Origin of the sequence: Actinoallomurus sp. CA-142502, from assembly GCF_050936355.1 — a bacterium.
Lineage (GTDB): Bacteria > Actinomycetota > Actinomycetes > Streptosporangiales > Streptosporangiaceae > Actinoallomurus > Actinoallomurus iriomotensis.
The window spans coordinates 3,313,565-3,425,300 of sequence record NZ_JBNJMY010000001.1 but is presented as its reverse complement, the minus strand read 5'-3'; the positions used below and the strand labels follow the sequence as shown (position 1 = coordinate 3,425,300).

General features: G+C 71.0%; 106 protein-coding genes and 1 pseudogene (2 of these 107 cut by a window edge). 44 read left to right on the top strand and 63 right to left on the bottom strand.

Annotation, left to right across the window (positions count from 1 at the left end):
- Window positions 1-402, top strand: the 3' portion of a protein-coding gene (locus ACQEV1_RS16625; RefSeq protein WP_285617572.1) for an HAD family hydrolase. Its footprint begins 195 nt before the window's first position; 402 of the gene's 597 nt are visible here — the last part of the coding sequence; its start codon lies off the left edge, out of view; the stop codon is at window positions 400-402.
- Between the two features lie 15 nt (window positions 403-417).
- Window positions 418-930 (top strand): hypothetical protein, encoded by a 513-nt coding sequence (locus ACQEV1_RS16620; protein WP_433394636.1) that lies wholly within the window; start codon window positions 418-420, stop codon window positions 928-930.
- Here ACQEV1_RS16620 and ACQEV1_RS16615 read toward each other — a convergent pair.
- Window positions 843-1,262: a TIGR03668 family PPOX class F420-dependent oxidoreductase gene (locus tag ACQEV1_RS16615; RefSeq protein ID WP_433394635.1), complete on the bottom strand. Its 420-nt coding sequence runs from the start codon at window positions 1,260-1,262 to the stop codon at window positions 843-845. The genes ACQEV1_RS16620 and ACQEV1_RS16615 overlap by 88 nt on opposite strands.
- 187 nt (window positions 1,263-1,449) lie before the next feature.
- Between ACQEV1_RS16615 and ACQEV1_RS16610 the strand changes: the two genes are divergently transcribed.
- Complete coding sequence (locus ACQEV1_RS16610; protein ID WP_433394634.1) at window positions 1,450-2,766, top strand: ABC transporter substrate-binding protein; 1,317 nt, start codon at window positions 1,450-1,452, stop codon at window positions 2,764-2,766.
- A gap of 122 nt (window positions 2,767-2,888) precedes the next feature.
- On the opposite strand, the gene ACQEV1_RS16605 is transcribed toward ACQEV1_RS16610, so the two are convergent.
- The gene (locus ACQEV1_RS16605; protein ID WP_433394633.1) at window positions 2,889-4,085 is read right to left on the bottom strand and encodes an RNA-guided endonuclease InsQ/TnpB family protein; all 1,197 of its coding nucleotides are present in this window, start codon (window positions 4,083-4,085) and stop codon (window positions 2,889-2,891) included.
- Between the two features lie 175 nt (window positions 4,086-4,260).
- Between ACQEV1_RS16605 and ACQEV1_RS16600 the strand changes: the two genes are divergently transcribed.
- The 5 genes from ACQEV1_RS16600 to ACQEV1_RS16580 are packed head-to-tail and all read left to right on the top strand — an operon-like array spanning window position 4,261 to window position 9,888.
- Complete coding sequence (locus ACQEV1_RS16600) at window positions 4,261-5,226, top strand: carbohydrate ABC transporter permease (RefSeq protein ID WP_285617575.1); 966 nt, start codon at window positions 4,261-4,263, stop codon at window positions 5,224-5,226.
- Window positions 5,223-6,098 carry a carbohydrate ABC transporter permease gene (locus tag ACQEV1_RS16595; RefSeq protein ID WP_285580878.1) on the top strand — a complete coding sequence of 292 codons (876 nt, stop codon included), beginning with the start codon at window positions 5,223-5,225 and terminating at the stop codon, window positions 6,096-6,098. Before ACQEV1_RS16600 ends, ACQEV1_RS16595 begins: the two co-directional genes overlap by 4 nt.
- On the top strand, window positions 6,095-7,507 hold the full coding sequence (locus ACQEV1_RS16590; RefSeq protein ID WP_285617576.1) for a GH1 family beta-glucosidase: 1,413 nt from the start codon (window positions 6,095-6,097) through the stop codon (window positions 7,505-7,507). The genes ACQEV1_RS16595 and ACQEV1_RS16590 overlap by 4 nt, the downstream gene beginning before the upstream one ends.
- 4 nt (window positions 7,508-7,511) lie before the next feature.
- Entirely contained in the window at window positions 7,512-8,537 is a 1,026-nt protein-coding gene (locus tag ACQEV1_RS16585) for a LacI family DNA-binding transcriptional regulator (RefSeq protein WP_285580881.1), read from the top strand.
- 4 nt (window positions 8,538-8,541) lie between these two features.
- The gene (locus ACQEV1_RS16580) at window positions 8,542-9,888 is read left to right on the top strand and encodes a protein kinase domain-containing protein (RefSeq protein ID WP_285617577.1); all 1,347 of its coding nucleotides are present in this window, start codon (window positions 8,542-8,544) and stop codon (window positions 9,886-9,888) included.
- A 7-nt stretch (window positions 9,889-9,895) separates the two neighbouring features.
- On the opposite strand, the gene ACQEV1_RS16575 is transcribed toward ACQEV1_RS16580, so the two are convergent.
- Complete coding sequence (locus ACQEV1_RS16575) at window positions 9,896-10,423, bottom strand: NUDIX domain-containing protein (protein ID WP_285617578.1); 528 nt, start codon at window positions 10,421-10,423, stop codon at window positions 9,896-9,898.
- 116 nt (window positions 10,424-10,539) lie between these two features.
- Between ACQEV1_RS16575 and ACQEV1_RS16570 the strand changes: the two genes are divergently transcribed.
- Both ACQEV1_RS16570 and ACQEV1_RS16565 read left to right on the top strand, forming a co-directional pair.
- Window positions 10,540-11,397 carry a GNAT family N-acetyltransferase gene (locus ACQEV1_RS16570; RefSeq protein ID WP_285617579.1) on the top strand — a complete coding sequence of 286 codons (858 nt, stop codon included), beginning with the start codon at window positions 10,540-10,542 and terminating at the stop codon, window positions 11,395-11,397.
- 104 nt (window positions 11,398-11,501) lie between these two features.
- Window positions 11,502-12,176 carry a TetR/AcrR family transcriptional regulator gene (locus tag ACQEV1_RS16565; RefSeq protein ID WP_432705521.1) on the top strand — a complete coding sequence of 225 codons (675 nt, stop codon included), beginning with the start codon at window positions 11,502-11,504 and terminating at the stop codon, window positions 12,174-12,176.
- Between the two features lie 30 nt (window positions 12,177-12,206).
- Here ACQEV1_RS16565 and ACQEV1_RS16560 read toward each other — a convergent pair whose 3' ends face one another.
- Window positions 12,207-14,336: an MMPL family transporter gene (locus ACQEV1_RS16560; protein ID WP_433394632.1), complete on the bottom strand. Its 2,130-nt coding sequence runs from the start codon at window positions 14,334-14,336 to the stop codon at window positions 12,207-12,209.
- A gap of 114 nt (window positions 14,337-14,450) precedes the next feature.
- Window positions 14,451-14,756 (bottom strand): Dabb family protein, encoded by a 306-nt coding sequence (locus tag ACQEV1_RS16555; RefSeq protein WP_285617581.1) that lies wholly within the window; start codon window positions 14,754-14,756, stop codon window positions 14,451-14,453.
- Between the two features lie 341 nt (window positions 14,757-15,097).
- Between ACQEV1_RS16555 and ACQEV1_RS16550 the strand changes: the two genes are divergently transcribed.
- Entirely contained in the window at window positions 15,098-15,769 is a 672-nt protein-coding gene (locus tag ACQEV1_RS16550; RefSeq protein ID WP_285617582.1) for an endonuclease V, read from the top strand.
- Here ACQEV1_RS16550 and ACQEV1_RS16545 read toward each other — a convergent pair.
- On the bottom strand, window positions 15,756-17,390 hold the full coding sequence (locus ACQEV1_RS16545; protein ID WP_285617583.1) for a penicillin-binding transpeptidase domain-containing protein: 1,635 nt from the start codon (window positions 17,388-17,390) through the stop codon (window positions 15,756-15,758). The genes ACQEV1_RS16550 and ACQEV1_RS16545 overlap by 14 nt on opposite strands.
- Before the next feature lie 124 nt (window positions 17,391-17,514).
- On the opposite strand from ACQEV1_RS16545, the gene ACQEV1_RS16540 reads away from it, so the two are divergent.
- Window positions 17,515-18,279 (top strand): glucose 1-dehydrogenase, encoded by a 765-nt coding sequence (locus ACQEV1_RS16540; protein ID WP_285580892.1) that lies wholly within the window; start codon window positions 17,515-17,517, stop codon window positions 18,277-18,279.
- A gap of 46 nt (window positions 18,280-18,325) precedes the next feature.
- Here the strand turns inward: ACQEV1_RS16540 and ACQEV1_RS16535 are convergent, their stop codons facing one another.
- Genes ACQEV1_RS16535 through ACQEV1_RS16525 form a run of 3 tightly spaced genes read right to left on the bottom strand, consistent with a single transcriptional unit; the run spans window position 18,326 to window position 21,294 of the window.
- On the bottom strand, window positions 18,326-19,048 hold the full coding sequence (locus ACQEV1_RS16535) for an HAD family hydrolase (protein WP_285617585.1): 723 nt from the start codon (window positions 19,046-19,048) through the stop codon (window positions 18,326-18,328).
- 3 nt (window positions 19,049-19,051) lie between these two features.
- Window positions 19,052-19,864 (bottom strand): MBL fold metallo-hydrolase, encoded by an 813-nt coding sequence (locus ACQEV1_RS16530; protein WP_285617586.1) that lies wholly within the window; start codon window positions 19,862-19,864, stop codon window positions 19,052-19,054.
- Window positions 19,861-21,294 (bottom strand): MFS transporter, encoded by a 1,434-nt coding sequence (locus ACQEV1_RS16525; RefSeq protein ID WP_433394631.1) that lies wholly within the window; start codon window positions 21,292-21,294, stop codon window positions 19,861-19,863. Before ACQEV1_RS16525 ends, ACQEV1_RS16530 begins: the two co-directional genes overlap by 4 nt.
- A gap of 109 nt (window positions 21,295-21,403) precedes the next feature.
- On the opposite strand from ACQEV1_RS16525, the gene ACQEV1_RS16520 reads away from it, so the two are divergent.
- Complete coding sequence (locus tag ACQEV1_RS16520; protein ID WP_285617588.1) at window positions 21,404-22,183, top strand: DeoR/GlpR family DNA-binding transcription regulator; 780 nt, start codon at window positions 21,404-21,406, stop codon at window positions 22,181-22,183.
- 126 nt (window positions 22,184-22,309) lie between these two features.
- Window positions 22,310-22,843 (top strand): PadR family transcriptional regulator, encoded by a 534-nt coding sequence (locus ACQEV1_RS16515; protein ID WP_285580904.1) that lies wholly within the window; start codon window positions 22,310-22,312, stop codon window positions 22,841-22,843.
- A gap of 6 nt (window positions 22,844-22,849) precedes the next feature.
- Here the strand turns inward: ACQEV1_RS16515 and ACQEV1_RS16510 are convergent, their stop codons facing one another.
- Window positions 22,850-23,083, bottom strand: a complete 234-nt coding sequence (locus ACQEV1_RS16510; protein ID WP_433394630.1) for a hypothetical protein — start codon at window positions 23,081-23,083, stop codon at window positions 22,850-22,852.
- Window positions 23,084-23,345: 262 nt separating this feature from the next.
- On the opposite strand from ACQEV1_RS16510, the gene ACQEV1_RS16505 reads away from it, so the two are divergent.
- Window positions 23,346-24,761, top strand: coding sequence for a helix-turn-helix domain-containing protein (locus ACQEV1_RS16505; RefSeq protein WP_285617590.1), 1,416 nt, complete (start codon window positions 23,346-23,348; stop codon window positions 24,759-24,761).
- A 5-nt stretch (window positions 24,762-24,766) separates the two neighbouring features.
- Here the strand turns inward: ACQEV1_RS16505 and ACQEV1_RS16500 are convergent, their stop codons facing one another.
- A complete protein-coding gene (locus ACQEV1_RS16500; RefSeq protein WP_285617591.1) occupies window positions 24,767-24,985 on the bottom strand; it encodes a DUF397 domain-containing protein in 219 nt (72 codons plus the stop codon).
- A gap of 160 nt (window positions 24,986-25,145) precedes the next feature.
- Here ACQEV1_RS16500 and ACQEV1_RS16495 point away from each other — a divergent pair, with 160 nt between their 5' ends.
- Window positions 25,146-25,796, top strand: a complete 651-nt coding sequence (locus ACQEV1_RS16495) for an enoyl-CoA hydratase/isomerase family protein (RefSeq protein ID WP_433394629.1) — start codon at window positions 25,146-25,148, stop codon at window positions 25,794-25,796.
- Between the two features lie 181 nt (window positions 25,797-25,977).
- On the opposite strand, the gene ACQEV1_RS16490 is transcribed toward ACQEV1_RS16495, so the two are convergent.
- Window positions 25,978-26,787, bottom strand: coding sequence for a phosphotransferase (locus ACQEV1_RS16490; RefSeq protein WP_433394628.1), 810 nt, complete (start codon window positions 26,785-26,787; stop codon window positions 25,978-25,980).
- Between the two features lie 272 nt (window positions 26,788-27,059).
- Between ACQEV1_RS16490 and ACQEV1_RS16485 the strand changes: the two genes are divergently transcribed.
- Together ACQEV1_RS16485 and ACQEV1_RS16480 are read left to right on the top strand one after the other, a co-directional pair.
- Window positions 27,060-29,462 carry an MFS transporter gene (locus ACQEV1_RS16485; protein WP_433394627.1) on the top strand — a complete coding sequence of 801 codons (2,403 nt, stop codon included), beginning with the start codon at window positions 27,060-27,062 and terminating at the stop codon, window positions 29,460-29,462.
- A 20-nt stretch (window positions 29,463-29,482) separates the two neighbouring features.
- The gene (locus tag ACQEV1_RS16480) at window positions 29,483-30,316 is read left to right on the top strand and encodes a YceI family protein (RefSeq protein WP_285617597.1); all 834 of its coding nucleotides are present in this window, start codon (window positions 29,483-29,485) and stop codon (window positions 30,314-30,316) included.
- Window positions 30,317-30,320: 4 nt separating this feature from the next.
- On the opposite strand, the gene ACQEV1_RS16475 is transcribed toward ACQEV1_RS16480, so the two are convergent.
- Together ACQEV1_RS16475 and ACQEV1_RS16470 are read right to left on the bottom strand one after the other, a co-directional pair.
- Window positions 30,321-30,932 carry a hypothetical protein gene (locus ACQEV1_RS16475; RefSeq protein WP_285580917.1) on the bottom strand — a complete coding sequence of 204 codons (612 nt, stop codon included), beginning with the start codon at window positions 30,930-30,932 and terminating at the stop codon, window positions 30,321-30,323.
- 172 nt (window positions 30,933-31,104) lie between these two features.
- On the bottom strand, window positions 31,105-33,453 hold the full coding sequence (locus tag ACQEV1_RS16470; protein ID WP_433394626.1) for a transketolase-like TK C-terminal-containing protein: 2,349 nt from the start codon (window positions 33,451-33,453) through the stop codon (window positions 31,105-31,107).
- 324 nt (window positions 33,454-33,777) lie between these two features.
- On the opposite strand from ACQEV1_RS16470, the gene ACQEV1_RS16465 reads away from it, so the two are divergent.
- The 3 genes from ACQEV1_RS16465 to ACQEV1_RS16455 are packed head-to-tail and all read left to right on the top strand — an operon-like array spanning window position 33,778 to window position 35,258.
- Complete coding sequence (locus tag ACQEV1_RS16465; RefSeq protein WP_433394625.1) at window positions 33,778-34,602, top strand: HipA family kinase; 825 nt, start codon at window positions 33,778-33,780, stop codon at window positions 34,600-34,602.
- Window positions 34,599-34,973, top strand: coding sequence for a DUF3037 domain-containing protein (locus tag ACQEV1_RS16460; protein WP_433394624.1), 375 nt, complete (start codon window positions 34,599-34,601; stop codon window positions 34,971-34,973). Before ACQEV1_RS16465 ends, ACQEV1_RS16460 begins: the two co-directional genes overlap by 4 nt.
- Before the next feature lie 12 nt (window positions 34,974-34,985).
- Window positions 34,986-35,258 carry a hypothetical protein gene (locus tag ACQEV1_RS16455; protein WP_433394623.1) on the top strand — a complete coding sequence of 91 codons (273 nt, stop codon included), beginning with the start codon at window positions 34,986-34,988 and terminating at the stop codon, window positions 35,256-35,258.
- Here the strand turns inward: ACQEV1_RS16455 and ACQEV1_RS16450 are convergent.
- From ACQEV1_RS16450 to dxr, 16 genes are all read right to left on the bottom strand, one after another.
- Window positions 35,255-35,845 carry a hypothetical protein gene (locus ACQEV1_RS16450; RefSeq protein WP_433394622.1) on the bottom strand — a complete coding sequence of 197 codons (591 nt, stop codon included), beginning with the start codon at window positions 35,843-35,845 and terminating at the stop codon, window positions 35,255-35,257. The two genes, ACQEV1_RS16455 and ACQEV1_RS16450, sit on opposite strands and share 4 nt — an antisense overlap.
- Window positions 35,846-36,148: 303 nt before the next feature.
- On the bottom strand, window positions 36,149-36,793 hold the full coding sequence (locus ACQEV1_RS16445; RefSeq protein ID WP_433394621.1) for an ATP-dependent Clp protease proteolytic subunit: 645 nt from the start codon (window positions 36,791-36,793) through the stop codon (window positions 36,149-36,151).
- Window positions 36,790-37,398, bottom strand: coding sequence for an ATP-dependent Clp protease proteolytic subunit (locus ACQEV1_RS16440; protein ID WP_433405915.1), 609 nt, complete (start codon window positions 37,396-37,398; stop codon window positions 36,790-36,792). Before ACQEV1_RS16440 ends, ACQEV1_RS16445 begins: the two co-directional genes overlap by 4 nt.
- A gap of 193 nt (window positions 37,399-37,591) precedes the next feature.
- Window positions 37,592-38,413, bottom strand: a complete 822-nt coding sequence (locus ACQEV1_RS16435) for an enoyl-CoA hydratase/isomerase family protein (protein WP_285580933.1) — start codon at window positions 38,411-38,413, stop codon at window positions 37,592-37,594.
- Between the two features lie 74 nt (window positions 38,414-38,487).
- On the bottom strand, window positions 38,488-39,003 hold the full coding sequence (locus tag ACQEV1_RS16430; protein ID WP_285580935.1) for a GNAT family N-acetyltransferase: 516 nt from the start codon (window positions 39,001-39,003) through the stop codon (window positions 38,488-38,490).
- Window positions 39,000-39,620 (bottom strand): pentapeptide repeat-containing protein, encoded by a 621-nt coding sequence (locus ACQEV1_RS16425; RefSeq protein WP_285617615.1) that lies wholly within the window; start codon window positions 39,618-39,620, stop codon window positions 39,000-39,002. Before ACQEV1_RS16425 ends, ACQEV1_RS16430 begins: the two co-directional genes overlap by 4 nt.
- A gap of 31 nt (window positions 39,621-39,651) precedes the next feature.
- The gene (locus ACQEV1_RS16420) at window positions 39,652-40,032 is read right to left on the bottom strand and encodes a response regulator (protein ID WP_285617617.1); all 381 of its coding nucleotides are present in this window, start codon (window positions 40,030-40,032) and stop codon (window positions 39,652-39,654) included.
- Between the two features lie 119 nt (window positions 40,033-40,151).
- Complete coding sequence (locus ACQEV1_RS16415; protein WP_433394620.1) at window positions 40,152-41,966, bottom strand: sigma-54-dependent Fis family transcriptional regulator; 1,815 nt, start codon at window positions 41,964-41,966, stop codon at window positions 40,152-40,154.
- 146 nt (window positions 41,967-42,112) lie between these two features.
- Window positions 42,113-42,430 (bottom strand): hypothetical protein, encoded by a 318-nt coding sequence (locus ACQEV1_RS16410; RefSeq protein ID WP_285617621.1) that lies wholly within the window; start codon window positions 42,428-42,430, stop codon window positions 42,113-42,115.
- Window positions 42,431-42,467: 37 nt separating this feature from the next.
- Complete coding sequence (locus tag ACQEV1_RS16405) at window positions 42,468-46,193, bottom strand: RHS repeat-associated core domain-containing protein (protein WP_433394619.1); 3,726 nt, start codon at window positions 46,191-46,193, stop codon at window positions 42,468-42,470.
- A gap of 85 nt (window positions 46,194-46,278) precedes the next feature.
- Complete coding sequence (locus ACQEV1_RS16400; RefSeq protein WP_285581014.1) at window positions 46,279-47,121, bottom strand: GNAT family N-acetyltransferase; 843 nt, start codon at window positions 47,119-47,121, stop codon at window positions 46,279-46,281.
- 231 nt (window positions 47,122-47,352) lie between these two features.
- A complete protein-coding gene (locus ACQEV1_RS16395; RefSeq protein ID WP_285617624.1) occupies window positions 47,353-48,954 on the bottom strand; it encodes an alpha/beta hydrolase in 1,602 nt (533 codons plus the stop codon).
- A gap of 184 nt (window positions 48,955-49,138) precedes the next feature.
- Window positions 49,139-50,701, bottom strand: coding sequence for an alpha/beta hydrolase (locus ACQEV1_RS16390; RefSeq protein ID WP_433394618.1), 1,563 nt, complete (start codon window positions 50,699-50,701; stop codon window positions 49,139-49,141).
- Window positions 50,702-50,901: 200 nt separating this feature from the next.
- Window positions 50,902-52,059, bottom strand: coding sequence for a flavodoxin-dependent (E)-4-hydroxy-3-methylbut-2-enyl-diphosphate synthase (gene ispG / locus ACQEV1_RS16385; RefSeq protein WP_285580951.1), 1,158 nt, complete (start codon window positions 52,057-52,059; stop codon window positions 50,902-50,904).
- Between the two features lie 124 nt (window positions 52,060-52,183).
- Window positions 52,184-53,371: a M50 family metallopeptidase gene (locus tag ACQEV1_RS16380; RefSeq protein ID WP_433394617.1), complete on the bottom strand. Its 1,188-nt coding sequence runs from the start codon at window positions 53,369-53,371 to the stop codon at window positions 52,184-52,186.
- On the bottom strand, window positions 53,368-54,555 hold the full coding sequence (gene dxr, locus ACQEV1_RS16375) for a 1-deoxy-D-xylulose-5-phosphate reductoisomerase (protein WP_285618878.1): 1,188 nt from the start codon (window positions 54,553-54,555) through the stop codon (window positions 53,368-53,370). Before dxr ends, ACQEV1_RS16380 begins: the two co-directional genes overlap by 4 nt.
- A gap of 166 nt (window positions 54,556-54,721) precedes the next feature.
- Between dxr and ACQEV1_RS16370 the strand changes: the two genes are divergently transcribed.
- Window positions 54,722-55,705 carry a trypsin-like serine peptidase gene (locus tag ACQEV1_RS16370; protein ID WP_285617628.1) on the top strand — a complete coding sequence of 328 codons (984 nt, stop codon included), beginning with the start codon at window positions 54,722-54,724 and terminating at the stop codon, window positions 55,703-55,705.
- Between the two features lie 109 nt (window positions 55,706-55,814).
- Complete coding sequence (locus ACQEV1_RS16365; RefSeq protein ID WP_285617629.1) at window positions 55,815-56,339, top strand: GNAT family N-acetyltransferase; 525 nt, start codon at window positions 55,815-55,817, stop codon at window positions 56,337-56,339.
- A gap of 4 nt (window positions 56,340-56,343) precedes the next feature.
- Here the strand turns inward: ACQEV1_RS16365 and ACQEV1_RS16360 are convergent, their stop codons facing one another.
- Both ACQEV1_RS16360 and ACQEV1_RS16355 read right to left on the bottom strand, forming a co-directional pair.
- Window positions 56,344-58,356 (bottom strand): WD40 repeat domain-containing serine/threonine protein kinase, encoded by a 2,013-nt coding sequence (locus ACQEV1_RS16360; RefSeq protein WP_433394616.1) that lies wholly within the window; start codon window positions 58,354-58,356, stop codon window positions 56,344-56,346.
- Window positions 58,357-58,464: 108 nt separating this feature from the next.
- Window positions 58,465-60,582 carry an MMPL family transporter gene (locus ACQEV1_RS16355; protein ID WP_433394615.1) on the bottom strand — a complete coding sequence of 706 codons (2,118 nt, stop codon included), beginning with the start codon at window positions 60,580-60,582 and terminating at the stop codon, window positions 58,465-58,467.
- Window positions 60,583-60,691: 109 nt separating this feature from the next.
- Here ACQEV1_RS16355 and ACQEV1_RS16350 point away from each other — a divergent pair, with 109 nt between their 5' ends.
- On the top strand, window positions 60,692-61,408 hold the full coding sequence (locus ACQEV1_RS16350; RefSeq protein WP_285617634.1) for a TetR/AcrR family transcriptional regulator: 717 nt from the start codon (window positions 60,692-60,694) through the stop codon (window positions 61,406-61,408).
- A gap of 213 nt (window positions 61,409-61,621) precedes the next feature.
- Window positions 61,622-61,882 (top strand): hypothetical protein, encoded by a 261-nt coding sequence (locus tag ACQEV1_RS16345; RefSeq protein ID WP_285580966.1) that lies wholly within the window; start codon window positions 61,622-61,624, stop codon window positions 61,880-61,882.
- Window positions 61,883-61,984: 102 nt separating this feature from the next.
- On the opposite strand, the gene ACQEV1_RS16340 is transcribed toward ACQEV1_RS16345, so the two are convergent.
- The 5 genes from ACQEV1_RS16340 to ACQEV1_RS16320 form a co-directional block, all read right to left on the bottom strand.
- Window positions 61,985-63,166, bottom strand: coding sequence for an ABC transporter substrate-binding protein (locus ACQEV1_RS16340; RefSeq protein ID WP_285580967.1), 1,182 nt, complete (start codon window positions 63,164-63,166; stop codon window positions 61,985-61,987).
- A gap of 300 nt (window positions 63,167-63,466) precedes the next feature.
- Window positions 63,467-63,799, bottom strand: a complete 333-nt coding sequence (locus ACQEV1_RS16335; RefSeq protein ID WP_285617638.1) for a hypothetical protein — start codon at window positions 63,797-63,799, stop codon at window positions 63,467-63,469.
- A 555-nt stretch (window positions 63,800-64,354) separates the two neighbouring features.
- Entirely contained in the window at window positions 64,355-65,845 is a 1,491-nt protein-coding gene (locus tag ACQEV1_RS16330) for a CoA-acylating methylmalonate-semialdehyde dehydrogenase (protein WP_433394614.1), read from the bottom strand.
- Between the two features lie 64 nt (window positions 65,846-65,909).
- Window positions 65,910-67,172, bottom strand: coding sequence for an aspartate aminotransferase family protein (locus tag ACQEV1_RS16325; RefSeq protein ID WP_433394613.1), 1,263 nt, complete (start codon window positions 67,170-67,172; stop codon window positions 65,910-65,912).
- A 100-nt stretch (window positions 67,173-67,272) separates the two neighbouring features.
- Window positions 67,273-67,548: a 4a-hydroxytetrahydrobiopterin dehydratase gene (locus ACQEV1_RS16320; RefSeq protein ID WP_285617643.1), complete on the bottom strand. Its 276-nt coding sequence runs from the start codon at window positions 67,546-67,548 to the stop codon at window positions 67,273-67,275.
- Between the two features lie 38 nt (window positions 67,549-67,586).
- Between ACQEV1_RS16320 and ACQEV1_RS16315 the strand changes: the two genes are divergently transcribed.
- Together ACQEV1_RS16315 and ACQEV1_RS16310 are read left to right on the top strand one after the other, a co-directional pair.
- Window positions 67,587-69,224, top strand: a complete 1,638-nt coding sequence (locus tag ACQEV1_RS16315; RefSeq protein WP_433394612.1) for a PucR family transcriptional regulator — start codon at window positions 67,587-67,589, stop codon at window positions 69,222-69,224.
- Entirely contained in the window at window positions 69,221-70,315 is a 1,095-nt protein-coding gene (locus ACQEV1_RS16310; RefSeq protein ID WP_433394611.1) for a P1 family peptidase, read from the top strand. The genes ACQEV1_RS16315 and ACQEV1_RS16310 overlap by 4 nt, the downstream gene beginning before the upstream one ends.
- Window positions 70,316-70,326: 11 nt before the next feature.
- Here ACQEV1_RS16310 and ACQEV1_RS16305 read toward each other — a convergent pair whose 3' ends face one another.
- The gene (locus tag ACQEV1_RS16305; protein ID WP_433394610.1) at window positions 70,327-71,046 is read right to left on the bottom strand and encodes a dienelactone hydrolase family protein; all 720 of its coding nucleotides are present in this window, start codon (window positions 71,044-71,046) and stop codon (window positions 70,327-70,329) included.
- A 21-nt stretch (window positions 71,047-71,067) separates the two neighbouring features.
- Window positions 71,068-72,276: a glycosyltransferase 87 family protein gene (locus ACQEV1_RS16300; RefSeq protein ID WP_285617648.1), complete on the bottom strand. Its 1,209-nt coding sequence runs from the start codon at window positions 72,274-72,276 to the stop codon at window positions 71,068-71,070.
- A gap of 438 nt (window positions 72,277-72,714) precedes the next feature.
- On the opposite strand from ACQEV1_RS16300, the gene ACQEV1_RS16295 reads away from it, so the two are divergent.
- A complete protein-coding gene (locus ACQEV1_RS16295) occupies window positions 72,715-73,746 on the top strand; it encodes a S1 family peptidase (RefSeq protein WP_285568980.1) in 1,032 nt (343 codons plus the stop codon).
- A gap of 99 nt (window positions 73,747-73,845) precedes the next feature.
- On the opposite strand, the gene ACQEV1_RS16290 is transcribed toward ACQEV1_RS16295, so the two are convergent.
- The 4 genes from ACQEV1_RS16290 to ACQEV1_RS16275 all read right to left on the bottom strand — a co-directional run bounded on the left by ACQEV1_RS16290 (window position 73,846) and on the right by ACQEV1_RS16275 (window position 77,826).
- On the bottom strand, window positions 73,846-75,273 hold the full coding sequence (locus tag ACQEV1_RS16290) for an MFS transporter (RefSeq protein ID WP_433394609.1): 1,428 nt from the start codon (window positions 75,271-75,273) through the stop codon (window positions 73,846-73,848).
- A 185-nt stretch (window positions 75,274-75,458) separates the two neighbouring features.
- Entirely contained in the window at window positions 75,459-75,782 is a 324-nt protein-coding gene (locus ACQEV1_RS16285) for a YciI family protein (RefSeq protein WP_433394608.1), read from the bottom strand.
- Between the two features lie 260 nt (window positions 75,783-76,042).
- A complete protein-coding gene (locus ACQEV1_RS16280; RefSeq protein ID WP_433394607.1) occupies window positions 76,043-76,639 on the bottom strand; it encodes a dihydrofolate reductase family protein in 597 nt (198 codons plus the stop codon).
- Window positions 76,640-76,836: 197 nt separating this feature from the next.
- The gene (locus ACQEV1_RS16275; RefSeq protein ID WP_433394606.1) at window positions 76,837-77,826 is read right to left on the bottom strand and encodes a quinone oxidoreductase family protein; all 990 of its coding nucleotides are present in this window, start codon (window positions 77,824-77,826) and stop codon (window positions 76,837-76,839) included.
- 85 nt (window positions 77,827-77,911) lie between these two features.
- Between ACQEV1_RS16275 and ACQEV1_RS16270 the strand changes: the two genes are divergently transcribed.
- The 3 genes from ACQEV1_RS16270 to ACQEV1_RS16260 all read left to right on the top strand — a co-directional run bounded on the left by ACQEV1_RS16270 (window position 77,912) and on the right by ACQEV1_RS16260 (window position 79,394).
- Entirely contained in the window at window positions 77,912-78,301 is a 390-nt protein-coding gene (locus ACQEV1_RS16270; RefSeq protein ID WP_433394605.1) for an ArsR/SmtB family transcription factor, read from the top strand.
- On the top strand, window positions 78,298-78,798 hold the full coding sequence (locus ACQEV1_RS16265; protein ID WP_285617659.1) for a DinB family protein: 501 nt from the start codon (window positions 78,298-78,300) through the stop codon (window positions 78,796-78,798). The genes ACQEV1_RS16270 and ACQEV1_RS16265 overlap by 4 nt, the downstream gene beginning before the upstream one ends.
- 68 nt (window positions 78,799-78,866) lie before the next feature.
- Window positions 78,867-79,394 carry a PH domain-containing protein gene (locus ACQEV1_RS16260; RefSeq protein ID WP_285568991.1) on the top strand — a complete coding sequence of 176 codons (528 nt, stop codon included), beginning with the start codon at window positions 78,867-78,869 and terminating at the stop codon, window positions 79,392-79,394.
- Window positions 79,395-79,481: 87 nt separating this feature from the next.
- Here the strand turns inward: ACQEV1_RS16260 and ACQEV1_RS16255 are convergent, their stop codons facing one another.
- The 6 genes from ACQEV1_RS16255 to ACQEV1_RS16230 form a co-directional block, all read right to left on the bottom strand.
- Window positions 79,482-80,876, bottom strand: coding sequence for an NAD(P)/FAD-dependent oxidoreductase (locus ACQEV1_RS16255; RefSeq protein ID WP_433394604.1), 1,395 nt, complete (start codon window positions 80,874-80,876; stop codon window positions 79,482-79,484).
- On the bottom strand, window positions 80,876-81,706 hold the full coding sequence (locus ACQEV1_RS16250; protein WP_285617662.1) for an ABC transporter permease: 831 nt from the start codon (window positions 81,704-81,706) through the stop codon (window positions 80,876-80,878). The genes ACQEV1_RS16255 and ACQEV1_RS16250 overlap by 1 nt, the downstream gene beginning before the upstream one ends.
- On the bottom strand, window positions 81,703-82,557 hold the full coding sequence (locus ACQEV1_RS16245) for an ABC transporter permease (protein WP_285617664.1): 855 nt from the start codon (window positions 82,555-82,557) through the stop codon (window positions 81,703-81,705). The genes ACQEV1_RS16250 and ACQEV1_RS16245 overlap by 4 nt, the downstream gene beginning before the upstream one ends.
- A gap of 3 nt (window positions 82,558-82,560) precedes the next feature.
- Window positions 82,561-83,778: a polyamine ABC transporter substrate-binding protein gene (locus tag ACQEV1_RS16240; RefSeq protein WP_433394603.1), complete on the bottom strand. Its 1,218-nt coding sequence runs from the start codon at window positions 83,776-83,778 to the stop codon at window positions 82,561-82,563.
- Window position 83,779: 1 nt separating this feature from the next.
- Window positions 83,780-84,907 (bottom strand): ABC transporter ATP-binding protein, encoded by a 1,128-nt coding sequence (locus ACQEV1_RS16235; RefSeq protein ID WP_285617668.1) that lies wholly within the window; start codon window positions 84,905-84,907, stop codon window positions 83,780-83,782.
- 64 nt (window positions 84,908-84,971) lie between these two features.
- Window positions 84,972-86,438, bottom strand: coding sequence for a gamma-aminobutyraldehyde dehydrogenase (locus tag ACQEV1_RS16230; RefSeq protein ID WP_433394602.1), 1,467 nt, complete (start codon window positions 86,436-86,438; stop codon window positions 84,972-84,974).
- Between the two features lie 111 nt (window positions 86,439-86,549).
- Between ACQEV1_RS16230 and ACQEV1_RS16225 the strand changes: the two genes are divergently transcribed.
- The 3 genes from ACQEV1_RS16225 to ACQEV1_RS16215 are packed head-to-tail and all read left to right on the top strand — an operon-like array spanning window position 86,550 to window position 89,100.
- A complete protein-coding gene (locus ACQEV1_RS16225) occupies window positions 86,550-87,050 on the top strand; it encodes an Lrp/AsnC family transcriptional regulator (protein ID WP_285569007.1) in 501 nt (166 codons plus the stop codon).
- Window positions 87,051-87,076: 26 nt separating this feature from the next.
- Complete coding sequence (locus tag ACQEV1_RS16220; RefSeq protein WP_433394601.1) at window positions 87,077-88,432, top strand: aspartate aminotransferase family protein; 1,356 nt, start codon at window positions 87,077-87,079, stop codon at window positions 88,430-88,432.
- Complete coding sequence (locus ACQEV1_RS16215) at window positions 88,417-89,100, top strand: pyridoxamine 5'-phosphate oxidase family protein (RefSeq protein ID WP_432705523.1); 684 nt, start codon at window positions 88,417-88,419, stop codon at window positions 89,098-89,100. Before ACQEV1_RS16220 ends, ACQEV1_RS16215 begins: the two co-directional genes overlap by 16 nt.
- Window positions 89,101-89,113: 13 nt before the next feature.
- Here the strand turns inward: ACQEV1_RS16215 and ACQEV1_RS16210 are convergent, their stop codons facing one another.
- On the bottom strand, window positions 89,114-89,701 hold the full coding sequence (locus ACQEV1_RS16210; RefSeq protein WP_433394600.1) for a TetR/AcrR family transcriptional regulator: 588 nt from the start codon (window positions 89,699-89,701) through the stop codon (window positions 89,114-89,116).
- A gap of 75 nt (window positions 89,702-89,776) precedes the next feature.
- Between ACQEV1_RS16210 and ACQEV1_RS16205 the strand changes: the two genes are divergently transcribed.
- Complete coding sequence (locus ACQEV1_RS16205; RefSeq protein ID WP_433394599.1) at window positions 89,777-90,529, top strand: SDR family oxidoreductase; 753 nt, start codon at window positions 89,777-89,779, stop codon at window positions 90,527-90,529.
- Complete coding sequence (locus tag ACQEV1_RS16200; RefSeq protein ID WP_433394598.1) at window positions 90,529-91,719, top strand: Cmx/CmrA family chloramphenicol efflux MFS transporter; 1,191 nt, start codon at window positions 90,529-90,531, stop codon at window positions 91,717-91,719. The genes ACQEV1_RS16205 and ACQEV1_RS16200 overlap by 1 nt, the downstream gene beginning before the upstream one ends.
- Before the next feature lie 15 nt (window positions 91,720-91,734).
- Here the strand turns inward: ACQEV1_RS16200 and ACQEV1_RS16195 are convergent, their stop codons facing one another.
- Both ACQEV1_RS16195 and ACQEV1_RS16190 read right to left on the bottom strand, forming a co-directional pair.
- Window positions 91,735-93,204: a DUF2079 domain-containing protein gene (locus ACQEV1_RS16195; RefSeq protein ID WP_433394597.1), complete on the bottom strand. Its 1,470-nt coding sequence runs from the start codon at window positions 93,202-93,204 to the stop codon at window positions 91,735-91,737.
- Window positions 93,204-93,629 (bottom strand): annotated as a pseudogene (locus tag ACQEV1_RS16190) (HIT family protein); the annotation flags it as partial. The pseudogene ACQEV1_RS16190 and the gene ACQEV1_RS16195, both read right to left, overlap by 1 nt.
- A gap of 43 nt (window positions 93,630-93,672) precedes the next feature.
- On the opposite strand from ACQEV1_RS16190, the gene ACQEV1_RS16185 reads away from it, so the two are divergent.
- Together ACQEV1_RS16185 and ACQEV1_RS16180 are read left to right on the top strand one after the other, a co-directional pair.
- Complete coding sequence (locus ACQEV1_RS16185; protein ID WP_433394596.1) at window positions 93,673-94,377, top strand: ATP-binding cassette domain-containing protein; 705 nt, start codon at window positions 93,673-93,675, stop codon at window positions 94,375-94,377.
- Window positions 94,374-95,132, top strand: a complete 759-nt coding sequence (locus ACQEV1_RS16180; protein WP_433394595.1) for a hypothetical protein — start codon at window positions 94,374-94,376, stop codon at window positions 95,130-95,132. Before ACQEV1_RS16185 ends, ACQEV1_RS16180 begins: the two co-directional genes overlap by 4 nt.
- Window positions 95,133-95,344: 212 nt before the next feature.
- On the opposite strand, the gene ACQEV1_RS16175 is transcribed toward ACQEV1_RS16180, so the two are convergent.
- Window positions 95,345-95,851, bottom strand: coding sequence for a DivIVA domain-containing protein (locus ACQEV1_RS16175; protein ID WP_285569029.1), 507 nt, complete (start codon window positions 95,849-95,851; stop codon window positions 95,345-95,347).
- Window positions 95,852-96,481: 630 nt separating this feature from the next.
- On the bottom strand, window positions 96,482-97,606 hold the full coding sequence (gene rlmN / locus ACQEV1_RS16170; protein WP_433394594.1) for a 23S rRNA (adenine(2503)-C(2))-methyltransferase RlmN: 1,125 nt from the start codon (window positions 97,604-97,606) through the stop codon (window positions 96,482-96,484).
- 752 nt (window positions 97,607-98,358) lie between these two features.
- Between rlmN and ACQEV1_RS16165 the strand changes: the two genes are divergently transcribed.
- Window positions 98,359-99,552 carry a suppressor of fused domain protein gene (locus tag ACQEV1_RS16165; protein ID WP_285569034.1) on the top strand — a complete coding sequence of 398 codons (1,194 nt, stop codon included), beginning with the start codon at window positions 98,359-98,361 and terminating at the stop codon, window positions 99,550-99,552.
- Window positions 99,553-99,624: 72 nt separating this feature from the next.
- Here the strand turns inward: ACQEV1_RS16165 and ACQEV1_RS16160 are convergent, their stop codons facing one another.
- Genes ACQEV1_RS16160 through rpsB form a run of 5 tightly spaced genes read right to left on the bottom strand, consistent with a single transcriptional unit; the run spans window position 99,625 to window position 103,757 of the window.
- Window positions 99,625-100,485: a phosphatidate cytidylyltransferase gene (locus ACQEV1_RS16160; RefSeq protein ID WP_433394593.1), complete on the bottom strand. Its 861-nt coding sequence runs from the start codon at window positions 100,483-100,485 to the stop codon at window positions 99,625-99,627.
- Window positions 100,486-100,505: 20 nt separating this feature from the next.
- Window positions 100,506-101,063 carry a ribosome recycling factor gene (gene frr, locus ACQEV1_RS16155; RefSeq protein ID WP_285569039.1) on the bottom strand — a complete coding sequence of 186 codons (558 nt, stop codon included), beginning with the start codon at window positions 101,061-101,063 and terminating at the stop codon, window positions 100,506-100,508.
- Window positions 101,064-101,079: 16 nt separating this feature from the next.
- A complete protein-coding gene (gene pyrH / locus ACQEV1_RS16150) occupies window positions 101,080-101,847 on the bottom strand; it encodes a UMP kinase (RefSeq protein ID WP_285617684.1) in 768 nt (255 codons plus the stop codon).
- A 41-nt stretch (window positions 101,848-101,888) separates the two neighbouring features.
- Window positions 101,889-102,725, bottom strand: coding sequence for a translation elongation factor Ts (tsf, locus tag ACQEV1_RS16145; RefSeq protein ID WP_285569045.1), 837 nt, complete (start codon window positions 102,723-102,725; stop codon window positions 101,889-101,891).
- A 39-nt stretch (window positions 102,726-102,764) separates the two neighbouring features.
- Complete coding sequence (gene rpsB / locus ACQEV1_RS16140) at window positions 102,765-103,757, bottom strand: 30S ribosomal protein S2 (RefSeq protein WP_433394592.1); 993 nt, start codon at window positions 103,755-103,757, stop codon at window positions 102,765-102,767.
- Window positions 103,758-104,016: 259 nt separating this feature from the next.
- Between rpsB and ACQEV1_RS16135 the strand changes: the two genes are divergently transcribed.
- The 5 genes from ACQEV1_RS16135 (at window position 104,017) to dprA (ending at window position 107,954) form a co-directional block, all read left to right on the top strand.
- Entirely contained in the window at window positions 104,017-104,547 is a 531-nt protein-coding gene (locus ACQEV1_RS16135) for a murein hydrolase activator EnvC family protein (RefSeq protein WP_285617687.1), read from the top strand.
- Window positions 104,548-104,587: 40 nt separating this feature from the next.
- Entirely contained in the window at window positions 104,588-104,947 is a 360-nt protein-coding gene (locus ACQEV1_RS16130) for a YraN family protein (protein WP_285569052.1), read from the top strand.
- On the top strand, window positions 104,948-106,507 hold the full coding sequence (locus ACQEV1_RS16125) for a YifB family Mg chelatase-like AAA ATPase (RefSeq protein ID WP_433394591.1): 1,560 nt from the start codon (window positions 104,948-104,950) through the stop codon (window positions 106,505-106,507).
- 79 nt (window positions 106,508-106,586) lie between these two features.
- Window positions 106,587-106,727 (top strand): hypothetical protein, encoded by a 141-nt coding sequence (locus tag ACQEV1_RS16120; RefSeq protein WP_433394590.1) that lies wholly within the window; start codon window positions 106,587-106,589, stop codon window positions 106,725-106,727.
- 81 nt (window positions 106,728-106,808) lie between these two features.
- Window positions 106,809-107,954, top strand: a complete 1,146-nt coding sequence (gene dprA / locus ACQEV1_RS16115) for a DNA-processing protein DprA (protein ID WP_285617690.1) — start codon at window positions 106,809-106,811, stop codon at window positions 107,952-107,954.
- 10 nt (window positions 107,955-107,964) lie between these two features.
- Here the strand turns inward: dprA and ACQEV1_RS16110 are convergent, their stop codons facing one another.
- From ACQEV1_RS16110 to rplS, 4 genes are all read right to left on the bottom strand, one after another.
- Window positions 107,965-108,276 (bottom strand): DUF2469 domain-containing protein, encoded by a 312-nt coding sequence (locus ACQEV1_RS16110; RefSeq protein ID WP_285569062.1) that lies wholly within the window; start codon window positions 108,274-108,276, stop codon window positions 107,965-107,967.
- A 27-nt stretch (window positions 108,277-108,303) separates the two neighbouring features.
- The gene (locus ACQEV1_RS16105; RefSeq protein WP_433394589.1) at window positions 108,304-109,092 is read right to left on the bottom strand and encodes a ribonuclease HII; all 789 of its coding nucleotides are present in this window, start codon (window positions 109,090-109,092) and stop codon (window positions 108,304-108,306) included.
- Between the two features lie 1,206 nt (window positions 109,093-110,298).
- A complete protein-coding gene (gene lepB, locus ACQEV1_RS16100; protein ID WP_285617693.1) occupies window positions 110,299-111,276 on the bottom strand; it encodes a signal peptidase I in 978 nt (325 codons plus the stop codon).
- 366 nt (window positions 111,277-111,642) lie between these two features.
- On the bottom strand, window positions 111,643-111,736 hold the final stretch of the coding sequence (rplS, locus tag ACQEV1_RS16095; RefSeq protein WP_285569071.1) for a 50S ribosomal protein L19. It continues 257 nt past the right edge of the window; only the last 94 of its 351 coding nucleotides appear in the window; the start codon falls outside the window, past its right edge; its stop codon occupies window positions 111,643-111,645.

The window sequence follows — 111,736 nt, the reverse complement described above, 5'->3', positions numbered from 1 at the left end:
GTGCGGTTCACCGACACGACGGTCCGCGCGCTGGTCGAGGCCGACATGAAGAGCTGGACCAACGTCGACGCGGTCATGGTGGGCCTCGTCGCCGAACTGGCCGCTCGCGGCCGTACGCTCGGCCTGCTCTCCAACATCGTCGCCGACCTCGTGCCGATCTTCGAGGCGAGGCACGGCGACTGGCTCCGGCACTTCACGACGCTGGCCTACTCCTGTGAGCTCGGGGTGGCCAAGCCCGACCGGCGGGCGTACGAGCTCGTCGCCGAGCGGCTCGGCGTCGCGCCACACGAGTGCCTGTTCATCGACGACAACGAGACCAACGTGCTCGCCGCCCGTGAACTCGGCATGCGGGCCGAGGTCTTCCGCGCCCCCGACCAGGTCCGCGCCCTGGTCGCCGACTGACGAGAAGATCCCCCGATGAGCACGGCGCCGGCGATCGCGACCGCGGTGACGTTCGTCTGGCTGGGCATGGTGCTGGCCATCTCGTTCCTGGAGGCCCCGCTGAAGTTCCGCGCCCCGGACGTGACGCTCCGGGTCGGGCTGGGCATCGGGCGGATCGTGTTCCGGGCGCTCAACGCGGTCGAGGCCGTGCTCGCCGTGGTCCTCGTGGTCGCCCTCGCCGTGGACCGGCCGGACACGGCCGGGCCGGCGACGCTCATCGTCGCCGTCGTCGTGCTGCTCGTCCAGCTGGTGGCCGTCCGGCCCCGGCTGACCCGCCGCTCCGACGCCGTCCTGTCCGGCGCGGACGCGCCCCGTTCGCACGCGCACCACGTCTACATCGCCCTGGAGTCGCTCAAGGTGCTCGCCCTGCTGACCGGCGGGATCCTTCTGCTCGCCGGTTCTCAGCCCTGGGACGACCAGCCGGTCCAGCGCTCGACGGTGAGGGCGATGACCGGGCCCTCCGGCGGGTTCGCCCGGTACTGCCCGTAGCGCTCGCGCAGCAGGGCGATCGGGTGGGCCATCGCATCCGGTTCGGTGAGGATCTCGGCGGTCGCGTCGGCGCGCACCCACCACAGGCGTGTCCAGTCGTCCTCGTAGTGGTCCGCCAGGACGGCCGCCCGCGGATTGGCGCGGAGGTTGCGCAGGCGTTTCAGGTCGCGGGTGCGCTTCGGCTTGGCGTCGACGGCGGTGTAGATCCGGTCGCCTTCGACGGCGAACGCGGCCACGACCAGGTGCGGGCGTCCGGTGGCGTCCGCCGTGGCCAGGCGCATGACGGGTGCCGACGCCAGCCGGGCGCGGGCGGTGTCCTCGGTCAGCCTCATGCTCGGGAGCCTGTCATGTGGCCGGAGCGTCAGCGACGTGTGGCGGCCGTGTAACGAACCGGTTTCGAACTCTTGACACTCCCCTCCCCTCCCCGCTTCGCTGCGTGGGAGCGCTCCCACGACGCCGGGCCCGCGGAGCCCGGCGCATTCGAACCCGGCTAACGAGACGACCTGAGAGGGGTTCGTCATGAGGGTCATCAGGCATCGCGGGCGGTTCGCCCTGGCGGTGGTGCTGTCGGCCGCGCTCGCGGCGGCGACGGCGTGCGCGGGGGACGACGGCAAGAGCAGCGACGGCAACGAGAAGATCACTCTCACCGTCGACGACTTCGGCACGTTCGGCTACCAGGACCTGTACAAGCAGTACGAGGCCCAGCACCCCAACATCAAGATCAACGAGCGGAATGTCCCCAAGCTCGACGACTACACCCCGCGGCTCCAGCAGTGGATCGCCGCGGGCGCCGGTGCCGGCGACGTGGTCGCGATCGAAGAGGGCATCATGGTCAAGTTCAAGGCCCAGCCGGACAAGTTCGTCGACCTGAAGAAGTACGGCGCGGGCTCGCTGCAGAACAACTTCATCCCGTGGAAGTGGCAGGGCGGGATGAGCCCGGACGGCTCCAAGCTCATCGGGCTGGGCACCGACGTCGGCAGCATGGCCCTGTGCTACCGCCGTGACCTGTTCAAGAAGGCCAGCCTGCCGAGCGACCGTGACGCGGTGACCAAGCAGTGGACCACCTGGGACGACTTCATCAACGTCGGCAAGAAGTTCACCGCCGCGATCGGCGGGGGCACCAAGTTCATCGACTCCCCCGAGACGTACTACAACACCATCCTCATGCAGGAGGCCGGCAAGGGCTCCAACCAGACGTACTTCGACCAGGGCAACAAGTTCGTCATGGAGTCCAACCCGGCCGTGAAGGCCGCGTTCGACGAGACCGTGAAGATGTCGCAGGCCGGGCTCGCCAACGGCGTGCAGTTCCTGTCGGACCCGTGGAGCCAGGCGCTGAAGAAGGACGCGTTCGCCACCGCTCCGTGCCCGGCCTGGATGCTCGGCCTGATCAAGCAGTACGGCGGTGACGGCCAGAGCGGCAAGTGGGACGTGGCCGGCGTGCCGGGCGGAGGCGGCAGCTGGGGCGGTTCCTGGCTCGCGGTGCCCACCCAGAGCAAGCACCCGAAGGAGGCCGCCGACCTGGTGAAGTTCCTGACCAGCGCGCAGGGCCAGGTCGCGGCGTTCAAAGCGGCCAACAACCTGCCGTCCTCACCGCAGGCGCTGAACGACTCCGCGGTCAAGGCGTTCGACAACCCGTACTTCAACAACGCACCGGTCGGCCAGATCTACGCACCGGCCGCGATGAACCTCAAGCCGGTGTACCTCGGCGCCGACAACCAGGAGGTACGCCAGGCCGTCGAGGCCGACCTGCGCGCGATCGCGCAGGGCAAGCTCTCGCCGGGTTCCGGCTGGTCCAAGGCGGTCTCCGACGCCAAGAAGGCCGCCGGAACGGGGTGAGACCGGGCGGCGGCGCCGGGCTCCCCAGGGACACCTGCCGGCGCCGCCGCCCGCGCCCCGCGACGGCCCACGGAAAGGACCTCTCGGTGACTCCTCCGTTCCCTGAGGGGAGCGGCTTCTCGCTAAGCCGCTTGCGCAGCGTCGCGAAGGGCAAGCCCTGCCCTCAAGATGTTGATCGCCGCGTTGACGTCGGCGTGCGCTTCATGCCCGCACGCCGTACATCGGAACACGGCCTGGGTGACGCGGTTCTCCTTCGCGCAGTGCCCGCATTCGGCGCACGTGCGGGAGGTGTAGGCGGGGTTCACCGCGATCAGCTCTCGACCGGCGCTTTCAGCCTGGTGCGACAGGATCGTCAGGAACACCCCCCAACCCGCATCCAGGATCGAACGGTTCAGCCCGGACTTGGCAGCGGCGCCGTTGGGCAGGTGGCCGCCGTCGCCGTCCGGTCGAGGTGCTGCCCGCTTGGTCATGTTGGTGACCTTGAGCGCTTCGTGGACGATCACGTCATAGTCGCGGACCAGCCTCAGCGCGGCCTTGTGTGCACTGTCGAGGCGTTGCCGCCGCACCTTCGCGTGCAAGGCGGCGACACGAGCGACGGCCTTACGCCGCCGCCGACCGCCTCGTTTCTTGCGGGCGAGGTCACGCTGTGCCGCCGCGAGACGGCCGGCGGTCACGGCGAGGTGACGCGGGTTGGCCAGACGTTGACCGTCACTGGTCGTCACCAGCGACGCGACTCCCAGGTCGATCCCGGCGACCGCACCCGTCACTGGCAGCGTCCCGGCGGGCACGTCGTCACACGAGAGCACGACGAACCAGCGGGCGCCTTCTCGCTTCACGCTGATCGTCTTGACGGTGCCCAGCACACGCCGGTGCCGGTGGACCCGCACATGCCCGACGCCCTGCAACCGCACGTACGTCGCGGTCGGGTGGTGGGGCTGGGAGTCCCACCGGCACCCGTCGCCGTCCTTGGGCCACTCGACGGTGTCGAACCAGCCCCGTCCCTTGAAACGGGGGAACCCCGGCGTACGGCCTGCTTTGAGGCGGTCGAAGAACGCACGAAACGCCTTGTCCAACCTGCGGAGCGTGGCCTGCTGAGAGGAAAACGACCACCGGCCCTGACCATCGGGGTCACCGGCGCGGATGTGCTTCAACTCCGCAGACTGATCGCCGTACCGCACCCTCACCCCGGCTCTGCGGTAGGCCGTACGACGGTGTTCGAGAGCCGCGTTGTACAACTCCCGATGGTCATCCAGACACCGCGTCAGCGCAGCGACCTGCTTACCGGTGGGGCGCAGAAGGAACTTGAACGACCTACGCACACCCACCCCCCACGTTCGGTAACCAGAACACCACGCTATCGACCGGCACCGACAAACTCGGAAGGAAATCTGTGATGCGCAGACCTGACAGGTCAGGCCGCACTCGGGCCTCGGCGGCCCGCCCGCTCCCGATCCCCCCGTCACCTAAAGGCGACGGTCCCCTCGGGAGATTCTGATGGCTCTCGACGTGCGGCCCACCGCACCGGCCGGCGCCGCGGTCGCGCCGCCGGGACGGCGCCGCCTGCGGACCCGGCTCTCCCGGCTGGACGTGTCGCTCTCGCCGTACCTGTACATCTCGCCGTTCTACCTGCTGTTCCTGGTGTTCGGGCTGTTCCCGCTCGGCTACACGTTCTGGGTCTCGCTGAACCACTGGGAGATGATCGGCGACCACGAGTTCATCGGCCTGCGCAACTACACGCGGCTGCTGACCGACGACCAGTTCTGGAACGCGGTCGGCAACACGTTCGGGATGTTCGTGATCGCGACGGTGCCGCAGCTGCTGCTCGCCCTGCTGCTGGCGAACGCGCTGAACCGCAAGATGCGGGCGCCCACGCTGTTCCGCATGGGCGTGCTGCTGCCGCTCGTCACCTCGGTCGCGGCGGTCGCCATCGTCTTCACCCAGATGTTCGGCCGCGACTACGGCATGGCCAACTGGGTCCTGCACTTCTTCGGCGTGCACAAGGTCGACTGGCAGGCGAACAAGTGGTCCTCCTGGCTGGCCGTCTCGACCATGGTCGACTGGCGCTGGACCGGCTACAACTCACTGATCTTCCTGGCCGGCATGCAGGCGATCCCGCACTCCCTGTACGAGGCGGCGGCGATCGACGGGGCGTCACGCATGCGGCAGTTCTGGAAGATCACCGTGCCGCTGCTGCGGCCGACGATCGTGTTCGTCACCATCATCTCCACCATCGGGGGCCTGCAACTGTTCACCGAGCCGCTGCTGTTCAACAACGGCTACATGAACGGCGGCTCGCTGCGGCAGTCGCAGACCGTGGCGATGTACATGTTCGAGAACGCCTTCAATCGCTTCCAGTACGGCTACGGCTCGGCGGTCGCCTGGATGCTGTTCCTGATGATCCTGATCTTCTCCCTGTTCAACTTCCTGATCATCCGCCGGCTCGCGGGAGGCGAGAAATGAAGGCCTACATCCGAGGCCGCACGCGGGCCGCCGTGGCGGGCTCGGCGCGTCTCTGGCAGGCGAGCCCGCTCACGTACGCGGTGCTGATCTTCGCCATCGTGCTGTCGGCGTTCCCGCTGTACTGGATGTTCGTCGTCGCCACCCGGACCAACGACGTGGTCGGCGCGGTGCCGCCCCCGTTCATCGCCGGGCAGCACCTCGGCGACAACATGCGCCGGCTGTTCGACAACGAGCAGGCGCACTTCGCCAAGGCGCTGCTCAACTCCGCGATCGCCTCGGCCGTGGTGGCGCTGTCGACGGTGTTCTTCTCCTCGCTGGCCGGCTTCGCCTTCGCCAAGCTGCGCTTCCGCGGGCGCAACGCGCTGCTGCTCGTCATCGTCGCCACGATGATGGTGCCGGTGCAGATGGGGATCATCCCGCTCTACATGGTGATGGTGCACCTGCACTGGACCGGCAAGCTCCAGGCGGTCATCGTGCCGTTCCTGGTGACCGGTTTCGGCGTCTTCATGATGCGCCAGTACGCCTCGCAGGCCGTGCCGGACGAACTCATCGAGGCCGCGCGCGTCGACGGCGCCTCGACGTTCCGGATCTTCTGGAGCGTCGTGCTGCCCGCGCTGCGCCCGGCCGCGTCCGTGCTCGCCCTGTTCACGTTCATGCAGACCTGGAACGAGTTCATCTGGCCGCGCGCGGTGCTCAACCCCGACAACCCGACCGTGCAGTACTCCCTCGCGCTGCTCAACAGCGCCTACTTCAACGACTACACGCTGATGTTCACCGGGACCGTCGTCGCGACGATCCCGCTGGCCATCGTCTTCGTCGTCTTCGGCCGCCAGATCATCGGCGGGATCATGGAAGGTGCAGTCAAAGCATGACAACTCAGCCATCGCAGGCGGAGACGATGCTCGGATTCCCGGCGGACTTCGTGTGGGGCGCGGCGACCGCGGCGTACCAGATCGAGGGTGCCGCCGCCGAGGACGGCCGCGGGCCCTCGATCTGGGACACCTTCGCGCACACCCCTGGCAACGTGCTCGGCGGCGACACCGGCGACGTCGCGGTCGACCACTACCACCGGTTCGCCGAGGACGTCGCGCTGATGTCCTCGCTGGGACTGACCGCGTACCGCTTCTCGATCTCCTGGCCCCGCGTGCAGCCCGGCGGCTCCGGCGCGGCCAACCGAAAGGGCCTCGACTTCTACCGGCGTCTCGTCGACGCCCTGCTCGAGGCCGGCATCCAGCCGTGGCCGACGCTGTACCACTGGGACCTGCCGCAGCCGCTGGAGGACGCGGGCGGCTGGCCGGCCCGCGAGACCGCGTACCGGTTCGCCGAGTACGCCACGCTCGTGTGCGACGCCATCGGCGACCGGGTCGCGAACTGGACGACGGTCAACGAGCCCTGGTGCGCGGCCTTCCTCGGCTACGCCTCCGGGGACCACGCGCCGGGCCGCCGCGACCCCGAGGCGTCCGTACGCGCGGCGCACCACCTGCTGCTGGGCCACGGGCTCGCGGCGCAGGCGCTGCGGGGCGACGGCAGGCGGGTCGGCGCCGCGGTGAACCTGTACGCGGTCTCCCCGGCGAGCGACGCGCCGGAGGACGTGGACGCCGCGCGCCGCATCGATGGGCTGCAGAACCGGTTCTTCCTCGACGGCCTGCTGCTCGGCCGCTATCCGGAGGACGTGCTCGCCGACGTCGCGCCGCACGACCTGGGGGTGCGGGAGGGCGACATGGCGATCGTCGGCGGGCCGATCGACCAGCTCGGCATCAACTACTACAACCGCTTCTTCGTGACCGGCCGCGAGGGCGCGGCACCGGCGATCACCTCGCCGTTCGCGCAGGCGTCGCCGTGGCCGGGCAGCGAGCACGTCGGTTTCGTCCAGGTCGGACGGCCGGTGACCGCGATGGGCTGGGAGATCGACGAGTCGGGCCTGGCCGAGGTTCTGACGCGTGTGGGCACCGAGTACCCGTCCGTCCCGCTGTACGTCACCGAGAACGGCGCCGCCTTCGACGACGTCGTCTCGGCGGAGGGGGTGGAGGACCCCGACCGGGTCGCCTACCTGGAGGCGCACCTGCGCGCGTGCCACTCGGTGATCAGCGCCGGTGTGCCGTTGCGCGGCTATTTCGCCTGGTCGCTGATGGACAACTTCGAGTGGGGCTGGGGGTACGCCAAGCGGTTCGGCCTGGTGTACGTCGACTTCGCCACGCAGGCGCGCATCCCCAAGAGCAGCGCCCGCTGGTACGCCTCCGTGATCGAACGAGGCGGCATCGGCCTGTCACCGGCAGAATGAAGGCGTGAAAGAACGTACGCGGGGCCGGCCGACTCTCGAGGCGGTCGCGGCCCGGGCCGGTGTCGGCCGCGGCACCGTCTCGCGCGTCGTCAACGGGTCGCCCAAGGTCAGCCCGGAGGCGCGCGAGGCGGTGCTGCGGGCCATCGAGGAGCTGGGGTACGTCCCCAACCGGGCGGCCCGCACGCTGGTCACCCGCCGCACCGACACCGTCGCGCTGTTCGTGTCCGAGTCGGAGGAACGCGTCTTCGGCGAGCCGTACTTCGCCGGGATCATCCGCGGGATCAGCGCCGGCCTCGCCGGCACCGGTCTGCAGCTCCTGCTGGCCATCGCTCAGTCGGCCGACGACCACCGCCGGTTCGAGCGGTATCTGACCGGCCAGCACGTCGACGGCGTGCTGATGGTGTCGCTGCACGGCGGCGATCCGCTCCCCCGGCATCTGGAGGACAGCGGCGTGCCGACCGTCCTCGGCGGCGCGCCGGTCGGCGTCGAGCCGGTGAGCTGCGTCGACGCCGACAACCGCGGAGGCGCCCGGCTGGCGGTCGAGCATCTGCTCGGGCTCGGCCGCCGGCGGATCGCCACCATCAGCGGACCGCAGGACATGCGCGTGGGCGTCGACCGCCTCGACGGCTACCACGACGTCCTGTCGGCGGCCGGGCTGCCCTCGCTGGTGGCCGGCGGCGACTTCAGCGAGGAGTCCGGCGAGCGCGCGATGCGCGATCTGCTCGCCCGCGCGCCGGACCTGGACGCCGTCTTCGCCGCGTCGGACCCGATGGCGGTCGGCGCGATGCGGGTGCTCAAGGAGCAGGGACGGCGGATTCCCGGCGACGTCGCGCTGGTCGGGTTCGACGACTCGGCCACCGCGCGGCACACCGACCCGCCCCTGACCACGGTGCATCAGCCTCTGGAGGCGATGGGCCGGGAGATGGCCCGGCTGCTGGTCGCGCGCATCCGCGGGGAGCCGGTCGGAAATTCGATGGTCATTTTGGACACGCATCTCGTCACACGAGCGTCCTCGTGTACGCCACACTGATCGTATGGACTCGCTCCTCGCCGGCAGATACCGACTGCGCCGCCGGATCGGCACCGGTGGCATGGCGTCCGTCTGGCTCGCCCGCGACGAGGTGCTGATCCGTCCGGTCGCGGTCAAGCTGATCGACGAGGAGCTGGCACGCGACCCGGAGTTCCGCGAGCGCTTCCGCGAAGAGGCGCGCGCGGCCGCCGCCCTCTCGCACCCGAACATCGTGACCGTGCACGACTACGGGGAGTCCGACGGCACCCCGTACATCGTGATGGAGCTGCTCACCGGCGGCACGCTCGACGCGTGCTTCCCGGTGCCCGACGTCGAGCGGGTGATAGGGGAGATCGCGTCCGCCCTGGCCGCCGCGCACGCCGCCCGGATCGTCCACCGCGACATCAAGCCGACCAACGTCTTCCTGACCTCCACCGGGGTCAAGGTGCTCGACTTCGGCATCGCCGACGACGAGCGCATGGGCACCCCGGCGTACCTCCCGCCGGAACACGACCTGTCGCCGTCGGCGGACGTGTACGCCCTGGGTGTGGTCTGGTTCGAGGCGGTGAAGGGCCGCCGCCCCGAGGCCGGGGAGACCCTCGGCGGGCTGCAGGCACGCTGTGTCGCCGCGGCGGCGTCGGACCGGCCGTCGGCCGCCGAGATCGCCACCGCGCTGGGCGTGGAGACCGGCGGCGAGGAGCCGCCGGCCGCCGAGCGGGCCGCGGCGTACGAGGCGGCCAGCGCCTACCGCGCCCTGGCCCCCGCCGAGCCGGCACCGGGCCGGCACACGGGCACGCGCACGCTCACCACGGTCCGGCGGCCCGCCGGCGGCGAGGGCGCGCACGGCCGGCTGCTCCTGGTCGCGAGCGGCACCACCGTCGCGGCCGTCGCCGCGGTCGGCCTGCTGCTGGGCGGTTCGGCGTTCCGCCCGGTCGCGGCGCCGGGCCACGCGCCAGCCGACTCTCCGTCGCCGGCCACATTCAACGCCTCACCGGAGCACACCGTGACGGGCGCCCCGCCGCCGTCGCCGAAGCCCGCCCAGCGGCGGACCGGCCATCCGGCCACGCCGGGCGCGACCGCCTCGGCCACGTCACCGGTGCCGGGCACGACCCCGCCCGGCGCGATCGACGCGCTGACCCGGATGCGCCGCACCGTCGACGAGGGCCTGGCGGCCAGCGAGGTACGCGCGGATGTGGCGGTCGACCTTGACAACCTCATCGGCAATCTGCAGGCGGAGATCGCCGCGGGCACGCACGTCGACGTGGACCAGCGGGTGACCGAGCTCCGGCGGAAGATCGTCCAGCGCGTCCGCGAGGGCGGTCTGGCGCAGACCCGCGCGGACGCGCTGACCCGTACGCTGACCGCCCTGTGACGCGTCCTCACCGGCCTCGCAACAGGAGCCGGGTGTAGGCGGCCAGGGTGAGCGCGTCGACGATCTCCTCGGCCCGCAGCATCCGTTCGAACTCGGCCCGGGAGAACCACTGCTGCCGCATGCCCTGCTCCTCCGGGTCGCGGTCGGTCTCCCCCACGGTCAGGCCGGTGGCCAGGAACAGGTCGCAGCGCTGGCTCGTGAACCCCGGCGCGATCGCGAACGAGCCGAGCCGCTCGACCGTCGCCGCGCGGAGTCCGGTCTCCTGGGCCAGCTCGGCCCGCGCCAGCTCCTCCGTCGTGGTCTGCCGGTCATCGGGCCAGGTGCCCTGTGGAAACTCCCACGAGCGGCGCGACAGCGCGTACCGGAACTGCTCGACGAGGTGGAACCCGTCGTTCTCCATGGGGATGACGAGCGCCGCCGTCGGCTTGTCCACCACCCCGTAGATGCCCGGCGAACCGTCCGGATGACGGATGTCGTCCTCGCGTACGGACATCCAGCGGTTCCGGTAGACCTCTCGTGTCGCGATCTGAATCATGCGCCAACGATGCCATGGCGGCCGTCCGGCCCGCGCGGACGCCGTTTCTCGCGACACAAAGTGGATCATGTTCGCGAGTTCCCGGCGAAAATACGGGTGAAACGCAACTATGAAGTATGGACTGGGCAACAACGTCGGATGTCGCGCGTTTTGACGCGATCGCCGGCGGCTTCCTGAGATCACGGCCGGTCGAGAACACCGTCCTGGTCACGGTCCTGGAGGCACTCCGCGCCCGGGGCGCGGCGGCGTACGGGGACACTCCCGCCGTGCTCGGTTCCTGGCTGCCCGCCGCGGGGTGCGTCTCCGGCGCCTTCGTCCACACCCCGCCCTTCCCGATGCTGCTCAGCCTGATGCCGCGGCAGGGGGTCCGCGAGCTGGTGCAGGCGCTGAAGACCGAGGGGCGGCCGCTGCCCGGGGTGACGGCGCGGCGCGAGATCGCCGAGGACTTCGCCACGCGCTGGCGCGCGGCGACGGGCACGGACTCCACGGTCTGGGAACGCCGGCGGCTCTACCGGCTGGACCGGGTGCGACCGGTCCCGGTGCCCGGCCGCTCCCGGCCGGCCGTGCCCGCCGACCGCGACCTGCTGCTCGGCTGGTACCACTCCGCCGAGCGGGAGATACGCGAGCGTCCCGGTGACCACGGCGCGGCCGTCGACGACCGGATCGGGTACGGCGGTCTCGCACTGTGGGAGAAGGACGGCGTCCCGGTCGCCCTCGCGGGACGTACCCGGATGGTCGCGGGCATGGTGCGGATCGCGCCCATCTACACCCCGCCCGAACACCGGGGCCACGGTTACGGCGCGGCCGCGGCCGCCGCCGTGAGCCGGGCCGCCGTCGACGCCGGGGCGAAAGAGGTCGTGGTCTTCGCCGACCTCGCCAACCCGGCCGGCGTCGCCGTCCACCAGCGTGTCGGCTACCAGCCCCTGGACGACTACCTCGTCATCTCCTTCGGCTCCGGTCGCCGGCCCCGTTGACGCCACCTCGTCGTGCCGGAAACCGGCGGTTGGACGTCCGACGTCCACTATTCGATGATCGTTCAAACGAGCAAGCGGTTGGGCGCGCGCGTCATAATGTCAGCGTGGTGAGCACGAGTAAGGACAACGGGCCGCACCGGGGTGGCTCAGGGGCCTCGGGCGGTGGCCGGCGCCGGGGCAGGAGTTCGTCCGTACTCGCGTCGGAGCGCCGTGAGCACCTGGTGCGACTCGCCGCCGAGCTGTTCGCCGAGAAGGGCTACCAGGCCACGACGGTCCGCAACATCGCCGACGAGGCGGGGATCCTCTCGGGCAGTCTCTACCACCACTTCGACTCCAAGGAGTCGATCGTGGACGAGATCCTGTCCTCCTTCTTCGACGAGCTGAACGCCGACAACAAGGCGGTCCTCGAACGCGGCGGCGACCCGCGTACGGTCCTGACCGAGCTCGTCCGCAACTGCTTCCGCACGCTGGTGCCCCACCGCGCGGCCGTCATGGTCATGCAGAACGACTGGAACTACCTGCGCCAGTTCGACCGGTTCGACTACCTCGCGCGCGCCGAGGAGGAGACCGAGCGGCTGTGGGTCGGCCAGATCAAGCGCGGCCAGGAGACGGGCCTGTTCCGCGACGACATCGACGCGCGGCTGACCTACCGGATGATCCGCGACACGATCTGGGTGGCGGTCCGCTGGTTCCAGCCGGCCGGCCCGCTCGACGCCGAAGGTGTCGCCGACCACTACGTCGCGGTGCTGTTCGACGGCATCTCGACCGGCCCGCGCTGAGGTCCTCCCCGGCGCGGGCCGAAACCTTCGCTACGACCGCACCGGGACTCTCGGCGTCCGCGCCGGCGGGCCGGGTTCGACGGCCGGCAGGATCCGGGCCAGCCAGCCCGGCAGCCACCAGTTCACCTTGCCGAGCAGCTCCATCACCGCCGGCACCAGCACCATCCGCACGACCGTCGCGTCGATCAGCACGGCCACGCCCAGGCCGAGGCCGACCTGCTTGACCGCGATGTCGCCGACCAGCAGCACCGACAGGAAGACGCAGACCATGATGGCGGCCGCCGCGGTGATCACGCGGGCGGTGCGGGCCAGGCCGCGGGTCACCGCGGTCCTCGTCCCGGCGCCGAGGTCGTACTCCTCGCGGACCCTGGAGATCAGGAACACCTCGTAGTCGGTGGACAGACCGAACAGGATCGGGAACATGAACAGCGGCACCCACGGCGTCACCGGCGTGGCCGCCGGGAAGCCGAGCTGGTGGCCGAGCCATCCCCACTGCACGACCGCGGTGAGCACGCCGTACGCGGCCACGATGGACAGGAGGTTCATCACCGCGGCCTTCACCGCGATGGCGACCGAGCGCACGAGCACGAGCAGCAGGAGCAGGGACAGTCCCACGACCACGACGATCAGCCAGGGCAGGCGCGCGCTCACGGAGTCGGAGAAGTCGATCGTGCCGGCGTTGGGTCCCCCGACCAGCACGCCGCCCCCGGCCCGGGGCACGACGGTGTCGCGCAGCCGGTGGACCACGTCCGGTGTGGCCGCGTCCTGGAGCCCGGTCCGCGGGTAGGCGACGAACATGGCGGCGGCGCCGTCGTCACTGGTCCGCACCGGGGTCACGGACGCGATGCCCGGCGTGTGCCCGGCCGCCGTGGCGACCGCGTTCGCCGCGGCCGGCGAGCGCGAGACGAGCACCAGAGGCGCATCGTACCCGGGGCCGAAGCCCGAGGCGAGGATGTGGTGCGCGGTGTACGCGCTGGTGTCGTGCGGGCGGCTGCCGGCGTCGCTGAAGCTCAGCCGCATCGACAGCGCCGGGACGGCGAGCAGGAGCAGCAGCAGCGTGGCCGCGGTGCCGGCGATGACCGGGCGCCGCTGGATGACCCCGGCCCAGCGCTCGGAGAGCGGGCGGCGTCCGCCCCGCCGGGCCAGTACGGGCACCCGGAACCGGTCGATCCGCCGTCCGGCGAAGCCGAGCAGCGCGGGCAGCAGCGTCACCGCGGCGATCAAGGTCATCAGGACGGTGAGCGAGGCCGCCACGGCCACCGCGCTCAGCAGCCGCTGGCCCATGACGAGCAGCCCCAGGAGCGCGACCACCACCGTCGTGCCGGCGAACACGACCGACCGGCCCGCCGTCGCGATGGCCGTGGCGGTCGCCTCCTCCGGCTCGGCGCCGTCATCCAAAGCCTCGCGGTAGCGCGTGACGATGAACAGCGCGTAGTCCACGCCGACGCCGAGGCCGATCAGCCCGGCCACGATCGGGCTGAACGACGGAGCGGGCAGCACGTGACCGAGCAGTGAGATGCCGGCCAGACCGGTGCCGATGCCGAAGACCGCGGTGACGATCGGCAGTCCCATCGCGAGCAGCGAGCCGAACGCGATGAGCAGCACGACCACCGCCGCGAGCAGGCCGATGCCCTCGGTGGGGCCGCCTCCCGGGGTCTCGGCGTCGGCGACCGCGTCCCCGCCGAGGGCGAGCGTCAGCCCGTCGCCCGAGGCGTCGCGCGCCTGGGCGATCATCGTGGTCACGCCGGCCGTGGGCATCTCCGCGGAGGCCCGGTCGAGCTGGATCGGGGCGAACGCGGTACGGCCGTCCGGCGAGACCTGGGAGGTCACGCGGTACGGCGAGCTCACCGAGGTGACGTGCGGGCCGTGGGACAGCTCGCCGATGACCCGTTCGACGCGGGGCCGTACGGCGGCGACGCCCTGGTCGGCGTGGATCGCGAGCGTCAGCGTGTCGCCGTTCTGCCGCGGGAAGTGATCCTTGATCAGGTCCTGGGCCCGCGCGGACTCGGTGCCGCCACCGCCGAACACGTTGTCGGCCGGGGCCGAGTAACCGAACCCGACCGTCATCACCACCGCGGCGCCGACGATCCAGAGCAACAGGACCCGGCGCCGGCGGCGATGACACAGCCGGGCCAGCCGGACGAGCGGGCCGTCATGCACGGGAGTCTCCTCTTCTTTGTGCCGGCTTTCAGACTCCCGTTACCGGCACCCCCGAAGCGTCATGCCCGCGATGACACCTCGGACCGGCGCGTACTCCGCGAGGAGTACGGCCGCCTACGGCTCGAGTACGTACTGGACCGCGTGGCGTTCGGCGGTGATCGGGTTGATGAACTCGTCGATGATCGCGCGGTGCCGGGGATCGTCGCGGTAGGCGAGGTAGGCGTCCCGGTCGGCGAAGTCGGCGACGACCGCGAAGTCGAAGTTCCCGGCGTTGACGCCGGCGTCGTGGCCGAAGGCGTAGGCCTCCAGCTCGGGGATCAGGCCGGGCAGCTCCGCGAGCCGATCCTCGACGGTCTTCCTCTGCTCCGCGGTCGCGTCGTCGCGCCACCGGAACACCACGACATGCCGAAATCCGGACACGGGTCCTCCTTAACTACGGAATGTTTCCGCGCACGACCTTACGGAAGGCGTCCGGCGGCCGAAGGGGCGGCCCGGTCGCACCGGAGCCGCCCCTTCGTTACCGAATCGTCAGGTCCAGGACACTCCGTCCATGACGCCTTCCTCTCCCCAGATCTTCACTGTGACCCCGCCCCCTGATGCGATGATCTCCTGAAACCGAGGTTAGAAGCTCATGGCCCAACTTGAAATACGTTATTTGACCTATTTTGACCCAAACACGACGCGCATTTACCATTTCACAGACGGTCACAGGTAACAGATGCCCGGATATCCGTCATGCCGGATGCGAGTAGCGTGCCCTCGTGAAGGTAGCGGATCTGCACCCCTGGCCCACCGACGCCGACGAGGCGGTGGCGATCCAGGATCGGCTTCGGCCCCTGGCCGACCTGAGCTCGGCCGGTCCGCGGGTCGTGCGGACGGTGGCGGGGCTCGACGTCGCGTACGCCGACGACCGGCTGGCGGCGGCCGCGGTCGTGCTGGACGCCGAGACCCTGGAGGTCGTCGAGGAGACGACCGCCCTTGACCGGCCCGGCTTCCCCTACGTCCCCGGGCTGTTCGCCTTCCGCGAGCTGCCGGCGCTGGTCGGCGCGCTGCGCGCGCTGAGCGTCACCCCCGACCTGCTGGTCTGCGACGGCCACGGGCTGGCGCATCCCAAGCGGTTCGGGCTGGCCTGCCACCTCGGGGTGCTGACCGGGCTGCCCTCGATCGGCGTCGGCAAGACCCGGCTCGTCGGCGAGTACGACGAGCCCGGCGCCGAACGCGGCGCCTGGAGCCCGGTCAGCGACGGCGGGCAGGTGGTCGCGCGGGCCCTGCGCACCCAGACGGGGGTGAAGCCCGTGTTCGTGTCCGTCGGCCACCGCGCCGACCTCGACACGGCGTGCGCGCTGACGTTGCGGCTGGCGCCGCGCTACCGCCTGCCGGAGACGACACGCCGGGCCGACCACCTGTCGCGGGAGACGCTCAGAGCCCGTTGAGGAAGCGCCGTGCGATCGGCGCGGCGGTCTTGGAGCCGAACCCGCCGTCCTCGACGATCACGGCGAACGCCACGTCATCGTGGAAGCCCATGAACCACGCGTGGGTCGGCGGCTCCTTGCCGTTCTTCCCCGAGGCGTACTCGGCCGTGCCCGTCTTGCCCGCCGTGCCGGCCGGCAGACCGGCGTCCTTGGCGGTGCCCGTCGTCACGACCGCACGCATCATGGTGGCCAGCTCCGAGCGCAGCCGAGAGTCGAGCCGGCCCGCCTTGGCCTTCTGCGGGATCTGCGGGTCGGACACGAACACCGGCGGATGCCAGGTGCCGCCCGCGACGCCGGCGGACACCTCCGCCATGCTGAGGGCGTTGGCCAGGTCGCGTCCCTGCCCGAACCCGGCGACGGCCATCTCCGAGGTGCTCGTCGGCGACGGGAAGCTGCCCGCCGTGACGTGCATGCCGGGGTCGATCTTCTGGTTGAAGCCGAAGAGACTCGCGGCACTCGACAGCCGGGACGGGTTGAGGCGCTTCTGCGTCTGGAGCGCGAAGGCGGTGTTGCACGACTGGGCGAGCGCCTCGGTGAAGGTCATGCTGCCGGACTCCTCGCCCTCGGAGTTGTGGATGATCTGGCCCCCGACGTTCGCCGTCTTGGGGCACTCCACCGTGTCCGAGGGACTGAGCCCGCTGCGCAGCAGCGCGTACGCCGTGACCACCTTGAACGTCGAACCGGGCGGATAGGTGCCCTGCAACGCGCGGTCGAAGCCGCCGGGGTAGTTCGCGACGGCGAGGATCTGCCCGTTCGACGGGCGGATCGCGACCAGGGACGTCGGCTTGCTCTGCCCCTGCAGGGCCGCCGCGGCGGCGCGCTGGACATGCTGGTCCAGGGTCGTCTTCACGTCGCGGCCGGCCTTGCCGGCGAAGCCGCCGACCTGCTTCACCGGGTGGTTCGACGCGTCGGCGACGATGACCGAGGCCGTGGGCGTGCCGGCGAGGCGCTTGTCGAAGCGCTGCTGGATGCCCGACCGGCCGACGACGTCGCCCTTGCGGTAGGACGTGCCGAGCTTCTTGGCCTGCTTGTCGGTCAGCGGCGCCGTGGTGCCGACGATCTGCTGCACAGAGCCCGAGACGTCGGTGCCGTCGATCGGGCTGCCGTCGGCCGCGACCACCCGGGCGCGCCTGGGCCACCGGTAGCTGATCGTCAGGTGCTGCCCGCTGTGCAGGTCCGGGTGGATGCTCTCCGGCGTCCAGGCGACCTTCCACTCCCGGTGGTCCGTCGTCAGCCGCAGCCGTCCCTGGTAGTGCCAGGTGCCCATCGGAAGGGTGAGGTCGGCGGCGAAGGAGACCGTCGCGTGGCCGCCCTGCCTGGTCTCGGCGCCGGGCGTCGCCCGTACCTTCGTGACGCCCAGCCCCTTGTTCAGCGTCTGGTACTGCTGGTCGAGGTCGAGCGGCGGCGTCAGTGTCTCTCCGCGCATCGCGGCGGTGTCGCCGCGCCCCCACGCGGACAGGAAGGCGCGCGCCGTCGCCGTCGGACTTCCCTTGGTTCTGAGCAACAGATAGGCGCCGCCCGCGAGACCGAGGACGACCACCGTCCCGGCCGCGACGGACGCCCACAGGATTTTGTGTCGCACGAGTTCGTGACACTCCCCCGGATGTCTGGTCTGATCGGTCATCGTAGTGTCTGGTGCCGCGAAGCCGGGTCGCCCGGCGTCCGGATCCAACCTCTATCGGACGTTTGACCAGATGAGAGGTGCCATGGGCAGGCTTGACGGCAAAGTGGCGCTCATCACGGGCGGCGCGCGGGGTATGGGCGAGGCGCATGTCCGGCGTTTCGTCGCCGAGGGCGCCCGCGTGGTCTTCGGTGACGTGCTGGAGACCGAGGGCGGACGGCTCGCCGAAGAACTCGGCGACGCGACGCGGTTCGTCCGGATGGACGTCACCCGGCCGGACGACTGGCAGGCCGCCGTCGACACCGCGCTGGCCGACTTCGGCGGGCTCGGCGTGCTGGTGAACAACGCCGGGATCCTCCGCTACGGCCGGATCGAGGACATGTCCCTCGACCAGTTCACCCGGATCATCGAGGTCAACCTGGTCGGGCAGTGGCTCGGGGTGAAGTCGGTCATCGGCGCGATGAGGACCGCGGGCGGCGGCTCGATCGTCAACGTCTCCTCCACCGAGGGTTTCGTCGGCGCCACCGGCCTGGCCGCCTACAGCGCCAGCAAGTTCGGCGTACGGGGTCTGACGAAGGCGGCCGCGCGTGAGCTCGGGGAGTACGGCATCCGCGTCAACTCCATCCACCCCGGCGCCATCCTCACGCCGATGGTCACCGACGACGCGGCCCTGGTGTCGGCCAAGGCGGAGAGCGCCGACGCGTTCCTGCGCGCGCTGCCGCTCGGGCGGATGGGCACGCCGGAGGAGATCCCCGCGCTCGTGGTCTTCCTCGCCTCGGACGAGGCGACGTACTGCACGGGCAGTGAGTTCGTGGTCGACGGCGGAATGCTCACGGGAGCCGGTTACTGACCTGGTCGGCCCCTCCGGCGCCGGCCGCCACGCCACCACCGGCCCGCTACGGCGCGGCGGCGCCGTGGCCGGGAACCGGAGACGGGAGGATGGCGGTGAGAGAGGCACGGAGGTCGGCCAGGTCGTCGAGGACGGCGTCGGGGCCGGCGGCGGTGAGGTCGGCGCGGGACGTGATGCCGGTGGCGACCGCGACGACGCGGGCGTCGTTGGCACGGGCCGCCTCGATGTCCAGAACCGAGTCGCCGACCAGGACGGTCGGGGTGGCGGTGCCAGGGCCGTAGCGAGCCTCGGCGCGGGACCGGGCGGCCGGGACCAGGCTGGGGCGGTGCTCGTCGTCGGTGCCGGTCGCGGCGACCCGCAGGTCCAGCGGGGGCGCCAGGCCGAACGCCGCCAGCTTGAGCCGCGTGGTGGCGGCCTGGTTGCCGGTGAGCACCGACTGGACGACGCCGGGCGTCCGGTCCAGGGCCGCCACCACCGCACGGACGCCGGGCAGCAGCCGCCCCCGCGACGCAAGCCGCGAACGTTCCGCCGCCACCCGCTCCACCTCGAGGCGCAGCGCCTCGGGCAGCAGCCGCTCCGCGGTGGCCGCGTCCGCGCCGTACTCCCGCAGGATCGCCCGCAGGATCTGGCGGATCGTGCGCCCCGGCACCACGTGCACCGGCCGCGGTGGCACGCCCAGCAGCTCCCCGCAGAGCGTGAACCACACCTCCCGGTCGAACGCGCCGGCGTCGAGCAGGGTCTGGTCGATGTCCCAGAGCACGAGCGCCATCGGCTACCGCGCCGCCCCGGCCGCGTGGACCGGCACGACCAGCCCGGCGCGGGCCTCCGTCACCGGTACCGTGCCGGCCGCCGCCCGGGCCGCCTCGAACGACTCGGCGTCGTCGTACCCGAGCAGGTGGCTGACGACCAGCCGGCCCACCCCGGCCGCGACGGCCAGCTCGCCGGTGAGCGCGGCGGTCAGATGACCGTGCTCGGCCAGCATGGCCGGGTCGGCGTCCAGGTAGGTGGCCTCGCAGACGAACACGTCGGCGCCGGTCGCGGCGGCCAGCACGCCGTCGCACCAGCCGGTGTCGGACGAGAACGCCAGCGTTCGGTCGCCCAGCGCGAAGCGCAGCGACGCGCTCGGCACCGCGTGCCGGGCCCGGAACGCGGTCAGCGTGATGCCGTCCGCGACCGCCACCTCGGTGCGGCCGTCGCGCTCCAGCGGCCGGATGTCGAACGCGGTGGCGAGCGGGCGGCCGACCACCGGATCGGTCGGCACCGCCACCCATTCGTCCAGCGCGGCCAGCGTGCCGGTGCTGTCCTCCGGTACCCACAACGGGATCCGGGCCGGCGGCGTCTTCGTCAGCAGCCGGGTGAAGGCCAGCGGCACCACGTCGAACATGTGGTCCTGGTGCAGGTGGGTGAGCACGATCCCGTCGAGCCGGTGCTCCAGGCCGCGCGACACCAGCTCGGTGACGATGCCCGGCCCGCAGTCGACGAGGACCGTCGAGCCGGCGTGCCGCACCAGGTAGCCGGAGCAGGCCGAGTCCGCGTCCGGTCGGCCGGCCCGGAAGCCGAGCACCGTCAGTGTCGTGTCGTTCACCGATCCTCCTCGGTCGTGGATACCACCAGGTCGGGACCTGCGGCGGCGGGCGCGGTGCCGCCGGAAACGCGGCGGGCCCCAGCGGTCTGTTCCAGGCTGCGGTTCTTGGTCTCCGGCGCCAGCAGCACGGTGATCACCAGGCCGAGCAGCCCGGCCGCGACGAACAGCCACAGGGCGCCGCTCACGCCCCACGCCGCCACCATGTCGGGGAAGACGAGCACGCCGAGGATCGCGCCGAGCCGGCTCACCGCGGTGCCCAGGCCGGTGCCGGCGGCGCGCAGCTCGGTCGGGAAGAGCTCGGTGCAGTAGACCATGTCCAGCGTTCCCGGACCCATGTTGGAGAACAGGATCGCCATCGCGAACAGCACCACGATCAGCGCCAACGCCGGCGCGTGGACGAGCGCCAGCACCACCAGCACCGCCGTCTCGCCGGCGAACGCCGTGATCAGCACCGGCCGCCGGCCCCACGAGTCGACGAACGCGAGCGCGATCGCCGCGCCCACCACGCCGAGCAGGGCGATGATGGCCGATCCGAGGTACGCGGCCAGCTGGGTCGACCCGCCGAGCCCGGTCAGGATCGTCGGGCTGTACATCTGAATCCCGTAGTACGCCACGTCGTGCGCGAACCAGAACACGCAGACGAAGATCGTGGCGCCGACCAGCCCGCGGGCGAACAGCCGTCGCCACGAGGCGCTGCCGGCAGCGGTGGGGCGGTCGGGCTCGGCCTGCGGCTCCGGGAGCACCACGTCCTCCGGCGCGACCGCCGTGCCGCTGCCGGACACCACCTTCGCGATGACCCGCCGCGCCTCGTCGTGCCGGCCCTGCGCGATGAGGTAGCGCGGCGACTCCGGGATGCTGGTCCTGAACGCCAGCGTGACCAGCGCGAGCACCGCGCCGACGAGCAGCATCCAACGCCACGCGGTGGGGCCGATGGGCAGGAACGCCACGCCCACCAGATAGGCGGCCAGCGCGCCGACGTTCCACATCAGGCTGAGCGCCACGACCAGCCGGCCGCGGTCGCGCGCGGCGCCGAACTCGGCGGTCAGCGACGACGAGATCGGGTAGTCCGCGCCGAGACACAGCCCGAGCAGGAAGCGGGCGGCGATCAGTTCCCACACGTTCTGCGACAGCGCGGCCAGCGCGGCGAACACCACGAAGCCGATCAGGTCGAGCAGGTACATCTTCTTGCGGCCGAGCCGGTCGGCGATCCGGCCGAAGACCAGCGCGCCGACGAACATCCCGACGATGGCCGAGCAGCTGGTGACGCCGGACGTGAACGGGGTGAACGTCCACGACTTCTTCAGCACCGGCAGCGCGACGGCGATCACCGTCAGGTCGAAGCCGTCGAGGAACATTCCGATCGACGACAGCAGGGTGAGCTTGCGGCGGAACCCCGAGAGGTCCGCCAGGTCAAGAGTGGTGGCCGCCATCGCCCGGTCTCCGTCCGGTAGGCCATCAGGTGGACGCGACTGTGATTTATCAGTCTGGAACGAGAAATTACCATCAGCAAAGTTAAAATCAAGGTGGTAATTTCATCGCATGAGAAGCCGCAAGGACCCGGCGTCCCGCCAGCAGGACCTGGCCGAGCACATCCTGCGGGTCGGCACGGCTACCGCGCAGGAGCTGGCCGAACGCTTCGGCGTCAGCCTCGTCACCGCCCACCGCGACCTCGACGAGCTGGCCAAGCGCGGGCTGGTGCGCAAGTTCCACGGTGGGGTGACCGCCCAGCCGTCCAGCGTCTTCGAGAGCAACGTGACCTACCGGCGCCAGCTGGCCGTCGCGGAGAAGCGGGCCATCGCGCGCGCCGCGGTGGAGCTGATCGAGCCCGGCATGTCCGTCCTGCTCGATGACTCCACCACGACGCTGGTGCTGGCCGAGCTGGCCGCCGACATCGACCCGCTCACCGTCATCACGAACTTCGCGCCGATCATTCAGCTGATGATGGGCCGCAAGAACATCCGGCTGATCGCGCTGGGCGGCGAGTACAACGAGGCGCACGACGCGTTCCTCGGCTCACCGTGCACCGCGTCGGCCCGGGCACTCCACTCCGATCTCGGCTTCTACTCGTTCGCCGGGGTCTCCGACGGCGGCGTCCACCACCAGGAGCAGGAGATCGTGGTGACCAAGCGGGCGCTGCTGTCCGTCGCCACCCACCGCGTCCTGCTCGTCGACCACGCCAAGCTCGGCCGCACCGCCTTGCACCGCGTCGCCGACCTCGCGGACTTCGCCCACGCCATCACCGACTCCGGCGCCCCGCCCGACGCCCTCGCCGCCCTCACCGACCACGACGTCCCCACCACGGTCGCCGGCGCGAGCTGACCGGGTCACCGACCCGCGGGGCGGGGCGCCCTCACCGATCAGGCGGTCAACGGTCGGATTCGATGGTCGGACGGCCTTTCACAGCGCGGACATGGGCCAAGATAGGCGTCGACGGAGAGGAGCCCCGTGGCCGACCATCGGATGACCGCGACGTCGTATCTCGTGCTCGGGCTGCTGTCCGACGGCCCCGCGACGAGCTACGACCTCAAGCGCAAGGTCGCCGTGAGCATCGGCAACTTCTGGGAGTTCGCGCACTCCCAGCTCTATGACGAGCCGCTGCGCCTGGCCGACGCCGGGCTGGTCGACGTGGAGGCCGAGACGGGCGGCCGGCGCCGCCGCACCTACCGCATCACCGCCGCCGGCCGGGCCGCGCTGGCCGACTGGCTCGCCGAGGCCACCCCCGACCGGACCGACGTGCGCGACCCCGGCCTGCTCAAGCTCTTCTTCGCCCGGCATGCCCGGCCCCGCGACATCCGCCACCTCGCGATCGACCAGCGGCGTTCCCACCGCGAGCGCGCCGACGAGTACGAGCGGATCCACCGGGCGTTCGGCGGCGCCATCGACCGGTGGCAGCTCAAGTCGCTGGAGCTCGGCATCCGTTACGAGCGCACGGTCGAGGGCTTCTGGGCCGAGCTGCTCGAGGACCTGCCGGAGGCCTGAGCGGGCTCAGCCGCCTCGGTCCGGCGGGCTCGCGGCGACCGCGACCTCGTACGTCTCGGGCGGCCAGGCGCCGGGCTGGGCGCAGGTGCACAGGCCGTGGACGGTGATCGCCTGCGCGCGGACCACGGTGTACTCCGCCGGGCTCCGCGCCGGGCGCACCCGATTGCAGGTCAGGCACAGCAAAGCCTTCTCCCCCCTGCCCGCGACCCGCCACCGGGAGTGCCCCTCTCCCTGAGGCATCCCGGCGGCGGGCGCTGGCGCGGCGCGCCGGACCCGTCCCCTCAAACGGCTCCGGGCGGACCGCCGTCGTGCGGCTGCGTCCGGGCGAAAGTCGTCACCCGCCGTGCCGCGGTACGCACACTAGGCGACCGCGGGTTGCAAACACGTTGCACTCGCTCGATAGCAGTATGTGACAAATAGCAGGTGAAGGTTTTACGTATCGGGTTGCAACCTGAGCCGTCGACTTGGATGCTCGTAGGACCACCGCCCCCTGGAGACGCCCTTGACGCGGAGCAGCAAGGCACGCGATCCGATCGCCGACGGTGATCGACACGCCCCTGGCGACGCCCCTCGGCCCGTGGTCACCGACTCGTGGCGGCGTTCGCTGGCCGCGGGCGTCGACCCCGGTCTGGCGTCGGCTCCCCTGGTGTTCGACGCCGACACGATCACCGGCGTACGGCGGTCCCACCCGCTCGACCGGCACCTGACCATGCTGCGCGAGGCCCTGCGCGGGATGGCCGACGCGTCCGCCCACCTGATGGTGATCACCGACGCCGACGGCCACGTGCTGTGGAGCGAGGGGCCGCGCGCCGTACGCCGCCGGGCCGACGGCATCGGCCTGGCCGAGGGCTTCCGCTGGGCCGAGGAGGCGGTCGGCACCAACGGCATCGGCACGGCGCTGAGCATCGGCGGGCCGGTGTGCATCCAGGCCACCGAGCACCTCGCCCAGGTCCTGCACACCTGGTCGTGCGCTGCCGCGCCGATCACCGACCCCGACACCGGGCAGGTGATCGGCTGCGTCGACATCAGCGGCACGAAGAGCAGCCTGCACCCGGCGGTCGTCGCACTCGCCCAGGCGGCGGCGCGGCTGACCGAGGCGCAGCTCACGGTGGAGATGCACCGCCGCGACGAACGCCTGCTCGCCCGGCACCTCCACCGCCTGCGCGGCGACAGCCGGGTGCTGGTGACGACGACCGGGCGGGTGCTGGCGGCCGATCCCGACCGCTGGCGCGACCGGCGGATCATCGTCCCGGAGGCGGGACGGCGGGTGACGCTGCCCGACGGCCGCACCGCGGTCGCCGAGGACCTCGGCTCGGCGTTCCTGCTCCGCACGGTCGAGGGCGGCCGGCCCTCGCTCAAGCTACGGCTGCTCGGCGACCAGCAGCCGTGCGCCGTCCTCGACGGCCGGCGCATCCCCCTGTCGCTGCGCCACGCCGAGCTCCTCGCGCTGATGGCCCTGCACCCGCGCGGCCTGACCTGCGAGCAGTCCTCGTTCCATCTCTACGGCGACGAGGGCAATCCGGTGACGGTACGCGCGGAGATCCACCGGCTGCGCGGTCAGCTCGGCGACGTGGTGCGGGCCAAGCCGTACCGCCTCGACTGCGACGTGGAGGCCGACTTCCTCAACGTGCGGCGGCTGCTCGGCTCGGGCAACGTCGCCGGCGCCGTACGTCTCTACGCCGGGCCGTTACTGCCGCGCTCGGAGTCGGCGGCGATCAAGATCGAGCGGGACGACCTCGGCACCCAGCTGCGCCGGCAGTTGCTGCACCGCGGCGACCCGGACGACCTGTGGGCCTACACCCAGACTGGCGACGACGACCTGGAGATCCTCGGCCGGCTCGCCGCCGCGCTGCCACCCGGGGATCCCCGCCGGGTGGCGGCGCAGCTACGCGAACACCGTGCGCTCTCCGACGGCTAGGTGCCCTAGGACCTGCTCTGGGGCTCCTCGACCATGTCGTCGAACTCGCCGTCCTTGACCCCGAGGATGAAGGCCTCCCATTCGTTCGGGGTGTAGTAGAGCGCGTCGCCGTCAGGCTTGCTGGAGTCGCGCATGACGACCATGCGGTCGGCGTGCTTGTGCTTGATCGGCACGTCCTTGCCGTCGACGAACGAGATCTCGACGGCCCCGGATTCCTCGGTCATGCGGGCCTCTTCTGTTGCGGGGAAGTCGGACGCCGGCGTCATGACGCAGGTCGCCCAGGCCAAGGCTATAGTCCGCGCGCTCTCGCGGCGGGGAGAACGGAATGCCGACGCGATCCTCTACAGTTACCGACGGGTAATAACGATTGCGAGAGAGGCCACGATGATCGATCTGCGGCGCGAGGGCGACGTACACGTCCTGCGGTTCGACGACGGTGAGAACCGCTTCAGCCCCGACTTCCTGGACGCGCTGTCCGCGGCCCTCGACGAACTGACCGCCGCACCGGCGCCCAAGGCGCTCGTGACGACCGGCACCGGCAAGTTCTACTCCAACGGCCTCGACCTGGACTGGCTGAGCGCGGACGCCGATCGGTGGGGGCCGTACCTCGAACGCGTGCACGGCCTGTTCGCCCGGATGCTGACGCTGCCGATGCCGACGGTCGCGGCGGTCAACGGACACGCGTTCGCCGCCGGGGCGATGCTGTCCCTGGCCCACGACTACCGGGTGATGCGCGCCGACCGGGGATGGTTCTGCCTGCCGGAGGTGGACCTCGGGCTGCCGTTCACGCCGGGCATGAGCGCGCTGATCCAGGCGCGGCTGCCGAAGCTCACCGCGCACGAGGCCATGGTCACCGGCCGGCGGTACGCCGGGAAGGACGCCGTCGCCGCGGGCATCGCCCACCGGGCGGTGGCCGAGGCGGAGGTCGCCGCGACCGCACTCGCCCTCGCCGCACCACTGGCGGCCAAGGACGGCGCCACGGTCGCCCGGATCCGCACCGACTTGTACCGGCCGGTGCTCGATGTGCTGACGTGAGCTTTACATAGGATTTCAGGTAGGTATAGTAGGCATTGCGGCCGGCGTCCCAGCGGCAGCCATCGCTTCGCCGGCCCGGCACACCGTCTCGACAGGTCCTCTGCGCGTCCGGACCGAGACGGGCGGAGGACCGGTCCCGGGTGGCAGCGGGACCGGTCTTCGGCTTTCACGCCCCGAGTCTTCACGCGCCGAGAAGGGCCAGCAGGCGCCCGGCCTGGCGTGCCGCCGTGCCGGGCGGGTTGCGCGGGCGCTCGGGATCCTCCGACAGCACGGACCCGAACCAGTACAGCGCCAGCAGCCGCCGGCACTCGCGGAGCCGCGCCGTCTCGGCGGGCGTCAGCTCGAACCGGGACAGGAACGCCGGCGCGTCGAGACCGTCGCCCACCCACACGCTGATGTGCTCGACCACCTCGGCCAGTTCGTAGGCGCGGTCGCTCAGCCCGGAGTACTCGAAGTCCACGATCCGGACCTGGGCGCCGTCCCACAGGTAGTTGGCCAGGTTGCCGTCCCCGAGCCCGAAAACGGGCGTGAACTCCGCGGAGAAGACCTCGTCCAGCCGGGGCCGGCCGGCCCAGTCGGTGACCGCGCCGAAGGCCCGCGCGACCAGCGGGTCCCCGTCCGGCGAGGGTCGCCGCGCGCACCAGACACGCAGCCGGCGCAGGACGACCAGGGGGTGGAGCAGCCGGAACGGCAGAGCGCGCAGGACCGGCCCGGGGATCGCCGTCTGGACCCCGGCGACCGCCTCGGCGAGCCCACCGACCTGGGCGCCGGTCAGCCGGCCGGCGAGCGGCACCCCTTCCAGGCGCGTCATCGTCACGCTCGGCGGGTCCGCCTCCAGGTCGGCGCGTACGGGCAGGGGCGCCAGGTCCGGCGCGTGCTCGGCGAGCAGGGTCAGCGCGCGCCACTCGCGCCGGTGTTCGCCCTGGGCCCACCGGCGGTACCGCTTGACCACCGTGGCCGAGCCGACCTCGACCGCGTGTGTGTTCGCCATCAGCCGCTCCGCTCCGCCGGTCCTGTCCCGGAGCCGTACGCCCTGGTCAGCGCCGGGGTCTTTTGCGCCGTCTTCGGTCTTTATCCCATCACACCGTTGATGTACCCTCAGTGACGGAACCAGTACATTATGTTATTCGGGGCGACAGGGGGTGGCGCGGCTCATGGCGCACGCGCCGCCCGGCCCCACGATCTCCGATCGATGGCAGTCCTGCCGACACACCGCTCGCCCAGGCGCTGATTCCCCAACTTTGGAGACGTCTCCTCATGTCGATGACCGCACCGGTCTCCGGCCCTCCTGTCCCCCGGCGCTGGATCGCGCTGGTCTTCATCGCCCTCGCCCAGCTCATGGTCGTCCTCGACGCCACCATCGTGAACATCGCCCTGCCCTCCGCCCAGCACGCCCTGGGCATCTCCGACGCCGACCGGCAGTGGATGATCACCGCCTACACGCTCGCGTTCGGCGGCCTGTTGCTGTTCGGCGGGCGGGTCGGCGACCTCATCGGCCGTAAGTACGCCTTCCTGATCGGGCTCGTCGGGTTCGCGGCCGCCTCGGCGGTCGGCGGCGCCGCGACCGGTGAGGGCATGCTCCTGGCCGCGCGCGCCCTGCAGGGGGCGTTCGGTGCGCTGCTCGCCCCGTCCGCGCTGTCCCTGCTCGCCGTCACCTTCACCACCCCGGCCGAGCGGGCCAAGGCGTTCGGCATCTACGGCGCGATCGCCGGCGGGGGCGCCGCCGTGGGCCTGATCGCCGGCGGCCTGCTCACCGAGTACCTCGACTGGCGCTGGGCGCTGTACGTCAACGTGCCGGTCGCCGTGGTCGGGCTGGCCGGCGGCGCCGTCTTCGTCCGCGACCCGGTCGCCGGCCGGTCCCGCGCCCGCCTCGACCTGCCCGGCGTCGTGCTCGTCACCGCCGGCCTGGTCGCGCTGGTGTACGGCTTCACCCGAGCCGAGTCCGAGGGATGGGGCGAGCGCGGCGTGGTCGGCCTGCTCGTCGGCGCGGGCGTCCTGCTGGTGGCGTTCGCCGTCGTCGAGGCCCTGACGCGTACGCCGCTGCTGCCGATGCGGGTGATCCTCGACCGCAACCGGGGCGGCGCCTACCTCTCGGTCGGGCTGTCGGTGATCGGCATGTTCGGCCTGTTCCTGTTCCTGACGTACTACCTCCAGACCGTCAAGCGCTACTCCCCCGTCGAGACCGGCCTGGCGTTCCTGCCGATGACGGCCGGCATGGTCACGGGCTCGACGCAGATCTCCGCGCGGCTGATGAACCAGGTGCCGGCGCGCCTGCTCATGGTGCCCGGCCTCCTCGTCGCGGCGTGCGGCGTCGTGCTGCTCACCCGGCTGAGGGTCGACAGCGCCTACGCCACCTCGGTGCTGCCCGCCCAGTTACTCCTGGGCGTCGGGCTGGGCGCGGCGCTGATGCCGGCGATGAACCTCGCCACCGCGGGCGTCGACGCGCACGACGCCGGCGTCGCCTCGGCGATGGTCAACACCTCACAGCAGGTCGGCGGCTCGCTCGGCACCGCGCTGCTGAACACCATCGGCGCCACCGCCACCACCTCCTACATCGCGGCCCACGCGCAGGGCCCGCCCTCGCCCGCGCTCGCGGCCGCGGGGCTCGTCCACGGCTTCACCGTCGCGCTCTGGTGGGCGGTGGGCGTCATCTGCCTCGCCGCCGTCGTCGTCTCCGTGCTGGTCGACAGCCGGGGCGAGCGGCGCGCCGCCCGCGTCGTGGCCGAGCCCGGCATACGCGAGCCCGGTGTGCGCGAAGCCGTCGTGACCGCCGAGACGCCGCCGCCGGCCAGGCAGCTGGCCTCCGTCGGAGCACGCGGCGAGCCGGTGGACGACGGGCCGCTCGCCGCGCGGACGTCACCGGTGTACGCGCCGATGGCGTCGGCCGGCCCGGGCTCGTTCGGCACTCCGGTGCACGGCCGGGTGCGCGGCGGCGACGGCGCGCCGGTCTGCGGTGCCGCGCTGACCCTGATCGACCTGGGCGGCCGCCAGGTCGACCGGGCCACCACCGGCGTCGACGGCGTCTACGCGCTGCGGGCGCCCGGCGTCGGCCCGTACATGCTGATCACCGCGGCCGACGGGCACCAGCCGCAGGCCGCCACCGTCGCGGTCGCCCACGAGCCGCTCCACTACGACGTGACGCTCTCGGGCACCTCCGGCCTGGCGGGCGTGGTGCGCAGCGCCGCGACCGGCGCACGCGTCGACGGCGCGATCGTGGTGGTGACCGACGCCCACGGCGAGGTGATCGCCTCGGCCCGGACGGACGCGGCCGGGGAGTTCGAGTTCGACGACCTCGTCTCCGGCACTTTCGTCGTGGCGGTGACCGCGAACGGTCACCGGCCGGGCGCGCTGCCGGTCGCCGTCGACGGCCAGGGCACCACGCACTGCGAGGTCGAGCTGCCGGCCGGCGCCCGCGTGCACGGCACCGTACGCGCCGGGTCGGACAACCTGCTGCTCTCCGACGCCCGGGTCACGCTGGTCGACGCCGCCGGCAACGTCGTCGCGACCGCCACCACCGGTCCCGACGGGGCGTACGCCTTCGAGGACCTCGACCCCGGCACGTACACCGTGATCGCCAGCGGCTACCCGCCGGTGGCCGCCGCCGTGATGATCGGCGAGACGGCGCCCGAGCCGTTCGGCCTCACCCTCAGCCACCCGGACGAGTGACCCACCGAGGAGAGACATCGATGTCAGCGGACCACCGCGGCGTACGCGCACGGATCCGTACCAGGGACGGCTGGGCCGTGCCGCACGCGGTCGTGACCGTCGCCGACATGACGGGCCAGCAGGTCTCCCGCGCCCAGGCCGACCCCGAGGGCGTGGTGTGCACCGGGCCGCTGCCCACCGGGCGCTACACCGCGATCGTCACGGCCATCGGGTACGCGCCCGCGGCCTCCACCGCCAAGGTGGGGCCCGCGGGCGCGGCCGAGCTCGGCACCGTGGTGCTGGACCGCCAGACCGGCGCCGCCGAGCTGCCCCTCCCCGGGCCGTGGACGATCGATCCGGCGCACTCGAGCATCATGGTCACCGTCCGGCACCTGGGCCTGTCGAGCATCCACGGGCGGTTCGGGGAGTTCGGCGGGCGCATCGACGTGGCCGAGCCGGTCGAGCGGTCCCGGGTGAGCGCCGAGATCAAGGCCGCCACCATCGACACCGCGAACGCCACGCGGGACGGGCACCTGCGCGGTCCCGACTTCCTCGACGTGGAGCGCTTCCCGGTGATCAGCTACCTGGGCGCCCGCGTCGTGCCGGCCGGCGGCGAACACTGGACCGTCCACGGCGCGCTGTCCCTGAAGGACGTCCGGCGTCCGGTGGAGCTGGACCTGTCCTACCTCGGCACCGGCCCCGATCCGTGGGGCGGCGTCCGCGCGGCGTTCCGCGCGACGACCGAGCTGCGGCGTGAGGACTTCTCGATGGTCTACAACCAGATCCTGTCGGCGGGCATCGGCGCGATCGGCACCACGCTGCGCGTGGCCATCGACATCCAGGCCGTCCGCGGCGAACGGCTGCCCACCGGCTGATCCGTCAGCGCGGCGGCGAGAACGACGGCCCGCCGACGTGGCCGGGACGCGTGCGCTCGGCCAGGCCGGCGGCCATGCCGTCGAGGTCGAGCCCCCGCCTCACCAGGTCACGGCTCAGCGTGTCCATGATGGTCAGGGTGACGTGCAGGAAGACGTCGGGCGCGAGCCGGCGCACCTCGTCCTCGTACACGCGGTGGGCCTCGGGGTTGCCGGTGAGCGCGGCGAGCACGCCCGAACGCACGCGCTGGCTCATCGTGCGCCAGACCTGCTCGCGCTCGGGGATGGCGCCGCTGCGCCAGGGCCCGTTGTAGTCGAGCGAGCGGATCAGTTCGTCGGCCGGCTCGCCGCCGCGCAGGTCCCACAGGACGGCCCAGAAGGCGATGAGCCAGTTCATCCCGGTGAGCACGCGCAACGGGTCGGTGTCCATCGCCCCGAACAGCTCCGCCTGCGGCCGGTCGCCCTCACGGAACGCGAGGGCCTCGATGCGGACGATGTCGTCCATCTCGAGCAGGTCGGGGGGCGGCCGACGGAGGACGGTCGACCGCCGGGAGGCCGTGTCCCGCAACTCGACCCCGTCCCCCTCAGGAAGGGTCGACCACGTATACGGCCCGGACATGATCACAATCGTAAAGACGAGCGGCGTACGGGGCACGGTTCCGCCGGACCATGCCCGCATTCGGCCACCTTGCCGGTTCATATCACGATCTGTCGGCGAACCGGCATGACGAAGGCGGCCGGCGGTGCCGCCCCAAGGTCCCGGGGGCGGCACCGCGAGGCGGCCGGTCGGGTCAGAGGGACAGGGCGGCCAGGGCGGCGTTGACGATCGAGCCCGGCAGCAGGTCGTGCAGTTCGTACAGCTCCGGGATCGAGCCCGACTGGCCGAACTCGTCGACGCCGAGGGGCACGCACGGCACGCCGAGGGCCGAGCCGAGCCAGGCCATGGCGTGCGAGGCGGCGTCGTGCACGGTGACGATGGGCGTCCGGTTCGGGAACGCCGCCCGCAGCACGCCCGCCTGGGACGGGGTCGTCGCGGTCCGTACGCCCTGGCGGAGCGTGCGCCGCCAGGCCGAGTACAGCCGGTCCGGCGAGGTCACGTCGACGACGTTCGCGGCGACGCCCTCCTCCTCCAGTTCGCGGGCGGCGGCGAGCACCTCCGGCAGCACGGCTCCGGTGGCGGCCAGGGTGACCGAGGGACCGGCCACGTCCGACTCGCGCAGCGGATACGCCCCGGCGAGGACCTGCCGCCGCAGGACCGCGTCGCCGAGCCGGGCCCGTGCCTCCTCGAACGGCGTCTGGTCCAGCGGCCGGGTGGTCAGCCGGAAGTAGTACGCGCCCTCTTCGGCCGGCACCGCCGTCGGCGTCTCTCCCGGTCCGGCGGCGATCCGGCCGAGGGCGTCGCACAGCAGCCAGTCCAGCGCGGTGGCGAAGGCCGGCTCGACGTAGGTGACGTTCGGCAGCTCCAGGCCGATCGAGGCGGTGATGCTCGACTGGTGCGCGCCGCCCTCGGGGGCGAGCGACACCCCGGACGGCGTTCCGGCGACGATGAACCGGGCGCCGGAGTAGACGCCGTAGATGAAGGCGTCCAGACCGCGGCACACGAACGGGTCGTAGACGGTGCCGACCGGCAGGAGCGGACGTCCGTGCAGGTCACCGGAGAGACCGAGCTGGCCGAGCAGCAGGAACAGGTTCATCTCGGAGATGCCCAGCTCGATGTGCTGGCCCTGCGGTCCCTCGGTCCACCTCAGCAGCGGGTCGGGACTCCACGCGCGCTGCTCGGCGGGCGCGAAGACGCCCATGCGGTTGATGAAGCCGGCCAGGTTCGTGGAGGTCGCCACGTCCGGCGCGGTCGTGACGAGGTACGGCGCGAGCCTCTCGTCCCGCGACAGGTCCACGAGGATCTTGCCGAAGGAGTCCTGGGTGGAGACCGGGCGCGTGGTGCGCAGGCCGGTCGCGGTGGGCACGGTCACGTCGAGCGCGACGCTCGCCGGTGGCCGCCGCAGCGCCTCGCGCCGCTGGTTGCACAGGATGCCGGCGGGCGTGGCCGGGTCGAACCGGTCCCAGTCCCCGGACAGCCCCATGCAGTCGCGCAGCGTGGCGATCTGCTCGGCGGTGAGCAGGGCCGAGTGGTTGCGCGGGTTGCCGGCGATCGGCAGGCCGTGTCCCTTGACCGTGTAGGCGAACACCACGCTGGGCCGGTCGGTGACGGCGTCGCACTGCGCGTACGCCTCCAGCATCGCCACCAGGTCGTGGCCGCCGAGGTCCTGGACGAGCCGGGCGAGCTCGTCGTCGGGCAGGCCGGCCACGGCCTCGCCGACCTCGGCGGGCGCGCCGTCGAGGAACACCTCACGCAGCTTCGGGCCGGTCAGCCCGAACAGCGCCTGGTACTGCTCGTTGGACATCAGGTCGATCCAGCCGCGTACGGACGCGGGGGCCTCGCGCAGCCGCCGCCCGTACTTGACCTCGACGACGTGCCAGCCGGCCGCCTCGAACTGGCCGCGCCACTGCGCGATCCGCACGCCCGGCACGACCCGGTCCAGCGACTGGCGGTTGAAGTCGACGAGCCACATGACGTTGCCGAGGCCCTGCGTCGCCGGGTCGGCGATGGCCTCCCAGACGTTGCCCTCGTCCAGTTCGGCGTCGCCGAGCAGGGCGACGAACCGCGGCGGTCGCGGCCGGTCGCCGCCCCAGTGCGCGTCGACGTAGCGGCGCACCGCGGCGGCGAACAGTGGCGCCGCCGCGCCGAGCCCGACCGAGCCGGTGGAGAAGTCCACGTCGTCGGGGTCCTTGGTACGGCTCGGGTAGGACTGGAGCCCGCCGCGGGCCCGCAGCGTGGTGAGGTAGGAGCGGTCGAGGTCGCCGAGCAGGTACTTGATCGCGTGGAACACCGGCGAGGCGTGCGGTTTGACGCTGACGCGGTCCTCGGCCCGCAGGTACGCGAACCAGAGGGCGGTCATCGCCGTCACCAGCGAGGCGCTGGAGGCCTGGTGGCCGCCCACCTTGATGCCGTCGCCGGTCCGGCGCTCGCGGTTGGCTGCGTCGACGATGCGCACCGCGAGCCACAGCACCCGCCGCTGGATCTCGTCCAGGACGTCCAGGTCCACGCCTGCGATCGCGCTCTCGTCCACCTCGACACTCATCGATGCCCCTTTCGGGCGCGGCCCGGTATGACTGATATGCCGTATATCGCCCGAGAGGAGGGTAAAGGACGACCGCGCTTCCATGGAGCCCTCCGCGTCCCGCAGGGCGATGCCTGGCGACTGTTCCGCCTTCTCCCCCGGATACGGACATCCAGAACGGCCGACGTGTGGCATATGCATCAGAGGAAGTGGCGGACGCACGCTTAGGATGCACTGGCCCCGGGCGGGCGGCTCCGGGGCCTGCCCGCCTGGGTCCGTGGCGTCGGGGGCGGCATGCGCGCACGTTCGTGCTCGCATGCCGCCACACCTCGATACCGTATGCCCGTGCTGTCCAACGTCACCGCCATCCGCTACGTGACGCCGCTGCGCGAGGGCGGGTCGCTGCCCGCGATCGTGGAGGCCGACGACCTCGGCACGTACGTCGTGAAGTTCCACGGCGCCGGCCAGGGCCGCAAGGCCCTGATCGCCGAGGTCATCGCCGGCGAGCTCGCACGGCGGCTCGGCCTGCGGATCCCCGACATCGTCACCGTCGACCTCGACCCGGTGATCGGGCGGCACGAGCCCGACCCGGACGTGCAGGACCTGCTCAAGGCGAGCCCGGGCCGCAACCTCGGCATCGACTACCTGCCCGGCTCGCTCGGCTTCGACCCGCTCGCCTGGTCCCCCGACCCCGGCTTCGCCGCCTCGGTGCTGTGGTTCGACGCGTTCATCGGCAACGTCGACCGCAGCTGGCGCAACCCGAACCTCCTCGTCTGGCACGGCGACGTCTGGCTCATCGACCATGGGGCGAGCCTGTACTTCCACCACGCGTGGGCGAGCGCGGACCGGCTCACCGCCAAGCCGTACGACGCGAGCGACCACGTCCTCACCACGTTCGTCGACGACGAGGCCCTCGGTTCGGCCGGCCGCGAGCTCGCCCCGCGGATCACCGACGACCTGCTGCGTGCGGTGGTGGACCTGGTGCCGGTCGAATGGCTGGAGGACGAGCCGGGTTTCGCCTCCCCCGCCGACGTCTCGGCGGCCTACGTGACGCATCTGCGCGCCCGCGCCGCCGACCCCTCGGTGTGGCTGCCCGAGGTCGGACCCGTCCAGCCCCCGCGCCCACCGGCCCCACGGGGCACGGCACGTCGGGGGTGGCTGCGCTCATGAACGTCTTCGAGTACGCCGCGCTCCGCGTGGTCCCCCGGGTCGAGCGCGGCGAGAGCATGAACGTCGGCGTGATCGTCTACTGCCAGGCCCGCGACTTCCTCGGCTGCCGCGTGCACATCGACGCCACCCGGCTTCGCGCGCTCGACCCCGACCTGGACCTGGACGGCGTACGCGCCGCGCTGACCGCGGTCGAGTGCACCTGCTGCGGCGGCCCGCACGCCGGCCAGGCCGGCGACGAGCCGCTCGGCAGCCGGTTCCGCTGGCTGACCGCGCCGCGGAGCACCATCGTCCAGACCGGCCCGGTCCACGCCGGCCTGACCGGCGACCCCGCCGCCGAACTGGACCGCCTCCTGGACGCCCTGGTCCGCTGACGCACGCCCGCGATGACCGACGACGACCTGACGATCGAACTCACGCGTGATCAGGCACTCCTGCTCTCCGACTGGCTCGACCGCGTGATCGGCACCGCGGAGTTCGACGGCCTGGTGAACCAGGATTGGGCGGTCTGGTCACCGATTCACCGGATCGCCGGGACGCTGGACGAATCGCTGACGGAGATCTTCATGCCCGACTACGGCGCCCGCCTGGCCGCCGCCCGCGAGCGGCTGCTCGACGAGATCGGCGAGTTCGGACTGCCACCGGCAGACGACGACTAGCCCGGCGGACGACCGCTCGGCAGGGCACGGTATCGCCGGCGCATGATCCACCAGGCGCCGATCGCGGCCGCCAGGGCCACGGCCGAGAGGCAGAGGGCGGCGGGCCAGGCGGCTTCGACGCGCGGGCGCGGTCGTAGCACGATCCGGATGTGGTGGCCGCCGACGTCGCTCCGGAGGCGAGATCCTCCCCAGACGTAGGTGCCGACGATCAGGGCCCACGTGGCCGCGAAGGCGACCGCGGCCGGCGCGCCCGACAGCCGGACCAGGCGAGGCCGTCGCCGCAGGGCGCCCGTGCCGGCGAGCGCCGCGGTGGCGAGGGCGACGGTCACCAGCAGGATCGCGCTCCCGGCGTTCGGACCGTCCCAGAGGCCGGTCCCGGACGTCTCGACGGCCACGAACACGTCGGCGGACGGGTCCGACGGCTGCTGCTCGACGTGCCAGACCACGCCGGTCGCCCACATCAGCACCGTGGTGGAGGCGAGCAGCAGGCCGGCAGCGGCCGCCGTGGCGGCGAGCAGCCGGACCGGCGCCCTCATGGCCGTGGCGTGCACGGCCGGCTCGCCGCCGGCGGACAGGTCGGGACTCATGCCGGTCGAGGTTAGGGGATCTTCACCGGCCCGGCCCCCGCAACGACGGAACGCCCGCCGCTCGGCCGGGCCGGACAGGCAGGTCAGGATCGCCGCCTGGAGGTCTGGTACGGCGGGCGGATCGCGGTGCCGGGCTCCGACGACTCCGGCAAGCCCCGGTTCCTGCGGCTTCTCGCCGGTCTGCCGTCGCCCGGCACGCCGCAGCCCGGCTTGGCTCCCCGGTCATTCGTGCGGACCCTCGCTCCGCCCCGGCCTGCGGGGACGGAGCCCTGCGGAGATCATCATGACTGAGTCCCGGTCCGGCTATGTCAGGACGTACCGGCTGCGTTTGCGGCTCGCGATGACCTCGTCGACGATGCCGTACGTCCGGGCCCGCTCCGGGGTGAGGAACCGGTCGCGCTCGATGTCGCGGCCCACCCGGTCGGCGTCCTGGCCCGTGTGCCGGGCCAGGAGCGTTTCGATCTGCGCCCGGACGCGCAGGATCTCCTCGGCCTGGATCTCGATGTCGCTGGCCTGCCCGCGGGTGCCCTCCGTGGCGGGCTGGTGCAGCAGGATCCGCGCGTGGGGCAGCGCCGCGCGCCGGCCCGGCGTGCCGGCGGCGAGGAGCACCGCGGCCGGGCCCGCCGCCTGCCCGACGCACACGGTCTGGATCCGGCATCGGACGAACTGCATCGTGTCGTAGATCGCCGTCATCGCCGTGTGCGACCCGCCGGATGAATTGATATAGACGCTGATATCCCGGTCGGGATCCATGAACTCCAGGGTGAACAACTGTGCGATCACGTCATTGGCCGCGGCATCGTCGATCGCGGTGCCGAGAAAGACAATGCGTTCCTCGAACAGTTTGTCGTAGGGATTCGTCTCCTTGTGCCCGTACGGCGTGCGTTCGGCGTAGGACGGCAACACGTGGCGTGCGGCCGCGGCCAGTCGCGCGGTCATGACGGTCATGACGTTCTCGCCAGGGGCCCGTCGACCCGGCGGGCGGCCGGCACGACGTGGTCGATGATGCCGTACTCGCGCGCCTCCTCGGCGGTGAACCAGCGGTCGCGGTCGGAGTCGCGTTCGATCTGCTCCAGCGGCCGGCCGGTGTGGAAGGCGATGCGCTCGGCGACCGTGCGCTTGGTGTGCCGCATCTGCTCGGCCATGATCTTCACGTCGGTGGCCGTGCCGCCGACGCCGCCGTGGGGCTGGTGCATGACCACCTGGGTGTACGGCAGGGCGTATCGCTTGCCCGGCGTTCCCGCGCAGAGCAGGAACTGGCCCATCGACGCGGCGAACCCCATCGCGACGGTGGCGATGTCGTTGGGGACGTACTGCATCATCCCGTAGATCGCCATGCCGGCGGTGACCGAGCCGCCGGGCGAGTTGATGTAGAGGTGGATGTCGCCGCGCGGGTCCTCGGCGGACAGGAGCAGCAGTTCGGAGCAGATGCGGTTGGCGATCTCATCGTCCACCTCCTGCCCGAGGAAGACGATGCGCTTCCGCAGCAGGCGGTGATGGAGCTGCTCTCCGGTGGAGACGAGCGGCGGCTCGACGGCGCTCGCGTCGTTCAGCGGCCGGGACAGGGTCTGTGACGTCACAATGCCACCCGTTCGTTGTCGCGTGTTCGGCGCCAACGACACTAATCGCGGTTCAGCATTAATAAAAAGGTCGTTCGCCACGGGCGGAGCGTTTATCGCGCACTTATCCGCGAAATCTCATCCGGTCAATGAATTTCACTGTGGGCACATTATGCGGTCGGCGAATTCAGCCGTCCGATGAATCACCGTGCCGGTCGGGGCCGGGCGCGGGGCTCCGCGAGAGGAACGTCATGATCCCCCGCTGGAAGTCGTCGTAGGCGACCGGCGGCCCCTCGGCCTGTGCCCGTGCCGCCGCGCGGGCCGGCGCGAGCGCCACGTCCACCGCGTGCTTGGCCGCGCGGATCGCCGACGGCGGATGGCGGACCACCGAGAGCACGAGCCGGCGCGTCGTGGCCCCCAGGTCCGCGGCGGGCACGCTCCGGGTGGCCAGGCCGAGACGCACCGCCTCCTCGGCCGACACGAGGCGCCCGGTGTAGAGCAGGTCCCGCGCGACCCCCGGACCGGCCAGCACGCTCAGCCGGGCCGCGAACAGCGGGCTGACGAGGATGCCGAGCCGGGCGATCGGCATCCCGATCCGTGCCGTGTCGGCCAGCACCCGCAGGTCGCAGGCCAGCGCGAGCTGGCATCCCGCGCCCGCCGCCACGCCCTCGACCTCGGCGACCACGGGCACCGGCAGATCCTCGATCGCGGTGAAGGCCGCCTCCATCGCGGCGAAGCTCTCCGCGACGTCCATCCGGTCCGCCTGGACCCACTCGCGCATGTCCGAGCCGGCGCTGAACGTCCCGCCCTGGCCGCGGACGACCACCGCGCGCACCTGGTCATCCTCGGCCAGGCGGCGGAAGATCTGCGCCAGCTCACGCCAGTCGTCGCTCGACAGCGCGTTGCCGCGTCTCCCGTCGCCGACCGAGATGTCGGCGATGCCGAGATCCCGGTAGAGCAGCCCGACCTTCTTCGGCTCCGGCACCAGATCACCCGCCCGTACGTCCACGCCCTCGATCCCCGCCGGGCGCACACCCGGCGGGAACCCATGCCCTTCTTGAGAAGGGTTCCCCGAAAAGTCTCTTAGATCCCGTGATCGAGAACGGGCCGCTCGACCCGGAGCTGGAGCGCGGGGTAGCGCGGCGCGGCGAATCCGGCCGACAGATACAGCCCCATGCCGTGCTCGGTGGCGTTCAGATCGAGCATGTGGGCGCCGGTCTCGTCGCGGAACCAGGCGAGCAGCGCGTTCAGGCAGGCGCGAGCGTGCCCACGCCCGCGCCGGCGGGGATCGGTGCTGATGTTGGAGACATGGCCCCGCAGCCCGGTGAGGTTGCCCGGCTCCGGCGCGCGCTCGACACAGGCGCCGACCGCGCTGCTGACGACTCCGAGCTCGGGATCGTCCATGACGAAGGCGGCGAAGCCCCGCCGGTCCCGGAGCCGTCGCGCGTACCACTCCTCCGCGACGGCGAGCCACGCCGTGTCCTCGACGTCTGCCTTGTCCATCTCCCGCAGCATCAGCTCGCGCATCCGCGCGAGGGCGGCGGCGTCGGTCACCTCTGCCCGGCGCACCCGCGGGCCGGCCGGCGGCACGGTGCTCATTCCGACCGCACCTCCAGGCCGAGCGCCGTCGCGATCATGACGGCCTGCGTCAGGTCGATCACCGCGTCCTTCAGCTCGACCGAGAGCGGATCGAGCGCGGACAGGTCGCTGCCCCGCAGGTCGCAACCGGTCAGATCGGCACGGTGGAGCGAGGCCCCGGACAGGTCGACGTTCCGCAGCGTGGCACCGCCGAGCCGCGCGCCGGTCAGGTCGGCCTCCCGCATCCGCACGTCCTCGAAGGAGGCGCCGCCGAGGTCGGCCCGGGCCAGTTCGGCGAAGGACCAGTCGCCTCCGGAGACCTTCAGCAGCCCGTACGTGCAGGTGTCGAAGGCGCTGCCGACGAGCTTGCAGCCGGTGAAGGTCGCGTCGAAGAACGCGCACCGGGTGAACGCGCAGTTGGTGAACGCCGTGTTGGTGTGCGCCGACGCGTTGAACCGGACGCCGCGGAACACGCAGTCGGTGAAGACCGTGCCCTGGGTGACGGTCTCGGTCAGGTCGACGTCGATGAACGCCACCCGCTCGTGGCGCTCACCCGTCAGGTCTCGCCCGTCCCAGTCCTCCGACCGTACGGTCGTGTCGGTCTCGGGCTCGGCCCGCCCGCGTCTGCGATCTGTCATGCCCCGAGCATCGCGCACCGCGGGGGTTCGCTCATCCCGGGACCCGGTGCCCGTCGCCGAGGAGCCGGCGGATCGCGCCTCCGGACAGTCTGGCCTTGGCGAGGAACCCCAGAGCGGGACTGGCGTCGATCAGGCCGCCGAAGTCGTCCTCGGAGTGCGCCGACATGAGGATCACCCGCGCCTGAGGGACGGACGCGGCGGCCATGAGCCGGCGGGTGAGGTCCAGGCCGCTCTCGTGGCCCAGTTCGACGTCGACGAGGAGGACGTCCGGCCGGAGCTCCCCGGCCCGCCGCAGCGCCTCCGCGGAGTTCGTGGCGACCGCGACGACGGTGATCCCGTCGCGTTCGAGCAGCGCGCCGGCGGCATTGAGAAAACGATCGTTGTCATCCACGATCAGGCAGCTGATGGTCATGGTCCTGCCGGGAACGGTGGTTCGTCGGTGAAACCGCCGAGCCGAAGAGGAGCAGACGCTCTGAGTCGTCGTCTCGACCATGACTCCAGACAAGCCCACATCCCCCGCCGGGAGGTGTCTCATCTTGAGATGGCGCGCCGTCCCCCGGCCGGGCGGGGCCCGACCGAGACGCCGTAAAGGTTGATCTTGCGGTAGATGGTGGCGCGGGAGATCCCGAGCAGGTCGGCCGCCGCGGCCCGGTCGCCGCCGGTCTTCAGGAGCGCCTCGACGATCGCGTCGCGCTCGGAGGTCTCCCACGGGGTCAGGACGCGCCGGCTCCGCGCGTGGCAGGACGCCGGCAGGTCCGCGGGCTCGATCTGCCCGGTGCGCCGGCGGGTCAGCACCTGCCGCAGCACGTCCGCGAGCTCGGCCACGTTGCCCGGCCAGGCCGACCGCAGCAGGACCCGCATGGCCGCCGGGCCGCACGACACCGCCCGGCCGGCGCCGGAGCGGCGCAGCAACGCGGGTACGAGTTCCCGTACGTCCTCGATCCGGTGACGCAGCGCCGGCACGGTCAGGGTGACCGGGAGCCGGTGCGGGAGCTCGTCGGCGAGCTCGGTGCCCACCGGCAGGGTGGCGACCACCCAGGGCCGGTCCGCGGAGGCGGCCGTCGATTCCGGCCAGGAGTCCATCCAGGTCGCGATCGCCGCGAGCGCGGCGGGGGTGTACCGCTCCGGGTGGCGCAGCACCACGGTGGAGCCGGGGACACGCGCGGCCGCGGCCGTACGGTCCAGGCAGGCGGCCGGGTCCTCGTCCACGTCCTCCGGCTCGATCACCGAGAACGTGCCCTCGGGGCCGCAGTGGCGGTGCACGGCCGCCACCACGGTCAGCTTGCCCACTCCTGGCTCACCTTCCACGATCGTCCAGGTACGCGCCCGGCACCGCTCCTGCAACTCGGCGCAGACCCGGCGGAACGCCACCGAACCGCCCGCCAGGCCCAGCTCGGAGGGCCGGTCCGGCACCCGGTACGACGGCCGGTCCTCCACCATGATGATCTCCAGCACGGCGCCCGCCGTCCCGGCGTGGGTCCGCACGGTACGGCACCGGAGAGAGGCCGGTTCGCCTCGCGACAGCGTGATCTGGCCGACGGTCTCCCGGCCCGGCGTCGACAGCTCGGCCGCCTTGTCCTGGATGATCGCGTAGTCCGCCTGGTCGAGCAGGTCGGCCGCCGGCCGGTTCACCATGGTCAGGTTCTCCCCGACCGACACGATCGGCTGGTTGCCGCGCGCCCGGACGGCCAGGAACTCCTCCAGCATCGCCCGCTCGCCCTCCGACCCCGCCTCGGCCATCCGCTGGGCGATCTCCTGGGCGGCGTTCTGGGCCACGGCCATCATGAGCGGGCCGGCGTCCGCGTTCCAGGCCGTGATGTCGAGCAACCCGGCCAGCCGCCCGGTGAGGCGGTCGCGGACGGGCGCGCCGGCGCACGCCATCCGCTGGAGCGGCTCGATGAAGTGCTCGTTGCCGAACACGCAGGAGGCACCGCGCGTCTCGATCGCGGTGCCGATGCCGTTGGTTCCGACGTGCTCTTCGGCGTAGCTGAAGCCCGGGGCGAGCAGGATCTCGTCGAGCTGGCGGACCAGGGAGCGGTCCCGCACCCGCCGGTCCAGTACGCGGCCGTGGGCGTCGGTGAGCAGCACGCCCATCGCGGCGTCGGCGAGCATCTCCTCTAGGCGGTCCAGGACCGGGCGCGCGGCGTACATGAGGCGGCCATCGGTGTCGAGGTCGCCGAAATAGGGGGCCTCAAGGCGTTCGCAGTCGATGCCGAAGAGCAGCGAACGGCGCCAGGATTCCATGATCCCCGCGCGCAGGGGCGTCTGCGGCGCGTCCCCGGATGCCAGGAACCGCTCACGCGCCCGCGCGACCCGGCGGGCGGTGTCTCCACTGCTGTCGACCACTCAGCGGCCTCCCCCAAGCCCGCCGGCGGTTCCTTCCCTTCCCCACCGATTCTAGGGACGGCACGGAGACGCTGAAACACCCAGGCCGTACGGCGTCAGGCCGGCCGGTGCGGCGAGCCCGCCGGCCCGCGACGAGGTGGTCGGCGCTAAGACCGGGGACCCCACTCTTCGAACCTGACCACGATGCTTTCGAGCCGCACCTCGAATTCTTTGAGCGAGATATCCTGCTTGTCGAACAGCCGCCAAGTGTCGGCGAGTTCATCCACCAATTCCACCTGAGCCATCAGCAGGTCGGCGAACGCGTCGCCGCTCAGCGACTTCTTTCCCGAGTCCATCACCCAGATGGTTCCCGCGGCATCGGCCGAGATACCTCGTCCCGCAAGCTCGACAGCCCGCCAGGAAACCCTGGAGTCGGCGGCGACCCGGATCAGTACGTCAAGAGCCTCTGAATTCCTTATGGCCATTTCTACACTTTCATACCTAGGAGGCGGGAACCGATCCTTACCCGCCGGACATCAGCTTCCTCGCCCACGGTATGGCACGCTTCCCCGCAGGCGCGTCGACCCCACCGGCTCGAAGCACGGACGTACAGTAGGTCAGGCAGCTATTGCCCAGTTCCTGATACGTTCCCCAATCGCCTTGTGTGTCTCGCTGGAACTCAAGAGCACCCTTGGCGTTGGGCAGATCGAAGGTATGACTCATGATGCCCTGAGGGCCGTCATACGGGCCCACAATCGCCACACCATCATGAGGCATCAAATGCGTGTGGGACACCGAAGTGCCGTCTGTAACCTCAATACTGAAGTGATTATCTTTGCCGTGGTAATGCAATGTCGCAAGACCTGGCGAATCGCCGTTTCCGACGTTGGGCACCAGGTTCTGTTCCGCGGGATACGGCGACAGGCCCAGCGGGTCGATCAGCGTGATCGGGTTACGGGTGTAGGCGTGCGGGTTCGGCTGCGGTGTCAGGCCGAGCGGATCGGGCGACTGGTACCGGCCGGTGGCCGGGTCGTAGTACCGGTGGTAGTTGTAGTCGAGGCCGGTCTCAGCGTCGTGATACTGGCCGGGAAAACGCAGCGGGCAGGCGTCTTCGGCGCCGGTCGAGGGCAGCGATACTCCCCAGACGGTGCGGCTCCGGTGCCAGGTGACGTGGCCCGCCGCGTCCACCAACTCGGTGGCGCTGCCGGTGAGATCGCTGATGATCGCCTGAAACCGCCGGTCGACCCACTCCTGCGACGGTGCGAGCGTGCGGTCGGTCTGCGTCAGCGGCCGGAACGTCCCTGGCCCGTGGTTCCACGTGGTCGTGGCACCGTCCCCGCCCCGCACGGTGTGGGTCCGCTCGGCCAGCACCCACTCGTCCCAGGTGAAGTCGATCTGCTCCTCGACCGTCTCTTCGCCGCCCCGGCCCGACACCCGCTGCTTGGCGATCCGCCGGCCGAAGGGGTCGTAGCGGTACCGCCACGTCGAGCCGTCCGGCACGGTGACGGCGACCAGCCGGTCGTCGGCACTCCAGGTGAACCGGGTGACCCGCACCTGTCCCGAGAGCGTGCGCCGGCGCCGGGCCACGACGCGGCCCTGGTCGTCGTACTCGTGGTGTGTGGTGCCCGTGCGGCGCGCCAGGGTGCCGTGGATCTCGCGTTCTCCGGCATCGGCGGGCGCGTCGGCGGCCGAGGACTCCGGCCAGGCCGCGAACGTGACGTTCCCGGCCTGGTCGTAGGCGTAGCGCTCGGTCCAGCCCCGGGCGTGGGCCGCGGAGGTGACACGGCCGCCCGGATCCAGCTCGAACCGCCGCTCCCCCGAGATCTGGTCGGCGATGCCGATGACGTGGCCGTCCGGCCGGTACCGGTACGCGCGGTGTTGCAGGAGCCGCGCCGCACCGGGCGCGGAAGGCGCGGGGCCCGTCGTGACCCGGCCGTCCCGCACCGGCGCCCCCCACAGCGTCTGGGCGATGAGCCGGTGTCCCGCGTCCCAGCGCTGGTCGAGGATCGCGCCGTCACCGATGTACCGGCGGACCTCACGGCCGGCCAGGTCGTACTTGAACCGCACCGTCTGCCCGTCGGCGCGCAACGCGAGCGGCCGGCCCATGGCGTCGTAGTTCCAGACGGACTCGGCGCCGCTGGGGGTGCGCCGCCCCACACGGCGTCCCAGCGCGTCGTACACGTTGGACAGCACGCGGCCGTTGCAGGTCTCCGCGGTGATCCGGCCGATCGCGTCACGATCGATGCGCACGTCGGCGTCCGCGTTGACGGCACGGATGACCCGGCCGGCGAGATCACGGGTGAACACCGTCTCCTGGTCGTCGTACTGCCGGACGACGTCGCCGAGCCGGTCTCGGGTATAGCGGGTGACCTGGCCGGCGCCGTTGACCCGCTCGGTCAGCCGGCCGGCCGCGTCGTGGACGTAGCCGAGTGTCCGGCCGTTGAAGTCGGTCTCGCCTACCAGCTCGCCGGCCGCGTTGTACTCGTACCGCCAGATCAGACCCGACGGGTTGGTCACCGCGACCAGGCGCAGTTCGGTGTCGAGGGTGAACTCCAGGCGGCCGTTCCCGGGTGTCGTGCGCGCGGTCGGTACGTCGAAGTTGGTGTACTCGGTCCGCGTCACCTGGCCGGAGGCGTCGGCGTACTCGACCTCATTGCCCTCGGCGTCGTAGGTCCAGCGCTCCACGGTGCCGTCGGGGAATACCCGCTCGGTGAGCCGTCCCTCCACGGTCCAGCGGAGCCTGGTGCTACCGCCCAGCGGGTCGACGGCGGTCACCACCCGGCCGAAGGCGTCACGCTCGTACCGGCTGGTGGCACCGTCGGGGTCGGTCACCTCGACGGGGAGTCCGGCGGCGTTCGACCGGAGCCGCTGGACGCCACCGGTGGCGTCGATGACGGATGTGACCACGCCGCGCTCGTCGTGGGTGTACCGGGTGACGGCACCGAGCGGATCGGCGCGGTGTGTCAGATTGCCCCGCTCGTCGTAGCCGTAGCGCCAGACACCGCCGTCGGCCTGGGTCACCTCGACGGGCAGGCCCAGGTCGTTGTAGGTCGCGCGGGCCTGGTGACCATCGGGTCGTTGGACCGCGGTCAGGTCTCCGGCCGTGTCGTAGTGGTAACGCGTGGTGTTGCCGAGCGGGTCGGTCTCGGCCAGCAGCCGGTCGTGGAGATCCCACTCACGCCGCGTCTCGCGTCCGAGCGGATCGACCTCGGCGACCACCTGGCCGATCTCGTTCAGGTGGTAGGCGGTGGTGTGGCCGAGTGAGTCGGTGACGGTCGTGACGCGCGCCGAGACGTCGTACGTGAGGGTGGCGTCCAGGAACCCGCCGGATCCGGTGCCCCGCACCGCGCGGCCTTGCTCGTCGTACTCATAGCGGTACCAGTGGCCGTTACGGTCGGTCCATCCCGTCAGCCGTCCCAGCGTGTCGTAGGAGAACCGCAACGGCTCGCCGGAGGAGTCGACGACGTCGGTCAGCCGCCCCACCTCGTCGTACCCGTAGCGGACCAGCTCGATGTCGCCGGCGGGCTCCCCGCTCCGCAGGCACAGGCTCCGGACGCGGCCGTCCTCCACCCGCACGCCGATGGTGTAGCCGCCCGAGTGTCGCAGCTCGCGGAGGATCCCCGCCTCGTCGTAGGCGAGGTCGATGCGGTTGCCGTTCCGGTCGGTGATCGCCCGCAGCGGCATCGTGCGCCCGGCCCCGCCGAACGGCGCGAAGTGCCAGGTGCGGCCCGTCCCCCGTTCGGACACGGTGTAGCCGCCCTCGGCGGTGCGGGCCAGCAGACGCGGCGGGCCGTTCTCGGGCGGCACGCTCTGGCCGGGCGGCGGCTCGGGGTAGGCCAGCACCATGCCGTCCTCCCCCGCCAGGCAGACACCGTCGTCGTCGATCTCCAGGTGCTGGTCGAGAGTGGAGGCCCACGAGGGGCCGAAGAGCCGGCCCTGGGTCCAGGACGACAGGTGCGTGCGCTCGATCACCATCGGGAGCACGGCTTCGAGCTCGACGTCGACCTGCCGGAGCACCACTTCGCCGCTCGCGACGTCGATCGGGTCACGCGTCAGGACGCGTTTGGCGAACTCCTTGCCGCGGCCCAGCGCCTCAGTGGTCGAGCGGAGCGTCGTGCGCAGCGCAGCCGAACTGGTCCGGGCCGCGTCGCCGATCGCGTGGGTCGCCGGTGAGCGGAGCAGGCTGCCGAGCGCACGGAAGAGCCCGAGGCGTTCGGCGGCGACACCGGCCTTCGATCCGATCCCCAACCTGGTTTCCCATCCGTTCCACGGGCGACGTCATTCGCTCCGACGCGCGACCGCCGACGGCGGTTCCCCGGCGCCGGCGCCTCGCCTAGAACATCACCGACATGAAGGTGTTGACGTCACGGAACCCGACACGACGGTAGGTGGCGCGCGCCGGAGTGTTGAAGTCGTTGACGTACAGCGAGACCGCGGGCGCGATGGAGCGCAGCGCCTCGTCCACGACGGCCGCCATGCCGTGCACCGCGTGGCGGCGGCCGCGCAGCTCGGGGTTGACCCACACGCCCTGCACCTGGCACGCGTGCGGGGTGACGGCGCCGATCTCGGCCTTGAACACCACGCGTCCGCCCTCGATGCGGGCGAACGCCCGGCCCGAGCGGATGAGTTCGGCCACCCGCGCGCGGTAGAGCACTCCCCCGTCGCCGGTCTGCGGCGAGATCCCGACCTCTTCGGTGAACATGGCGACGCACGCGGGATAGAGGGTGTCGAAGTCCTTCATCGTGACCCGCCGCACCCTGGTGTCGGGGGCGACCGGCGGCGGCGACGTGGTCGACATGACCGGCTGGGTGGCGCGGATGGCGCGCGGCGCGCCCCAGGAGGGGCGCAGGGCGTTCCAGAGCTGGGTCACCGGCCCGACCGGGCCGACGATCGAGGAGCACCGCCGTCCCTGCGAGCGCGCCCGGTCCGCGAAGTGGCGGATCGCCTGTTCGTCGGCGGCGACCGGCACGAGGTTGGCGCCGGAGTAGCAGAGGGAGGTCAGCCGGCCGTCGTGGAGACAGCCCCACATCTGGGCGCCCAGCCGGCGGTGGTCCAACCCGGCGACGTGGACGCGGGAGCTGACGAAGACGTTGGAGACCGGGTCGGCGTCGAGGATCGCGAGCGCCTCGTCGAGGTGGCGGTCATCCAGCAGGCGGACCGGCGAGGTCCGGAGCACCGGGCTCACGAGATCTCCTCAGCTGCTCGCTCGGAGCAATGCGGGCCGGATCGCCGCCCTGCCGACAGATCCGCTCCGCTCACGGTGTCAAGGGTACGGCAGTATCGCCCGAAGATCTCTCCCAAGGTGCGACAGTCGTCTCACCACCGGAGATCCTCGGAGATCTACGGCACTTCTGACAAGCGGCACCCCCGGCCGGCGGCCGGGGGTGCCATTGGTCTCGGCCGGACGTCAGGGACGGCCGATCAGCGGACGGGTGGGCACCCGCGGCGTGACGGATCCCGCCGAGCTCTTGGCCGACGCCTTGGCCGCGGCGCCGGAGGGAACCGGGTCCGGCAGCGCCTGGCAGGTCGTGTCCGGTCCGTTGCCCGGCTTGTCTTTCGGCAGCGCGTCCGTGGCCAGGTACGCCGCGACCTTGTCGTCGAGGCAGGCGTTCCCGTTCAGGGTGTTGGCGTGGGTCTTGCCGCCGATCTCGGCCACGAGGCGGGAGGGCAGGAGCTTGTGCATCTCCTCGCCGCCCGGGTACGGCGTCGCGGCGTCCAGCGTCGACTGGACGAGGAGCGCCGGGGTCATGCCCTTGGCCTTGATCTTCAGCTTGGGGCCGCCCTGGAAGGGCCAGAAGGCGACCGGGGCGTTGAACCAGACGTTGCCCCAGGTGTTGTAGTGGTAGCCCTGCTTGTAGAGCTTCGCCGCGTCGTTGTGCCACTTGCTCCAGTTACGCGGCCACCGCGCGTCGGCGGCCTGCACGGCGTTGTACATCGCGAAGCCGTTGTCGTCGGAGGAGAAGACGTAGTTCTCGTAGAAGTCGGTGATCGCCGAGGCGTCGCCCTTCGTCACGTACGCGGAGAACACGTCGGCGGTCGGCTCGTACCAGCCGGTGCTGTATCCGGCGTTGAGGAAGGTGTCGTCCAGCTCGTCGGGGCCGACCTTCCCGCCGATGGCCTGCTTGGCGGCCTTGGCGCGGATGGCGTAGTACGCCTGCTCCACCTTCGCCTCGGTGGTGCCGAGGTGGTAGACCGAGTCGTACTTGGCGACCCAGCCGAAGAAGAACTTGATGTTCCGCTCGAACGCCTTGTCCTGCTCGAGCTGCGCGTCGTACCAGACGCCGCGGTCGTCGACGTTGCCGTCGAGGATCATGTGCCGGACGCGCTGCGGGAACAGCGTGCCGTACGTCGCGCCGAGGTAGGTGCCGTAGGAGAAGCCGTAGTAGCTGATCTGCTTCTGGCCCAGCGCGGAGCGGATGGCGTCGATGTCGCGCGCCGCGTCGGTGGTGCGCAGGTGCGGCAGGAGCCAGCCGAACTGCTTGGCGCAGGCCTGCGCGTACGCCTTGGACTTCTTGAGCCAGACCGCCTCGTCCGCCGCCGAGTGCGGGACGTAGTCGGGGCGCACGGGGTCGGAGTAGTGCGGGTCGCAGGTCAGCGCCGGCCGGCTGGCCCCCACACCACGCGGGTCGAACCCGATGATGTCGTAGTCGGCCGGGATCTCGTCGTGGCCGACGCCGCTGAACCAGCTCGCGAGGCCGCCGGACAGGTACAGGCCGCTGCCGCCCGGGCCGCCGGGGTTGCCGATCAGCACGCCCTTGTAGTGCGCGTCATCGGTGTGCTTGACCCGCGAGATCGCGACGGAGATCTTCTTCCCGTTCGGGTGGCCGTAGTCCAGCGGCACCTGGATCTGGGCGCATTCCGCATTGGCCAGATAAGGGTCGCCGCCGGCGCACTTGGCCCAGGCGATCGCGGAGGGCGCCGCCGTCCCCTCGGCCGACGCGGACACGGCCACGGCCGACGCGGCGATACTCAGGCCCGCCGCGGCCGTGATGACAGCAAGTCTCTTCAACGAAACCCCCTACGCGCGCGGCGTCCGACGACGAACCGCGCTGAGCTGAATGCGCAGATTGTTTCGTCTGTGCCATTTGGCGAAAAGGGGGCGTTTTAACTGTTGCGGGATCGTAATTGCCTGCTGGGAACACCGAGGCATGGGAAGACCCCCGGCGCGCCGCCGGGGGTCTTCTCCGTCGCTCCTACGGGCGGGCGAGCGCCTGCGGGAACTGCTGCGCGACGGCCGCCTTGGCGGTGGCCGACGACGCCGAGGACGGCGGAACCGGCTCGGGCAGACGCGGGCAGTGCGTCTGGTTCGCCGGCAGGGTGCCGTCGGTGAGGAAGGCGGCGAACTTGGAGTCGATGCAGGTGTTGCCCCGCTCGACGACGCCGTGCGTACGGCCGCCGTCCTCGATCACCAGGCGCGACCCCTTGAGCCGCTTGTTCATCTCCACGCCGCCGGGGAACGGCGTCGCGGCGTCATTGGTCGCCTGGAAGAGCAGCACCGGCGGAACGCCCTTGGCGTGCCCCACGTCGACCGGCTTGCCGGACTTGGCGGGCCAGGTCAGGCACGGCGCGTTGTACCAGGCGTTGGACCAGGTCTCGAACTGGTAGCCCTGGTCGTAGAGCTTCCAGTTGTCCTTGCGCCAGGTGTTCCAGTTCTTCGGCCACTTCACGTCGCTGCACTGCACGGCGTTGTAGACCACGTAGCCGTTGTCGTCGGTGGTCGCGCCCAGGAGGTTGAAGGCGTCCACCAGCGGCTGGCTGTTGCCGGCCTTGTACTGGGCCAGGGCGTTGGTCAGGTACGGCCAGTACGCGCCCAGGTCGATGTACCCGGCGACCAGGTAGGTGTCGATGAACTCGGCACCGCCCACGACACCGCCGGCCGGCGACTTGATCAGCTTCTCGCGCGTGTCGAAGAAGACCTTCCGCACCGCCTGCTGGGTCGTGCCCAGGTGGTACACCGAGTCGTACTTGGCCGCCCACGCGAACAGCGCGTTGATGTTGCCCTCGAACGCCTTGTCCTGCTCGAGGTTGGCGTCGTACCAGACGTCACTCGGCTTGACGTTGCTGTCCAGCACCATGCGGCGGACGTGCGACGGGTACATCGTCGCGTACACCGAGCCGAGGTACGTGCCGTAGGACGCGCCGTAGTAGTTGATCTGCTTCTGGCCCAGCGCCGCGCGGATGTCGTCCATGTCCTGGACGGCGTCCGTCGTCTTCATGTGCTGGAGCAGCGAGCCGTACTTGCTCCCGCAGGCCTTGGCGTACCCGGCCGCCTTCTTCAGCCAGGTCGTCTCCAGCGCCTTGGTGGTCGGCACGTAGTCGGGCCGTATCGGCTGGAAGTAGTTCGGGTCGCAGCTCAGCGACGGGCTGCTCCCGCCGACGCCGCGCGGGTCGAACCCGATGACGTCGTAGGTGGCCTTGAGACCGGCCGGCAGACCGTTCGCCACGCGAAGCGCGAAGTCACGGCCGGTGCCGCCCGGTCCGCCCGGGTTCACCAGCAGGGACCCCTGGTAGCCGGTCGTGCCCGTGTGCTTGTAGCGGGACAGCGCCAGGGTGATCTGCCGGCCGTGCGGCTTGGAGTGGTCGAGCGGCACCTGGAGGCTGCTGCACTCCAGACCGCTCAGGCCCGGATCGGTACACGCCGACCAGCTCAGGCTCGCGGTCGGCTGGGCGGGGCGGGCCTGGGCGGCGGTCGGCGCCAGCGCCAACGCGACCAGACCGGCTCCGGCGGCGGCCGCCGTGATGGCAAGCTTTTTCACGTAACCCCTTTCGCGCGGGGTTCGGCGATGAACCCCGGTTCATGCGGTAACGCACGATTTTCGTGACGACGCCGTACGGCCGGGAAGGGGCAGGCCAACAGTGGCCAGCCACGACCGCGGGCACGACAAAGCCCCCGGCCGTTCGGCCGGGGGCTCGGGAAAGCCTAGTGGTCAGGCGGGCGCGGAGCCGTCAACCACGCTCAGGAGACGGTGACGGCGGCTCCGGGGCCCTCGCCGGTGACGTCGACGCCCATCTCGTCGGCGATGCGCACGGCCTCCTCGATGAGGGTCTCGACGATGGCGGACTCGGGCACGGTCTTGATGACCTGGCCCTTGACGAAGATCTGGCCCTTGCCGTTGCCGGAGGCGACGCCGAGGTCGGCCTCGCGCGCCTCGCCGGGGCCGTTGACGACACAGCCCATGACGGCGACCCGCAGCGGGACCGGGAAGTCCTGCAGCGCGGCGGTGACCTGGTCGGCCAGGGAGTAGACGTCGACCTGGGCGCGCCCGCAGGAGGGGCAGGAGACGATCTCCAGGCCGCGCTCCCGCAGGCCCAGGGACTCCAGGATCGCCAGGCCGACCTTGACCTCCTCGACCGGCGGCGCCGACAGCGAGACCCGGATCGTGTCGCCGATGCCCTCGGCCAGCAGCGCGCCGAACGCCACCGAGGACTTGATCGTGCCCTGGAACGCCGGCCCGGCCTCGGTGACCCCGAGGTGGAGCGGGTAGTCGCACTGGGCGGCGAGCTGCCGGTAGGCGTTGATCATCACGACCGGGTCGTTGTGCTTGACCGAGATCTTGATGTCGCGGAAGTCGTGCTCCTCGAACAGCGAGCACTCCCACAGCGCGGACTCGACCAGCGCCTCCGGGGTCGCCTTGCCGTACTTCTCCAGCAGGCGCTTGTCCAGCGACCCGGCGTTGACGCCGATGCGGATCGGGATGCCGGCGTCCTTGGCCGCGCGGGCGATCTCGCCGACCTTGTCGTCGAACTTCTTGATGTTGCCCGGGTTCACCCGCACCGCCGCGCATCCCGCGTCGATCGCGGCGAAGACGTACTTGGGCTGGAAGTGAATGTCGGCGATCACCGGGATCTGCGACTTGCGGGCGATCGCCGGCAACGCGTCGGCGTCGTCCTGCGACGGCACCGCCACCCGTACGATCTGACAACCCGACGCCGTCAGCTCGGCGATCTGTTGAAGAGTGGCGTTGACATCCGAGGTCAGGGTGGTCGTCATCGACTGCACCGACACCGGACTGTCACCGCCCACCGGAACCGAGCCCACCATGATCTGCCGCGACTTGCGGCGCGGGGCGATCGGCTTGGGCCTCGCCTGCGGAATCCCGAGATCGACGCTCATCGATAACGCGGCACGGAGCCGTGTGCTCCGGGGGCTGCCGCGCCCTCCCTTCGAGTTGGCACTGTCACATGGACGTACAGGTATAAGCCTAGGCAACGGGTGGAGTTATGCGGACCCGAAGGGTCTATTGAGGCACTTTGAGTGGGTTGAAGACATCGGCGAGAATCAGCAAAACCCCGACCCCGACGAGCAGCGTCACCGCGACGTACGTCAGCGGCATGAGCTTCGTCATGTCGACCGGCCCGGGATCCGGCCGCCCCCGCACGCGGAAGACCAGGGCCTTGATCCGCTCGTAGCAGACCACCGCGAGGTGACCACCGTCCAGCGGCAGCAGCGGCACCAGGTTGAGCAGCCCGACGAACAGGTTCAGCGAGACGATGAGCAGGACGAACGAGGTGAGCTTGTCGCGCCACGTGTCGCTGGAGGAGAAGACCTGTCCCGACGCCTCCGCGCCGCCGACGATGCTCCCCGCCTGGCCGCCGGGTGTACTGGCGCGCTCGTGGCCGAACAGCTTGGGGATCGCGTGCGGGATGTCCGCGACCACCTTGGCGACCGAGACCGTCATGTCGCCCATGAACCGCCCGGCGAACCGGACCGAGGCCACCGGGCCGAGCCGCCGCGTGCGCGCGACCGGCTCCACCCCCAGGTAGCCGCGGCCGTCGAGGGCCGCGACGGTCACCGGCAGGGAGAGCCGCCGGCCGTTCCGCTCGACCACGACCGTCACCGGGCGGCCGGGGCTGGTGTCCCTGATCGCCGCGGACAGCTGGTCCCAGTCGCGCACCGGGCGTCCGCCGAACGACACGATCCGGTCGTGCGCCCGCAGGCCCGCCTTCTTCGACGGGGACTCCGGGTCGCGGACGGCACAGGTCGCGGCGGCCGTCACGCAGGGCGACACGCGCCGTACGACGGTCGTGGCGGCGCGGTCGGACGGCAGGCCGACCCCGGCGGCCAGCCCGACCAGCAACAGGAACGCCAGGAGGAGGTTCATCACCACGCCGGCGACGATGACCGCCGCACGGCGCGGCGCGGGCTGCCGGTAGAAGGCCCGCGGCTCGTCGGCGGGGTCGACCTCCTCCAGCGGGGTGTAGCCGACGATCTTCACGAAGCCGCCGAGCGGTATCGCCTTGATGCCGTACTCCGTCTCACCCCGCCGGCGCGACCACAGGGTGGTACCGAACCCCGCGAAGAACTGCGACGCCTTCATGCCGAAGCGCTTCGCGGTGATCAGGTGCCCGGCCTCGTGCAGCACGACGGTCAGCAGGAGCGCCACCACGAAGGCGACGACTCCGAGGAGGCCGTAGAGGTGGGTCAACCAGTCGTCAGCTCCCGTGCCCGGGTCCGTGCCCAGTCGTCGGCGGCCAGCACGTCGTCGAGCGTCAGCGCGGCCGGTGTACGGGCGCCGGATCCGCTCATGTGCTCCGACACTACCCGCGCGACGGTGTCGACAATCGCCGGGAATCTGACGCTTCCGTTGAGGAACGCCGCGACGCACTCCTCATTCGCGCCGTTGTAGACCGCCGGCGCGGTGCCGCCGGCCGCCCCGACCTCGCGCGCGAGGCGTACCGAGGGGAACGCCTCGTTGTCGAGCGGGAAGAACTCCCAGGTGTGCGCGCGGGTCCAGTCGAGGCCGGGGGCGGCGTCCGGCACCCGGTCGGGCCACGCCAGGGCCAGGGCGATCGGCAGGCGCATGTCGGGCGGGCTGGCCTGCGCGATCGTCGAGCCGTCGGCGAACTCCACCATCGAGTGCACGGCCGACTGCGGGTGCACCATGACCTCGATCGAGTCGAAGGGCACGTCGTAGAGCAGGTGCGCCTCGATCACCTCCAGGCCCTTGTTGACCAGCGTGGCGGAGTTGATCGTCACGAGCGGGCCCATCGCCCAGGTGGGGTGCGCGAGCGCCTGCTCGGGCGTGACGTCCTCCATCTCCGCGCGGCTCCGGCCGCGGAACGGGCCGCCGCTCGCGGTGACGACGAGCCGCCGCACCTCCCCGCGGTCTCCCCCGCGCAGGCACTGCGCGAGCGCCGAGTGCTCGGAGTCGACCGGGACGATCTGGCCCGGCTTGGCGCGCTGCCGGACGAGCGGCCCGCCGATGATCAGCGACTCCTTGTTGGCGAGCGCGAGGACGCGCCCCGCGTCGAGGGCCGCGAGGGTCGAGGCGAGCCCCGCCGCGCCCTCGATGCCGTTGAGCACGATGTCGCACGGCCACGCCGCCACCTCGGCGATGGTGGCCGGGCCGGCGAGGAGCCGGGGCAGGCGGTAGTCGCCGGAGGAGTATCCCCGCTTCTGCGCCTCGGCGTACAGGGCGAGCTGCAGGTCCTCGGCGGCCGAGCCCTTGGCCACCGCGACGACCTCGGGGCGCAGGTCCAGCACCTGCGCGGCCAGCAGGTCGACCCGGCCTCCGCCGGCCGCCAGCCCGGTCACGCGGAACCGGTCGGGGTTGCGCCGGATCACGTCGATGGCCTGCGTGCCGATCGACCCGGTGGAACCCAGGATCACGACGTCTTTCGGACCGCCCGCGGCGGAGTTCTCCTCGTAAATCACACCTCCATTCTCACCAGGACCGGGGGGCGCCGCGAGGTCAAAGCACACATCACCCGATCACAAGCGCCGTTTTACTCAAAGTGAGCCTGTGATCACCCTCGGTGCTGCACACTTTTGGCTCATGTTCACCAGATCCCCCTTCGCTCTCGTGGTCCCCGCCGTCAGCGCCGCCCTTGGCATGCTCGGCTCCGCGACCTCGCATCCGGCGCCCGGTGTGACCGCCGTGACCGACCACGTGATCGCGACCGCGTCGTCCGCGACCCTCCGTTACTGGACGGTCGAGCGGATGCGGCGCGCCGTCGTCCCCCCGCAGCGCTCACACCTGTCCGCCAAGGGCGGCGCGGACGGCGGGCCGGCCGCGGGCACGCCCGTCACCATCCCCGGCAGCGTGCCCGAGCAGCAGTCCAGCCGCCGCTCCGTCGCGACCCCGGGCGCGCCGTGGACCTCGCGCGGCGCCGTGCGCGCCACCACCGGCAAGGTCTTCTTCACCATCAACGGAGGCGACTACGTCTGCTCCGCCGGCACGGTCGCCAGCGCCAACCGCGACCTCGTCGTCACCGCCGGGCACTGCGCGCGTGACGCCGCCGGAAACTGGGCCGAGCACTGGATCTACGTTCCGGGCTATGACCAGGGCCGCCGGCCGTACGGCGCCTTCCCCGCCCGTCACCTGTTCGTGCCCGGGCCGTGGACGACGCGCGGCGACGAGAACTACGACGTCGCGCTCGTCGCGCTGTCGACCTCCGGCAAGCGGCACGTCACCGACGTGGTCGGCGCGCAGGGCATCGCCTTCGACCAGCCGCGCGGCGCGCTGGTGTACGGCTTCGGCTACCCCGCCGGCGGGCGGTACGACGGCGAGCGGCTCACCTACTGCAGCGGACGCACCTACCCCGACTCCCACAAGATCACCAAGGACGAAGGGCTGCGCTGCGACATGACCGAGGGTTCCAGCGGCGGACCGTGGCTGACCCGGTTCGACGCGGGCACCGGCACGGGCGTCGTGACCTCGGTGAGCAGCTTCAAGTACGCCGACGACCCGGCCACGATGTACGGCCCCTATTTCGGAAACGCCATCCGCCGCATGTACGACCGCGCCCAGCAGGCGTGAAATACGGGCCTGCCCGCCCCCGTATCCCTACTGTTGTCCCGCATGAGCGAGCGGAGCGAGTGAGTCAATGAGCACGCGCGCCCGGTCTCTCCCCGACGAAGGAGGGCTCATGAGCGAGCGGAGCGCGCGCGTCGAGCTGGTCGTGGCCTCGTTCGACGACCCGATCGTGACCGGTCTCCTGGCGGAGGCGCGGCCACGCGCGGACGCGTCGGTGATCGGCCAGGTGATGGGCCCGGTGGTCGTTCCCCGTCCCCGGTCCGGGGCGGCCCCGTACGGCGGGCACGTGCCCGACGCCGGAGTCGTGTTCGTCGTCGCCCGGCGGGCGGACGCGCCGGACGGCCCGGTCGGCTGCGCCGGGCTGCGGCGGATCGCCGACGACACCGCCGAGGTCGAGCGCCTCTACGTACGGCCGCCGTACCGCGGGCAGGGCCTCTCGCGGCTGCTGCTGGCCGGGGTGGAGGATCTCGCCCGGCGGCGTGGGTTCGCGGTCGTCCGCCTCGCGGCGGCCGATCTGCGCGTCGCCGGGTTGTACGTATCGCGCGGCTACGTCCGTATCGCGCCGTTCGGGCGGCGACCCTCGCCCAGCGTCTGCTTCGAGAAGGCGCTGCCGGCCATCGGGCGCCCGTCCCGCTGACGGGTCAGCTCACCTTCCAGAGCCGGATGGTGCCGTCGTTGGCGCCGGTCGCCAGGGTCCGTCCGTCCGGGCTGAACGCCACCGGGTAGATCGTGTCGGTGTGACCGGTGAACGAGGCGTCGAGGTCGCCGCTTTCGACGTTCCAGAGACGAACGACCTTGGTGTCATCGCCACCGCGGGCGGCCAGGGTCGTGCCGTCCGGGCTGAAGGCGATGCTGCCGCCCTCGCTGCCGGTGATGACCGCGTCCGACCGGTGAGTGGACATGTTCCAGAGCCGGATGGTGTGGTCGTCGCTGGCGCTGGCGAGGAGCTTGCCGTCCGGGCTGAACGCCACCGAGCGGACGAAGTCGTCGTGGCCGGTGAGGTTGGCGGTGACACGGCGGGTGGCGACGTCCATGAGCCGGACGGTCTTGTTGTCGGGGTAGGCGAGCGTCCCGCCGTCCGGGGTGAACGCGAGTGTGTCCATGGCGTACTTCATGCCGGAGACCGTGGCGGTGACACGCCGGTCGCGCATGTCCCAGAACCGGATCAGGCGGGTCCCCGGATCGCCGATGGTGGGGATGATGTCCGCGCCGACCGCGAGGGTGCCGCCGTCCGGGCTGAACGCCAGCGAGTCGACCGAGGCCCCGTCCGGGTCGGTGAGGGTGGCGATGACACGACGGGTGGCCACGTCCCACAGCCGGAGTTCGCCGTTGCGTTCGCCGTCGGTGACCAGGGTCCTGCGGTCGGGGCTGAACAGCACGTGGAACTTCTCGTCGCCCGGTTCGTTCAGCAGCGTCGCCGTCTGACGGCCGGTGGCCACGTCCCAAAGCCGGATCGTGCCGTCCTCGCCGGCGCTCGCCAGGCTCTTGCCGTCGGGGGCGAACGCCAGGTCGAAGATGCATTTGTCGCCCGTGGACAGGGTCATCTCACGCGGCGCGGACGTGGCCGTGGCACGGGCGGAGCGACCGGCCCTTCCGGCATGGTGCCCCGAATCCGACGACCACGCCATCCAGCCGCCCGCGGTGACGGCCGCGACGAGGGCGAGGCCGGCCGCCAGCGCGACGGCCGCCGTCCGGGTGCGGCCCGGCCGGCGGACCAGCGTACGGACGGGCGGCGACCAGGGAGTCGGCGGCTGTGGTCCCGCGGCCGGGCGCGGGACCGTCCCCTGCGGTGGCGCGAGCGCCGGCGTCGCGTCGGGCCGGCTCGGCGGTCGCTCCTCGTCCGTGATGGAGGTGAGCAGGCCACGGACGGCGTCGGCGGTCAGCCGCTCGGCGGGGTTCTTGCGCAGCAGCCCCGCCAGCACCTCGGTGAGCGGGCCGGCGTGCACGGGCGGGGCGGGGTTCTCGGTCGCGATGGCGATGAAGACGGACCCGTGCGTGGGCCCGGAGAAGGGAGGATGGCCCTCGACGGCGGCGTACAGCGTGGCGCCCAGGGACCACAGGTCCGATCGAGGGGTGGCGCGGTCGCCGCGTACCTGTTCGGGTGCCATGAAGGCCGGCGTGCCCAGGAGCGTGCCGGTGTGAGTGAGGGTCGCGTCGCCGTCCAGTGCGGCGATGCCGAAGTCGGTGAGGACGGCCCGGTCGCCCTCGAGGAGGACGTTGGCGGGCTTGATGTCGCGGTGCACGATGCCCCGTTCGTGCGCCGCCGACAGGGCCGCCAGCACCTGCCCGCCGATCGCGGCGGCCTGCGGGGCGGGCAGCCGTCCCTGTTCGCGGAGCAGGTCCTGCAGGGAGCCGCCCTGGATGAGCTCCATGACGATCCACGGACGCCCGTCGTCGCCCAGCACGCGCTCGTACACCGTCACGATGCCGGGGTGCCTCAGCCGGGCCGCGGCCCGCGCCTCGCGTTCCATCCGGGCGTACCAGACGCGGCGTTCCTCCGCGGCGACGTGCTCGGGGAGCCGGAGTTCCTTGATGGCGACCAGACGGTCGAGGTCGGCGTCCCGGGCCTGCCACACCGCGCCCATCCCGCCCCGGCCGAGCTGCCCGAGGATGTGGTACCGGCCCGCCAGGACCGCCCCGACACCAGTGTTCATATAACGAAAAATAGCGTCATCGCCGGGGGAAATTCCCCTTCCCGGCGGAGACGGTCCGGTGGATCGACCTCGATCCACCGGACCACGGCGGCCCGGCTCGCGCCTCCGCTAACCGGCCTCGCTGAGGGCGACGCGGGAGTGCAGGCGACGCAGCGGGCTGGGCAGCCACCAGTTGGCCCGCCCCAGCAGGCGGATCGTGGCCGGCACCAGCAGCGCCCGTACGAGCGTGGCGTCGACCACCACGGCGGTCAGCAGTCCCACTCCGATCAGCTTGATGAACATGATCCCGGAGGTGGTGAAGGCGCCGATCACGACGGCCAGGAGCAGCGCGGCGTTCGTGATGATCGCGCCGGTGCGCTGGAGCCCGGCGGCGACCGCGGCGGCGTTGTCCCCCGTACGGTCCCACTCCTCGCGGATCCGGCTGAGCAGGAACAGCTCGTAGTCCATCGACAGCCCGAAGGCCACCGCGAGGATGAGCACCGGCTGCGACGCCTCCACCGCCCCCGTGGAGGTGAAGCCGAGCAGGCCGGCCAGGTGCCCGTCCTGGAAGCCCCAGACCATCACGCCGAACGCCGCGCTGAGCGACAGGGCGTTCATCACGAGCGCCTTGAGCGGCAGCACCACCGAGCCGAGTGCGGCGAACAGCAGCGCGAACGTCACCACGCCGACGAACAGCGCGGTCCACGGCAGCACGTGGCCGAGACTGCTCAGCAGGTCCACGAGTTCGGCGCTCTGGCCCCCGACGTACACCTGTCCCGGGGCGGGCAGCGCGCGGATCCGCCGGACGAGGTCGCGCGCCTGCTCCGACTGCGGGTCGGCCGGCGTGCGCACCGCGACGTGCGTCGCGCTCCGGCCCGTACCGGCGACGTCCGCGCCGGCGACCCCGCGCACGCCCCGCAGGCGGCCGACGTACCCGTCCAGGTCCGCCTTTGCCACATCACCCGCGACGACGACGTCGATCGGGGACAGCGCGCCGTGGGAGAAGTCGCGGTCGAGCGTCGCCGAGACGGTGCGCGGCTCGGCGCCGGGCGGCAGCGCGCGCACGTCGATACCGCCGAACCGGATGCCGAGGAACGGCGCGCCCAGCACGAGGAGGACCAGCACCGAGCCGGTGGCGTACGCGACGGGCCGCCGCATCACGCTGCCCGCGAGCCGCGACCACGCGCCCTTCTCTCGCTCGTCCCGGCTCTTCTCGCCCCGGCGCCGGCGTCCGAACCGCAGCGCGTCGACGCGACGGCCGAGCAGCGCCAGCAGCGCGGGCAGGACGGTGAGCGCGGCGACCATGTCGACGAGCACGACCGCCATGCCGCCGAGGCCCATCGACCGCAGGAACATCTGGGGGAAGAACAGCAGGCCGCCGAGCGCGATGGCGACCGTGATGCCGGAGAAGGCGACCGTACGGCCGGCGGTGGCCATGGTCCGCACCAGCGCCTCCCGCTCGGAGTCGGTGCGGCGCAGCTCTTCGCGGTAGCGGGTCACGATGAACAGGGCGTAGTCGATGGCCAGGCCCAGCCCGAGCATCGTCACGATGTTGATCGCGAAGGTGGAGACGTCGGTGGCGAGGGTGATCAGCCGCAGCGCGGTGAACGCGCCGAGAATCGCCACGCCGCCGATGGCCAGTGGCAGGAGCGCCGACACCAGGCTGCCGAAGATCACCACGAGCAGCACCAGCAGGATCGGCGTCGAGATCATCTCGGCGCGGGCGAGGCCGGCGGAGGTCTGCCGGCTCAGCTCGGCGTTGGTGCCGATGACGCCTCCGCGGAAGGTGCGCAGCCCCGGCGCGGCCAGGTGGTCGCGGATCCGGTCGTAGGTCTTCAGGCGATCCGGCAGGTCCGCGCCGGCCAGCCGGATCGCGGCGTACGTCGCGTGCCGGTCATGGGAGACCAGTGCCGGAGAGCCGGTGTTCCAGTAGGTGGTGACGTGGGGGACGTCGGCCGAGGGAAGGCGGGCCAGGGTGCCGGTTACGGCGGCGCGGAACGCCGGGTCGTCCACGGTCGCGGACGCGCTCTCGTACAGCACGACCAGCTCGTCGTCGGCCGGGCCGATCCGGTCGTTGATGATCTTGGCGGCGTGGGAGGAACCGGAGCTCGGATCGTCGAAGCCCCCGTTCTTGAGCGCTCCGAAGACCCCCGTCCCCCACACGGAGGCGGCGGCGATCAGGACCAGGGCGCCGACGATGACCCACCGGCGTCGCCGCTGGACGAAGCGGCCGAGAGATTCGAACATGTGCCTGCTCCCCGAGTAGTCTGTTATCGGTGATAGCAAGAGTAAACAGCGTTTACCGTTAACGGCGTTTACTCAAGCACACACTGTTCACGACCGTCAAGGGAGAACCGTGCCGACGACCCGCCGGGAACGCATGCGCGACGCGACGCTGCTGGAGATCAAGGAAGTGGCGAGGGAGCACCTGCGCGTCCAGGGCCCGTCCGGCATCTCCCTGCGCGGCATCGCCCGGGACCTCGGCATGACCGCCCCGGCGCTCTACCGGTACTACGCGAGCCTGGACGACCTGCTGGCCGCGATGATCGAGACGTACACGAACGAGATGTGCGACGCGATGGAGGTGGCGCGCGACGCGCTGCCCGCCGACGACCTCGACGGGCGCCTCGTCGCGGTGACCCGCGCCTTCCGCGACTGGTCGCTGGAGCACCGGCCGGAGTTCGCCATGGTCTTCGGCGCGCCCGTGCCGGGCTTCACCGAGCCCGAGGAGGCCGGCGTGCAGCAGGCCGGCGGACGGCTGGGCGCCATCTTCTTCGCCCTGTTCATCGAACTCTGGCGGCGGCAGCCGTTCCCCGTGCCGCCGGACGAGGAGATCCCGCCCGCGCTGAGGCGTCAGCTACGGCTGTTCGCCACCGCGTGCTGCGGAGAGGACGACGACGCCCCGCTGGGCGTCATCCGGCTGTTCGCGGGGTCCTGGGTGCGCCTGTACGGCTTGGTGGCCATTGAGGTCTTCGGTCACATGGACTTCATGATCGACGACATGAATCCATTGTTCGAAGCCGAACTGAATGACCTGGCGAAGACCATCGGGCTGAAGAAGGACCTGCCCTGAAGTTCGCCCGCGCTACGTCGGCAAGAGGGTGTGACCAGGTGGTTTGTGGTCGGCATTCCGGATTCTGGTCCGGTGGGACGGTCGCGGCGTAAGGTAATCGGCCGTTGCCGCAGTTTTGCCGTGCTTTGCGATTTCGGCGACTGAATAAACACCTTCACGGCGATAGAAATGGAGCCGAAGCGGAGCCGACGAAGTTGGGGGGAGCTGAGCTTCATGGCCCGTTCCGGTCCGACATTCGACCCGGACGGTCTGACCGCCGCGCAGCGCTACGGAGAGGCCTGCGTCGTGTGCCACAAGAAGTGGCCGCGGCCGAGGGCCCACGTGGGCCGGTTGCCGGACGATTCGCGGGTGTTCGCGTGCGACGACTGTGTGCCGGCCCTGCGGATCATCCCGCAGCCCGTACGCCGACGAGCCACCGCGCGCCGGCCGGCCAGGCGAACCGAGAGCCTGGAAGAGAGCCTGACCAGAGCCTAATTGGAGAGCGTCCTGAGTCCGGGGGGAGCCCAGGACGCTCATGAGAGGCGCGCGCCCGGCGGGGGCGGCCGGGCGCGCGTCTCTTCACATGTCCGGGGCCGGTCAGCCGCGGGCGTCCTGCCAGGCGCGGTTCCAGTCCGCGTAGTCGGCGCAGCTCTTGCTGTTCACGCAGCTCGCCGCCGGCATCCGGGCGAACATCACCTTGCTCAGGTAACCGCGGTCCCCCACGTGGTAGGCGCTGCAGAACTGCGGGCGCAGCCGGTCACGGGCGCAGGCGTCCGGGTTCGCGGGCGCGACGCCGTCCCACTCGGCCACCTGCTGCTGCACCTCGGGCGAGCTCGCCCAGTTGAGCCACTGGTACATGCAGTTGGGATGGTCGGCGCGGGGGCTCATCATCCACGCGTCCATCCAGCCGGTCACGCCCTCGCGCGGCGTGACGCCCGCGACCGGCCGTCCGCTGCGGCTCAGCACGTCGACCTGGTACGGCCAGACCTCGCCCAGCGCCGCGTCGCCGGTGGCGAACGCCGCGATCGCGTCCGAGGGGTTGAGCCAGTAGGTCTTCACCATCGGCCGCTGCTTGGCCACCAGCGCGCCCGCCGCGGCGAGTTGCTTGGGCGTGAGCGCGAACGGGTCCTTGATGTGCAGCTTGCGGTTGTGCGACCGCAGGTAGAGCGCGGCGTCGCCCAGCGTCAACGGGCTGTCGCGCACGACCAGGTGCCCGGAGTACTTCTTCGCCTGCGCCGGATCGAACAGCGCCGCCCAGCTGTCCGGCTGCGGGCGCACGGTGCGCGGGTCGTACATGAGGAGGTTCGCCCCCCAGGTGAACGGCACGGCGTAGTGCTTGCCCTTCACGGTGAGCTGGGAGCGCAGCTCCGGTTCGAGGTCCTTGTAGTCGTCGATGAGATCGGTGTTGATCGGCACGGCCTGCTTGGAGGCGATGAGCTCGCCGGCGATCTCCGGTGTGGCCGCGACCCCGTCGTAGTGGAGGTTCGGCTTGGACATCAGGTCGAGCATCTCCTGCGGGTTCGCCGCGTACTTGATCTTGACCTGGCACTTGGTCTTCTTCTCGAACGGGGTGATCCAGTCGACGCGCGGGTCGTTCCCCCCGCTCTCGGCATAGCCGTTCCAGCTCACGAGGGAGACCAGGCCCTCGCCCTGGCCCATGGTCTGCGCGGCCCGCACCTCCTTGGTGCGCCGGACATCCTCGCCGCCCCCGCCGCTGCAGCCCGCGAGACCTAGTGCGGTGGCCATCACGGCCGCCGCGAGCATCCGCGAACGCCTCATGCCACTCCGTTCGTCGCGTTGGAACCTCTGCGGTGAGCGTAACGACGTACGGGAGCGGATGTGCACGTGGTCCGGATCAACGCCGGTGGGAAGCGGGGAGAAAGGGAGAGGCCCGGACAACCGCGCCGGGGGCTACGCGGTTGTCCGGGCGTCATGCGGCCTCGGGTGAGCACCCCTCTGCAGTCACGCCTGTCACGGAGGTGTTGGAGGGGGAGGCGGCGCGACTGAAAATCGCTCGCCCGAGACCGCGGCTCTGGAGGCGGCGGAGACCGCGGCGGTCGGTGGCCGGTGAATGAGCGGTCATCGCGGGCCACCGGGCCACGCGGCCGCCGGAACCCGGCCGGCCCGTGACGTCTCGGCCTCGCCGAAGAGAATGCCGCCCGGCTGCGGTGCCGGGCCCGGCACACGGCGGCGTGCCTGGAGGACCTCGATCGACTCGACCAGCTCTTTCACGTTGATGGCCTCGATGAAGTTGATGGCCTCGATGAAGTGGTTCGATCCCCGCTCGTGCGGCGGGAGCGCCCACCAGTGACGAGTCGCCTGCCCGAACCAGATCGTCCAGTGCGGGTAACGTGCCGCCAGCATGGCCAGTAACGAATACGGCTGCTGGTCGAGCGATTCGTCGGCAGACATGGGGGCTCCCTGACGACCGGGGAACGTCTTATTTTTCGCGAGAAGCAAAAGTCGACAGTACGAAGTGTGTCGTATGCCACAGAGGAGGTCAAGAGGCCTAGCTATTGTTTGTAGTTTGCCCAGTCAACGAAGTTAGGCAGGACAAAAGCGCTGTTCAACGCCACGCTCGGCATGGCGACAGAAAAGATCTTCCCCGCCGTCCACGGACTGCGTTTCGACGGCGCCGGCCGAGGCGCCGTCCGCCTTGGACCTGTTGAGCGGTCCCCCTGAGGCCATGGTGACCTACTCGGCGGCCGGTGACCACCCTCCGAGGCCGCCCCTTCTCGGCCACATCACCGTGCAGCGCGTTTCGCCCCGCCCGGAAAACCCGCAGCGTGCGCCGCGAAATCCGGGAACCCCGTCTTTTCCGCTCGGCGAAAAGGTGAGACCACCAAAAGGTGCGCATAATTACGAAAACCGACGCGCCTTTATTGGGGCTCGGCCGAGGCCGCCGGAGAGCCGTGACCGGCGCCGCCGGCGACCGGAGCCGTGTTCGCCCGGTCGCCGGCGGGTCGCTCAGCCGTTGGTGGGGAAGCCCAGGTTGACCCCGCCGTGCTCGGGCTCGAGCCAGCGGGCGGTGACGACCTTGCCCCGCGTGTAGAAGTGCACGCCCTCGGTGCCGTGGACGTGGGTGTCGCCGAACAGCGACGCCTTCCAGCCGCCGAACGAGTAGTACGCCATCGGCACCGGGATCGGCACGTTCACGCCGATCATGCCGACCTCCACCTCGTTCTGGAACCGGCGGGCGGCGCCGCCGTCGTTGGTGAAGATCGCGGTGCCGTTCCCGTACGGGTTGTCCGCGATGACCTCCATCGCGGCGTCGTAGGACGGCACGCGTACCACCGACAGGACCGGGCCGAAGATCTCGTCCCGGTAGCAGGTCATCTCCGGCCTGACCTGGTCGAGGACCGTCGGCCCGAGCCAGAAGCCCTCGCCCTCGGGCAGCGGGTGCGAGCGCCCGTCGACGGCCAGGGTCGCGCCCTCGGCGACGCCCCCGTCGAGGTAGGACGCCACCTTGTCGCGGTGCTGCCGGGTCACCAGCGGGCCCATCTCCGATTCCGGCGACGTGCCCGGGCCCACGCGGAGCCGCGCGACGCGTTCCTTGATCTTGGCGACCAGTTCGTCGCCCACCGGCTCGACGGCGACCACCACGGAGATCGCCATGCACCGCTCCCCCGCCGAACCGAAGCCCGCCGAGACGGCGGCGTCGGCGGCCAGGTCGAGGTCGGCATCGGGCAGCACCAGCATGTGGTTCTTGGCCCCGCCGAGCGCCTGCACCCGCTTGCCGTGCGACGTGGCGGTCTCGTACACGTAGCGCGCGATCGGCGTGGAGCCGACGAAGCTCACCGCGCGTACGTCCGGATGCGCGAGGAGGGAGTCGACCGCCACCTTGTCCCCGTGCACGACGTTGAACACGCCGTCGGGCAGGCCCGCCTCCCGCCACAGCTCGGCGAGCCGGACCGAGGCGGAGGGGTCCTTCTCCGACGGCTTGAGCACGAAGGTGTTCCCGGTCGCGATCGCCACCGGGAACATCCACATCGGCACCATCGCCGGGAAGTTGAACGGCGTGATGCCCGCGACGACGCCCAGCGGCTGGCGGATGGAGTAGGAGTCGACCCGGGTCGAGACGTTCTCGGAGAAGCCGCCCTTGAGCAGGTGCGGGATCCCGCAGGCGAACTCCACCACCTCCAGCCCGCGCGCCACCTCGCCCGCCGCGTCCGACCGCACCTTGCCGTGCTCGGCGCTGATCAGCGCGGCCAGTTCGTCCCGGTGCTCCCGTACGAGCTCACGGAAGGCGAACAGGATGCCGGAACGCTTGCTCAGCGAGGTGTCACGCCACGCGGGGAACGCCTCCCTGGCCGTCGCGACGGCCGAGGAGACGTCGTCGGCGGTCGCGAAGTCGACCTGCGCGCTCACCTGCCCGGTCGCGGGGTCGTACACGTCGCCCCGGCGCTCGGCCGTGCCGCTCCACGGCTTGCCGCCGATCCAGTGGGTGATCCGATTCATGAGCCGTCCTTCGTCCGAGGGGTGACCACCGGCGCGTGCCTTTTGATTCCCTCGCTTCGCTCGGTCATGAGATCTCTTCCAGCGCGTCGATGAGAATGCTCAGGCCCTCTTCCGCCTCGTCCTCGGTGAGCGTGAGCGGCGGCGCCATCCGGACGGTGTCGCCGTACAGGCCGCCCTTGCCGACGAGCAGCCCGCGGGCCTTCGTGGCCTCCAGCAGGCGTTTCGCCGCCTCCGGTGAGGCCAGCTGGATGGCGAACATCAGGCCCTTGCCGCGCACGTCGGTGACGACGTCGAGCCGTGCGCCCGCGGCCCGGAGCCCGTCGATGATCCGCTCGCCCACCTTGGCGGCGTTCGCCTGCAGGTCGTGATCGAGGATGTAGTCGAGCGTGGCGTTCGCGGCCGCGGTGGAGATCGGGTTGCCGCCGAACGTCGACAGCCCGGTCGCGTGCAGCGCGTCGAGCAGCTCGCCGCGGGCGACCACACCGCCGATCGCGAAGCCGTTGCCGAGCCCCTTGGCGAAGGTCATGATGTCGGGCGTCACGCCGTGGTTCTGGATGCCCCAGAAGTTCTGCCCGGTACGGCCCCAGCCCGTCTGCACCTCATCGGCGATGAACAGGACGCCGTGCTCGGCGAGGACCTCCTGGTAGGCGGCGTACAGCCCGTCGGGCGGCGCGGTGAAGCCGCCGACGCCCTGGATCGGCTCGGCGATCAGCGCGGCCACGTCGCCGCCGACGACGGTGGCGAGCGTGTGCCGTAGGTCCTCCACGCACACCTTGACGTAGTCGTCGTCCGACAGCCCGCGGAACTGCGCGAGGTGCCGGTCGCCGCCGTGCAGGAAGTAGACGCTGAGCGGCGACAGCGCGCTGTTCTTCCACGAGGCGTTGGCGGTGATCGAGGTGGCGCCGAACGACCGGCCGTGGTAGCTCTGCCGCATCGCGAGCACCTGGTTGGACTTACGGGTGTACGTCGCGAGCAGCAGCGCCGTCTCGTTCGCCTCGGTGCCGGAGTTGGTGAAGAACACCTTGGCGTTCTCGATGCCGGACAGCCGGGCGATCTTCTCCGCCAGCTCGACCTGCCCGCGCAGGAGGTACAGCGTCGAGGTGTGCACGACCCCCGTCGCGAGCTGGCGCTCGACGGCCTCGCGCACCTCGGCGATGTCGTAGCCGAGGGTGTTGGTCACGATGCCGGCGAAGAAGTCGAGGTAGGTACGGCCCTCGGAGTCGGTGACGCGGTTGCCCCGGCCGCTGACGATCTCGATGGGCTCGTCGTAGTAGAGGGTCACCCAGGTGGGGATGACCGCGCGATGGCGTGCAAGCAAGTCCGACATGTCTAGAGTCTTCCTGTCCTTCCGTGCCAAGCGCCAGGCAGCACAGTGTCAGGAATCGCGCTCCGCGCCTGGCAGCCTGTCATCCTCGGCGAGCCGGCGATCACAGCGCGTTGAGCCGCCGGGCGAGGTGGAAGTCGTGCTCGGTCAGGCCGCCGGCGGCGTGGGTGGTCTGGGTGAGGACGACGACGTTCCACCGGATCTCGACGTCGGGGTGGTGGTTGAGCTCCTCCGCCACCTCGGCGACCCGGTTGACGTACGCCATCGCCTCCTTGAAGTCCCGGAACTTCACGGTGCGGACGATGGAGTCCTCCACGAGCTCCCAGCCCGGCGTCCCGGCCAGCTCGCGCTCGATCTCGGCCACGCTCAACCGCTTCATTTCGGCACTCCTCTCTCCCGTTTCATAACATCACGAATGTGCTGCCCACTTTGGCCGACGTTCTGCACCTGGACGCGGTACGACGCGGCGAGCCACGTGTCGTGGCCGGCGCGGACCGGCTCGACGCCCGCGTGCGGTGGGTGCACAGCGCCGAGGTCACCGACATCGCCCACCTGCTGCGCGGCGGAGAGCTGGTGCTCACCACCGGCATCGCGCTGCCGGACGAGCCGGGCCGGCTGCGGCGGTACGTCGCCGAGCTGGCCGAGGTCGGCGCCTGCGGACTCATCGTGGAGCTGGGGCGCAAGTACGCCAGCACGCTGCCGGCCGCGCTGATCTCCGCGGCCGAGGAGTACGGGCTGCCGCTGATCGCCTGGGCGCGTGAGACACCGTTCGTGGACGTCACCGAGGCCGTGCACGCGCAGATCATCGACGCGCAGCTCGCCGAGCTGCGCGCCTCGGACAAGCTGCACGAGGTGTTCACGCAGCTGTCGGTGGACGGGGCGCCGCCCGACGAGGTCGTCCGCCAGGCGGCCCGGCTGTCCGGCCGTCCGGTGGTGCTGGAGAACCTCGCCCACCAGGTGCTGGCCGCCGACGCCGCGGGCACCGACCCCGCCGACCTGCTGGCGAGCTGGGAGACCCGCTCCCGCGCGGTGCGCACGGAGGAACGCACCGCCTACGACGCGTCGTCCCGGTGGCTCGTGACCGTCGTCGGGGCGCGCGGCGAGGACTGGGGGCGGCTCATCATCGCCGGTGAGGGGCCGCCGTCCCCGCGCGACGTCGTCCTGATCGAGCGCGCGGCGACGACTCTCGCGCTCGGGCGCCTGCTGGACCAGCACGCCCAGAGCCTCGAACGCCAGGCCCACGGCTCCGTCATCGCCGGGATCCTCGCGCACGCCTACTCCGACCCGCAGGAGGCCGCGGCACGCGCGCGGGCCCTCGGTGTGCCGCTCACCGGGCGCCGTCTCCTCGGCATCGTGGTGCTCCCCTGCCCCGCCGGCACGACCGAGCTCCCGCCGCTCGCGGAACTGGCCGACGCGACCGCCGCCGCCTGCCGGGACGCGAGTCTCGCCGCCCTCGTCGGGGCCCTCGACGAGGGGTCGCCCCAGGCACGGGTCGGAGTGCTGGCCTCGCTGCCCGCCCGCGCCGAGGACGAGCGGATCCTGCGCGAGGTCGCGAAGCGGCTGCGCGCCCACCGCTCCGTCGGAGGCGCCGCGGACGCCGGGCGGGGCTTCGTCATGGCGGCCGGGTCGATCGTCGAGTCGATCCGCGACGTACGCCGCTCGTTCCTGGAGGCCGAGCAGGTCGCCGACGTGGCCGCGCGGCGAGGCGACGAGCGGCCGTTCTACCGCCTGCCCGACCTGCGCCTGCGCGGGCTGCTGCACCTGCTGCGCGACGACGCCCGGCTGCAGACCTTCATCGAACGCGAGCTGGGCCCGCTGCTCACCCACGACGCGCGCCGCGGCGGCGACCTCGTCCACATGCTCGCGCTCTACCTCGACAGCGGGCGCAACAAGGCGCTCGCGGCCCAGCGGGCCCACCTGTCACGCCCGGCCCTGTACGAACGGCTGCGGCGGATCGAACGGGTCCTCGACACGGACCTGGAGGACGTGGAGTCCTGCGCGTCCCTGCACGTCGCCCTCCTCGCACTCGACTCCGTACGAAGGGAACGCTCTTGATACGACGAGCACGTGACCTGGGGATCCGGATCGGCACGGCGGACACCGGACCGGCGAACGCGATCACCGACGTGGCCGGTGTCCGGGTCGGGCACGCGACGATCATCCGGGGTGACGGGCCGCTGCGGGTCGGCGAGGGCCCGGTCCGTACCGGCGTGACGGTGGTCCTGCCGCACGATGGCGTACTGGAGGACGAGCCGCTGTACGCCGGTTTCCACTGGCTCAACGGGAACGGCGAGATCACCGGCACCGCGTGGATCCACGACGGGGGCATGCTCACCACGCTGATCGGGCTGACCAACACCCACAGCGTCGGCGTGGTCCGCGACGCGCTCATCGACGTCGAACGCCGGGGCCGCGGGCACGGCTCCTGGGGGCTGCCGGTCGTCGGCGAGACCTGGGACGGCGTGCTCAACGACATCGATGGCGGCCACGTGACCGCCGCCCACGTGCGCGAGGCGTACGAGGCGGCGGCCCGGAGCGGGCCCGGCGACGCGGTGGCCGAGGGCAACGTCGGCGGCGGCACCGGCATGATCTGCCACGGCTTCAAGGGCGGCATCGGCACGTCCTCGCGCGTCGTGGAGGGCGGCTGGACGGTCGGCGTGCTCCTGCAGGCCAACCACGGACGGCGCGAACGCCTCACGGTCGACGGCGTCCCCGTGCGGATCGACGACGTGCCGCGCCCGGTGGCGCCGGCGGCCGAGGGCGCGGGATCGGTGATCGCGATCGTGGCGACCGACGCGCCGCTGCTGCCCCACCAGTGCCGGCGGCTGGCCCAGCGCGCGGGCCTGGGCATCGCCCGTACGGGCGGCGCCGGGGAGAACTTCAGCGGCGACGGCTTCCTCGCGTTCTCCACCGCGAACCGCGGCCGGCTGCCCTCCGACGCGCCGGGCACCGAGCCGCCGCGGGTCTTCCAGGTCGACGTGCTGGCCGACGCGTACCTCGACCCGCTCTTCCACGGTGTCATCGAGGCCACCGAGGAGGCCGTCGTGAACGCCCTGCTGGCGGCCGAGACGATGACCGGCCGCGACGGCGTCACCGCGTACGCCCTGGACCCGGACCGCCTGCTGGAGTTCGTCGACCGGCGCTGATCCCGGCGGCGTCAGACGGGCAGGTGGCGGGCGAGGAACTCCTCGGCGCGGTGCCAGGCGCGGGCCGCCGGTTCCGGGTCGTGGAACATCGGCGCCTTCCGGTTGTGGAAGGCGTGCCCCGCCTCCTCCTCGACGTGGATCTCGGCGTTCGGCCGGCCGCGGACCACCTTCTCGACCTCGGCCACGTCCGCGCGCGGGATGTACGGGTCACTGCCGCCGAAGTGGAACTGCAGCGGGCACTCGATCGCGTCGAGCAGGTCGAGCCGGCCGGGCACCTCCGAGCCGTAGAAGGACACGACCGCGGCCGCGGCGTTCTGGGCCGCGAGGAAGTAGGCGATCGACCCGCCGAGGCAGAAGCCGAGGATGCCCGCCGTCCCGGTCGCCTCGCCGCCGGCGACCTCCGGCAGGGCCATGAGGTGCCGCAGCCCGCCGGCGGCGTCGGCCACGCTCTGCTCGAAGTCGAGGCGCCCGCCGAGTTCGAGGGAGCGCGCGACGCCCTCCTCGTCGTGTACGGCCCGCCAGCCGGGGCTCAGCCGCCAGAACAGGTCCGGCGCCGCCACGACGTACCCAAGGCCGGTGAGGTCCTCGGCCACGGCGTGGATGTAGTCGCCGACGCCGAAGATCTCCGGGACGAGCAGGACTCCCGGCCCGCCGCCGGAGCCGGGAAGCCAGACCGTCAGGTCGTACGCGCCGCCGGGGACCGTCACCTGCTCCACACGGGTTGCCTCCATGCGGGCAGCCTAGGGCCTAGATCATCCCGTGGTGACGAGTTCGGTCTCCGGGAGCGCGGTCTCCTTGGTCGGGCGGGACACGCGGCGGGCCCAGGGCATCGCCAGGGCCAGGAGCGGGATGACCGCCACCGAGCTGATCGCCCACCACTCGTGGTTCTTCCACCAGCCGTTGTCGTCGAACTGGGTGAGGTAGAGGTAGCCCAGCCCGGCCCAGACGGCGGCCAGCCCCAGGGCCGGGCGGCTCCAGCGCGTCGGGCGGGCGCACAGGAACGGCACGAACCAGAGGAGGTACTGCGCGCCCATCCGTGGGGTCACGATCATGAACGCGAGCAGGATCGCCGAGGTCTGGTCGATCCGGTCCGAGCGCCACCACAGCCACATGACGAGGGCGATCGTGGAGTAGAGAATGACCTGGCCGATCGAGGCGGCGGCCGAGACGAGCTGCCAGTCGCCGCCGGTCATCACGGCGGTCCAGCCCCACTCGCCGACGATGGGCCGCACCTCACCGAGATAGCGGGCGACGTCGAGGATGCCCGACCACGAGCTGTCCACCACGAGCGGCAGCGTCACCAGGAAGAACACCGGCACCGCACCGGCCGCGACCAGCCCGTACAGGCGCTGGCGCCAGGTGGGCAGCATGGCCAGCAGCACCGGCAGCAGGATGATCGGCCAGCTCTTGGCCGACAGCGCGAACCCGAACAGCGCCCCGGCCCACGCGGCGTACATCGCGGCCCGGTTTCGGCCCTCACCGTCCGGTGCGGGTGTGGCACGTGCCACGACGTACGCGCCGACGAGGAACGCGAGGGCGACCGGCTCCACCTGGCCGTGAATGATCGCGACCATCAGGGCTATCGGGTTGCAGGCGTACTGGAACCGCGCCTGTGCCCGGTACTTCGGCCCGGCCAGCTTGCCGACCAGCACGATCAGGACGGCGTCGGCCACGAACGTGACCACGCGGCCGGCGACCTCCCACGGCAGACCGGTGGCCAGCACCAGCGCGTAGAAGTAGGGGATCATCGGCAGGAAGTGCCAGGACCCCTGCGTCGCGAGCACCGGATCCTGGTGGTGCAGGATGGCGCGCCCGGCGTGCCGGAAACCCTCGTTGTAGTCGACCGGCTGCCATGCGGCGGTCGCGGCGACCACCAGGAGGATCAGCCGCAGTCCGATGCCCACCGCGAGGGAGGTCCGCAACGATGGCCGCCACCCGCGCCACTGCGCGAGGACGGCCATGATCAGGCCTGCTACCAGGATGAATGCTACGAATACAGGATGGTCCATCGTTAGGCAAGGCTCTCACATTCGGGCAGGTCGTCTGACCTGGGCCGGGTATTTACAGCGAACTCTCAGGTAGCTCTTGACCTTCGAGAGTGATCCGTGATCGATCGGCTACCCCACGTAGGCGCTTCCGGACTCCCCGCCTGACGCCCCGCTTCGTGTCCAACGCCCGATCAGCCCCGAGGATACGGGCTCCATGGCCATAACCGGACTTACAAGGAATCTTGCAAAATTTTACTAGATGCGTGAACCTCTCGGCAGGCAAGGTACTCGGTTCTCAGGCCCCGTGAGCGCGGATGCCCCCAGACCTTCCGCACGAGCGGGCCCCGCCGTACCGCGCCATCCCTCGGGTGCGCCACCAGGGCGCGCCCGCCACCCCTGAGGGAGGCTCGTGTGAGGTTCACTGCATCCCGACGCGCCGGACTGATCGTCGCGGCGGCCGGGCTGGTCGGCGGCACACTCGTCGCCGCATCCGCGCAGGCGTCCGCCTCGCAGGTGGATCCGTCGCAGGTCGCCGGCAAACTGGCCGGCCAGCTCGGGTCCCGTTCCGCCGGGTCCTACCTGGACCACGCCACGAACAAGCTCGTCGTCACCGTCACCAACGCGTCCGACGCGAAGGTCGTGCGGGCGGCCGGCGCCGTGCCCAAGACGGTCGCCTACAGCGGCGCCCGGCTCGCCCAGGCCACGAGCACGCTGGACAGCACGGCGCGCGTGCCGGGGACCGCGTGGGCGGTCGACCCGGCCACCGACCAGGTCGTGCTGTCGGTCGACAGCACCGTCACCGGCGCCCGGCTGGCCCAGGTCACCAAGGCCGCGCAGCAGCTCGGCGGCACCGTCCGCGTCAACCACGTGGCGGGCGCGTTCACCACGCGGCTGAGCGGCGGCGACGCCATCTACGGCGGGCAGTACCGCTGCTCGCTCGGCTTCAACGTCCGCAGCGGCAGCACGTACTACTTCCTGACCGCCGGCCACTGCGGCAACATCGCCTCGACGTGGTACTCCAACTCGAGCCACACCTCGGCGCTGGGTAACACGCAGAGCAGCTCGTTCCCGGGCAACGACTACGCGATCGTCCGCTACACCACCAGCGGCACGCCGTCCGGCACGGTCGGCAGCCAGGACATCACGAGCGCGGGCAACGCGACCGTGGGCCAGACGGTCTCCCGGCGCGGCAGCACGACCGGCGTCCACTCCGGCCGGGTCACCGCGCTCAACGCCACGGTGAACTACTCCGAGGGCACCGTGTACGGCATGATCCAGACCACCGTCTGCGCCGAGGGCGGCGACAGCGGCGGCCCGCTCTACGCGGGGACGACGGCCCTGGGTCTGACCTCCGGCGGCAGCGGCAACTGCACCTCCGGCGGCACGACCTTCTTCCAGCCGGTGACCGAGGCGCTGAGCGCGTACGGCGTCAGCGTCTACTGATCCTCCGGCCAGACCTCGACCCGCCGGATCGGCATGAGACCCTCGGGACCGTGTGGTCCCGAGGGTCTCATCGTTCGGGGGTCATGTGCGGCCGGTCGCTCACCGCTGGGGTTCTGCTGGTGCCGTGCGGGGCATCAGGGCGACGACCGGGAGGCTGAGGGCGGTGACGGCCAGGACGACGATGAGGCTGACTTTCATCGCGTGGGCGGGTCCGGAGGTCGTGGCTTGGAAGAAGATCGAGGTGATCGCGGCCGAGCCGATTGCTGAGGCGAGTTGCTGGATGGAGCTGAACGCGCCGCTGGCGCTGCCGGCTTCGTCGGGTTTGGCGTCGCCGAGAGCGACGGTGGGGATCGTGGCGAAGCTGAGGCCGAGGCCGATGCCGATGACGAAGAACGCCGGGGCCGGCGCCCAGAGGCCGGCGTTCGTCCCGGAGTGATCGACGAGGGCCAGGACCCAACCGCAACCGGCGAGGTCGACGGTGAGGCCGATGAAGATGAGCCGTCGGCCGAGCTTGGCGACCAGGCCGCCCATGGCGGCGAACCCGGAGGCGACGAGCCCCAGGGTGAGCGGCACCAGACCGAGCGAGGCGTCCCGCGGGCCGGCGTGCAGCCCTTCCTGCAGGAACAGCGACAGCACGAAGAGCAGGCCGGTGCCGGCGGCGACGGCGACCAGGCACACGAGCAGTCCGGAGGTGAAACCCCGGTTCTTCATGAGCGAGGGCGTGATGAGCGGGTGGGTCGCGGTGCGCTGACGGTAGGCGAAGGCGGCGAAGAACAGGACGCCGACGACGATCGAGACGACGGGAAGGGCGCTCCAGCCGTTGGTCGAGCCCTCGATCAGGCCGTACAGCAGGCCGAGCATGGTGACCGCGAGCAGGCCGGAGGCCCAGCCGTCGACGACGGCGGACCGGTCGCCGTCGTCACGCGGCAGGATCTTGGCGGCCATGACCAGCCCGATGACGCCGAGGACGATGTTGATGAGGAAGATCGGGCGCCAGGACAGACCGAACACGTCGGCGCTGATGAGGAAACCGGCCAGGACCGGGCCGCCGACACTGGACAGGCCCAGAACCGGGCCGAACAGCCCGAACGCCTTGGCGAGCATGGCGGGGGTGAACGCCTTCGTCATGATCGCCATGCCTTGCGGGATGAGCAGGGCCCCGAACGCCCCCTGAGCGACCCGGGCGACGATGAGCAGGGCCGGGTCGGGTGAGAACCCGGCGACCGCCGAGGCCAGGGTGAACCCGCCCATGCCGATCAGGAAAAGCCTGCGCTGGCCGAACCTGTCACCCAGCCGCCCGCCGACCACGAGCAGGACCCCCATGGCGAGCATGTACGCCGGCCCCAGCCACTTGATCAAACTCTCACCGCCGTCGAGCTCACGGGCGATCGTGGGCGCCGCGATGTTCGTGACCGTTCCATCGATCACGTCGAGGGCGTCGGCGAGCAGCACCAACCCAAGAATCGCCCACATCAGGCGGCTGGAGCGGCGTGCGGTGACCGTGCCCGGCTCCGTCAAGGTGGTCATGAGGAACGTCCTTCTCGATTCCGTCAGGGCGCCCCTCGTGGGCGGCCTCTCACCACCACCACGAAGACCCCCGACCCGATCCGACACCGCCTTCGAAATCTTTTTCAGGACGTCAGGCCCGAGTTCGTCCCGGGCCACTCCTCACGGCTGGACGTGGGTGGTCGCCTCCCGGACATCGACCCCGCTCACAGGAACGGCCGCACCTCGACCTTCCGATTACACGCCCTCGACCCCTCGGCGGCGAGCTTGAGCGCCACGTCGTGGTCAGGGGCCTCGATGACGTAGAAGCCGGCGAGGTACTCCTTCGACTCCACGAACGGCCCGTCGGAGAACATCGTTTCCCCGCCCCGGTTGTCGATGACGGTGGCCGTGCCGGGCGCCGCGAGGCCGCCGGCGAAGACCCAGTGGCCCTCGGCCCGGAGCCGGTCATTGAACACGTCGATCGCAGCGTGCTCCTCCGGAGTGGCAAGGCCGGCCTCGTCGTGGATGACAGAGATCAGGTACTGCATCTGAAGATCATCTCCTGTGGCGTCAAGACGGTGTGGTGGGGCGGAATTTCCGCCAGCGCCTGCCGCGGGCGTCCGGCCGACCGGTGAACCGGGATCGTCACGCCCGGGAAGTCGAATCGCGACTCGACCAGGTCGAGCGTCAGGAATGCCTCCGAAGCCGCGTCCTCGGCGGTGCCGAGATTACCGAACCGCTGGGCGAACGACGCAATGACCCGCGCCCACTCGTTTCGGTGGGCGCGGGTCAGGTCGGTGGGTGCGGATCAGGGCATCCTGCGCGTCGGCCCGACGCCCTTGGGGATCTCGCCGTGAAGGTGCGGGACGTACACGAGCTTCTGCGTCCGCCCGTCGAGCACGGTCGACTCGATGAGCTCCAGGTCGAACTCCGGCCCGTCGTGGAAGAGCGCCGCTTGCCCAGCGCGACCTGAGATGGCGGGGAACATGAGGATTTCGAGCCGGTCGACGAGGCCGGCGGCGAGCAGAGCGCGGTTCAGCGAGATGCTGCCGTGCGAACGCATCGGGACGTCCGTGGTGCGCTTCAGCCGCTCGATCGCCGTCACGGCGTCCTCGTTGAGAACCGTCGAGTTCTGCCACCCGAGCGGGTCTTCGAGCGTGCTGGAGAACACGACCTTCGGCAGCTCGTTCAGGCTGTCGTAGTAGGGCTCGTCGAACATGCGCACGAACTTCCGGAACTGCCGGAACGTCGTCGCGCCGAAGACGAACACCTGGTCCTGCGCGAAGGTGCGCACCCGGTCCTCGCGGACCTCAGGGCCTTCCTTCCCCCAGTACCCGGGCCAGCCTTCGGCCATGCCGTAGCCGTCGAGGCTGCAGAAGAAGTCGACAGTGAAGGTGGTGCTCATGGTGCTGCTCCGTTTTCTCAGGCCACCTCCGTCGGGCGGCTGCACCACTTCCACGAACACGATCGACCCGATCCGACACCTCCTTCGAATCATCTTCGAGGACTTCTCCGCACACCGCCGCTGACGATCGCCGGGTGGTGGCCCGGTGGTGGAGGCCGAGCGCGTGACTTCTCGTTCGGCTGTTCCTCGAAGGCCGGTCACGCCCCGGGCCGGACGACGTACTTGCCCCTCCCCCGCCCCTCGGCGAGCAGCTGATGGATCTCCGGCACCTCCGCGAGCGCGCCGGCCTCGGTGACCGGCAGGTCCAGCGTGCCGTCGGCGACCAGGCCGAGGACCTCGCGCAGGCCGGCCGCGGCGCGGTGCGTGGCGTGCGCCCACAGCCCGCTCATGCTGAAGCCGCCGATCGACAGGTTGCCGCCGATCAGCCGGCCGGCCGCGGGCAGCGCGTCCTGCTCCCCGCCACCGGCGTTGCCGAACAGGACGATCCGGCCGCCGGGCGCGGCGACGGCGAGGTCGGTGCGGAGCGCCCGGGTGCCCAGCGGGTCCAGCACGACGTCCACCCCGGTGCCGCCGGTGGCCGCGCGGATCGCCTCCTCCAGGCCGGCGTCCCGCGGCACCACGGCGTCGTACCCGCTCTCCAGCGCCGGGCCGACGCCGGCGGGCCGGCCCACGGTCCCGATGAGGCGGCCTCCGCCGAGCGCCGGCACGAGCCGGGCCACCGCGCCCCCGACCCCGCCGCCGGCCGAGTGCACCAGCACGGTCTCCCCGGGCCGGAAGCGCGCGGCGTCGCGCAGGAGGAGGAGCCCGGTGGTCAACATGAGCGGGGCCGCCGCGGCGACCGGGGACGGGACGCCGCCGGGCACGGGCACGACGGAGGCGGCCGGCACGCGCACCACCTCGGCCAGCCCGCCGCCACCGGTGAACGCGGCGACCCGCCGCCCCGGGTCGAGGCCCGTGACGCCCGGCCCGACCTCCCGCACCGTGCCGGACACCTCCAGACCTGGCCGGTACGGCCACTCCTTCGCGTAGCCGGGGTCGCCGCGGCGGGCCATCACGTCGATGAAGTTGATCCCGGCGTACTCCACCTCGACGGTCACCTCGCCCGCGCCCGGATGAGGCTCCTCGACCTCGAGAACCGTCGTCCGGCCGGCGTCCTCGGACGGCCCGGTCATGACCAGTGCGCGCATTACGGCTCCTTCGATGTTCGACGTTCGCAGAACTACGAAAACCGTACAACCGTTGTACGATGTTTGTCGAATGAAAGAGGGAACGATGCCGAGATCCCAGCGCCGCCGCACGGCGCTCACCCATCCCGAGCCGGAGGACTTCGACGTGCTGGACATCCTGCACGCGATGTCCGACCCGACCCGGATGACGATCGTCCGGACCCTGCGCTCCGCGCCGGAGCGCGCGTGCGGGACGTTCCCGGTCGACGTCGCGCCCTCGACGCTGTCCCACCACTTCCGCGTGCTGCGTGAATCCGGGGTGATCCGGCAGCGCGAGGAGGGCACGCGCCGGTGGACCACGCTCCGCGCGGAGGATCTCGACCGCCGCTTCCCCGGGCTGCTGGACGCGATCGTGACCGCCTACGAGACGAGCGCGGCCGGCCGTGAGCAGCCGGTTGCCGCAAGCCGGGCCGACCGGCATGATCCCAGGTCATGAACCGTACTGACGCACCGCACGCCGCCGATGAGCGCTCGATGCTCATCTCCTGGCTCGACTGGCACCGGGCGACCGTCTTCGTCAAGACCGAGGGACTGGCCGAGGACCTCGCGCACCGCCCGCTGCTCGCCTCCTCTCCCCTCATGACCGTCGCCGGGCTCGTCAGCCACCTCTACTGGGTGGAGCGCGGGTGGGTCGAGCACACACTGCTCGGCGGCCCGGACGACCAGCCGTGGAGCGAAGAGGACCCGGACGCCGACTTCCGCGCCGACGGCACGCCGCTGTCGGAGCTGCTGGCGGCGTACGAGCGGCAGTGTTCGGCCAACAACGAGGTCCTGCGCTCGCTGAGCCTGGACACCGAGTCGAAGCTCGAGCGGGGGCGGGGCGGGCACGTCACGCTCCGATGGATCATCGTGCACCTCATCGAGGAGACCGCCCGGCACAACGGCCACCTCGACATCCTGCGGGAGATGCTCGACGGCGTCACCGGCGACTGAGCCCCCGGAACAGGCCACGCGCGGCCAAATGGATCACGAACGCGGCGGCCTCGGGTTAGAGTGCGGACGTGCCGATCCCGGGTTTTCTGGCCGTACGCAACGTCAATCCGCACCATCTCCAGAAGTACCTGCTTCCGCAGGAGATGGACGACGACACAGTGTTGATCCGCCGTCATCCCGCCGTGTTCCTGCAGCAGGTCTTCGAGACGCTCGGCGCGCTGATCCTCGCCGGCGTGCTCACCGGTTTCGTACACAACTCCACGGCCGTCACCGTCATCTGGGTGGGCTTCCTGATGGTCGCCTCCCGGCTGGTCTTCAAGGTGTTCGAGTGGTCCGACGAGTTCTTCGCGGTCACCAAGGTCCGGGCCATGCTCGTCCACGGCATCGTCACGCGGCGCGTCGACATGATGCCGCTGTCGAAGGTCACCGACCTGACGGTCGACCGCTCGATCCTGGGCCGGATGCTGGGGTACGGCACGATCGTGCTGGAGTCCGCGGGCCAGGACCAGGCCCTGTCCCGGGTGGAGTACGTCCCCGAACCCGAGGCGATCTACCTCGACATCTCCGCGGTGGCGTTCGGCCACGGGGACGACTGACCGGAGCGGCGAGCCGACGAGCGAGCGGAGCGGCCGGTGAGGTACGAGCCGTCCGCGTAGCGAGTGAGGAGGCGAGCCCGACCATCATCACGAATCGAAGCCGACGCCGAAGGCGTCGAGGGCGCGTAGCCACAGGTTGCGGCGGCCCTGGTGGCGGTCCGCTTGGGCCAGGGACCAGCGTGTGAGCTGTACCGCGCCGTACCGCAGTGGCTCCGGCGGGAACGGCACCGGTTTGGAGCGGACCATCGCCAGCCGGGTGCGCTCGGTCTCCTCGCCCGACAGCAGGTCGAGCATGACGTCGGCGCCGAACCGCGTCGCACCGACGCCGAGCCCGGTGTAGCCCGCGGCGTACGCGAGCCGCCCGCCGTACGCGGTGCCGAAGAAGGCGCAGAACCGGCTGCACGTGTCGATGACCCCGCCCCACGCGTGAGTGAAGCGCACGCCGTCGAGCTGCGGGAACGTCGTGAAGAAGTGCCCGGCGAGCGTCGCGAACGTGGCCGGCCGGCGTTCGAGCTCGGCGCGCACCGCGCCGCCGAAGTGGTAGATCGCGTCGTAGCCGCCCCACAGGATCCGGTTGTCGGCGGTCAGCCGGTAGTAGTGGAACCGGTTGCCGGAGTCGCCCACCCCCGTACGGCTCCGCCAGCCCACCGAGGCGAGCCGCGCGTCGGAGAGCGGCTCGGTGACCAGCGCGTAGTCATAGACCGGCGCGATGAAGTGGCGCAGGCGGCGCAGCGGCGCGGGGAAGCCGCCGGTGCCCAGCGCGACCCTCCCGGCGGTGACCGTGCCGTACGGGGTCCGCAGCCGGAGCCCGCGGCCCTCCTCCTCGATGGCGCGCACCGGCGTGCGCTCGAAGATCCGCACTCCCGCCGCCAGGCACGCGCGCCGCAGGCCCCAGGCGAGCTTGGCCGGGTGCACGAGCGCGACGCCGTCCCGGTCCCACAGGCCGCCGTGGTAGGTCGGCGAGTCCACCTCGGCCCGTACGGCGCCGGCGTCGAGCAGTTCGAGGGTCCGCCCGGCCTCGCCCGCGCGCTCGGCCAGTTCGGCGAGGTCGGCGAGCTGCCAGTCCTCGGTGGCGACGTCCAGCTCGCCGGTGCGTTCGAACTCCGCGTCGATGCCGTGGCGCGCGAGCGTGGCCTCGATGCCGTCGAGGTTCTCCCGGCCGAGCCGCTCCAGCGTGGCGATCTCCCCGGGCCAGCGGGCCAGGCCGTTGCCCAGCCCGTGCGTGAGGCTCGCCGCGCAGAAGCCGCCGTTGCGCCCGGAGGCGGCGCCGCCGGCGACGTCGGCCTCCAGGAGGACGACATCGAGCGACGGGTCGCGTTCCCGGGCGCGCAGCGCGGTCCACAGCCCGGTGTACCCGCCGCCGACGACCACGAGGTCGCAGGAGACCGGGCCGGTCAGGGCGGCGGCGGGCTCGGGCGCGGCCGGGTCGGCCAGCCAGTACGGAGTGGGCTCGGCCTCGGCCAGCGCCCTCAGCGCGTTCATCACCTACGCCGGCGGGCGAGGAGCGCGTTGCCGACCGCGAGCAGCACCCCGGCCACGAAGATCAGCGTCCCCATGACGTTGACCTGCGGGGGAAGGCCGTTCTTCTGCGCGCCCCAGATCCACAGCGGGAACGTCAGCGTGGAGCCGCTGTTGAAGCTCGTGATGATGAAGTCGTCGATCGACAGCGCGAACGCCAGCAGGCCGCCGGCCAGCACCGCCGGGAAGATCATCGGCAGGGTCACGAGCCGGAAGGCGGTCCAGCCGGTCGCACCCAGATCGCGGGCCGCCTCGTCGATCGCCGGGTCGAGGGTGAGCACCCGCGAGCGCACGGTCACCGCGACGAACGACAGCGAGAACATGATGTGCGCGATGACGATCGTCCAGTAGCCGCGCCCGACGTTCAGCTGCACGAAGAACGACAGCAGGGACGCGCCCATGACCGTCTCCGGCGCGGAGATCGCGGCGAACTGCACGAGGTTCAGCGCGCCCTGCCCGCGGAAGCGGTACCTGCCGAGGGCCAGCCCGATCAGCGTGCCGAGGACGGCGCTGACGGCCGTGGCGACCAGCGCGATCGTCAGGGAGTTCACCAGGGCCGTGGTCAGGTCCGGCACCGAGAACAGCCGGCCGTACCACTTGACCGTGAAGCCCTGCCAGGTGAGGTTGAGCCGGCCCTTGGTGTCGTTGAACCCGAACGCGATCATCACCGCGATCGGCAGGCACAGCCAGACGATGATCAGCCAGGTGTAGCCGAAGAGCAGCCGGTCGCCCCAGCGCCCGCGCGTCCTCCGCGATGCCGTACCGGTGCTCTCCTCCGCCGCGACCGACGTCATCGGGTCGCCACCTCCAGGACGTCCTCGGTGCCCAGCGCCCTGGCGTACAGGAAGATCCCGATGAGCAGGATCGCCATCAGCGTGAAGGACAGCGCCGCGGCCTGCGGGTAGTCGTTGTTCACCAGGTAGAGGTTCTGGATGATGTTGCCGATCATCGTGTTGTTGGTGCCGCCGAGCACGGTGGCGTTCACATAGTCGGCGCTGACCGGCACGAACGTCATCAGCACCCCGGCGAACACCCCCGGCAGCGAGAGCGGGAACACCACCCGCGCGAACGCCTGCGCCGGCGAGGCGTACAGGTCCTGCGCCGCCTCGATCATCTTCGGGTCCACCCGCTCCAGCGCCACGTAGATCGGCAGCACCATGAACGGCAGGTAGTTGTACGTGAGACCGGCCACCACCGCGAACCCGGTGGCGATCACGTGGAAGTCCTGCGGCAGGAGTCCGGCGTGCTTGAGCGGGGACAGCACGATGCCGTCGTCGGCCAGCAGGAACTTCCAGGAGAAGGTCCGCAGCACGAACGACACGAAGAACGGCAGGAGGAGCAGGAACAGGAACGTCGTCTTGCGCGCGCCGCCGCGGAAGGCGATCCAGTACGCCACCGGGTAGGCCAGCACGATGCAGGCGGCGGTGGCGATCACCCCGTAGACGAGCGACCGGATGAGCTGGTCGTCGTAGTCGGACAGGGCTTCGCTGTAGTTCTGCCAGTGCCAGGTGAGCGAGAAGCCGTTGACGACGTCGCCCTGCATCAGCGAGAACGACAGCATCACGACCATCGGCACCACGAAGAAGATGGCGAGCCAGAGCCCCCCGGGCAGGATCAGCGCGTACGGCGCGAGGCGTCGGCGCATCGGTCAACCCGCCGTGATGTGCTGGAAGACCGCGGTGTAGTCCTTCTCCTCCGCAGGGGTCAGCGAGCGGTAGTGCCGCAGCCTGGCGTAGTCGGCGTCGGTGGGGAACACCAGCGGGCTGGACGCCACCGACTCCAGCGTCTTCTTCTTCGCGCCGGTGGCCTTGGCCGCGTCGGCCGCGATGACGTCCTTGGCCGCCGGCACCGGCGTCACATAGTTGATGAACTCGGCGAGGTTGGCGGCGATCTCCGGCCGGTAGAAGAAGTCCATCATCATCAGGGCGTCGACCGGGTTCTCCGCGGTCTTGGGGATCATCATGTTGTCGGTCCAGATCGTGGCGCCCTCCTTGGGGATGACGAACTTCAGGTTCGATCCCTCATTGAGGTTCTGCTGGAAGATGTCGCCGGACCAGGCCATGGTGAGCCACACGTCGCCGCGCGACAGCGCGTCGATGTAGTCGTTCTCGTAGTACTTGCGGACGATGCCCTTGTCCTTCTGCTCCTGCAGCTTGGCGCCGGCCTTCTTCCAGTCGTCCGGGGTCGACTTCTCCGGGTCGACGCCGACGGCGAACATCCCGAAGTTCCCGATCTCCTGCACGTCGGACATCATCCCGACCTTGCCCTTGAACTTCGGGTCCCACAGGTCCTGGATGCTGGTGATCTCGCGCCCGGTCTTGCTCGGGTCGTACGCGATGCCGGTGAGCCCGGTCGCGTACGGGACGCTGTAGACGTTCCCCTTGTCGAAGGACTCCTGCTTGTACGCCGCCCCCACGTTCTTGGTGAAGTTCGGCATCTGGGAGTGGTCGAGCGGCACGAGGTAGCCGAGTTCGACGAGCTTGGTGAACTCCAGGCCGTTCGTCACCACCATGAGGTCGTAGCCGATCGACTGGCCCGCCTGAAGCTGCGGGGCGATCTTGCCGAACCACTGCGGGTCGTCCGAGATGACCTCGCGGTAGGTGACCGTGATGCCGGTCTGCCGGGTGAACTCCTTCAGCGGTGTCCGGTTCTTGTCGATGTAGAGGGTCCAGTTCGCGAAGCTCAGGTGGCCCTTCTTGGTCTTGCCGGCCCAGTACTTCTGCACGTCGTTCTGTTTCGGCGGGGCCGCCTTCTGTCCCTTGACGCCACAGGCGGCCAGACCGAGACCCGCGCCGGCCAGGCCGAAGAGCCGGAGCGCGTCCCGGCGACCGGTCATGCCGCGGAGAAGAGCGGGGTTGGTGTTCATGTCAGGCTCCGATCACGTAGGAGTGGCGCGGATCCCACGACAGCCAGACGCTGTCCCCCCGGGTGGCGACGTCGTCCGCGGAGGAGACGTTCTGCACGAAGACGACGACCTCGGCGCCCGTGGAGGTCGTCACGTTGTAGTTGGTGAACATGCCGAGGTACACGACCTCGGTCACGGTGCCGCGCAGCGCGCAGCCGTCACCGGCCGGAGGATCGGAGCGGACGTCGATCTTCTCCGGCCGTACGGTGAGCTCGATCTCCTCGCCCGGCGCGGCGGTGCAGGGCACCACGATCCGCTCCCCCAGGCCCGGCTCGATGACCGCGCGGCCCGCGCCGGCGCGGGCGACGGTGCCGGACAGCACGTTGGAGGTGCCGATGAAGCCGGCGACGAAGGTGGTCGCGGGCCGTTCGTAGATCTCCCGCGGCGTGCCGAGCTGCTCGATCCGGCCGTCGTTCATCACCGCGATGCGGTCCGACATCGTCAGCGCCTCGTTCTGGTCGTGCGTCACGTACACGAACGTGATGCCGACCTCGCGCTGGATGCGCTTGAGCTCGACCTGCATCGCCTGGCGGAGCTTGAGGTCCAGCGCGCCGAGCGGCTCGTCGAGCAGCAGGGCGCGCGGGCGGTTGACCAGGGCGCGGGCCAGGGCCACCCGCTGCTGCTGGCCGCCGGACAGCTCGCGCGGTCGCCGTTTCTCCCGGCCCTTCAGGTCGACGATCTCCAGCATCTCGCCGACGCGCCGCGCGACCTCGCTCTTGGCGACGCCCTTGCGGCGCAGCCCGAAGGCGACGTTCTCGAACACGCTCATGTGCGGGAACAGCGCGTACGACTGGAACACCATGTTGACGTCCCGTTTGTTCGGCGGCACGCCGACGACGTTCCGGCCGTGCAGGAAGACCTCGCCCTCGGTGGGTTCGTCGAACCCGGCGATCATCCGCATCGTCGTGGTCTTGCCGCACCCGGACGGGCCGAGCAGCGAGAAGAACTCGCCCTCGCCGATGGACACGTCGATGCCCTTGACCGCCGCGACCGCGTCACCGTGCGCGTGGAAGGTCTTCTTGACGCCGTTCAGCTCGATCGCCGCGAGGTCGGCGCCGACGGGCGTCCCCGCCTCTTTCGTATCCGTCACGAGACCTCCTTCGTCGGCCTCGTGACCACCGTGCTGTGTTCGATGGTTCCCTCGCTCCGCTCGGTCACGAGACTCCGATGTGACTCATCACGTGCTTGATCCGCGTGTAGTCCTCGAACCCGTACATCGACAGGTCCTTGCCGTACCCCGAGTGCTTGTAGCCGCCGTGCGGCATCTCCGACGCGAACGGGATGTGCGTGTTGATCCAGACGGCGCCGAAGTCGAGGCCCTTGGCCATCCGCAGCGCACGGCCGTGGTCCCTGGTCCACACGCTCGCCGCCAGGCCGTAGTCCACGCCGTTGGCCCAGCGCAACGCCTGTTCTTCGTCGGTGAAGCGCTGCACGGTGATGACCGGGCCGAAGATCTCGTCCTGGATCATCTCGTCGTCCTGGGCGAGCCCGGTGACGACGGTGGGCGCGTAGAAGTAGCCGCGGTCGCCCAGGCGTTCGCCGCCGGCGACGACCTCGGCGTGCGCGGGCACGCGGTCGAGGAAGCCGCTCACGCGGGCGAACTGGTTCGCGTTGTTCAGCGGGCCGTAGAAGGCGTCCTCCTGCGACGGCGGGCCGACCGTGGTGGTGCGCGCCCGCTCGGCCAGTGCGGCGACGAAGTCGTCGTGCACGCCCGGACCGGCGATCACGCGGGTGGCCGCGGTGCAGTCCTGCCCGGCGTTGAAGTAGCCCGCCTCGGCGATGCCCTGGGCGGCACGTTCCACGTCGGCGTCGTCGAAGACGATGACCGGGGCCTTGCCGCCGAGCTCGAGGTGCACCTTCTTGAGCGTGTCGGCGGCCTGCCGGGCGACCTCCTTGCCCGCCCGTACGGATCCGGTGACCGAGACCATCTGCGGGATCCGGTGTGCCACGAGTTCGCGCCCGGTGTCGCGGTCGCCGCAGACGACGTTGAGCACGCCGGGCGGGAGGAACTCGGCCGCGATCTCGGCCAGAAGGAGCGTGGTGACAGGCGTCGTATCGGAGGGTTTGAGCACGACGGTGTTGCCCGCCGCGAGCGCCGGCGCGATCTTCCAGGTGGCCATGACCATCGGGTAGTTCCACGGTGTGACCTGCGCGCAGACGCCGATGGGCTCGCGGCGGATCATCGAGGTGTGGCCGGCCAGGTACTCCCCCGCCGACCGGCCTTCGAGCAGGCGGGCGCAGCCGGCGAAGAACCGGAACTCATCCACCATCGGGCCGATCTCCTCGTCCCGGGTGAGCTGGAGCGGCTTGCCGGTGTTGCGGCACTCGGCCTGGACGAACTCCTCCGCCCTGGCCTCGACGGCGTCGGCGATGCGGAGCAGGGCCAGGCTGCGCTCGGCGGGCGTGGCGTCGCGCCAGCCCGGGAAGGCGGCCTCGGCCGCGGTCATCGCCGCGTCGACGTCCGCGGATCCGGAGACCGGAGCCTGGTCGTACGGCTCGCCCGTACTCGGGTCGACCACGTCGGAGACGCGGCCGTCCTTGGCCTCGACGTACTCGCCGCCCACGAAGTTTCGCAGCGTCACCCTCGACCTCCGGGGTCCGGAACGGATGGCCCCGACCATGGCAGAACCGTCGAGGTGAAACAAGGGATTCCGTTGTTACAATCGGATTTCACGATGGATTCCTTGACAATCACGGCACAGGTGACACGATGTCGCATCGAGGAGGACTCGATGAGCGACGAACACCCACCGCCGGTCCGGCAGACGCCGAGCGGGCGGCGCACCGGTGTGAACCTCGACGAGACGTCAAAGAAGATCATTGAGCTGCTGCAGGCGGACGGGCGCCGTTCGTACGCGGCGCTCGGCAAGGCCGTCGGCCTGTCGGAGGCGGCGGTGCGCCAGCGGGTGCAGCGGCTGCTCGAAGCCGGCGTGATGCAGATCGTCGCGGTCACCGACCCGCTGTCCCTGGGCTTCCCACGGCAGGCGATGATCGGCGTCAAGTGCGAGGGCGACCTCACCGCGGTCGCGGACGCGCTGGCCGCGATCGACGAGATCGACTACGTCGTCATCACCGCCGGGTCCTTCGACCTGCTCGCCGAGCTCGTCTGCGAGAACGACGACCACCTCCTCGAACTTCTGGGCCGCATCCGGGCCGTACCGACCGTCACCAGCACCGAGAGCTTCGTCTACCTCAAACTGCGCAAGCAGATCTACTCCTGGGGAACGCGATGACCCAGCGTAAGGAGGCTGAGCGGCCCATGACCACACAGGATTCGGCAAAACGCCATCTGTGGCTGCACTTCACCCGGATGTCGGCGTACAAGGACAGCGAGGTTCCGGTCATCGTGCGCGGTGAGGGCCCGTACGTCTACGACGACCGGGGCCGTCGCTACCTCGACGGGCTGTCCGGCCTGTTCGTCTCCCAGCTCGGCCACGGCCGGACCGAGCTCGCCGAGGCCGCGGGCCGCCAGGCCGGCGAGCTGGCCTACTTCCCGCTCTGGTCCTACGCCCACCCGAACGCCGTCGAGCTGGCCGAGCGCCTGGCCGGCCTCGCGCCCGGCGACCTGAACCGGGTGTTCTTCACCACCAGCGGGTCCGAGGCCGTCGAGTCGGCGTTCAAGCTCGCCCGCAACTACTTCAAGCTGGTCGGGCAGCCGGAGCGCTACAAGGTGATCAGCCGGGACATCGCCTACCACGGCACGTCGATGGGCGCGCTGTCGATCACCGGCCTGGCCGGCATCAAGCCGCCGTTCGAACCGCTCGTGCCCGGATCCGTACGCGTGCCGAACACCAACTTCTACCGCGCGCCCGAGCACGGCGACTCGCTGGAGCGGTTCGGGCAGTGGGCGGCGGACGAGATCGAGCGGGCCATCGAGCGCGAGGGGCCCGAGACGGTGGCCGCGGTGTACCTGGAGCCGGTGCAGAACTCCGGCGGCTGCTTCCCGCCGCCGCCCGGCTACTTCCAGCGGGTCCGCGAGATCTGCGACCGGCACGGCGTGCTGCTCGTCTCCGACGAGGTGATCTGCGCGTTCGGTCGGCTCGGCCACTACTTCGGCGCCGACCGGTACGGCTACCGGCCCGACATCATCACCTTCGCCAAGGGCCTGACCTCCGGCTACTCGCCGCTGGGCGGCATGCTCGTCGACGACCGGCTGATGGAGCCGTTCAACGAAGGAACCGCGACGTTCCTGCACGGCATCACCTTCGCCGGGCACCCGGTCTCGACGGCCGTGGCCCTGGCCAACCTGGAGGTGTTCGAGAAGGAGAAGGTCCTCGAGAACGTCCGCGCGAACGAGGCCGGTTTCCGCTCCACCCTCGAACGGCTGAACGACCTGCCCATCGTCGGCGACGTACGCGGCGACGGCTACTTCTACGGCATCGAGCTCGTGAAGGACAAGACCACCAAGCTGACCTTCGACGACGACGAGTCCGAACGGCTGCTGCGCGGGTTCCTGTCGCCGGCGCTGTTCGACGCGGGCCTGGTCTGCCGGGCCGACGACCGCGGCGACCCGGTCATCCAGCTTGCCCCGCCGCTGATCTGCGGCCAGGAGCACTTCGACGAGATCGAACGGATCCTGCGGTCGGTGCTGACGGAGGCGTGGACGCGGGTCTGATGGCCTCGGGGCTGTCCGGCACGGAGCGCACGCGGCATCGGCGGCTGCGCGACCAGGGCCGCACCGACCGTGCGGCCCTGTTCGCCGTGCTGCGCGCCGGATTCGTCTGCCATCTGGGCGTCATCGTCGACGGCGCGCCGATGGTCGTGCCGACGGTGTACGGCTTCGACGACTCCTTCCTGTACTTCCACGGGTCGGTCGCCAGCCGGAGCCTGGCGGGCGGGCGGACGGTGTGCGTGACGGTGACGCACGTGGACGGGCTGGTGCTGGCCCGCTCGGTGTTCGAGCACGGGGTCAACTACCGCAGCGCGATGGTGTACGGCCTGCCGCGCGCACTGTCCGGGGAGGCCAAAGTGGAGGGGCTGCGCGTGCTGACCGAGCACGCGGCGCCCGGCCAGTGGGACTACGCGCGGCGACCGAGCCGTAAGGAGCTCGCCGCCACAGTGATCTTCGCCCTGCCCCTGGACGAGGCGTCGGTGAAGGTCGCGGAGGGACCGCCGGCGGACGGCGACGGCCCGGACGCCTCGCTGGGGCTGTGGGCCGGGGTCGTGCCGCTGGAGGTCGTCTCCCGTCCGCCCGTACCCGACCCGGCGCTTCCGGACGGCCTCCCGGCGCCCGCCCACATCGCCGGCCTGCTCCCTCCGGGCGCAGGCCGGGAACCGATGTGACCGGGCTCGACGTTCACGGCCACGCGCCCAGTGCGATCCGCGCGGCGTGCTCGAGTTCGGTCCTGCGTACGCCGTCGCGGGCCGCCTGCGCGATTCCGCTCAGCGTCGACATCGTGTAGCGGGCCAACGCCTGTGCGTCGGTGTCGGCGGGAAGCTCACCGGAGCTCAGGTCGGCGCGGATCTTGTCGGCGAACGCGGCGACCTTGGCCTCCCGGATGCGCCGCAACCGCGTCGCCACCGTGACGTCGGCGGTGCCGGCGTCGCCACTGATGATGAGGCATCCGGTCGGCAGGCCGCGACGGCTGTAACGGGTCGGCGCCTCGGCGAAGACGCGTGTGGCCGCCTCCTTGGCGGTGCGCTCCTCGGCCAGGGCCGCGTCGATGAACCCGCCGTACTTCTCGTCGTACACGCGGAGGACCTCGGCGAAGAACGTCCGCTTGTCGCCGAAGGCGTTGTAGATGCTCGGAGCACCGATCCCGAGCTCCTCGCTGAGATCCCGTACCGAGGTGCCCTCGTAGCCCCGCCGCCAGAACAGCCGGATCGCCTTGTCCAGGACCGCGTCCCGGTCGAAGGAGGAGGGACGTCCACGCGTCGTCGCCATGAGCCCATTTTATAGCGCCCGTTAGACAATATGCTACGGTTCGTTTTGTAACGGCCGTTAGATAAAGGAGTGCTCATGGGATCGCTGACGGGTAAGACGGCGTTGGTCACCGGTGCGGGCCGGGGAATCGGCCGGGCGATCGCGCTTCGGCTGGCTCGCGACGGCGCGCGAGTCGGCGTGCACTACGGCAGCAGCGCCGAAGCCGCCGAACGGACCGTCGGGACGATCCGCGACGGCGGTGGCCATGCCTTCGCGATCCAGGCTCGGCTCGGGATCCCGGGTGACGCCGAGACGGTGTGGACGGCGTTCGACGAACACGCCGACGGGGTGGACGTCCTAGTCAACAACGCGGGCGTCCTGGGCGGGCGGATCCCCTTCGCCGAGGTCGACGAGGCGCGCTATGACGAGGTCTTCGCGGTCAACACCAAGGCGGCGTTCTTCCTCGCCCAGCATGGCCTGTCGCGGCTGCGCGACGGCGGCCGGATCATCAATGTCTCCACCCGGTTCACCCACGGCGCGCGACTCCCGGAGCTGATGGCGTACGCGATGTCGAAGGCCGCGGTCGACTCGCTGACGGCGTCCCTGGCCAAGGAACTCGGACCGCGCGCGATCACGGTCAACGCCGTCGGCCCCGGCGCGACCGACACCGACATGAACACCGCGAGGCTCGCGACGGAGGAGGGCCGCGCCGCGATCGCCGCTCTGTCTCCGCTGAACCGCGTCGCGCAGCCGGACGACATCGCCGACGTCGTCGCCTTTCTCGCCTCGGAAGACGCACGATGGGTGACCGGGCAGTGGATCGACGCGAGTGGCGGGTCGATGCTCTGATGCCCGTCCCGGTCCTGATCATCGGGTTCGCGATCTTCGCCCAGGGCACCAGCGAACTGATGCTCGCCGGCCTGCTGCCGGAACTCGCCGCCGATCTCCACGTCACGATCTCGCAGGCAGGGCTGCTGATCTCCGGATTCGCGCTCGGCATGCTCATCGGCGCGCCCACCCTGGCCATCGTCACGCTGCGCTGGCCGCGCAAACGGGCCATGACCGCCTTCCTGGCGATCTTCGTCCTCGCGCACGTGGTCGGCGCGCTGACCTCGAGCTACGCCGTGCTGTTCGCCGCCCGATTCGTCGGCGCATTCGTCTATGCCGGATTCTGGGCCGTCGGTGGAAGCACTGCCATGGCACTCGTCCCACCCGACCGGCGCGGACGCGTGATGAGCATCGTCGCCGGCGGTCTCACCGTCGCCACCGTGATCGGGCTGCCCGCCGGCACCTGGATCGGCCAGCACCTCGGCTGGCGAGGAGCGTTCTGGTGCGTCGCCGCGCTCGCCGCCCTGGCCATCCTCGCCGTGCTCGCCAAGGTGCCCGACCTCCGCCCCACGACCACGCCGCGAGTGCGCGAAGAGCTGCGCGGGCTCGCCCCGCCGAGGCTGTGGCTGTCGTACGCCATGACGGCGGTCTCCACCGCCGCGCTACTGGGTACGTTCTCCTACCTGGGCGCGATGCTCGTCGACACGACCGGCCTCGATGCCGCCTGGGTGCCCGGCGTCCTGCTCGTGTACGGCATCGGTGCACTGCTCGGCATGGCGGTCGGTGGCCGCGCCGCCGACACTCGGCCCCTCGGCGTCCTCGCCGCCGGCTTCACCGGGCTGCTGGTCATCTCGGTCATGCTCGGGCTCGCCGCACCGCATGCCGTGGCCGTTGTGATCTTGGTGTTGCTGCTGGGACTGGCCGGGTTCGGCACCAACCCGGCGCTCAACTCACGGGTGTTCGGAATCGCCCCGGCGGCACCGACACTGGCGGTCGCGGGGAACACCTCGGCGTTCAACATCGGCATCAGCGTCGGCCCGTGGCTCGGCGGGACGGCGCTCACCGCGGGGCTCGGCTACCCGGCGGTGGCCTGGATCGGCGCATGCCTCGCCGGCGTCGCACTGGCACTGCTGGCCATCGAGACGACCATCACACGGGCTCATCGCTCCCGAGTGCCGCACGGAGAGCGGCGACCGTGCGCCGCCGTCTGACCCACGGCCGAGCGGTCAGCGGGCAGGGCGCAGATCGGGAACCGACCCCGGGCGGTTGAGCAGCAGGTACCCGTCCTGCTGCCGGACCACCGCATAGCCCTCGCGCCGCAGCAGGCTCACCCGGTCGCGCTGAGCCTGCAGCGAGGGGAACGGAAAGTCCAGAGCCGCCACGTCGGCCACCACCCACGGCGCCCAGCGCGGCCGGTCGTCCCACAACAGCACCCGCGTACGGCCGCTCAGCTGCGGGCCCACCCCGTTGGGCGCCTCGACCAGCGCGCCGTCCGGGATGGCCGGCAGGATCGCGGCCACGGCCCTGGCCCGCGCGTCGCGCCGGTAGAAGCCGCGCTCGGCGAACTTGGCGAAGGCGAAGTGCGGGACCACCGCCAGCGTCGCGGCCAGGGCGGCCACCGGCCACACGTGCTCGGCCCGCAGCCGCGGCAGCAGCCGCCCGAGGCGGGCCGCGCCGTCGACGCCCGCCGCGACGAGGAGGGCGGCCAGCGCGACGTTGTAGTGGAACCGCGGCTCCCACCAGTGCCCGAACCGGCTCGACAGCATCCGCTCGGCCAGCAGCGGCAGCACCGCCAGCGTGATCGGTGACAGGAGCGGAAGCAGCAGCAGCGGGGCCACCAGCCACAGCATCGTCGTCACCTTGACGTGCGGGGTGACCAGGAGCCGGCCGACGGTCCACGGATGCGTGAGCGCACCGGAGGCCGCGTGCGGCAGATCGCGGCCGAGCGCGTCGTACGCCCAGTAGTAGTCGGCCGAGCCGCCGAAGGCCGGGATCAGCACCCGTGAGGCGAGCCACGTCCAGAACACCCCGGCCACGACGAGAAAGGCCGCACGTCTCCGTTCGCCCGGCCGGGTCAGCAGGTACAGCCCGAAGCCGGCGACCAGCAGGCCCATGTCCTCCTTCACCAGCAGCAGAGCGCCGGCCGCCGCCGCGCTCTGCCACCGCCGGCCGGCCTCGTGGCGTTCGAGCACGAGCATCGACAGGACCGGCGCGAACGCCATCTCGTGGAAGTCGAACGCCAGCGTCTCGGCCACCGGCCACGCCAGCGCGTACACGGCGGAGACGCAGTACGCCGGCCCGCTCCCGAGCCGCCGCCGCGTGAACGCCCAGAGCGGGACGATCGTCAGCGCCAGCAGCACCGACTGGGCGACGAGGAGGGTCTGCGGCCCGTCGTGGATCCAGTACAGCGGGGCGAGCAGCGCGAGGATCGGCGAGAAGTGGTCGCCGAGCACGTTGAACTGCGCGCCGAACCCGTTGTGCACGCCCTTGACGATCGCGACGGGCAGGTGCATACGGCTGTAGGACCGTACCGCCTGGTCGAAGATCACCAGGTCGTACGTCGTGGTGCGGAAGGCCCAGAACCGTACGAGGGCGTACACCGAGTAGACGGCCGCCACCACCACGGTGAGGGCCCCGACCGCCACCGCCTGGCGGCGGGGCGTCCCGGTGCGCGGTTCGGTGGCCTCGGCGAGCATCAGCCGAGCGCCTCGCGCAGACGCTTGGCGTACTCGCGCGCCTCGTCGTCGGAGGCGTACTTGGTGCGCGGCCAGAAGAACCCGCGCAGGCCGTCCTTGCGGTTGCGCGGCACGACATGGGTGTGCAGGTGCGGCACGCTCTGGCTGACCCGGTTGTTCATCGCGACGAACGACCCGGCGGCCCCCAGCACGGTCTCCATCGCCTCGGCGAGCCGCTGGGCGGCGCCGAAGTAGGGGGCCAGCAGCTCGGGCGGCAGGTCGGGCAGGGTCTCGTAGTGCTCCCGCGGCACGAGCAGCGTGTGCCCCTTGAACAGGGGCCGGGTGTCGAGGAAGGCCACGGCGGGCCCGTCGTCGTCCAGCACGACGTGGGCGGGTCGCCTCCCCGCGACGATCTCGCAGAACGCGCAGTCCATGGTGGCATTCTTCCGCTTACGTTGGTCTTACGTGACGCCGGTAGAGTCCAGGGTCGTGCAGTTGGAGCAGGTCGCGTTCCGCTACCGGCGACGCGCGCCATGGGTACTCCGCGATGTGACGCTGACCGTACCCCGTGGGCGGCTCGTCGAGGTCAGTGGGGCCAACGGAGCGGGCAAGTCGACGCTGCTGCGGCTGCTGGCCGGAGTGGTCCCCCCGGTGCGCGGCCAGGTGTCGGACCGGCCGCCGCGCATCGGGTACGCCCCGGAGATCTTCCCGGCCGCCCAGCCCTTCACCGCGGGCGCCTACCTGGGCCACATGGCGCGGATCCGGGGCGTCGACGAGTCCACGGTCGGAAAATGGGCGGCGCGCCTGGGCTTCTCCGGCCTGCTCGGCACCCGGCTGCCCGACCTGTCCAAGGGCAGCGCCCACAAGGCGGGCCTGATCCAGGCACTGATCGCCGAACCGCAACTCCTGGTGCTGGACGAACCCTTCGCGGGCCTGGACTCCGAGACCCGCGCGGCGCTGCCGTCGATCCTGTCCGGCCTCACCGCGGAGGGCACGTCCGTGGTCGTGAGCGATCACCAGGGCGACCTGCGAAAACTCCCGGACGTCGTCCGGTGGCGGGTGTCAGGCCACACGGTGACGGTGGGAGACATACCGGACGAACACACGGTCGTGGAGGTCACCGTACGCTCCGACGAGGCCGACGCCCTGGTCGAACGCCTGACCGCCGACGGCTACCACGCCCGCCGCCGATGACCGCCCGCCTCGACCGCCGCCGGTCGCCGCTCGCCGCCCCGCCGCTCCCCCTACGACGGTCGATGGTCGCCGTGATGCGCTACCAGCTCAGCGGGTACGTGCGGTCGGTGCGTGCGCTGCATCCGGTGCTCGCGCTGGCGTTGCTGCTGGCCATCATGTTCTCCAGCCCGGTGGGCGGCACACCGGCCGAAGTGCGGCAGGGAACGGTGAACGCCATCGCCGACGCGGCCGTGCTGGTCTTCCCGATCTGCGCCTGGGCGGCGCGTGGCCTCCTCGACACCGAACCGGACGTCCAGCGGTACGTGTCCGCGGTCACCGCGGGCCGCCGGCGGGCCCTCATCGCCGGCCTGCTGTCGGCGTACGTCTTCAGCGTCGTACTCGCGCTGATCGCCCCGATCTACCTGCTGGCCATGGCCGCCGGTTCCGGGCTGGGCGTCCAGGCCATGCTGGTCTGCGCCGCGCTGTCCCCTCTGTCGGCGCTGGGCGCGACCGCGGTGGGGGCGCTGACCAGCCGCGCCGTCATCCCGTCGACGGGCACCTCGATCCTCGTCCTGCTGGGCATCTGCGCCCTCAACCTGATCTTCGGCATGACGGGGCTGCGCTTCCTGGCGGTCCCGATGATCGACTGGATGCGGTCAGCCGGCCACGGCCCCGCCGACCTCACACACGCCTTCCCGGACCTGGCCGCACGCACCCTCGCCTGGACCGCGATCGCCATCGCCTTGTACGTCCGACTACGCCGCACCCGCCCCTGACCGCCACCCCCGCCCGCCGCACACACTCTCGGCTGGACCCGATCGCGGTCACCCTGCATGTCTGGCTGCGCCGCACCCGCCCATGACCGCCACCCCCGCCCGCCGCACACACTCTCGGCTGGACCCGATCGCGGTCACCCTGCATGTCTGGCTGCGCCGCACCCGCCCATGACCGCCCCCTGCGCCGCACCTGCCCATGATCGCGACCGCCGTCAGCTGTCGGAGCGGAGGCGTTCGATCTCGGATGCCAGACGGTCCAGGAAGGCGTCCACTTCCGCCTGGCGGTAGCCGGGCCGCATCCGGGTCGCCGCGAACACCGACTTCTTCACCACCGACGCGCGGGCGGTCCCCTCGCGGAGGGCGGTGATCGTCGCGTTGAGGAAGTCGTCGACCTCCTGCTCGTCATACCCCGGGGCGACCCGCGTCGTCCTGAACTGCACGTTTCGCACCAGGCCGACGAGCCGGTCCACCTCACCGGACGCCATGCGGTTGCCGCCGGCCTTGTCCTCCAGCGTGCGGATGTACTCCTCGAGCGCCTCGTCCACGGTCTTCATCCGGTATCCGCGCACCGCCCGCCCGAACTTCGCGGCGTTGACCTCATCGGCCGTCACCGGCGGCGCGTACAGCGGACGCCGGCCGAGCGTCCCCTCGATCCGGCCGATGAGCGCGTCCACCTGAGCGGGACTGTAGCCGCGGAGGGCACGCGGAAAGTCTGGCATCTGATCATTGTTTCCGATCTCCGCCGGACAGGCGATGCACGAACAGGCGATACGTCATGGCCGTATCCGGCCTGCGGCCCGGGTCGGACTCCTCGGCCCCCACCCGAGGCACGGGATCGGCCTGACTTCGGACCCACCCGAGATACAGGATCGACCTCCTCCAGCCCCACCCGCCGTACAAGATCGGCTTTCCTCGGGTCCAACCGCCGTACAGGATCGGCCGTCCCCTGACCCGCCCGCGAGACAGGACCGGCCTCCCCGGGCTCACCCCCCATACAAGATCAGCCGTCCCCTGACCCGCCCGCGAGACAGGACCGGCCTCCCCGGGCTCACCCCCCACACAAGACCAGCCGCCCCCCGACCCGTGCGCGAGACAGGATCGGCCTTTCTCGGATCTGTCCGAGGGCGAGGATCTGCCTGCTCGAACCCGCCCGAGGTACGGGATCAGCCTCCGCCAGCCCCACCTGCAGCGCAGGAGTCGTCCTCCTACCGAGTACGAGATCGGCCTTCTCGAATCACGTTCGAGGCGCGGGGATCGATCTCCTGGACGCTCGCCTGCGGCAGACGATCGGCTCTCTCGGGGCCCGCCTCGCCGAGGACCGGTGCCGGGGCACCGGAGTGCCTTGTGCCCTATCCCTGTTGGGACCGCAGCGGGGCTTCCTGGGGCATCGCCGCGAGCTGACCGCAGGCTCCGTCGATCTCCTGGCCACGCGTGTCGCGTACGGTGACCGGCACGCCGTGTGCCTCCAGATGCCGGACGAACTCGGTCTGGACGGTGGGCCGTGAGGCGGTCCACTTCGAGCCGGGCGTCGGGTTGAGCGGGATCAGGTTGACGTGCACGGGATGGCCCTTGATGAGCCGCCCCAGCAGGTCGGCGCGCCAGGCCTGGTCGTTGATGTCGCGGATGAGGGCGTACTCGATGGAGACGCGCCGCCGGGTGCGGTCGGCGTAGGCCCAGGCGGCGTCGAGGACCTCGGCGACCTTCCAGCGCGTGTTGATGGGGACGAGTTCGTCCCGCAGTTCGTCGTCGGGTGCGTGCAGCGACACCGCGAGGCGCACCTTCAGGTCGAGGTCGGTGAGCCGCCCGATCGCGGGGACGAGACCGACCGTCGAGACGGTGATGTTGCGCTGGGAGATGCCGAGCCCTGCCGGGCTGGGGTCGCTGAACCGGTGGATCGCCCGGACCACGTTGTTGAACGACGCGAGCGGCTCGCCCATCCCCATGAAGACGATGTTGCTGACCCGTCCGGCGCCGCCGGGAATCTGGCCTCGGGCCAGCGCACGGGCGCCGGCGACCACCTGCTCGACGATCTCGGCCGTCGACAGGTTACGGGTGAGCCCCGCCTGTCCGGTCGCGCAGAACGGACAGTTCATACCGCAGCCCGCCTGCGAGGACACGCACATCGTCACGCGGTCGGGGTACCGCATCAGCACCGACTCGATCAACGTGCCGTCGAACGCCTTCCACAGCGTCTTACGGGTCATGCCCTCGTCGCAGACCTGATCACGCACCGAGGTGAGCAGGGACGGCATCAGCTCGGCGACGAGACGGTCCCGAACCGCGGCCGGCAGGTCGGTCATGTCAGCCGGATCGTCGACCAGCCGACCGAAATAGTGCCGGGACAGTTGGTCGGCACGGAACGGCTTCTCATCGAGTGCCGCGACGGCCTCCCGGCGCTCGTCCGGGGACAGGTCTGCGAGATGCCGGGGCGGCTTGGCCCGCCGCGGAGCGGCGAAGGTGAGCTGAGCGGACATGTTCGTACCAGTGTGGCAGACGCCCGGGAGAGCTTTGACCGCACGTCAGTCACCGGCGGCACCTCCGCCCGGCACGGCCCCGCATGAAACGGTGTCACCAGCACCGACACCCGCCCCGCGAGGAAGCGACCGGCAGCCTCCGACAGCTGCGGGGAACCGGCGCATGTCCGAAGTCGACGCATACCCCGAACAGGTGCACACCCCGGCCGGACTCGAAGAGAGGCCGGCTCAAACCGGCGCGGACCCACCCAGACGCTGCCACGCCCCGACGCAGACCCGACGGGCAGGCGCGGATCCGACCAGGCGGGCGCAGTCCCGACCAGGGGCAGGCCCGACCAGGCGCGGACCGCCCAGCCAGGGGCAGGCCCGACCAGGCGCGGACCGCCCAGCCAGGGGCAGGCCCGACCAGGCGCGGACCGCCCAGCCAGGGGCAGGCCCGACCAGGCGCGGACCGCCCAGCCAGGGGCAGGCCCGACCGGGCTCGGACCGCTCAGGCGCGGACCGTCCAGGCGCAGGCCCGGCCAACGCAGGCATGGACCCGACCAGGCAGAGCCTTCAACCGGCACAACCAGTCAGGCCCCGAATGGACCCGAACAGGCGTGGTGCCGAACCGGCGCGTCCCAATCAGGAACCCCCGGACCGGCACGAATTCGGGCCGGCATGTGCGTCTCAGGGGCCGGTTTGGACAAGAGGGTGTTCTGTCGGCAGGTCGTGGCTCCGCTCGGGCTCCGGAATCACTACAGTCCCTTCCTATGCCGGTATTGCGTAGAACGCCGCGGGAGGCGCGGGTCCTGCTCAGTGACACGAGTCCCTACGGAAGCCGTGTCCTCGACGTTGAGTACGACCAGGTCGCCACGGCGGCGTACCTGCGCACCAGTGACGGGGAGACCGTCGCGGCCAGTTGGGTCGCCAATCACCAGGAGGCGCCGTACCACGCGGATCTGGCGCGGCTCAACGCCGGCCTGGTGCCCGCGCTGCCCAGCGGCCGTACGAAACACCCCAAGGGGCGGCCGCCGCTCGACCCCCGGACGCTGGAGGTCGTGTGGTTCGAGGAGGGTGACGGGGTCGCGCTGATGGAGGCCGGGCAGCCGCTGTGCGTCATCCCCGGCTGGTCCGACATGGACCGCGGCATCCCCGGATACGCGCGGGAGGCGATCGGCCGGAGCCCGTTCGCGTTCGCGCTGGACGATGAGATCGACGAGCTCGGTCCGCGGATACTGCAGGCCGAGGCGTTCTGGAGCTGGCGGCGTGGATCGGGCGCCTGGGAGGCCTTCCAGCAGTCACTGCTCGGCCATCTCCTGAGCCGCCTCGGACCGGGCGGCTACTACTGGCATGACATCGGCCGCCAGCCGAGCCGTACGGAGAACGGGTCGCAGCCCGCCACACCCGCGCCACGGCCCGCCGTACCCGCCACTCCGGCGACCACCACGCCGCCACGGCGCGAGCCGGTCGTGGGTGTCTCCGAGCGCCCGGCGCGCGGCGACCGGTCGTACAACGTGCTGTCGACCGTCGGCATGAGCTGCCAGCGGATGCCCACGGTCGAGCTCTACGAGGACAATGTGGGCGAACACGCCCGTATCGAACTCGCGGTCGCCACGACGCTGCCCAGCGTGCAGGCGGGACGGGTCTTCCCGTGGCTGGCGCAGTATCCATGGCAGGCCGTCACCTCCTTCGCGCCGGGCGACAACGTGAAGTGGTATCACGAGGCTCGGACATTCCCGCTCGGCCCGAAGTGGGAGGGCGTCCTCCTGCTCGACAATCCGAACCGTCTCGAAGGGCCGAACGCTCCCGACCTGACGGCGTTCTCATTCGGCGGCGACCCGGTGCAGTGGCTGTGGATCGTCCCGATCACCGAGGCGGAGCGGCAGTACGGCAAGCAGGAGGGTCCGGACGCCCTCATCGAACGCCTCGCCCGCCAGGGCCGCAGCTGGATCGTGGGCGAATAGCCGAACCGCGGGCCGCCTCCCGGCCCGTACGACACGCCGGGCGGCACCGATCGGCCGCCCGGCGTCACAGGTCTACGCGGGCGGCACGAACACCTGGAACAGCAGCCAGACCACCGGAACGGTGGCCAGCAGGGAGTCGAGGCGGTCCATGACTCCGCCGTGTTCGGGCAGGAGGCTGCCCATGTCCTTGATCCCCAGGTCCCGCTTGATCACCGACTCGATCAGGTCGCCCAGAGTCGCCGAGCAGACCGCGGCCACGCCGACGATGACGCCCTGCCACCAGTGGCCGTGCAGCAGCCACGGCAGCAGGAACCCTCCGACGACCATGCAGGTCAGCGCCGATCCACTGACGCCCTCCCACGTCTTCTTCGGGCTGATCGTGGGGGCCAGCTTGTGGTTGCCGAGGAAGGAACCGGCGAAGAATCCGCCGATGTCGCTGGCGACCGTGACCGCGATGAAGATCAGTACGCGGTCGGCGCCGTCCGGAGCGGCCAGCAGGAGCACGACGAACCCGGCGAGGAACCAGATGTACGCCGTGGCGAAGACACCCGCCGTCGCGTCACGGACGTAGCCGTCCTGGCCCTGGGGCAGCCGCCAGAGCAGGACGGCGAGGGCGGTCAGGCCGAAGCCCGCGACCAGCGCGGTCGTACCCCAGAAGTAGGTGCAGAGCAGCGTCGCGAGCCCGCCGACCATGACCGGCACCCACGGGATCCGGATGCCACGCGAGGCGAACGCCCGGATGAACTCCCAGACGGCGACGCCCAGGAAGACGACGACGACGCCGAGGAAGATCTCTTTGATCGTGTAGAGCGACAGCAGCACCACGGCGCCCAGCCCCACACCGACCGCGACGGCGATGGGGAGGTTACGGCTGGATCCGCGCTTCTTCTTGCCCGTGTCCGCCTGCTCCTCCGGGATCTCCGGTGCCGGCATAGGGGCTTGTTCGAGTCCCACTAGACCTCGAGCAGCTCGGCCTTCTTGTGCTCGAGCAACTCGTCGATCTTGGCGACGTGCTTGTGCGTGAAGTCGTCGAGATCCTTCTCCGCGCGGTGCACCTCGTCCTCGCCCGCGTCACCGGCCTTGGCGAGTTTGTCCAAGGCGTCCTTGGCGTGACGGCGGATGTTGCGGATCGAGACCCGCGCCTCCTCCGCCTTGTGCCCGGCCACCTTGATGAACTCCTTGCGGCGCTCCTCCGACAGCTCGGGGAAGACCACACGGATGATCTTCCCGTCGTTGCCCGGGTTGACACCCAGGTCGCTCTCGCGGATGGCCTTCTCGATCGCGTTCATCGACGAGGCGTCGTACGGCTGGACGATGACCATGCGCGGCTCGGGAAGCTGGAACGACGCCAGCTGGTTGATGGGCGTCTGCGTCCCGTAGTACTCCGCGGTGATCTTGTTGAACATCGCGGGCGTGACCCGGCCGGTACGGATACTGGTGAAGTCTTCCTTGGCGACCGTGACGGCCTTGTCCATCTTCTCCTCGGCCTCGAGGAGGATTTCGTCGATCACCTTAGGCTCCTGTATTTCAACTGTCCGCCGGACATACCAATGTGCCGATCTTTTCACCACGTACGGCACGCACGATGTTGCCTTGTCCCATCAGGTCGAAGACCACAATAGGCAGGCCGTTGTCCATGCACAGGCTGATCGCGGTGGCGTCCATGACCTTGAGCCCGCGCTGCAGCACCTCGCCGTACTCCAGCCGGTCGAACCGGAAGGCGTCCGGGTTCTTCTTCGGGTCGGCGTCGTACACGCCGTCGACCTGCGTGCCCTTGAGCACCGCGTCGGCGGAGATCTCCAGGGCCCGCTGGGCGGCGGCGGTGTCGGTGGAGAAGAACGGCTGGCCGATCCCCGCTCCGAAGATGACCACGCGGCCCTTCTCGAGGTGGCGGATGGCGCGCCGCGGGATGTACGGCTCGGCCACCTGGCCCATGGTGATCGCGGTCTGCACCCGCGTCTCGACCTCGAGCTTCTCCAGGAAATCCTGCAGAGCCAGGCAGTTGATCACGGTGCCGAGCATGCCCATGTAGTCGCCACGGGCGCGGTCCATGCCGCGGGCCGACATCTGCGCGCCGCGGAACATGTTCCCGCCGCCGCAGACGACGGCGACCTGGACCCCTTCGCGCGTGACCTCGGCGATCGCCTTGGCGATGTGCTGCACGATCGCCGGGTCGATGCCGAGCCCCTCACCGCCGGCGAACGCCTCGCCGGACAGCTTCAGAAGGACACGTTTCCAGCCGTGGGACTGGGACGACGGAGCCGCCGTCGTGTCGGTCGGTTCTTTCTCCTGCACGGCGGCGGCTCCCTCGTCTCTCGTTCTGTCTTCGGCGACCCTCAGGCCTGTCCGACCTTGAACCGGGCAAAGCGCTTGACGCTCACGCCGGACTCCTGGAGGACCTTAGCGATCGTCTTCTTGGGGTCCTTCACGAAGGGCTGCTCGAGAAGGACGAAGTCCTTGAAGTAGGACCGTACGCGTCCCTCGACGATCTTCGGAATCGCCTGCTCGGGCTTGCCCTCCTCACGCGTGATCTGCTCCGCGAGGGCCCGCTCCTTGGCGACGACGTCCTCGGGAACGTCGTCGTTGCTGAGGTACTTCGGCGACATCGCGGCGATCTGCTGCGCGATGTCCTTGGCGACCTCGGCGTTCTCGGTGTCCAGCTCGACCAGCACGCCGGTGGTCGGCGGCAGGGACGGGTCGGACTTGTGGAGGTAGCTGGCCACGTAGCCGCCCGTGAAGTGGGCGAAGCGGCGCAGCTCGAGCTTCTCACCGATCTTGGCGCTGTTGTTGTCGATCAGCTGCTGAACGGTGATGCCCGGCTCGATCTCCGCGCCGAGCAGCGCCGGCACGTCCGCCGCGTCGGTGTTCGCGACGAACGCGGCGATCTGGTCGGCCAGCGCGATGAACTGCTCGTTCTTCGCGACGAAGTCGGTCTCGCAGTTGAGCTCGATCAGCGTGCCGTCGTTGTCGCCCTTGAAGTGCTGGGCGACCAGGCCGTTGCCGGCGGTGCGCTCGGCGCGCTTGCCGACGTCCTTGGCGCCCTTGAGACGCAGGAGCTCGACGGCCTTGTCGAAGTCGCCCTCCGCCTCGGTGAGGGCGTTCTTACACGCCATCATGCCTGAGCCGGTGAGCTCACGTAGCCGCTTGACGTCGGCGGCGGTGAAGTTCGCCATTGTGGTCTGTCTCTTTCGTCTTCGGTTGTCGGCCGGCCGTCAGGCTTCCTGGGCGGGCTGCGCTTCCGCCGTCTCAGCCTGCGCCTCAGCCGGGGCCTCAGCGGGAGCCTCGGCCGGAGCCTGGGCTTCGGCCGGGGTCTCAGCCGGGGCCTGGGCTTCGGCCGGGGCCTGGGCTTCGGCCGGGGCCTGGGCTTCGGCCGGGGCCTGGGCTTCGGCCGGGGCCTGGGCTTCGGCCGCGTCGGCCTCGGCCTTCTTCTCCAGCAGCTCGCGCTCCCACTCCGGCAGGGGCTCCTCGGCTCCCACGGAGGCCGGCTTCTCGTCGCCGGAGGCGGAGGCGCCCGCACGGGCGATCAGACCGTCGGCGACGGCGTCGGCGACCACGCGGGTGAGCAGGCTGACGCTGCGGATGGCGTCGTCGTTACCCGGGATCGGGTAGTCGACCTCGTCCGGGTCGCAGTTGGTGTCGAGGATCGCGACGACCGGGATGCCGAGCTTGCGCGCCTCGTTGACGGCGATGTGCTCCTTCTTGGTGTCGCAGATCCACACCGCGCTGGGCACACGCGCCATGTCCCGGATGCCGCCGAGAGTGCGCTCGAGCTTGTCCTTCTCACGCTTGCGCATGAGGAGCTCTTTCTTGGTCAGACCCGAACCCGCGACGTCGTCGTAGTCGAGCTCCTCGAGCTCCTTCAGGCGCGTCAGGCGCTTGTGGACGGTCGAGAAGTTGGTGAGCATGCCGCCCAGCCAGCGCTGGTTGACGAAGGGCATGCCGACGCGCTGCGCCTGCTCGGAGATCGACTCCTGCGCCTGCTTCTTGGTGCCGACGAACAGGATCGTGCCGCCGTGCGCGACCGTCTCCTTGATGAAGTCGTAGGCGCGGTCGATGTAGGACAGCGACTGCTGCAGGTCGATGATGTAGATGCCGTTGCGCTCGGTGAAGATGAAACGCTTCATCTTCGGGTTCCAGCGCCGGGTCTGATGCCCGAAGTGCACGCCGCTCTCGAGCAGCTGCTTCATGGTAACGACGGGTGCCATGCCCGTTCCGCTCCTGTCTGGCCCATTTCGGGCCGGTCTCGGTTGTCTTGCGCCCGTGCGTGCCCCTGCCGTGACTGCCGTCACGGACCGAGAGGGCCGCCCCACCGTTCGCCGATGGCCGGCGGGCGCGCGAATTCGGTCATGCGACCGTTCAGTCAGTGTACCGGCGGTGCGCCCCTGGCGTGGAATCAGCGGGAGTTATCCACATCGGAGCGGAGGCTCTGGTGGCGGGCGCCGGGCCAACGCAGGCTGTGGCGGCATGACGTGGAGCGGATTGCTACTGGTGATCACGACGCTGCTGCCCTCCGGTCCCGCCGATGACGCCGGCGGGACGACGTGGCGGTGGCCGCTGCGCCCGGCGCCCGAGGTCCTACGGCCGTACGATCCTCCGGCGCACCCGTGGGAGCCCGGTCACCGGGGCGTCGACCTGGCGGCCCGCCCGGGACAGGCGGTGTACGCGGCCGGGCCCGGCCGGGTGGGTTACGCACGAGACCTGGCGGGGCGAGGGGTGGTCACCGTGATCCACGGCGGCTTGCGCACGACTTACCTGCCCGTACGTGCGACGGTGCGGCCTGGACGTGCGGTGACGGCGGGGACGCGCATCGGCGTGGTGGAGGGCGCGCTCGGCCACTGCGGTCAGGTCGCGTGCCTGCACTGGGGGCTTCGGCGGGGGCTCTCGTATCTGGACCCGCTGATCCTCGTGGGCCGATCCCCCGTACGCCTTCTGCCCTGGTGGGACGACGAGCCTGAACGCCGAGTTATCCACAGTCCGTACACCCTCTACCACTGAGCGTGATCTTCCGGCAGTTTCGATGGTCGGAGGTGAGGACATGCGCGCGAAAGACGTGCTCGGACGGCTCGGAGAGGACGCCGCCGTCCGGCATCTGATGGGGCTCGGCTGGACGATCATCGAGCGCAACTGGCGATGCCCGGAGGGCGAGCTCGACATCGTGGCCCATGACGGATCCGGCCTGGTGGTCTGCGAGGTGAAGACGCGCTCACGGGCGGCGTACGGCACTCCGCTGGAGGCGATCACGCCGGCCAAGGCGGAGCGGTTGCGACGGCTCGCGATGCGGTGGCTGGCGTCGCACGGCATCAGCCAGGCCGCCGCCGTCCGCATCGATGTGATCGGGCTCTTACGCGCCGGGCCCGGGCGGTTCGACGTCGACCATCTCAAGGCGGTGTGCTGAATGGCGCTCGCCCGCACCAGAGCCGTCGCCCTCCTCGGGGTGGACGGCCAGATCGTCGACGTCGAGGCCGCCATCACCAACGGCGTGCCCGGCCTGCATCTGGTCGGCCTCCCGGACACCGCGCTCAGCGAGGCGCGCGACCGCGTACGGGCGGCCATCTTCAACAGTGGGGAGACGTGGCCCAACCGTCACGTCACCGTGAGTCTGTTCCCGGCCAGCATGCCCAAGCGCGGCAGCGGGTTCGACCTGGCCATCTCCGTGGCGGTGCTCGGCGCGAACGAAGCCGTGCCCATCGAGGCCTGCGCGGGCCTCGTGATGATCGGCGAGTTGGGTCTCGACGGCCGTATCCGGCCCGTGTCCGGCGTGTTGCCGGCGGTCCTGACCGCGGCCGAGAGCGGAGCCGAGACGGTGATCGTGGCGAAGGGCAACGTCTCGGAGGCATCGCTCGTGCCGGACGTGAAGGTGGTCGGCGTGGGCTCGCTCCGTGCCCTGCTGGCGCTGCTGCGCGACCTGCCACCGCCCGAAGAGCCCGAGGACGAGGCCGCCGACCTGACGAGCCGCGCACCGGCCGACGTGCTGGCGTCACGGGCCGGGGCCCGGCGTGGCGACCTCGACCTCGCGGACGTCCGCGGGCAGCCGGTGGGGCGCAAGGTGCTGGAGATCAGCGCGGCGGGCGGTCACCACGTGTGCTTCACCGGCCCGCCGGGCTGCGGCAAGACGATGCTGGCCGAACGGCTCCCCACGCTGCTGCCCGACCTCGACCACGGCGCGGCGCTGGAGGTGACGGCGATCCACTCGGTCGCCGGCACGCTTCCGGCGGACCAGCCGCTGATCACCAGGCCGCCGTTCCAGGCACCGCATCACACGGCGTCACGAGCGGCCCTGGTCGGCGGCGGCGCCGGGCGGCTGATCCGGCCGGGGGCCGCCTCGCTCGCGCACCGGGGCATCCTCTTCCTGGACGAGAGCCCGGAGTTCGGCGGCGGCGTCCTGGACGCGTTACGGCAGCCCCTCGAAGGGGGCGAGGTCGTGATCGCCAGGTCGGGCGCGACGGCCCGTTTCCCGGCCAGGTTCACGATGCTCCTGGCCGCGAACCCGTGCCCCTGCGCGGCTCCGAGGTTCCGAGACTGCAGCTGCGCCCCTTCCGTACGCCGGCGCTACCTCGCGCGCATGTCCGGGCCGCTGCTCGACCGCGTCGACCTCAAGTCCGAGCTGGAAGAGGTGACCAGAGCCGAACTCCGCTACGACCTGACTCTCGCCGAGTCCAGCGAGGTGGTGGCCGAACGGGTGCTCACGGCACGGGAACGCACGAGAAGACGCCTGGCCGACACCCCCTGGCGCACGAACGCGGAGATCCCCGGCCGCGAACTACGCCGTCGCTTCGCCCCACCGCACGCCGCCCTCGCAGCCCTCGACCGCCCGTTGGCCGACGGCCGCCTGAGCGCGAGAGGCCTCGACCGAGTGGTCCGCGTCGCCTGGACCCTCACCGATCTACGCGGCAAGGAGACCCCTACCGCCGACGAGGTCAACGAGGCCCTCGGCCTCTGGGAAGGCCGCACTTGACCCCACCCACCATCACCATCGACCAGCCGGCCCTCCCCCGACGGCCCCCGATGACCCGACACCGGCGAGCACCCGCCCCTTGCGCACACTCGACGTACGCCCTCGGGCCGACGACGACATCCCCACGGCCAAGCGGCATCACGTCCGACGGCGCGGTGCCCAGCGGCGAGCGTCCGACGGCACGGTGCCCGCCACCACGATGGCCGACAGCCGGGCCTGACAGCGCAGCATCCGACGGCACGCTGGCCGGCGGCACGGAGACCGACGGCCGCGTTCAGCATCCAGACGAAGGAGAGCTCTGATGACCGTCCCTGCTCAAGAGCGGTTGGCGCGGGCGTTGTTGACCGCTGTGGCGGAGCCCGGTGATGAGCGCTTAGGCCGCCTGGTCGGCCTGGCAGGAGCCCAAGGCGCGATCGAGGCGATACGGGCCGGTGAAGCGCCCGACGGCGACGACGAGACCGAACTCCGACGGCGGTTCCCCGCCTGGCGCGCCCGGCTGTCCGAGGCCGACCCCGAACGCCTTCTGGCCGGCTGCGAAGAGCAGGGCGGGCGGCTGCTCTGCCCGGGTGACGCCGAGTGGCCGTCCCAGCTCGACGATCTCGGGGCGGCCCGGCCGTACGCGCTGTGGGTCCTCGGGGACCAGGATCTGCGGTTCGGCTGCCTGCGTTCGGTCGCGCTGGTCGGTGCCCGTGCCGCATCGCCGTACGGAGTGCACGTCGCCGCCGAGATGGCGGCCGAACTGGCGGACAACGGCTGGACCGTGGTCAGCGGCGGCGCCTACGGGATCGATGCCGCCGCGCATCGTGGTGCGCTCAGCGGCGACGGGACCACGGTGGCGGTGTTCGCCTGTGGAGTGGATGTGACCTACCCGAGTTCGCATTCGGCGCTGTTCGCGGAGATCGCCCAGAGCGGGCTGCTGGTGAGCGAGCTCGCGCCTGGAGCGACGCCGACCCGTCCGCGTTTTCTGATCCGGAACAGAGTGATCGCGGCGTTGACCCGCGGCACGGTGGTGGTCGAGGCGGCCCAGCGCAGCGGCGCCATCAGTACGGCTCGCCATGCCCGTGACCTCGGGCGTGCGGTCATGGTGGTGCCCGGGCCGGTCACGTCACCGACGTCGGCCGGCTGCCACACGATCCTGCGCGAATGGGCGGAGGCCGTCTGCGTCACTGACACCGCCGACGTACTCGACCGGGTCGGGCTGATCGGCGATGACCTCGCACCGGTACGCCGAGGCCCGGTGCTCGACCGTGATCAGCTCGGCCCGGCGGCGCGGGATGTCCTCGAAGCGCTTCCGGCGCGGGGCGGAGCGGGCGCCGCTCGCATCGCGGTGACCGCCGGCGTCGACCTCGACACCGCGCTCACCTGCCTCGGCGCGCTCGCCGCGGGCGGATTCGTCGAACGCTGCGCGAAAGGGTGGAGGCTGCGCCGTGACTCATCCCGGCCATGAGGAGAAGATGTCAGCCTTCGGGGAGCTCCAGGTCGCTCTTGGCGAGCTCTTCGACGTTGACGTCCTTGAAGGTGACCACGCGGACGCTCTTGACGAAGCGGGCAGGGCGGTACATGTCCCAGACCCAGGCGTCCTGCATCGTGACCTCGAAGAAGACCTCACCGTTGTCCGTGCTGCGCACCTGCAGGTCGACCGTGTTGGTCAGGTAGAAGCGGCGCTCGGTCTCCACGACGTACGCGAACAGGCCGACGACGTCGCGGTACTCCCGATAGAGCTGGAGCTCCATCTCGGTCTCGTATTTCTCGAGATCCTCTGCGCTCATGGCCGTTCCCCTCCCCGTACTACCGACTCAGGCGACATCCGCCCGGCCGGCGGTGCGTTCGTACTTTGACGCGTCCCAGTCGGTTTCCCCGGTGACCGGAGCATCCTCCTCCTCCGCCGAGCCCGTGACCACGCAAGTCTCTTCGATCTCCCCGTTCGCCGCGCGTGCCACGTTGATGAAAGAACGCCGATGCTCAGGACATGGACCATGCTTTCGAAGCGCCGCCGTGTGCGCTCGTGTCACATATCCCTTGTGTACGGCGAAACCGTACTCCGGATAGCGCTCGTGCAGGTCGATCATGATCCGGTCTCGTGTCACCTTCGCCACGATCGAGGCGGCGGCGACGCAGGCGGCCACCCGGTCGCCCTTGGGCACCGGGAGGCCGGGCGCCACCAGGCCGGGTACCCGGAACCCGTCGGTGAGGACGTAACCCGGCACCATGGTCAGGCCGGCCAGCGCCCTGCGCATGCCGGCGATGTTGCACCGGTGCAGCCCGATCTGGTCGATCTCCTCCTGAGGGATCACCAGCGCGGACCAGGCGGAGGCCGTCTCGGTGATCTCCGCGTAGAGGCGTTCCCGGCGGGCGGCGGTGAGCAACTTGGAGTCCGCCAGTCCTTCGAGCCGCCCGCGGCGTCCCGGCGCCAGCACGACCGCGGCGACGACGAGTGGTCCCGCGCACGCTCCCCGCCCCGCCTCGTCGACCCCTGCGACGGGACCGAGCCCGGCGCGTTCGAGCACCCGCTCGTAGGCGTACAGCCCGGCGTCGCGCCGGGGAGTGAGACCTCGGGGCCGGTGAGCCCGGACATCGATGTGCACATGACGCAGGGTACGTCGCCAACGGCCGAGCCCGCGCTCGAACACCGGCGGGAAAGGACGTCCGAAACCGAGATGGCGCAGGTGAGAAGAGCTGATCGCCCCACCCACGGCGACCGAAAGACCTGGCATATCTTTTTCAGGAAGGCGCAGAAGGAAGTGATCCGTCGTTCGGACCGCGGCCGCACCTCGATTGAACGGCAGTGCGGGCATCAAAGCCACCAGACGTTGACTTGCGCCCCATAAGGGAGGAAAACAACTCTCCGCCCCACAAAGAGACCAGGACCGGCCAAGCCACGCATGCGGTCGGGCCTGCGGCATGGCTTTGAGGATGCCCCGTGCAGGGGCTGCCGGCATTCGGCGGCCGAGTGTGTCGCCGACGGCTTCCCGGCAGGCCGGCTCGACGCGGACCGCCGTCACACGGCCGCGCGGCGGTACGCAGGGGCGGTGAGCAGCCGCTGCGGCACGCCTGACCGGACGGACGTCGCGGCCGGGCCCACGCGCGATCGTCCATCCCGGCGAAGCGGCGCCCAGCACCCGGCGTCCGGCGTCCCGGTACCCCGCGTCCGGCGTCCGGCGTCCGGCGTCCGGCGTCCGGCGTCCCCGCGCCCGGCGCCCGGCGTCCGGCGTCCGACGCCCGGCGTCCGGCGTCCGACGCGGCGAGCTGAGCCGAATGACTCTGTGCGTTACCACCTGTGCGTTACCAAGGGGACGCGGCTGAGGCTGCGCGGCCTCCAAGCAGCACACGGGATGGCTCTAGTCCAGCGAAGGCCCCCCGCGCCATACGGGATCCGGCGCCCGGTCGCCCGGCATCCGGCATCCGGTCGCCCGGCATCCGGCATCCGGTCGCCCGGCATCCGACATCCGGCATCCGACGCGGCGAGCTGAGCCGAAAGACGCTGCGCGCTGCCAAGGGGACACGGCCGAGACAGCGCCCTTCAAACAGCGCACGGGATGGCTCTAGTCCAGCGAAGGGCTCCCGCGCCATACCGGATCCGCCGTGCCTACGACTTCTCTCCGGGCGTCCGTCCGTCACGAGCGGCGGCCGGGTGGCGCGGCTCAACTCGGAGGAGGGAGTCGCCCTGGTTCGGCCGTCGACCGACGACAACAAGGCGAGGCGGCGGGCAACCGGACAGCGGAATCTGCCCGCCCTAACACGCTGTCCAGCAGGACGCGTAAGTCAGCTCGACGCGATCGAGCGACAGGCGGTCACCGGGAGCGGCGGATGCGGAAACGGCGGCGTAGGAGCGTGACCGGTATGGCGCCGATCAGGCCCAGAGCCAGTGGTGTCTCCGGCAGGACGCCGTTCTCCAAGGCCAGCCCCGGGGTGCTGAAGGTCGACGGGATCGGCAGCGTCTTGAGCCGGGACAGCGGCCAGACGACGACGAAGGCTCGGCCGATCACGCGGCTCTCCGGGATCGTGCCGCCGCCCGGGTCGCCGATGTGGCCGCGCGAGTCGTACGACACCTCGCGGTGGTCGCCCATCACCCACAGGTGGCCCGCCGGCACGGTGATTTTGAACTTGCTGTCCGACGGCCGGTTCTGCTCGCCCGTCTGCGGGTCGGTGTAGATGTAGGACGTCTCGACGAGCGGGTGGCCGTTGACGGTCACGTGGCCCTGGGCGTCGCAGCATGCCACGTGGTCGCCCGGCACACCGATGACGCGTTTGATGTAGTCCTTCTCCCCCGGCACGACCCCGAACGCGCTGCCGACGGCGTGGAGCACCTTCGACACCGGGTTCTTCGGCTGGGGGTACTGGACCTCCGGGTCCCAGGAGTCGAGCCCGTTGAAGACGACCACGTCACCGCGCTTGATGTCGCGCGTGTGGTAGACGATCTTGTTGACCAGGACCCGGTCGCCGACCTTGAGGGTGTTCTCCATCGACTGGGACGGGATGTAGAACGCCTGCACGGCGAAGGCCTTGATGACCATGGCCAGGGCGAGCGCCACGACGACGAGGATGGGGAGTTCTTTCCAGAACGACCCCTGCTTCTTCTTCCGCCCCTTGTGTGACGAGTCGTCGTCACCGGAGTCGGCCTCGTCTCCGACCAGGGCCGCATCGTCGGGCGTACCGTTCGGCTCGCGCCCTTCGTGCCTCACGCCGTCCCGGGAGTTCCCGGACAGGTCGTGGCGCGTTTCACCGGAAGTGGGCGCGGGCTCGCGCAGGCCCTGCTCGTCGTCGCTCATCATTGGGAAGCCTAATGCCCTAAGGCCGCACGGGAGGTTATCGGCCGCGTGTCGTCTCCAGCAAGGGCGCCGGAGTCATCCGAATAGAGAACTTCGCCCTGGAACGCCATTGCGCCGTCCCGGACGATTCGCAGTGCCCGTTGTACCCGTAAGGCCCCGTCGGCTCAACTCGACCTTGCCGAGACTTGACCTTCCGGAAGAGGGCGGCCCCGCGTCACGGCACCGATGACCGGAAGCGGCAACACCGCCTCCGCGGTGACGGCACTCGGTGCACCGAACGATCCCTGCGCTAAAAGCACCGATCCTCCCGAACATCGCCGTTTCCGGCGGATCACGTTCGGGAGGAGGGCTTCGTCGGAGCCGCGGTCAGTTGTCGCGCTTCTCCTTGATGCGCGCGGCCTTGCCGCGGAGGTCGCGGAGGTAGTAGAGCTTCGCACGGCGGACGTCGCCGCGGGTGACG

Excerpts from the sequence above, each read along its gene's own strand:
- rlmN (WP_433394594.1), bottom strand. The coding sequence starts at position 97,606 with ATGTCCGCTCAGCTCACCTTCGCCGCTCCGCGGCGGGCCAAGCCGCCC.
- ACQEV1_RS16575 (WP_285617578.1), bottom strand. The coding sequence starts at position 10,423 with ATGATTCAGATCGCGACACGAGAGGTCTACCGGAACCGCTGGATGTCC.
- dprA (WP_285617690.1), top strand. The coding sequence starts at position 106,809 with ATGACCGTCCCTGCTCAAGAGCGGTTGGCGCGGGCGTTGTTGACCGCT.
- lepB (WP_285617693.1), bottom strand. The coding sequence starts at position 111,276 with ATGAGCGACGACGAGCAGGGCCTGCGCGAGCCCGCGCCCACTTCCGGT.
- ACQEV1_RS16610 (WP_433394634.1), top strand. The coding sequence starts at position 1,450 with ATGAGGGTCATCAGGCATCGCGGGCGGTTCGCCCTGGCGGTGGTGCTG.
- ACQEV1_RS16320 (WP_285617643.1), bottom strand. The coding sequence starts at position 67,548 with ATGAAGCGGTTGAGCGTGGCCGAGATCGAGCGCGAGCTGGCCGGGACG.
- ACQEV1_RS16335 (WP_285617638.1), bottom strand. The coding sequence starts at position 63,799 with ATGTCTGCCGACGAATCGCTCGACCAGCAGCCGTATTCGTTACTGGCC.
- ACQEV1_RS16330 (WP_433394614.1), bottom strand. The coding sequence starts at position 65,845 with ATGAATCGGATCACCCACTGGATCGGCGGCAAGCCGTGGAGCGGCACG.
- tsf (WP_285569045.1), bottom strand. The coding sequence starts at position 102,725 with ATGGCGAACTTCACCGCCGCCGACGTCAAGCGGCTACGTGAGCTCACC.
- ACQEV1_RS16220 (WP_433394601.1), top strand. The coding sequence starts at position 87,077 with ATGACCACACAGGATTCGGCAAAACGCCATCTGTGGCTGCACTTCACC.
- ACQEV1_RS16370 (WP_285617628.1), top strand. The coding sequence starts at position 54,722 with ATGTTCACCAGATCCCCCTTCGCTCTCGTGGTCCCCGCCGTCAGCGCC.
- ACQEV1_RS16450 (WP_433394622.1), bottom strand. The coding sequence starts at position 35,845 with ATGAGTCCCGACCTGTCCGCCGGCGGCGAGCCGGCCGTGCACGCCACG.
- ACQEV1_RS16430 (WP_285580935.1), bottom strand. The coding sequence starts at position 39,003 with ATGAGCACCGTGCCGCCGGCCGGCCCGCGGGTGCGCCGGGCAGAGGTG.
- ACQEV1_RS16590 (WP_285617576.1), top strand. The coding sequence starts at position 6,095 with ATGACAACTCAGCCATCGCAGGCGGAGACGATGCTCGGATTCCCGGCG.
- ACQEV1_RS16595 (WP_285580878.1), top strand. The coding sequence starts at position 5,223 with ATGAAGGCCTACATCCGAGGCCGCACGCGGGCCGCCGTGGCGGGCTCG.
- ACQEV1_RS16345 (WP_285580966.1), top strand. The coding sequence starts at position 61,622 with ATGGCCCGTTCCGGTCCGACATTCGACCCGGACGGTCTGACCGCCGCG.
- ACQEV1_RS16280 (WP_433394607.1), bottom strand. The coding sequence starts at position 76,639 with ATGAGCACCACCTTCACTGTCGACTTCTTCTGCAGCCTCGACGGCTAC.
- ACQEV1_RS16205 (WP_433394599.1), top strand. The coding sequence starts at position 89,777 with ATGGGATCGCTGACGGGTAAGACGGCGTTGGTCACCGGTGCGGGCCGG.
- ACQEV1_RS16365 (WP_285617629.1), top strand. The coding sequence starts at position 55,815 with ATGAGCGAGCGGAGCGCGCGCGTCGAGCTGGTCGTGGCCTCGTTCGAC.
- ACQEV1_RS16540 (WP_285580892.1), top strand. The coding sequence starts at position 17,515 with ATGGGCAGGCTTGACGGCAAAGTGGCGCTCATCACGGGCGGCGCGCGG.
- ACQEV1_RS16255 (WP_433394604.1), bottom strand. The coding sequence starts at position 80,876 with ATGAACGCGCTGAGGGCGCTGGCCGAGGCCGAGCCCACTCCGTACTGG.
- ACQEV1_RS16135 (WP_285617687.1), top strand. The coding sequence starts at position 104,017 with ATGACGTGGAGCGGATTGCTACTGGTGATCACGACGCTGCTGCCCTCC.
- ACQEV1_RS16510 (WP_433394630.1), bottom strand. The coding sequence starts at position 23,083 with ATGCCTCAGGGAGAGGGGCACTCCCGGTGGCGGGTCGCGGGCAGGGGG.
- ACQEV1_RS16620 (WP_433394636.1), top strand. The coding sequence starts at position 418 with ATGAGCACGGCGCCGGCGATCGCGACCGCGGTGACGTTCGTCTGGCTG.
- ACQEV1_RS16455 (WP_433394623.1), top strand. The coding sequence starts at position 34,986 with ATGACCGACGACGACCTGACGATCGAACTCACGCGTGATCAGGCACTC.
- ACQEV1_RS16460 (WP_433394624.1), top strand. The coding sequence starts at position 34,599 with ATGAACGTCTTCGAGTACGCCGCGCTCCGCGTGGTCCCCCGGGTCGAG.
- ACQEV1_RS16485 (WP_433394627.1), top strand. The coding sequence starts at position 27,060 with ATGACCGCACCGGTCTCCGGCCCTCCTGTCCCCCGGCGCTGGATCGCG.
- ACQEV1_RS16195 (WP_433394597.1), bottom strand. The coding sequence starts at position 93,204 with ATGCTCGCCGAGGCCACCGAACCGCGCACCGGGACGCCCCGCCGCCAG.
- ACQEV1_RS16495 (WP_433394629.1), top strand. The coding sequence starts at position 25,146 with ATGATCGATCTGCGGCGCGAGGGCGACGTACACGTCCTGCGGTTCGAC.
- ACQEV1_RS16160 (WP_433394593.1), bottom strand. The coding sequence starts at position 100,485 with ATGCCGGCACCGGAGATCCCGGAGGAGCAGGCGGACACGGGCAAGAAG.
- ACQEV1_RS16410 (WP_285617621.1), bottom strand. The coding sequence starts at position 42,430 with ATGGCCATAAGGAATTCAGAGGCTCTTGACGTACTGATCCGGGTCGCC.
- ACQEV1_RS16470 (WP_433394626.1), bottom strand. The coding sequence starts at position 33,453 with ATGAGTGTCGAGGTGGACGAGAGCGCGATCGCAGGCGTGGACCTGGAC.
- ACQEV1_RS16225 (WP_285569007.1), top strand. The coding sequence starts at position 86,550 with ATGAGCGACGAACACCCACCGCCGGTCCGGCAGACGCCGAGCGGGCGG.
- ACQEV1_RS16240 (WP_433394603.1), bottom strand. The coding sequence starts at position 83,778 with ATGAACACCAACCCCGCTCTTCTCCGCGGCATGACCGGTCGCCGGGAC.
- ACQEV1_RS16600 (WP_285617575.1), top strand. The coding sequence starts at position 4,261 with ATGGCTCTCGACGTGCGGCCCACCGCACCGGCCGGCGCCGCGGTCGCG.
- ACQEV1_RS16570 (WP_285617579.1), top strand. The coding sequence starts at position 10,540 with ATGGACTGGGCAACAACGTCGGATGTCGCGCGTTTTGACGCGATCGCC.
- ACQEV1_RS16420 (WP_285617617.1), bottom strand. The coding sequence starts at position 40,032 with ATGACCATCAGCTGCCTGATCGTGGATGACAACGATCGTTTTCTCAAT.
- ACQEV1_RS16525 (WP_433394631.1), bottom strand. The coding sequence starts at position 21,294 with ATGGCGGCCACCACTCTTGACCTGGCGGACCTCTCGGGGTTCCGCCGC.
- ACQEV1_RS16520 (WP_285617588.1), top strand. The coding sequence starts at position 21,404 with ATGAGAAGCCGCAAGGACCCGGCGTCCCGCCAGCAGGACCTGGCCGAG.
- ACQEV1_RS16340 (WP_285580967.1), bottom strand. The coding sequence starts at position 63,166 with ATGAGGCGTTCGCGGATGCTCGCGGCGGCCGTGATGGCCACCGCACTA.
- ACQEV1_RS16245 (WP_285617664.1), bottom strand. The coding sequence starts at position 82,557 with ATGCGCCGACGCCTCGCGCCGTACGCGCTGATCCTGCCCGGGGGGCTC.
- ACQEV1_RS16175 (WP_285569029.1), bottom strand. The coding sequence starts at position 95,851 with ATGCCAGACTTTCCGCGTGCCCTCCGCGGCTACAGTCCCGCTCAGGTG.
- ACQEV1_RS16305 (WP_433394610.1), bottom strand. The coding sequence starts at position 71,046 with ATGGAGGCAACCCGTGTGGAGCAGGTGACGGTCCCCGGCGGCGCGTAC.
- ACQEV1_RS16490 (WP_433394628.1), bottom strand. The coding sequence starts at position 26,787 with ATGGCGAACACACACGCGGTCGAGGTCGGCTCGGCCACGGTGGTCAAG.
- ACQEV1_RS16230 (WP_433394602.1), bottom strand. The coding sequence starts at position 86,438 with ATGGTCGGGGCCATCCGTTCCGGACCCCGGAGGTCGAGGGTGACGCTG.
- ACQEV1_RS16445 (WP_433394621.1), bottom strand. The coding sequence starts at position 36,793 with ATGACCGTCATGACCGCGCGACTGGCCGCGGCCGCACGCCACGTGTTG.
- ACQEV1_RS16270 (WP_433394605.1), top strand. The coding sequence starts at position 77,912 with ATGCCGAGATCCCAGCGCCGCCGCACGGCGCTCACCCATCCCGAGCCG.
- ACQEV1_RS16110 (WP_285569062.1), bottom strand. The coding sequence starts at position 108,276 with ATGAGCGCAGAGGATCTCGAGAAATACGAGACCGAGATGGAGCTCCAG.
- rpsB (WP_433394592.1), bottom strand. The coding sequence starts at position 103,757 with ATGGCACCCGTCGTTACCATGAAGCAGCTGCTCGAGAGCGGCGTGCAC.
- ACQEV1_RS16360 (WP_433394616.1), bottom strand. The coding sequence starts at position 58,356 with ATGAACACTGGTGTCGGGGCGGTCCTGGCGGGCCGGTACCACATCCTC.
- ACQEV1_RS16615 (WP_433394635.1), bottom strand. The coding sequence starts at position 1,262 with ATGAGGCTGACCGAGGACACCGCCCGCGCCCGGCTGGCGTCGGCACCC.
- ACQEV1_RS16250 (WP_285617662.1), bottom strand. The coding sequence starts at position 81,706 with ATGACGTCGGTCGCGGCGGAGGAGAGCACCGGTACGGCATCGCGGAGG.
- ACQEV1_RS16210 (WP_433394600.1), bottom strand. The coding sequence starts at position 89,701 with ATGGCGACGACGCGTGGACGTCCCTCCTCCTTCGACCGGGACGCGGTC.
- ACQEV1_RS16475 (WP_285580917.1), bottom strand. The coding sequence starts at position 30,932 with ATGTCCGGGCCGTATACGTGGTCGACCCTTCCTGAGGGGGACGGGGTC.
- ACQEV1_RS16265 (WP_285617659.1), top strand. The coding sequence starts at position 78,298 with ATGAACCGTACTGACGCACCGCACGCCGCCGATGAGCGCTCGATGCTC.
- ACQEV1_RS16130 (WP_285569052.1), top strand. The coding sequence starts at position 104,588 with ATGCGCGCGAAAGACGTGCTCGGACGGCTCGGAGAGGACGCCGCCGTC.
- ACQEV1_RS16480 (WP_285617597.1), top strand. The coding sequence starts at position 29,483 with ATGTCAGCGGACCACCGCGGCGTACGCGCACGGATCCGTACCAGGGAC.
- ACQEV1_RS16580 (WP_285617577.1), top strand. The coding sequence starts at position 8,542 with ATGGACTCGCTCCTCGCCGGCAGATACCGACTGCGCCGCCGGATCGGC.
- ACQEV1_RS16200 (WP_433394598.1), top strand. The coding sequence starts at position 90,529 with ATGCCCGTCCCGGTCCTGATCATCGGGTTCGCGATCTTCGCCCAGGGC.
- ACQEV1_RS16325 (WP_433394613.1), bottom strand. The coding sequence starts at position 67,172 with ATGTCGGACTTGCTTGCACGCCATCGCGCGGTCATCCCCACCTGGGTG.
- ACQEV1_RS16300 (WP_285617648.1), bottom strand. The coding sequence starts at position 72,276 with ATGGCCGTCCTCGCGCAGTGGCGCGGGTGGCGGCCATCGTTGCGGACC.
- ACQEV1_RS16180 (WP_433394595.1), top strand. The coding sequence starts at position 94,374 with ATGACCGCCCGCCTCGACCGCCGCCGGTCGCCGCTCGCCGCCCCGCCG.
- ACQEV1_RS16500 (WP_285617591.1), bottom strand. The coding sequence starts at position 24,985 with ATGACCGAGGAATCCGGGGCCGTCGAGATCTCGTTCGTCGACGGCAAG.
- ACQEV1_RS16165 (WP_285569034.1), top strand. The coding sequence starts at position 98,359 with ATGCCGGTATTGCGTAGAACGCCGCGGGAGGCGCGGGTCCTGCTCAGT.
- ACQEV1_RS16425 (WP_285617615.1), bottom strand. The coding sequence starts at position 39,620 with ATGACAGATCGCAGACGCGGGCGGGCCGAGCCCGAGACCGACACGACC.
- ACQEV1_RS16290 (WP_433394609.1), bottom strand. The coding sequence starts at position 75,273 with ATGACCACCTTGACGGAGCCGGGCACGGTCACCGCACGCCGCTCCAGC.
- ACQEV1_RS16125 (WP_433394591.1), top strand. The coding sequence starts at position 104,948 with ATGGCGCTCGCCCGCACCAGAGCCGTCGCCCTCCTCGGGGTGGACGGC.
- ACQEV1_RS16275 (WP_433394606.1), bottom strand. The coding sequence starts at position 77,826 with ATGCGCGCACTGGTCATGACCGGGCCGTCCGAGGACGCCGGCCGGACG.
- ACQEV1_RS16535 (WP_285617585.1), bottom strand. The coding sequence starts at position 19,048 with ATGGCGCTCGTGCTCTGGGACATCGACCAGACCCTGCTCGACGCCGGC.
- ACQEV1_RS16355 (WP_433394615.1), bottom strand. The coding sequence starts at position 60,582 with ATGTTCGAATCTCTCGGCCGCTTCGTCCAGCGGCGACGCCGGTGGGTC.
- ACQEV1_RS16285 (WP_433394608.1), bottom strand. The coding sequence starts at position 75,782 with ATGCAGTACCTGATCTCTGTCATCCACGACGAGGCCGGCCTTGCCACT.
- ispG (WP_285580951.1), bottom strand. The coding sequence starts at position 52,059 with ATGAGCGTCGATCTCGGGATTCCGCAGGCGAGGCCCAAGCCGATCGCC.